The sequence below is a fragment of the Bradyrhizobium sp. F1.4.3 genome, assembly GCF_040548375.1.
Taxonomy (GTDB): Bacteria; Pseudomonadota; Alphaproteobacteria; order Rhizobiales; family Xanthobacteraceae; genus Bradyrhizobium.
Map to the genome: position 1 here is coordinate 1,410,650 of NZ_JBEPRN010000001.1, position 115,343 is coordinate 1,525,992.

Consider the following 115,343-nt stretch of genomic DNA (forward strand, 5'->3'; position numbering starts at 1 on the left):
AAGGCAGCCGTCGCGATGTGGTGGAGCGTGCGCCCCGAGCAGCGCGCGGAGTTCGGCGACTGGCATTCGCGCGAGCATTTCCTGGAGCGGATGAGCATTCCCGGCTTCCGGCGTGGATCGCGGTGGACCAGCACGACAGATGCGGAAGGCTTCTTCGTACTGTACGAGCTGGAGCAGTACGACGTGTTCACGTCGCGGGGATATCTCGACCGGCTCAACGCCCCGACGCCGTGGTCGACCAAGATGATGCCGCATCATCTTGGCATGGTCCGCAGCCAGTGCCGGATCGCTGCGAGCTTTGGCGGCGGCGGCGCGACGTCGCTTGCGACCGTCAGGCTCTCGCCGGAAACCAGCCGGGAGACGGCCTTGCAGACCCACCTCTCCGAGACACTCCGCACACTGGCACAGCAACCGGGATTGACAGGCGCCCATCTGCTCCTGACCGACACGCCTCGGACGAACTCGCCCACCACGGAGCAGCAGATCCGCGGGGCCGACGGCGCCGCCGATTGGATCGTGTTGCTGTCCGGCTACGATCCTGACGTGGTCGAGCGCGTGACGGCCGACCAACTCTCGCCATCCGCGCTTGATGCCGCAGGCACGCGGGACAATCCGACGACAGGCCGCTACCGGCTGGCGTTCACGATGACGCCGCAGGATGTGGCGGAGGTGTAGTGGTTCCGGCCGGACGATCCGCCGCAGGCATTGCCAACAAAAAGCCGGCAAGAAAATCGAGATATCCTGTCGGAGCGGCAGCGTCTCGTTCGTCCTCGGGGCGTGAATGGGCAACAGACGCCAACGTCTGGCCCTTTAATTCATGAGGAAAGAGTATGCCCAGCACTGTACGCCTGCACCGCGTTCTGACGACCAGCCCGGAGAAAATCTACCGCGCCTTCCTTGAGGCGGACGCGCTGGCGAAATGGCTTCCGCCCAATGGCTTTACCTGCACCGTGCATCATCTGGAGCCCAAGGTCGGCGGCACTTTCAAAATGTCGTTCCGGAATTTCACGACCGGCAACAGCCACGCGTTCGGCGGCGAATATGTCGAGCTCGTCCCGGGCGAACGGCTGCGCTACACTGACAAGTTCGACGACCCCAATCTGCCCGGCGAAATTCAGGTGACCGTGACGCTGAAGAAAGTATCTGTCGGCACCGAGCTTGAGGTCACGCAGGCCGGCATACCGGACGTCATTCCACCTGAAGCCTGTTATCTCGGCTGGCAGGAATCGCTGCGAAACCTGGCAAGGCTCGTCGAGCCCGAGATCAACCAATAGCGCGAGGACAGGCGGTCGTGTGGCCGTTGGTGCTACGCGCCCGCACTCGACTTGAGCCCGCCGGCTGCGGCCCAGTGGTCGGGATCTGGACTGTGTCCAATCAAAGCGAGGCCGTAGGCGATCGATTCGAACTGGTCTCCCGACATCAGCCGTTCGTTGCCGAACCGCTCGGCGAACAGCCGCCGGACGGCGGGCACGAAGGAGGTCCCGCCGGTCAGGAACACCTTTTCCACCTCGCGCGCGGTAATGCGGGCCTCGCCCAGCACCTTGTCGACGGTGGCGCTGAGCCGGGCGACATCGTCGGCAATCCAGGCTTCGAAGTTTTTCCGTGTGAGGGTGGAGCGAATGTCGACCCCGCCGCCATTGAAGCGGAAGTCCACCTCATCCTGGCCCGACAGCGCGACCTTGGCGTCGGACACCGCGCGGTACAGCGAAAAGCCGAGGTCGAGGTCGACGATGGTGATGAAATCCTGAAGCAGGGCCGGCTTCAGCGCGGTGCGCGAAAGCTCCCGCAGCTCGCGCAGATCGCCGTTGCTCTTCATCAGCGCGAGTTGATGCCAGCGCGCGAGGTTGGTGTAGTGGCTGTTGGGGACCGGCAGCACCTTGTCGAATGAACGGAAGCTGGAGCCTTTGCCCAGGCGCGGCGAGACCACGTGGTCGACGATGCGGTAGTCGAACGTGTCACCCGCAATGCCGATGCCGGCGTGGCCGAGCGGCTCAGCGCGCAAAGCACCGCCCGCGCGCGAGAAACGCATCACCGAGAAATCGCTGGTGCCGCCGCCGAAATCGGCAACCAGCACGGTGGCATCGCGCTCCAGCCGGCGGGCGAAGGAGAACGCTGCCCCCACCGGCTCATAGACGTAGCGCGCATGGCCGGCGCCCAGGCGCTCGAACGCGGCCCGATAGCGCTCCATCGCGAGCGTCTCGTCGGGATTGCCACCGGCGAAGCGCACCGGGCGGCCGACCGTGATGTTCGCCGCCTCGAAGCCGAATTTGTCGCCGCCGTGCCGCGCCAGCGTCCGCAGGAACGCCGCCAAAATATCCTCGAACTTGTAGCGCTGCCGGAACACCTGGGTGGTGTTGAAGCTGCTGCTCGCAGCGAAGGTCTTGAATGACTGGAGGAAGCGGTAGATGTGGCGTCCTTCCAGAAACTGTTCGATCGCCCACGGGCCGCCTTCCGCCTGGGCTCCGGCTCCCGGCCAGTCCTCCCAGAAGCACAGGGCCGAGACGTAGACGCTGTGCCGTTGTCCGCCATGATCGAAGCGGATGGCCTCGACCCGGCGGTCGTCCGCCGCGATCGCGACGACCGTATTGCTGGTCCCAAAATCGATGCCGATCGAGACGGCGGGCGAGGCGCTCGACATGAACCACTCTGCGAGATGATTGGAAAAGGGGGCGAACCACTACCGGCTTCGCGGGCCCCTGCCAAGGCCCGATTGTGCACCGCGTCAATCAGATGATCCGGATTCAGCCGCTTTTGGGCGTCCTATGCTCAAATCGGTCCCTTTAACGAACCATTATGCTGCAATGCAGTAGACTGAATGCTGCTATGCAATGGAATGCATGGACAGTGGCATCTGGTATACATAGATTGCCCTTCGAAATGAGACAGCAACACTGACCGTCTCGAGAAAGGAATTCCGATGTCCAAGACCGCCTCCGTCGCGCTCACGCCCTCCCCCTCGCTGTTCGCCCGTTTCATGGCCGCGGTTGACCGCTTCCTGATGGCGAGCGCCGAGATCTCCAACCACAACGGCGACCTGCCCCGCTTCGGCCTGTAAGGGCTTAGCGCGTCGAATTGTCGCGCCAGTTGTAAAACCGGCGAATTCCTACTTTTGAAGAATGGCCCTGCTCAGCGGGGCCATTTCTATTTGGGAATCGGCTCATTCACGCAGCCCCGCGAACGAGGTTGCGTCATAAGCGCACAATGGGCCGCCGCCCGCTTGAAGCTTGGCATAATGAATACAAGAATGCCGCCAACGCTCGCTCAAAAAATCAGAAGCGCAATTGGAGGATTCATGACGGACATGGTGCAGGCAACAACGGCCCCTACAGCCGCACGCGTCAGCGACGCGTATCGCTGGGCGCAGTTGGCGATCGGCGTAGCGGCCATGGTGATGATCGCCAACTATCAATATGGCTGGACGTTCTTCGTCCCTGATATCCAGAAGACTTTTGGTTGGGATCGCGCTTCGATCCAGTGGGCCTTTACGCTGTTCGTTTTGTTCGAGACCTGGCTCGTGCCGGTCGAAGGATGGTTTGTCGATAAATACGGTCCGCGCATCGTCGTGTTCATCGGCGGCGTGCTCTGCGCCATCGGCTGGGCGATCAACGCGCAGGCGACCACGCTCAACGGCTACTATCTCGGCATGATCGTCGCGGGCATCGGCGCCGGCGGCGTCTACGGCACCTGCGTCGGCAACGCGCTGAAATGGTTTCCCGACAAGCGCGGCCTTGCCGCGGGCATCACGGCCGCGGGCTTCGGTGCGGGCTCAGCCCTCACCGTCGCGCCGATCCAGGCGATGATCAAGGACAGTGGATTCCAGACCACTTTCCTCTATTTCGGCCTGGGACAAGGCATCATCATCTGCATTCTCGCCTTTTTCCTGCTCGCGCCAAAGCCCGGGCAGGTGCCGAGCGTGGTGGCGAATGCCGCACTCGTGCAGACGCGGCGCAACTACCAGCCGACCGAGGTGCTGCGTCAGCCGATCTTCTGGTTGATGTACTTCATGTTCGTGATCGTCGGCGCCGGCGGCCTGATGGTGACGGCGAACCTGAAGCCGATCGCGGTCGACTGGAAGGTCGACGCCGTTCCAGTCACGCTGATCGGCATGACCATGACCGCGGTGACGTTCGCAGCCACCATCGACCGCGTGCTCAACGGCCTGACGCGTCCGTTCTTCGGCTGGATCTCCGACAATATCGGCCGCGAGAACACGATGTTCATCGCCTTCGGCATGGAAGGTTTTGGCATCTGGATGCTCTATCTCTGGGGCCAGGATCCGATCTGGTTCGTGATCCTGTCGGGCTTCGTGTTCTTTGCCTGGGGCGAGATCTACTCGTTGTTCCCCTCGACCTGCACCGATACGTTCGGCGCAAAGTTCGCGACCACCAATGCCGGCCTGCTCTACACCGCCAAGGGCACCGCCGCGCTTCTGGTGCCGCTGGCCAATTATGTGCAGCAGACCTCGGGCCATTGGGACAACGTGTTCATCCTCGCGGCCGGCGCCAACATCCTGGCCTCGCTGCTCGCATTGTTGGTGCTGAAACCCTGGCGCAAGGTCGTGGTCGCACAATCGACCATCTGACACGCGCCGCAGACTCGACCTCACGCATGACGCCCGGCCCTCGTGGCCGGGCGTTTTCGTTTTGCACGAAACCCCCATAATTCTCAAAATCAGAAGGGAACCCCGGACTTTCCTGAGCTCCCATCCAAGATAGGGCTTGCATTCTGGAATATGGTATACCAAGCTCGCCACCGCGCTTGCGACGATAAGACACAATGTTTGCGACATCAGGTCATATTGGCAGTTGATGTCGACAAGACAGGCGCTTGGGAGGTTGTTGATGATTTCCAGCACGGATGGCGCCGTGACCGCGGCGCCGCTTCGCACAGGTTTCCGTTGGCTCCAACTCGGCATGGGCATCGTCTGCATGGCGATGATCGCCAACCTGCAATATGGCTGGACGCTGTTCGTCGATCCGATCGATGCGGCCCACCATTGGGGACGCGCCGCGATCCAGCTCGCCTTCACCATCTTCGTCGTCACCGAGACCTGGCTGGTGCCGATCGAGGCCTGGTTCGTCGACAAATACGGCCCGCGCATCGTCATCATGTTCGGCGGCGTGATGATCGCGCTGTCCTGGGTGCTCAACTCCTACGCTGACTCGCTCACCCTGCTCTACGTTGCCGCCGTCGTCGGCGGCATGGGTGCAGGCGCGGTGTACGGCACCTGCGTCGGCAATGCGCTGAAATGGTTTCCCGATCGCCGCGGCCTCGCCGCCGGCGCGACTGCCGCGGGCTTCGGCGCGGGCGCCGCACTCACCGTGGTGCCGATCGCGGCCATGATCGCATCGAGCGGCTATCAGCACGCGTTCCTGACCTTCGGCATCGGCCAAGGCGTGATCGTGTTCATGCTCGCCTTCTTCATCCAGCCGCCACGGATCTCGATCCCGCCGAAGAAGAAGCAGCTCAATCTGCCGCAGACCAAGATCGACTTCACCCCGCCGCAAGTGCTGCGCGCGCCTATTTTCTGGGTGATGTATCTCGTTTTCGTCATGGTCGCCTCCGGCGGCCTGATGACCGCGGCGCAGATCGCGCCGATCGCGCACGACTTCAAGATCGCGAGCACCCCGGTGACGCTTGCCGGCTTCCAGATGGCGGCGCTGACCTTCGCGATCTCGCTCGACCGCATCTTCGATGGCTTCGGACGTCCGTTCTTCGGTTTTGTCTCCGACACGATCGGCCGCGAGCACACAATGTTCATCGCCTTCGGCACGGCGGCGTTAATGCTGCTGACGCTGTCGGCTTACGGCCACGTGCCGATCGTGTTCGTGCTCGCGACTGCGGTTTACTTCGGCGTGTTCGGCGAGATCTACTCGCTGTTCCCCGCCACCTGCGGCGACACCTTCGGCTCGAAGTACGCGACCACCAATAACGGCATGCTCTACACCGCGAAGGGCACTGCCTCCCTGCTCGTCCCGCTCGCGAGCGTGATCTCGACTGCCTATGGCTGGAAGGCCGTGTTCGTGGTGGCGGTGGCGCTGAACGCCACGGCCGCGCTGATGGCGCTGTTCGTGATCAAGCCGCTGCGCCGCTCCTTCATTCTCGGCAAGGAAGCCGAAAGCGCCAGCACCGCAACGGCCAGTGCCAAGACCGAGACGGCTTGAGCCGCCACACGCAGTTGTACGGTAAAGAAAGGGGCGCAGCGATGCGCCCCTTTCTTTTTGGCTCGCGGGCAAACGTCAGTATTGCTGCCGCAAGAATTTTCGGATCAGCCAAATCCAGCGCTTGACGATTGGCATAATGTATACCACAATCGACTTCATCATTCACCCAGGGAGGTTGCAATGCTGGTCGGAGACATTCTGCGCAAGAAGACGCCGCGCGTTGTCACGGTGCGAATGAACGAAACGGTGGGTATCGCCGCCAAGCTGATGCGGGCCAACAACATCAGCGCGCTGGTGGTCAAGGACGTGGTCCGCTCCGAGGGCAACACCGCGGTCGGCATGTTTACCGAACGCGACGTGGTGCGCGCCGTCGCCGAGCACGGCGCGGGCGGCGTCAACGTCAAGGTCTCGCAGCTTGTCTCGGTGCAGCAGCTCGTCTCCTGCACCTCGAGCGACACGATCGAGCACGTCCGCCACCTGATGAACCGGAATCACATCCGCCACCTGCCGGTCATCGACGACTACAGCCTCGTCTCCGTCATCAGCATGCGCGACATCACGGCTGCCGTCGACGAAGCGACCCACAGCACGCCGCAAGCAGCCTAAAGCGGCAAGACCCTTCCCCTGCGACTGCCGGCCCCGGCTCGGATACCTCCGAGCCGGACCGGATCTTTCGTCCCAAAATTCCGGTTTCCCGCGAGGATTTCATGAAGATCTGCATCTACGGCGCCGGCGCGATCGGCGGATATCTTGGAGTGCAGCTTGCGCGCGCTGGCGCCGATATCAGCCTGGTCGCACGCGGCGCGCACCTCGCTGCGATGCGCGAGCGCGGCCTGACGCTGCTCACCGGCGAAGAGAAGCACACCGTCTATCCCCGCTGCACCGACGATCCCGCCGAACTCGGGGTGCAGGACTACGTCATCGTGACGCTGAAGGCGCATTCGATCACCGGCGTGATCGAGAAGATGCAGCCGCTGCTTGGGCCCCACACCCGCATCGTCACCGCGGTCAACGGCATTCCCTATTGGTACTTCCACAAGCACGGCGGCGATTACGAGAACGCGACGCTGGAGAGCATCGATCCCGGCGGGCGGCAGTGGCGTGAGCTGGGCGCCGAGCGCGCCATCGGCTGCATCGTCTATCCCGCCACCGAGATCGAGGCGCCCGGCGTGATCCGCCACGTCTACGGCAACAATTTTCCGCTCGGCGAGCCCTCCGGCGAGATGACGAGCGACGTGCAGCGGCTCGCCGACCTCTTCGTCGCAGCCGGGTTGAAGGCCCCCGTGCTCGACCGCATCCGCGACGAGATCTGGCTGAAACTCTGGGGCAATGTCTGCTTCAACCCGATCAGCGCGTTAACCCATGCCACGCTCGACGTGATCTGCACCGACCCGGCCACGCGCGCGCTGTCGCGCGCGATCATGGTGGAGACGCAGGGCATCGCCGAGACCTTTGGCGTCAAATTCCGCGTCGACGTCGAGCGCCGCATCGAGGGCGCCCGCAAGGTTGGCGCGCACAAGACCTCGATGCTCCAGGATCTCGAGCGCGGCCGCCCGATGGAGATCGATCCGCTCGTCACCGTGGTGCAGGAGATGGGCCGGCTGACCGGAGTTCCCACGCCCGCGCTCGACTCGGTGCTGGCGATGGTGACCCAGCGCGCCCGCATCGCCGGCCTCTATGACGGCGTCTCGGCTCCGACCGATCCCCGCGCGCTGGCGGTGGCATGATGACTGGCGAGATGAAGAAATGGCTCCGCTTCCGGAATAGTGGCGCGACCGGCTTCGGCACGCTGACGCCGGACAGCATCAGCGTTCATGACGGCGAGATGTTCGGCCGCAACGCGCCAACCGGCAAGACATTGGCCCTGTCACAGGTCGAGCTGCTGGCACCTTGCGCGCCCAGCAAGATCATCGCGCTCTGGAATAATTTTCACGCGCTCGCGGCCAAGCTGAATCAGCCCGAGCCGCTCGAGCCGCTCTATCTCTTGAAAGCCACGACCACCATCGCCGCTCCCGGCGCGGTGATCCGCCGTCCCGCTTCCTACGAAGGCAAGACGACTTACGAAGGTGAGCTCGGCATCGTCATCGGCAAGACCTGCGCCCGCGTCTCGCCGGCGGAAGCCGACAGTTTCATTTTCGGCTACACCTGCGTCAACGACATTACCGCCAACGATATCCTGACCCGCGACCCCACCTTCCCCCAATGGGCTCGCGCCAAGGGTATCGACGATTACGGCCCGTTCGGCCCGGTGATCGCGACCGGGCTCGATCCGGCCAAGCTCACCGTTCGCACCGTCCTCAACGGCGCCGAGCGGCAGAACTATCCGATCGCCGACATGATCTTCAGCGCGCAAGAGTTGGTCAGCAAGATCTCCCACGATATGACCCTGCTCCCCGGCGACCTCATTGCGGTCGGCACCTCGGTCGGCGTGGGTGTCATGAAAGAGCCGGTGAATATTGTGACGGTCGCGATCGACGGCATCGGCGAGCTGACCAACGAGTTCAGGTTATAATTCTCTCCCCCGTCATTCCGGGGCGCGACGAAGTCGCGAGCTATGATGCGCAATTGCGTATCTGAGAATCCATAACGACCGCAAGTTGGGCTAGAGGTCGCGCGACGCCGATCTCGCGTTACGGCTGCTGCTTGTGGTTATGGATTCCGGGCTCGGCGCTACGTGCCGCCCCGGAATGACGACGGAGAGCTATCGGGTTGCTGCGCCTGCAAATTCCGGAAAGCCCGGTAGTCACCCGCAAGGCCATCCTCCGATCGGCTGCCCCGTTGGTCACCGGCTCCGTCCCCCAAAGCCCGCCGCCGCCCCTTGATCTCGGTTCCGCTCTCCAATAGCAATCATGGCGAGACTGTGCCGGCCTGAGGTCACGATGTGGCTGTTTTTCCTGGTTGCCTGGTTTGTCCTGCTAGCCGTCATCGCGATCTTCGCCCAGCAGGCGTTTGGTTACGATATCGCCCACCTGCCCGCCCTGTTTGCGGGCCTGCCCATGCCGCAGCGCATCGCGACCGGCGCGCTCCTGACCGTGGCCCTAGCGCTGATCGGCGCAACCGCCTGGCGGCTCTCGCGCCAGGACCGGCGTCTCGGCACGCTGCGCGACCGCCTCAAGAAGACCCGCGAAGACGTCGTCGTCGCCCACGCCCTGCAAAACCACCTGGACGCCACAGTCCAACACTTGATCGAGAGCGATCCCCGGGAGGCCATCTCCGCGCTCCACGACAAGCTCGGCGAGACCGAGCAGCGCGCCCTGCTCCAGCAGGGCCGCAACCAGTCCACCGACATGCACGACCAGCTCGCCGAGATTCGCCGCCGCCAACAGGGCCTGCGCGAGATGGTCGGCAAGGTCGCCGAGCAGCGCCGGGCGGTGGAGCCGGTCTTTACCGAGATCCGTGACCGCCAGAATCAGCTCGAGCGGTCGCTGCTCGATCTCGAAACCGACGACCGCAAGAACAACCTCGCCGACCGGCTCAAGGACATCGCGCGCGACATATCGGCGCTGCTGTCGCGGGTGAACGGGGTGCAGGGCACTTTTGCGACCCTGAACCAGTACAAGGAAGATCTGGCGAAATCCCACGCCGAGCTGCTGCCGCTGCGTTCGTCGGACGCCGGCATCAACGCCCTGATCGGCGAACTGAGCCTCAGCCATGAGCGCCTCGCCAAGACCGTCGACGAGCTCGAAACCGGCGGCGAGACGCCGCTCAGCGCGCGCGTCGAGACGCTGTCGAACAACAAGATCGAGATCGAGCAGCGCCTCGCCCGCATCGACGACAGCGCCAACATCCTGAAGGCGATCCGCCTCGACTTCGAGGAGATCGGCCAGCGCCAGGCCCAACTCGAACGCTCGCTCGCCGATGTCGAAACCGACCCCGACGGCAAGACGGTTGCCGACCGCCAAAACGCGCTGAACGATTTCGTCATCCAGTCGCGCCAGCGCCTCGGCGCATTGCAGGAGACGCTGGCGACGCTGAACACCTTCAAGACCGACCTGTCGAAGTCGCAGGCCGACCTCGTACCGCTGAAGGCTCCGGTGTTCGGCATCGAGGCCCTGATCGCGGAGGTCAGCACCACCCGCGATCTCCTCGCCAGGACGGTCAGCGAGATCGAGACGGACGGCGACGTCACTCTCGCCTCGCGCGTCGATGCGCTGACGAACAGCAAGCGCGAGGTCGAGGACCGGCTCGCCCGCATCTTCGACAATTTCAATGCGCTCGACGCGCTCCGCAAGGATATCGGCGGCATCTTCTCGACGATCCGGAACGGCCTGAACCGGATCGGGTGAAGGCGCCCGCCCTACGGGCTGCAAATCGCCGGCGTCACGCAGCTCCGAAATATCCGGACACATCAAATTTCCGCGCGCCCGACATATGCCGCCAACATGTCCCGTGCTCGCCGCACTCCGGACGCATTCCGACGCCCTTCTGTGACGCGTGTCTGGGGGCACGGCTCTGCCGTGTTTGGACCAAACCTTCAGGGGTATGACTGTGAAGAAGATTGTATTTGTCTTGGGTGCTACGCTTGCTCTGGTGACGGCTGCGAACGCCGCGGATCTGCCGCGACGGCAGCCCGTCTATGTCCAGGAGCAGGCGCCGATCGGCAAGATGCCGATTGGCAAGAGCCCGGTTGGAAAGGCCCCGATCGGCAAGGCGCCCGGCCCGGTCGTCTCGCGCTACTGACACGCGGCAGAGCAATCGCCGCATCAGTGTGAACGGCCGACAGTCGAGGGGCACCACGTGACGAACAAATCTGATCGATCGGGATCCTGCATTCTCGCAGGATTCGCCCTCGCGGCGATGATCGCGTGCACGATGCCATCGGCCTCGGCCCACGACGCGAACAAGCGCATGGCCGATGCCAATGCGCTTGTCTCGACCGACACCGCATCGCGACCGGCGCCGCAAGTTCCGCGGCGCCCCGTCGCGCGCGCCGAGAAAGGCCCCTACTACGTCGATTTCCGCGCCCGGACAGCGGCAAGCTGGGGCCATGCCTTCGTCTGGTATGGCAAGACCAGCGAGCGCGCCGTCGAGGTCGCGGGCCTGACGCCTGCGGGGGACACCTGGGCTTATGTGCTCGGACATCTCACCTGGGTGCCATCAGAGACCGGCGCGAGCTACGGCGACCTCGATCCGGAATACCTGACCGCGAGCTATCGCGTCTATCTGAACGAAGCCGACGCCAAACGCGTGTTCGCCTACATCAAGAAATTGCAGACAAGCTCGCCGGTCTGGAACGCCGAGACCACCAACTGCACCGGCTTCATCGGCGACATCGCGGAGTATATGGGACTGAAGGTCCCCTACCGCTGGCAGCGCCCGGAAAGCTTCGTCAACAGCCTCAAGGAAATCAACGGCAGCCGCCCTATGGTGCGGCTGTCGGCGCAGTAGCGCAGCACGTCGTTCCTCCCAAACGTCGTCCTGGCGAAAAGCCAGGACCCATTATCCCGGTCAGCGTTGTCTAGCAGTGCTGTGGCCGCCGTCCTGCACAACAACATCTCCCTGCGGTTATGGGCGTTCGCCAGGGCGACGGCGGTGAATTCGGAAAGCACCTACACACTCCAAAATTATCCGCTCCACGGAATCCCTCCCATCGCCGCATAAGGCCCCGCCCCCAGCGCGCGTCCTCGCAATAGACTTTTCCCGACCCGGGCGGCATCCTGCCGCCATCAACCGATAACAAGGCCTGCGGAACGCGGGCGGGGGAAACAGGTCATGTTGCAGACACGGTTCACAAAACTCGTCGGCGTCGAGCACCCGATCGTGCAAGGCGGCATGCAATGGGTCGGGCGCGCCGAGCTGGTTGCTGCCGTGGCGAATGCCGGCGCGCTCGGCTTCATCACGGCGCTGACCCAGCCGACGCCGGAGGACCTGACCAGGGAAATCGCGCGCTGCCGCGACCTCACGGACAAGCCGTTCGGCGTCAACCTCACCATCCTGCCCGCGATCAAGCCGCCGCCCTACGCCGAATATCGCGCCGCCATCATCGAGAGCGGTGTCACAGTGGTCGAGACCGCCGGCAACAAGCCGCAGGAGCATGTCGACGAGTTCAGGAAGCACGGCGTCAAGGTCGTGCACAAATGCACCAGCGTCCGCCACGCCCTCTCGGCCGAGCGCATGGGCGTAGACGCCATCTCGATCGACGGGTTCGAATGCGCCGGCCACCCCGGCGAGGACGACACCCCCGGCCTGATCCTGATCCCGGCCGCTGCCAACAAGATCAAGATCCCGATGATCGCCTCCGGCGGCTTTGCCGATGCGCGCGGTCTCGTCGCCGCGCTGGCGCTCGGCGCCGAGGGCATCAACATGGGCACGCGCTTCATGGCGACCAGGGAAAGCCCGATCCACCAGTCCATCAAGGAGAAGATCGTCGCGAATGACGAGCGCGAGACCGAGCTGATCTTCCGCACCATGCGCAACACCTCGCGCGTCGCCAAGAACGAGATCTCGACCAAGGTCGTCGCCATGGAAAAGGAAGGCGCGAAGTTCGAGGACATCCGCGAGCTCGTCGCGGGCGCCCGCGGCAAGATGGTCTACGCGACCGGCAATTCGGACGAAGGCATCTGGTCGGCCGGGCAGGTGCAGGGCCTGATCCAGGACATCCCAACTTGCGGCGAGCTCATCTCCCGCATCGTGCGCGAAGCCGAAGCCATCATTCGCCGCCGGCTCGAAGGCATGATCGTTCATCCGACAGCGCAAGCTGCGGAATAGTCACTGCAAGAAGCGAGAGTAATTCATGAAGGCTTATGTCTATGGTCCTGACGGGGCTAGGATTTCCGACGTCGTTCAACCAAAACCTGAGGGCACGCAGGTGCTGGTCCGCGTCCGCGCCTGCGGCCTGAACCGCGCCGACACCGGCATGCGCAAGGGCCACGCCCATGGTGCGGCCGGCGGCGTCGGCACTGTGCTCGGCATGGAATGGGCCGGCGAAGTCGCCGACCTCGGACCGGATGCGAAAGGCGTCAAGATCGGCGACCGCATCATGGGCTCGGGCGGCGCGGCCTTCGCCGAATATACGCTGGCCGATCACGGCCGGCTGTTCCGCGCGCCCTCGAACATGAACTTCGAGGAGGCGGCCACCCTGCCCGTCGCGCTCGCGACCATGCACAACGCCGTCGTCACCGTCGGCGGCGTGCAGCCGGGGCAAGCCGTGCTGATCCAGGGTGCGAGCTCCGGCGTCGGCCTGATGGCCATGCAGATCGCCAAGCTCAAGGGCGCCAAACTCGTGATCGGCTCCTCGACCGACGCCTATCGCCGCGGCCGGCTGACGGAGTATGGCGCCGATCTCGCGGTCGACTCCTCCGATCCCAAATGGGTCGACGAGGTGCTGAAGGCCACCGGCGGCGAGGGCGTGGACCTCATTGTGGACCAGGTATCAGGCAAGGTCGCCAACCAGAACCTGGCCGCGACCAGGATCAAGGGCCGCATCGTCAATGTCGGCCGGCTCGGTGGCACCCATGCCGATTTCAACTTCGACCTGCATGCAGCGCGCCGCATCAACTATATCGGCGTCACCTTCCGCACCCGCACCATCGAGGAGGTCCGTGAGATCTTTGACGAGGTCAAGAAGGACATCTGGGGGGCGGTGGAATCGCGAAAGCTGCAACTACCGATCGACAAGGTGTTTGCGTTCGACGACATCGACAAGGCGTTCGAGCACATGGAGGCGAACAGGCATCTGGGGAAGATTATGGTGACGCTGTAGCCACCGCGGCCGGCGGGCGAAGTCCCGGCGCGCTCCCTCCGCTCGTCATGGCCGGGCCTTGACCCGGCCATCCACGTCTTTGCCACTCGGCACAAAGAACGTGGATGCCCGGGACAAGCCCGGGCATGACGGAGCAAGTGGCGTAAACGAGCATTCAACTCGGAAGCATTCGCAATAGGCCGCTCCTGCAACTCACTTGCGACTACACCTGTTGATCATCGCTTGATGTTCACTGAGGGGCTGCTAAATCCCCGGCCATGACCTCCCAACACAGCAAGACATCGGTCGCAGCGATCTCGATCCTCGCCAGCGGCGGCATGGCGGCGGCCAAATTCGTGGTCGGCATCGCGATCGGCTCACTCGCGTTGATCTCCGAAGCGCTACATTCGTCGATCGACCTGGTCGCGACCGTCATCACCTGGGCGGTGGTGCGCGTCTCGGACAAGCCGGCGGACGACGAGCACCATTACGGCCACGGCAAGCTCGAAAGCATCTCCGCGCTCGGCGTTACCGCCCTCCTCTACGTGCTCGCCGGCGGCATTCTGGTCCAGTCTTACAGCCACCTTCGCGAGGGAACCCCGCCACCGACAATTTCGGCCGTGCCGTTCGTCGTGCTGGTGATCGACATCGCGGTCAATCTGTGGCGCGCCCGTGCACTGCATCGCGCCGCGCGAGAGACCAGGAGCGAGGCGCTCGCCGCCGACGCGCTGCATTTCGCTTCAGACGTCATGGGCTCCTTTGCTGTGATCGTGGGCCTGATTCTCGCTGCCTTCGGATTCTGGTGGGGCGATGCAGCCGCGGCCGCGGCCGTAGCCGTGATGATTGCATTGCTGGGCCTGCGTATGGCCAGCTCGACGGTGCAGACGCTGGTCGACCGCGCGCCGGAAGGCGCACAGGAGAAGGCCACCGCCGCGATCCGGAGCGTGCCCGGCGTGATCGACGTCGAGCGGCTGCGGGTGCGCATGGTCGGCGCGACCACCTTCATCGACACCATCGCAAAGGTGCCGCGGACCTACCCGATCGACCGCGTCGAGGAGATCAAGCGCAATGTGCAGGCAGCGGTCGACAAGGCGTTCGGCGATGCCGACCTCACCTTCACCCCTGTCCCCGTCGCGCGTGACAACGAGACCGTGCGCGACCGTATCATGGTGATCGCGCATAATTCAGGCCTCGCGATCCACCATGTCACCGTGCACGACCTCGGCGCCAAGCTGATCGTCGGCATCGATCTCGAGGTCGACGGCGATATGGCGCTCGACGCCGCCCACGACATCGCCAACACGCTGGAGCGCAATATCCAGGAAGAGTTCGGCGCGGACGTCGAGGTCGACGTCCATATCGAGCCGCTGGAACCGGAACTGCCGTTCGGCGTCGACGCCGCGCCGGAACGCGTACGGACCATCGCCGCTGCGCTCACGGAATATGCAGCCCGCGGAGAGATCCACGACATTCACAACGTGCGTGTCCGCAACACCGACGCCGGCGAGATCGTCAACTTCCACTGCCGCGCCACGCCGTCGATGAGCGTGATCAAGGTCCACGAGCAGGTCGACGCGATCGAGCACGCGCTGCGCCGCGCGTTCCCGAGCGTGAAGCGCGTCATCAGCCACGCCGAGCCGCCGCGCGCGTGATGCAGGATGTGCGAGGAGACACCCGTTCTCGTTTCGGACTCACCGCGAACGTCGTGTCGCGGACAATGAGCGCGCCAAGACTTCGTTGGATAAGAATTATTTCACATTAACGATTCGTTGACTCTCGACAGCCTGCGAAAACTGGATTCAAATCGGCATGATTCGGAAGCGACGTGGGGCTGCTTCCGAACCTAGTCGCAAGCAGGTTTTCAGGGGGCCGAAGGCATGGCGCGTGCAGACGCCGCGAACGCATGCGTCCAATCCGATTCGATCAAAGGATTGGCGCAATCGCTCGCGAAACCTGCCTATCACCGGCTGCTGATCGCCGAGCCGGCGCTCCGCCGCGCCGTGCCGACGCTCATTATTGCCTTCCTGATCACGATCTGTCTTGGCGCGTTCGTCCAGGTCGTCGACCAGACGCGGCAGAAGCGTCTGGTGATCCGGCACGACATCTCCGCGCTCGCCGATCTGCTCGCCGAGCGCATCGACCGCCTCACCTCGGCACGGCAGGAGCGGCTGAAGAATATCGAGAACCTGCCGACGCTGCTGCCCGACCTGATCCCGTCCTGGGGCACGGCCTCGGGCCGCCACGTCATCGTCACCTCGGCCGGCATCGACCGCCGCATCCTCGCCCGCATTCCCATCGACAGCGATCCGGCCGGCAACGACCGTTTGCTCGATGCGATCACCACGGCGCAATTGCTGGCTGCACCGCCGCGCGACAATAACGTCTCCGACATGACGCTGCCGAGCGGCAATGGCGCCATGGCGACCTCGCGGCCGATCAAGTCGCTGCCCGGCCTCGTCACCGTGATTCAGGAGCGCGACGAGCCGATCTGGGGCTCGGATGCGGCGCTGTCGGTGACACTGTCGGCAACCACCGGCTTCGTCGTCCTGATCCTCGGCTTCGCTTTCCACTGGCAGTCGACCCGCGCCCGCGAGGGCGACCTCATCAACGACGCGGTGCGTGGCCGGATCGACACCGCGCTCAACCGCGGCCGCTGCGGCCTGTGGGACTGGGATCTGTCGCGCGGCCGCATCTTCTGGTCGCAGTCGATGTTCTCGATGCTCGGCCTCGACGGCCGTAACGAGCTCCTCACCTTCGGCGAGGTCAACGCGCTGGTGAAGTCCGACGACATCGACCTGTTCGAGATCGCCGACCAGCTCATCTCCGAGAAGATCGACCACATCGACCAGACCTTCCGCATGCAACATGTCGACGGCCACTGGATCTGGCTCCGCGTTCGCTGCGAGCGGACGCGAGGGGCAGGCGATGCCGGCATGAACCTGATCGGCATCGCGGTCGACATCACCGAGCAGAAGAGCCTCGCGGAGCGGACCGTGGAAGCCGATTTGCGGCTGCGCGACGCGATCGAGACCATTCCGGAAGCCTTCGTGCTGTGGGATGCGAGCGACCGCCTGGTGCTCTGCAACTCGCACTTCCAGCGCCTGCACAAGCTGCCCGACTCAGCCGTGATCCCCGGCACCTCCTACGAGACCGTGCTGGAAGTCGGCCGCATGCCGGAGGTCCGCACCCGCCACAACGAGACCGTGAGCCAGGGTCCGGGCGCGCGCACCTTCGAGGCGCAGCTCGACGACGGCAGCTGGCTGCACATCAGCGAGCGCCGCACCAAGGACGGCGGCTACGTTTCGGTCGGCACCGACATCACCCGCATCAAGGAGCACGAGCAGAAGCTCGTCGACAACGACCTGCGCCTCCGCGCCACCGTCATCGACCTCAAGCGCTCGCAGGCCGCGCTCGAGCGCCAAGCCGTCGAGCTCGCGGATCTCGCCGAGAAGTACCAGCGTGAGAAGACCCGCGCCGAGGAAGCCAACCAGACCAAGTCGAAATTCCTCGCCAATATGAGCCACGAGCTGCGCACGCCGCTGAATGCGATCATCGGCTTCTCCGAGATCATGGGCAGCGGCATGTTCGGCGAGCTCGGCAGCGAGAAGTACCAGGAATATTGCCAGGACATCCTGACCAGCGGGCACTATCTGCTCGAGGTCATCAACGACATCCTCGACATGTCCAAAATCGAGGCCGGCCGCATGAAGCTCGACATGGAGGAGCTTGACCTGGCACGGACACTCGCGGAATCCCTACGTGTTGTCTCGGGCCGGGCGCAAGACAAGGATCTGACGCTCGATGCCGACATCGAGACATCAATCTCCGTCGTCGCCGACCGCCGCGCGACCAAGCAGATCATCGTCAACCTGCTGTCCAACGCGGTGAAGTTCACGCCGGACGGCGGCCGCATCGTGGTGCGCAGCCGGCAGCTCGACGACAGGATCGTGCTGATGATCGCCGACACCGGCATCGGGATCGCGCAGCATTCGCTGGCACGGCTGGGACATCCGTTCGAGCAGGTCGAGAGCCAGCTCACCAAGACCTATCACGGCTCGGGCCTCGGGCTTGCGATCGCCCGCTCGCTGGCACAACTGCACGGCGGCTCGATGCGGCTGCGCTCGAAGATCGGCGTCGGCACAGTCGTGCGCGTAACGCTGCCGCGCGACGCCATCAAGGCGACATCCGGGATATCTGCTGCGGCTTAGAGCTACGATTGCAGCGTCGGCGCCACTTCGCGCGCGACGTTGACCAGCGCCGCGATCAGCGGCGTCATCGGGTCGCGCTGCGGGATCACCAGGCCAATGCTGTAATTCACTTCGGGATCAACGATCGGGATCGAGCGGACCTTGTCGGAGAGGCCGAGCGTCTCGGCGAGCTTGGCCGGCATCACGCTGGCCCAGCGTCCCGTCTTCACATGCGTGTACAGCACGAGCAGCGAGTTCGAGGTCAGGGTCGGCGTCGCCTCCGCGCCGACAGAGCGCAGCGCGCGGTCGATGATGCGGCGGTTCTGCATGTCGGGTGTGAGCAGGCACAGCGGCACCTGTCCGACCTCGGTCCATGTCACGGACTCGCGGTCGCCGAACATCGCATCGGGCGCGGTCAGGAGACGATAGCTTTCGTTGAAGAGCGGAATGGTGCGAACCTTGCCGATCGGCTCGTTCTCGATATAGGTCAGCCCGGCATCGACTTCGAGATTTTCGAGCAATCCCAGCACTTCTGACGAGGTGGTGGACTGGATGCGGAAGCGCACCTCGGGATGCTTGGCGCGGAACGGCGTCGTCAGCGCGGCGACCATGCCGAGCACCGTCGGGATCGCCGCGATGCGGATCTCGCCGGAGAGCTTGTCCTTCAGCGAGTTGATCTCCTGGCGCATGGCGCGGGCATCGCCCACGATCCGCCGTGCCCAGTCGAGCGCTCGCTCACCTTCGGGAGTGAAACCCTGGAACCGGGACCCACGCTGGACCAGCATCACGCCCAGAATCTCCTCGAGCTGCTTGAGCCCGGTCGACATGGTCGGTTGCGTTACGCCGCAGGCCTCCGCTGCGCGTCCGAAATGCCGCTCCTTCGCCAGCGCCAGCAGCAGTTCAAGCTTGTCGAGCAACCGGTCGTCCCCTCGAATTCTGTCGTGGCATGCAAGCTAGCACGCCCCACCCTTCCCAACACGTAAAAACAGGGCGGCGGAACAGCCTTGATCGCAATTTCATATCGCCCGATCGACTTCGTCAATCGATCTGAATTCGCAATCGCAGCATGAGACAGCTTTATTGATCTTCGAACGATTCCAAATAGTTTGCGACGGAGGGACGCCCTGGTTGAGAACAAAGAATGACAGCGGTTTACGAGCCTTGTTACGAGCCTTGGGACAAGACGCGCGGCGCCGAGATCATCGCCGAACATGCCAAGCAGGAAGGTGCGACGCTGGTCATCCTGCACGCGCTCCAGGAGGCGTTTGGCTATGTGCCGGAGGCGGCGATCCCCATGGTGGCGCAGGCGCTGAATCTATCCCGCGCCGAGGTCCATGGCGTCTTCACGTTCTACCATGATTTCCGGCACAAGCCTGCCGGCCGCCATGTCTTGAAGCTCTGCCGCGCGGAAGCCTGCCAGGCCGCGGGCGGCGATGCGCTGGCTGCGCGCGCCGAAGCGAGGCTTGGCGTATCGCTTGGCAACACCACGGCGGATGACCGCGTCACACTGGAGCCGATCTACTGTCTCGGCCTGTGCGCGACCGCGCCATCCGCGATGCTCGACGGTCGCCTTGTCGGCCGGCTCGACGAGAAGCGCCTCGATGCGCTGGTTGCGGAGGCGCAGCGATGAAGATGCGGATCTTCGTTCCTCGCGATGCGGCGGCCGTCGCCGTCGGCGCCGATGAAGTTGCCACAGCGTTCGAACAGGTCGCGGAGAAGCGCGGTCTGCCGATCGAGATCGTGAGGACCGGCTCACGCGGACTTTGCTGGCTGGAGCCGATGGTCGAGGTGGCGACCCCCGCGGGCCGCGTCGCATACGGCCCACTGGGCGCGGAGGATGTCGCCTCCGTGTTCGAGTCCATGGCAAGCAATGGACCGCATCCCCTGCGGCTTGGCGTCGCGGACGAGATTCCCTGGCTGAAGCGCCAGACCCGCCTGACCTTCGCCCGCTGCGGCGTGATCGATCCGCGCTCGCTCGAGGATTACCGCGCCCATGGCGGCTACAAGGGCCTGGAGCGCGCGCTGTCGCTCGGCTCCGATGCGATCCTCACGGAGGTCACCGCGTCCGGCCTGCGTGGCCGTGGCGGCGCGGGTTTCCCGACCGGCATCAAATGGAAGACGGTTGCGCAGGCGAAAGCTGACCGCAAGTTCATCGTCTGCAACGCCGACGAGGGCGACAGCGGCACCTTCGCCGACCGCATGATCATGGAAGGCGATCCCTTCCTGGTGATCGAGGGCATGACCACCGCCGGCATCACCGTCGGCGCGACCAAAGGCTACATCTACATCCGCAGCGAATATCCGCATGCGGTCGAGGCGATGAAGGCTGCCATCATCGCGGCGAAGCGCGGCGGCTATCTCGGTGACAAGATCGGCGGCTCGACATACAGCTTCGATCTCGAAGTCCGGGTCGGTGCCGGCGCCTATGTGTGTGGCGAAGAGACGTCGCTGCTGGAAAGCCTCGAAGGCCGCCGTGGCCTCGTGCGCGCAAAACCGCCGCTGCCGGCGCATCACGGCCTGTTCGGCAAGCCGACCGTCATCAACAACGTGCTGTCGTTCGCAGCCATCCCGTTCATCCTCGCCGAAGGCGCCAAGGCCTATGCCGATTTCGGCATGGGCCGTTCGCGCGGCACGATGCCGATACAGCTCGCCGGCAACATCCGCAACGGCGGCTTGTTCGAGACGGCGTTCGGCGTGACGCTGGGCGAGCTCGTCGACGACATCGGCGGCGGCACATTCACGGGCCGCCAGGTCCGCGCCGTTCAGGTCGGCGGTCCGCTCGGTGCTTATTTCCCGCGCGCGCTGTTTGACACGCCATTCGATTACGAAGCCTTTGCCGCGCGCGACGGCCTGATCGGCCATGGCGGCATCGTCGTGTTCGACGACAACGTCGACATGCGCAAGCAAGCGCGTTTCGCGATGGAATTCTGCGCCGTCGAATCCTGCGGCAAGTGCACGCCCTGCCGGATCGGCTCGACCCGCGGCGTCGAGACCATCGAGAAGATCATGCGCGGCGAACGCGTGAGCGAAAACCTCGCGCTCGTCGAAGACCTCTGCAACACCATGAAATTCGGCTCGCTCTGCGCACTCGGCGGCTTCACGCCCTACCCCGTGCTCAGCGCATTGAAGCACTTCCGGGAGGATTTCGTCCCGGCGCCGACCACGCTTCAGGCCGCGGAATAGGAGAACCACGATGTCTCTGATCGAAGAAATCGACTTCGGCACGCCGCGTTCGAAATCGAAAACGATGGTGACGCTGACCATCGACGGCAATCAGGTCACGGTGCCCGAGGGCACCTCCATCATGCGGGCCGCCATGGACGCAGGCCACCAGATCCCAAAGCTCTGCGCGACCGACATGGTCGACGCCTTCGGCTCCTGCCGCCTCTGCGTCGTCGAGATCGAGGGCCGCGCCGGCACGCCGGCCTCCTGCACCACACCGGTGATGAACGGCCTCGTCGTTCACACCCAGAGCGAGCGGCTGAAGAAGCTGCGCAAGGGCGTGATGGAGCTCTACATCTCCGACCATCCGCTCGACTGCCTCACCTGCGGCGCCAACGGCGATTGCGAGTTGCAGGACATGGCCGGCGCCGTGGGCCTGCGCGACGTGCGCTACGGCTATGAGGGCGAGAACCACGTCTTCGCCAAGTCCCATGGCGAGGTCAACGCCGCCTGGATGCCGAAGGACGAGTCCAACCCCTACTTCACCTACGACCCCTCGAAGTGCATCGTCTGCTCGCGCTGCGTCCGCGCCTGCGAGGAGGTGCAAGGCACCTTCGCGCTGACCATCTCGGGCCGCGGCTTCGACAGCCGGGTCTCGCCCGGCATGAGCGAGAGCTTCCTCGGTTCCGAATGCGTCTCCTGCGGCGCCTGCGTGCAAGCCTGCCCGACCGCGACGCTGACGGAAAAGTCGGTGATCGAGATCGGCCAGCCCGAGCATTCGGTCGTCACCACCTGCGCCTATTGCGGCGTCGGCTGCACCTTCAAGGCGGAGATGCGCGGCGAAGAAGTCGTGCGCATGGTGCCGTACAAGGATGGCAAGGCCAATCGCGGGCACTCGTGCGTCAAGGGCCGCTTCGCCTGGGGTTACACCAACCACAAGGAGCGCATCCTCAAACCGATGATCCGCGAGCGGATCGAGGATCCCTGGCAAGAGGTGTCCTGGGACGAAGCGTTCTCGTTTGCCGCGGCGAAGATGCGCGGCATCCAAACGAGGTACGGTCGCGACGCCATCGGCGGCATCACCTCGTCCCGCTGCACCAATGAAGAAACCTATCTGGTGCAGAAGCTGATCCGCGCCGGCTTCGGCAACAACAATGTCGACACCTGCGCACGCGTCTGCCATTCGCCGACCGGTTACGGTCTTTCGGTCACTTTCGGCACCTCCGCCGGCACGCAGGATTTCGACTCGGTCGAGGAGACCGACGTCGTCGTGATCATCGGCGCCAATCCGGCCTCGGCCCACCCGGTGTTCGCCTCGCGCCTGAAGAAGCGGCTACGGCAAGGAGCGCAGCTGATCGTGATCGATCCGCGCCGCACCGAGATGGTGGAATCGCCGCATGTGAAGGCGCTGCACCTGCCGCTGATGCCGGGCACCAACGTGGCGGTGATGACCGCGATCGCCCATGTCATCGTCACCGAAGGCCTCGTCAACGAAGCTTTCGTCCGTGAGCGCTGCGACTGGAGCGAGTTCGAGGAATGGGCGTCCTTCGTCGCCCAGCCCAACAACAGCCCGGAAGCGACCGCGATACTGACCGGCGTCGCTCCGAAGGATCTGCGCGAAGCCGCGCGCATCTACGCCACCGGCGGCAACGGCGCGATCTATTACGGCCTCGGCGTCACCGAGCACAGCCAGGGCTCGACCACGGTGATCGCGATCGCCAACCTCGCGATGGCGACCGGCAATATCGGCCGTTCCGGCGTCGGCGTGAACCCGCTGCGCGGCCAGAACAACGTCCAGGGCTCCTGCGACATGGGCTCGTTCCCGCACGAGCTGCCCGGCTATCGGCATATCGCAGGCGACGCCGTGCGCGAGCAGTTCGAGGCGCTGTGGAACGTCAAGCTCAACCCCGAGCCTGGCCTGCGCATCCCAAACATGTTCGATGCCGCGATCGAAGGCACGTTCATGGGCATCTACGTGCAGGGTGAGGATATCCTGCAATCCGACCCCAACACCAAGCATGTGGTGGCGGCGCTGTCGGCGATGGAATGTGTCATCGTCCACGACCTCTTCCTGAACGAGACTGCAAACTACGCCCATGTTTTCCTGCCCGGCTCGAGCTTCCTCGAAAAGGACGGCACCTTCACCAATGCCGAGCGCCGCATCCAGCGCGTGCGCAAGGTGATGACGCCGAAGAACGGCATGGCCGACTGGGAGGTCACGATCGCCCTCGCCAAGGCGATGGGCTTCGAGATGAACTACAGCCACCCGTCCGAGATCATGGACGAGATCGCGGCGCTGACGCCGACCTTCACCGGCGTCTCCTATGCCAAGCTCGACGAGCTCGGCTCGGTGCAGTGGCCCTGCAACGAGAAGGCGCCCGAGGGCACGCCGGTGATGCATATCGGCGGCTTCGTCCGCGGCAAGGGCAAGTTCATCGTCACAGAATATGTCGCGACCGACGAGCGCACTGGCCCGCGCTTCCCGCTGCTGCTCACCACCGGCCGCATCCTCAGCCAGTACAATGTCGGCGCACAGACCCGGCGCACCAACAACGTGGTCTGGCATGCCGAGGACAGGCTGGAGATCCACCCACACGACGCCGAGCAGCGCGGCGTGCGCGACGGCGACTGGGTGCGGCTGAAGAGCCGCGCCGGCGAGACCACGCTGCGCGCGGAGATCACCGACCGCGTCGCGCCGGGCGTGGTCTACACCACCTTCCATCACCCGGACACGCAGGCCAACGTGATCACGACCGAGTATTCGGACTGGGCGACCAACTGCCCCGAATACAAGGTCACGGCAGTGCAGATCTCGCCGTCGAACGGCCCGTCCGACTGGCAGAAGTCCTATGACGAGCAGGCGCGGCACTCCCGTCGTATCGCGCCGGCCGAGGCCGCGGAGTAGCGGCATGCACGTGCCGGTCCAGGCCATCGACCGCGAAATCTGGCGCGACGGCGTCGCCTCCGAAGGCACGCGGCTGATCCCCGAGGAGACGCCGCTGGCGCTGACCTATAATGGGGGCACCTACGCCGTCATGATGGGGACGCCGCAGAACCTCGAAGACTTCGCGGTTGGCTTCAGCCTGGACGAAGGCATCGTCAAATCGGTCGATGAAATCCGGTCGCTCGAGGTGGTCCGCCGCGACGAGGGCATCGAGTTGCGGATGTGGCTGACGACAGAAGACGCCGGCCGCATCAGCGAACGCCGTCGCCACATCGCCGGCCCGACCGGCTGCGGCATCTGCGGCATCGACTCGATTGCGGAAGCGGTGCGACCTGCGGCGATCGTCCCGCAGGGGCAGACCTTCACACCCGAGCAGATCATGACGGCGATGCAGGCCATCGCCCCGCTGCAATCGATCAACCGCCAGACCCGCGCCGTTCACGCCGCTGCGTTCTGGTCCCCGGCAGGCGGGATCGTCGCCCTGCGCGAGGACGTCGGCCGCCACAACGCGCTCGACAAACTCGCAGGCTCGCTGGCGCGCAGCCGCACGGATGCCGGCGGCGGCCTGGTGCTGCTGACAAGTCGCGTTTCGGTGGAGATGGTGCAGAAGACGGCCGCGATCGGCGCGCCGGTAATGGTCGCGGTCTCCGCACCGACTGCACTTGCGGTACGTACCGCGGAAGCTGCCGGTATCACGCTGATCGCGGTTGCCCGGCAGGACGGATTCGAAATGTTTGCGCATGGCAGCCGCATCGTCGCGCGCCATGCCACGGAGGTTGCCGATGTCGCCTGACCGCCTGATCTACATGGCCAACCAAATCGGCACGTTCTTCCGCAGCCAGGGCCACGACAAGGCCGTTCCGGGGATCGCCGAGCACATCAAGAAATTCTGGGATCCCCGGATGAAGCGCGCGATCTTCGCTCATCTCGACGCCGGCGGCGCAGGGCTTGAGCCGAACGTGCTCGAAGCCCTCACGTCGCTGAAGCAGGCTATTTCCCTGCCAGAAGCGCGCTGAACACGCGCCGCACCTCGCCCTGCGTTTCCTTCACACGCGCCTCCAGCGAGGAGAAGTCCGGCGCATCGCCGGCGCGCGCCATCACGCGTTGAAGGTCGACGCCCGCGGTTTCCGGCTTGAAGCGATCGCTGACGCAGAGTCGCAGGATCTGCGTCAGATCGTGATAGAGCCGCGCCGCCGCGCGCAGGATCTCCACCTCCGACTGCGGGAGCACGCCGAGCTTCGCGGCGTTCTCCAGCACCTGCACCGTGCTGACATCGAGGATCGCGGGCTTGTCGTGGGCATGCACGAGCTGGAGATATTGCGCAATGAAATCGATATCGACCATGCCGCCGGCGGCATATTTGAGATCCCAATAGTCGGTCTCGCCCTTCTCCTGCGCGATGGCGCGGCGCATGTCGGCGACGTCATTGGCGGTGATCGCGGGATCGCGACGGCGGGTCAGGACCTCGCGGATGATGCGTTCGATCCGGCCACGGAATTCGGACGAAGCCGACACCACGCGCGCACGCGTCAGGGCCATGTGCTCCCAGGTCCAGGCTTCGTTGGCCTGGTAGTCGGCGAAGGAGGTAAGGCTTGACGCCACCGGTCCGGCACGTCCCGACGGACGCAGCCGCATGTCGATCTCATAGAGCACGCCGTAATTGGTGCGCGTGGTGAAGGCGCTGATCAGACGCTGGGTGAAGCGGGCGAAATAATGCGCGCCCTGGAGCGATTTCGGCCCGTCGGAGTCCGGGTTCTCGCTGTCGAAATCGTAGAGCAGGATCAGGTCGAGATCGGACGAGGCCGTCATCTCGCGGCCGCCGAGTCGGCCCATGGCGATGATCGCGGTCTCCTGCCCGTTGATGCGGCCGTGCTGGGCCGCGAAGCGGTCGGCGACGAGGCCGTGCACGGTATGGACGATGCCTTCGGCGACATCGGCAAAGGCCGTGCTCGCGTGCTGCGCCGAGACGGTACCAGAGAGAATGCGCGTGCCGATCAGGAACAGGCTCTCCTGCCCGAACAGGCGCAAACGGTCGAGGAATTCCTCGTAGGAGCCCGCGTCCTGCACCGTGGCCGCGAGCCGCGCCGACAGTTCCTGCCTGTCCGGCATCGCACCGAAGAAGCGCGGATCGATCAGGCCGTCCATGAGCTGCGGCTTCCGCGCCAGCATCTCGCCGAGCCGCGGTGCGGCCCCCAGGACCAGCGCCACGAGCGCGACGAGATCGCGGTTCTGGCCGAGCAGCGTGATCAGCCGACCGCCACGTTGAAGCGCGCTAAGGAAATGATCGAACGCCACGACCGCGCGGTCCGGCTCCTCGGCATGCGCGAGGCCGTCGATCAGAGACGGCACGAACTCGACGAAAGCGCTGCGCGTCTGGTCGTTGCGGAGCACGCGGTAGTCGCCGGTGATCCAGTCGCGCACGGTCTGCGCGACGGCGGCGGGTTTCTTGAAGCCGAGCGTCGTCAGGTGCTGGAGTAATCGCGGATCCTCGGGACCAGCGCGGTAGTCGATCGCCGGCAGACTTGCCGTTCCGGTCGGGTCATCGCCCTCGAACAGTTTTTCGTAATGGCCCTGGACGATTTCGAGCTGGTGCAGCAGGTCGCGCGCAAACGCCTCGCGATCCGCATAGCCGAAGAACCAGGCGAAGCGTTCGACCGACGCCTTGTCGTCGGGAAGCGCATGGGTCTGCTCGTCGGCAATCATCTGGAGACGATGCTCGACCCGGCGCAGGAATTCATAGGCCTTGGTCAGTTCGTCGCGCGCCGCGGGGGTAATCCAGTTGCTTGCGGCGAGAACGTCGAGCGCGGCAAGCGTCGGCCGCACCCGCAATTCCGGATGGCGGCCGCCGGCGATCAGCTGCTGGGTCTGTGCAAAGAACTCGATCTCGCGGATACCGCCGCGGCCGACCTTGACGTTGTGGCCTTCGACCGCGATCTCGCTCTGACCGCGATAGGTCTGCATCTGCCGCTTCATGTCGTGGACGTCGGCGAGCGCGGCGAAGTCGAGATGCTTGCGCCAGACGAAGGGAGAGATTTCGGCGAGCAGCGCCTCGCCTGCCCGGGAATCGCCGCCGCAGGCGCGCGCCTTGATCATCGCGGCGCGCTCCCAGGTGCGCCCTTCCCGCTCGTAGTAATGCAGCGCCGCGTCTCGTGAGATCGCCACTTGAGTCGAGGACGGATCGGGGCGCAGCCGCAGATCGACGCGGAAGACGTAGCCGTCATAGGTGCGCTGCTGGAGGATACGCGCCATCCCCTGCGTCACCCGGACGAAGAAAGGCTGCGGCTCGATATCCGGCGCAAGCGTCGTGGCATCGGGATCGAAGAACACGATGAGATCGATGTCGCTGGAATAGTTCAGCTCGCCCGCGCCCATCTTGCCCATCGCGAGCACGATCAGACCGCAGCCCACCTCCGGCGCCTCGGGATCGTGCGGCAAAAGCTTGCCGCGTGCGGCTTCCTGCCGCAGCAGGTACTGGAGCGCCGCCTGCACCGAGGACACTGCGACGTCGGTCAGCGCCGCCGTCACCCGCATCACCGGCCAGACCGCGCCGATATCGCACAACGCGATCAGGAGCGCGGCTTCCGCCTTCATGCGGCGAAGCAGCCGCATCACCTCGGCTTCGTCGGGTGCAGCAAGCACCGCGCCCCTCGTCTCATCGATCAGCGCGGCCAGATGCGCATCCGGACCGCTTTCGAGCAGCCGGATCAAGCGCGGCGGATCGGCGCGCACCAGATCGAACAGGTAGGGCGAGAATTCCGCGATGCCGGTGAGGATATTCCGGGCGAAGGGATGAACCAGCAGGGCTTCAAGACGGGCCGAATGTGCCGGCTCGAGCTCGGCCAGCCAATTTTCATAGCGTCGTTCGTCGGTTGTGGAAGCGGCAATATGGGGAGCCTCCGCGAAGCGCGCGGCCAGGCTCTCACCATGCTTGTCCGCGTTTCCCGGCGCGGAGTGGTTCATGCCACCTTCTGTGGCACATCCTGCATCGGAGGAGCAACCCTGTCGCCGGCACCCGCGCGCACCGGCAGCACCAGCGTGGCGACGAGGCCGGGCTGGGCGTCGCCGAGCCGCAATTCTCCGCCATGTAGCGTGGCAACCGCGGAGGCGAGGCTGAGACCGAGGCCGGAGCCCGGCAGCGTGCGGCTCGCTTCGAGCCGGACGAATCGCTCGACGACATGCTTGCGGTCGCCTTCGGGGATCCCAGGGCCGCGATCCGAAACGCTGAGCAACACCTGATCGCCCTCGCGCTTCGCTTCGATCGTGATCTGGCGGCTGTCCATGCTGACCACGGTTCCCGCCGCCTGTGCCGCCGGCTTGCCGTATTTGATGGCGTTCTCAACCAGATTGGCGAGCGCCTGGCTGATCAATTCGCGGTTGCCGTGAAGCGGCGCGGCCTGCGTCTTGACCCTCAGGGTCATGCCGTCGTCTTCGGCCAGCGGCTCATAGAGCTCGTGGATGCCGTTGGCGACCTCGGCGGCGTCGAAATCATCCATGTTGCCGCGCGCCTGTCCGGACTCCGCGCGTGCGATCATCAAGAGCGCGTTGAAAGTGCGGATCAGCCCGTCGGATTCCTCGATGGTCCGTTCCAGCGCCGCGCGGTAATCGGCCTCGCCGCCCGACTTCGCCAGCGCCTCCTCGGCACGGTTGCGCAAGCGCGTCAGCGGCGTCTTGAGGTCGTGGGCAATGTTGTCGGAGACCTCCTTCAATCCCGCCATCAGCGCCTCGATCCGTTCCAGCATGGCATTGAGATTCTCGGCGAGGCGGTCGAGCTCGTCGCCGCTGCGCCCAACGGGCAGGCGCTCGCTGAGATCGCCGGTCATGATGCGATGCGCGGTGCCGGACATCGCGTCGATGCGCGTCAACACCCTGCGCGCGACGAAGACACCGCCGCCAAGGCCGAGCACGACGACGATCAGGATCGACCATTGCGCCGCCTTGGCCACGATGCCGAACAGACGCCGCCGCTCGTCGAGGTCGCGGCCGATCAGGAGACGGAAGCCGTTCTCCAATTCGGTGACGCGCACCAGCGCACGATGGTCGCGGTTATCCGCGTCCTCGATGCGCTTGTAGGCCGTCTCCGACCAGCCCCGCGTCGCCATTACGCCTGGCGCCAGCGAGCCGACATTGCCTGCAATCGCCTGGCCGGTCGGCGTGGTCACGAGGTAGAGGTTCGCACCGGGCCGCAGCGCCCGATACTCGATCGCGCGCACGAGGCCGACCAGGCCGCGGCGGCCGTAGATCTCGCTGATCTCCGAGGTCTCGGCATTCACCGTCTGCGTGATCTCTTCGGTGATCAGCCGCCGCGTATTCCAGGCGAAATAGCCGAGCAGCGAGGCCGCGAAGATCGCAAACAGGAACAGGTAGACCAGCGTCAGCCGGAATGCCGTGGTGCGGACGAGTTTACCGAATGCCGTCACGGATCATGTACCCGGCGCCGCGGATCGTGTGCAGCAGCGGCCGCTCAAAGCCCTTGTCGATCTTGGAGCGCAGCCGCGAAATGTGCACGTCGATCACGTTGGTCTGCGGATCGAAATGATAGTCCCAGACGTTCTCCAGCAGCATGGTGCGCGTCACCACCTGGCCGGCATGCTTCATCAAATATTCGAGCAGGCGGAATTCGCGCGGCTGGAGCGTCAGCTCGTCCTTGCCACGGGCGACGCGATGGGAGAGCCGGTCGAGCTCGAGATCACCGACACGATAGAGCGTATCCTCGGCCGGCCCGCCGCGGCGGCGTGACAGCACCTCGACGCGGGCCAAGAGTTCGGCAAACGAATAGGGCTTTGGCAGATAGTCGTCGCCGCCGGCGCGCAGGCCCTTGATGCGGTCGTCGACCTGCCCGAGTGCCGAAAGAATCAGCACCGGCGTCGATTCGCCCTTGTCACGCAGGGCGCCGATCAGCGACAGGCCGTCGCGCTTGGGCAGCATGCGGTCGACCACCAGCACATCGTAATCACCGTTCTCGGCCATGGCGAGGCCTTCCTCGCCGTCGCTGGCGTGGTCGGCCATGTGTCCGACTTCGCGAAACGCCTTCACGAGATAGTCGGCGGATTCGCGGTCGTCTTCGATGATGAGGAGGCGCATCGTGCGTTCGGCGGCGGTCAAGGAGGTCAACCTTCTCTAAACATGGCGCGAGCGGCAATCGCATGCAAGCCGAGTGAGGGACTCTGGCGTCGAGAAAAAGGCGGGCGGTGAAGCTGGGGGGACCTCACCGCCCTAGGCCTTCCGACGGAGGGGGGCGTAATTCCACCGGAAGGTAGGCTGGGGAAGCGACGTTACGCTGCTTCCCCGAAAGGCGTCGACGGCGGGGGCGACTGATGCCGGCGACACCCTTCATTTCGTAAGCCTCCTGAGGCTCAGCCCTTGGCGAGGGGCACGGCGACGAAGCGCGACTGGCCGCCGCTCTTCACGCGCATCAGGACGCTGTTCTTGTTGTCGGTCCGCGCCGTATTGATCGCATCGCGGACATCGCCGGCAGTGCTCACGCTCTTGCCGCCGACTTCGAGAATCACGTCGCCCTCCTTGAAGCCGCGTTCGGCCGCAGCACTCTTTGGGTCGACTTCGGTGACCACCACGCCGTCCTTGCCGGCGCCGGCCACGGAGTTCGCGGGCGCAACCGTCATGCCGAGCTTGGGCACATCGGTGCCGCGGGTCGCGCCCTTGCCGCTGTCGTTATCGGTGTCGGCCTTGGCCTCGACCGTGCTCGGCAGCTGGCCCAGGGTGAGGTTCACGACCTTGTCCTGGCCCTTGTGCAGCACGTTGAGCTTCACGGTCGCGCCGGGCGCCATGCCGCCGATGGTGCGGGCGAGTTCGCGGGCGTCCCTGACAGACTCGCCATTCACCGACGTGATCACGTCGCCGGACTCGATACCGGCCTTCGCCGCCGGACCGTTCGCCTGCGGCTCCGCCACCAGCGCACCTTCGGCCTTCTTCATGCCGAGGCTGTCGGCGATGTCAGAGGTCACTGGCTGGATCTGCACGCCGATCCAACCGCGGCTGACCGAGCCCTTGTCCTTGAGCTGGGCGACCACGCTCTTCACGGTGTTCGCAGGAATCGAGAACGCGATGCCGACGCTGCCACCCGAGGGCGAGTAGATCGCGGTGTTGACGCCCATCACCTCGCCGTCGGTGTTGAAGGCCGGACCGCCGGAATTGCCCTTGTTCACGGGCGCGTCGATCTGGATGAAATCATCATACGGGCCGTTGCCAATGTCGCGGCCGCTCGCCGAGACAATGCCGGCCGTCACGGTGCCACCGAGTCCGAAGGGATTGCCGACCGCGAGGACCCAGTCGCCGATCCGCGGCTTGCCGTCGGCAAGCTTGGCGAACGGGAAGTTCGAGCTGCCCTCGACCTTGATCAAGGCGAGGTCGGTGCGCTGGTCGGTGCCGATCACCTTGGCGCTGTAGGTCTTGCCGTCGTCGGTCGTGACCTCGACCTTGTCGGCGCCGTCGACCACGTGGTTGTTGGTCACGGCGAAGCCGTCGGCCGAGATGAAGAAGCCGGAGCCCTGGCCCTGCACGACGCGGCCACGACCACCCTTCTGGCCCGGGAATCCATCCGGCCCACCGAAGCGGCGGAAGAAGCGCTCCATCGGCGAGCCCGGCTGGAACGGCGAGGAGTCGTCGCCGTCGTCATTGGCCGCAGCCTTTTCCTTGATGTTGACCTTCACCGAGATCACCGAAGGCTTCACGCGCTCGACAATATCGGCGAAGCCGATCGGGCGCTCGACCTTGCGGACCTCGTTGTTGACCTGCGCCTGCGCCGGGCTGGAGAACAGGTCGCCAGGCGAGGTCGACGGGCTGAAGCCGTGGACGGCAATACCGAGACCGGCGACGACCGAAGCCATCAGCGCGATCTTGCGGGCGGAGAACACCGACCGGCGAGGCTGCCGGTAGGAGGGAAGGTTCGTGAGATCGGGACGGTCGGTCATGCAGAGGTCTCCAGGGCCTTGAAATCCATTTGGTGCCGGATGGCAGCACCTTACGAATCTGAAGATGGGGACTTTCGCCTTACCGCGCGCTGGCTGCGGGGTTAAACTTTGGTAATGAAGGGACAACTCGGATGCGGCAGTTTATCGCAGCCGAAAGTCGTGGTCTGCGAGGAACTTAATGGGGTTCCCGCAAAACCTCCCTCGGCCCTTCTGCTAACGCGAGGCCGCATCGTCGGACATCAATGTGGCGAGCCGCGCCTCTTCGTCAGACGTGAGTGGAGGTGCCGGGACGTCTGCACCACTCCGCGAGCGGCGACGGATTTGCATCCACAGCGCCAGTCCGCCGCCGGCGAGCAGCAGCGGCGCGAGCAGCCACAACAGCATGGTCTGCCGCTCGAAGCGCGGCTTCAGCAGCACGAACTCGCCGTAGCGCGCGACCAGGAAGTCGAGCACCTGCGAATTGCTGTCGCCGGCTGCGATGCGTTCCCGCACCAGCAGCCGCAGGTCGCGCGCGAGCGGCGCGTCGGAATCGTCGATCGACTGGTTCTGGCAGACCATGCAGCGCAGCTCGCGCGACAAGTCGCGCGCGCGCGCCTCCTTCACGGGATCCGACATGATCTCGTCGGGCTGCACGGCGTGGGCCGCTGGTGAGGCCAGCAGCATGAGCGCAACAACCGCGACCATCATCCGGCGCATCAGATCACTCCGCCGGTTGCAGGCGTTGCTTGGCGCGCGCGGGCTTCGGCGCGCCGACCCGCAAGCGTCGGTCCGAGAGCGACAGCATGCCGCCGAAAGCCATCAGCACCGGGCCCCACCAGATCAGGAGCACCAGCGGCTTGTGATAGATGCGCACGGCGATGGCGCCCTCGGCAGTAACGTCGCCAAGCGAGATGTAGAGCTGGCTGGCGCCGCGCGTCAAAAGCGCAGCCTCCGTGGTCGAAGAGCCGCGGGTGGTGAAGCTTCGTTTGGACGGCGTCATGACGCTGAGAGCTTCGCCGTCCCGGCTGATGTTGAACTGGGCAATCATCTCGCGATAGTTCGGCCCTCCTCGATCAAGCAGGCCGTCGAGCTTCAGATCATAGCCGGCGACGTGCGCAACGTCGTTCGGCTTCATCGTCGCGATGTATTCGGTGTTCCAGGTGGTTTCGCAGACGATCCCGATCAGCGCGATACCGAGGCCGGCATGCGCAAACACCGTGCCCCATGCCGAGCGCGGCAGGCCGCGCGCCCGGTGCAGCGTCGTCGCGAACGGCAGGCGAAACAGGCCGATCCGTTCGGCAAGATCCGTCGCGGCACCGGCGATGACGAAGACTCCAAGCCCGATCGCCAATGGCGCCAGCGCACTGCCACCGCGCGTCCAGGCCCAGACAATGGCGATCACAACGAGCCCGGCAACGCCGGCCGCGAGCAGGCGCTGGGTGACGCCGAGCAGATCGCCCCGCTTCCACGCCAGCATCGGCCCGAACGGCACGGCGAGCAGCAGCAGCACGAACAGCGGGACGAAGCTGAGATTGTAGAACGGTGCCCCGACCGACATCTTGAAGTCGGTCAGCACCTCCATCGCCAGCGGATAGAGCGTGCCGAACAGCACGACCGCGCAAGCCACCGTGAGCAGCAGATTGTTCAGCACCAGCGCGCCTTCGCGCGAGATCGGTGCGAACAGGCCGCCCTGCTTCAACGAGGTGGCGCGCCCCGCGAACAGCGACAGGCTGCCGCCGATGAACAGGCAGAGGATCAGGAGAATGAACACGCCGCGGGTCGGGTCATTTGCGAAAGCATGCACGGAGGTGATGACGCCCGAACGCACCAGGAAGGTGCCGAGCAGCGACAGCGAGAAGGTCAGGATCGACAGCAGGATGGTCCAGACCTTCAGCGCATTGCGCTTCTCCATCACCAGCGCCGAATGCAGCAGCGCGGTGCCGGCAAGCCATGGCATCAGCGAGGCGTTCTCGACGGGATCCCAGAACCACCAGCCGCCCCAGCCGAGCTCGTAATAGGCCCAGTAGGAGCCCATGGCGATGCCAAGGGTCAGGAAGATCCAGGCGACCAGCGTCCAGGGCCGCACCCAGCGCGCCCAGGCGGCATCGATCCGGCCCTCGATCAGCGCGGCGATCGCGAAGGAGAACGAGATCGAGAAGCCGACATAGCCGAGATAGAGCATCGGCGGATGCACGGCGAGACCGATGTCCTGAAGCACCGGGTTGAGATCGCGCCCCTCGATCGGCGGATTGACGATGCGCAGGAACGGGTTCGAGGTCATCAGGATGAAGAGATAGAAGGCGCTGGCGATCCAGGCCTGCACCGCGAGCACATGCGCCCGCAGCAACAGCGGCAGATTGTTGCCGAACGCTGCGACCAGCCCGCCGAACAGCGCCAGGATCGACACCCACAGCAGCATCGAGCCTTCATGGTTTCCCCACACGCCGGTGATCTTGTAGATCAAGGGCTTCATGGAGTGGGAATTCTCGTAGACATTGGCGACGGAGAAATCCGAGGTCACATGCAACGTGACGAGCGCTACAAACGACGCGCCGACGAACAGCAGCTGCGCCAGCGCGGTCGAGCGTGCCACGTTCATCAGCGCGGCATCGCGCAAGCGTGCACCTATCAGCGGCACGAAGGACTGGATCAGCGCCAGCGCGAGCGCCAGCACCAGCGCATAATGTCCGGCTTCCGCAATCACCGCACCGCTCCCTGCGAATCGCCCTGCGCAGTCGTCGCCGCAGGCTTGACGCTATCAGAAGCCTTGGCGCCGTAATCGTCCTTCCAGTGCCCCTGCTTCTTCAGGGCGTCGGCGACGTCCTTGGGCATGTAGGTCTCGTCGTGCTTGGCGAGCACGGTGTCGGCCTTGAACACGCCATTGGCGTCGAGCGCGCCTTCGGCGACGACACCCTGCCCTTCGCGAAAAAGATCGGGCAAAATGCCCTTGTAGGCGACCGGAAGTTTGGCGCCGCCGTCGGCGACTTCGAACGTCACCGCGAGATTGTCGCCGCGCTGAAGCGAGCCCGGCTGCACCAGGCCGCCGAGACGAAATCGCTTGCCGGGCTGGACGTGCTTCTCGGCGACCATGGTCGGGGTCGAGAAGAACACGATGGAGTCGCGAAGCGCGTTGAGCACCAGCGCGGCTGCGAGCGCGAGCACGGCAAGCGAGCCGCCGATGATGGTCATACGTCGCTGCTTGCGCGTCATGGCGTATCCGTTCTCCGCTCGCCTCGTCCGAACATCGTCATCCGTCGAGCCCGAGAGTCTTGAGACCTTCGTTGAGCTGCCGCAGCCGCTCGGCGTCGTTGGCGACCGCCTGACGGGCGTCGGTCGAGGCGCCCCTCGCCTTGTCGCGCTCGCCCATCACAAGATAAGCGCGCACCAGGCGCAGCCAACCATCGACATCGTCGCCGTTCTGCTTCAACCTTGTGGCCAGCCGTTCGACCATGCCACGGATCATCGTGCCGCGATCGCCCTCGCTCATGTCCTTGGAAGCTGCGATCGTGTCATCCGACAGCGCCGGCATCGTACCGCCGCCACCGACCCGCGCCAGCGAGGATTGTATCAGAGGACGCCATGACGCATCCGCCGGCGCCTTCGCAAGCAGCGTGCGCCAGATATTGGCCGCGTCATCCTTGCGGCCGTCCTGCTCGGCAGCAAGCCCGAGGAAGTAGTTCGCCTTGGGATCATCGGCGTTCAGCGCATGCGCGCGTTCGAACTCGGCCTTGGCTTCCGCCGTCACGACACCGCTCGCAGCAGCCATGATCGCCTCGCCGAGATCGGACCTGCGCTCCGCGCTCTCGCCATTGTAGGTGAGCGCGTTGCGATAGGCGCGGACCGCGTCGTCGAACCGGCCGAGCCGTTCCAGCACCGGGGCGAGCACGTTCCAGCCGCGACCGTCAGTCGGATTCTTTTCCAGATGTTGCTCGACCTGCACGACGAGATTTTCGAGCGACTGCGCCATACCGGACCCGGACCCGCGCTCCCGCTGTGCCAGCGGGAAGTCGCGAAGCGTGGGCGAGCCGAGCGGAACGTAAATCGCAATTGCCGTCAGAGGCAGGCCGACGAGTGTCAGTACGGCAGCCGCGCGGCGCCATTTGAGGCTAGACTTCGGCGCCAGTGCGGGCTCGCTGCCGGCGGCTGCGAGCAGCCTGCGGCTGATCTCGACGCGTGCGGCCTCGGCTTCGGGCGCCGCGATCAGCCCGGCGGCAAGATCGCGCTCGATCTCGGCCAACTGGTCCTTGTAGACCACGACCTCGCTGCCTTGATTTTCTGCGCCTGCGCCACGGCCGAGCGGCCAGAGCACGGCGAATATCGCCGCGACCGTCATCAGCGCGAACACGAACCATAGCGTCATCTGGCAAGCTTCCGGCAGCGCGCGAACCGCGCCAAGAGTGGCTTTATCACGTGGCTTTACACCACGGCCGGACAAGGCGGCAATTGACAATTGTCAATTCGGCGCGAGCGGAACAATCCCGAAATAGTGACAATCCAACGGCTTAGCCGATCTCGAAGTCGGCGCTCTGGGCGGCGTCCTCGCCGCGCCCGTTGAGGGCCTTCAGGAAGTACGTTCCTGGCTTGATTGCATCCGGCAGCCTGATGCGCACCGCCCCGACCGGAACCGGTGACGCAATCCTGGTTGCTGTTTCAGGCAATTGCTGGCCGCTGGCCTTCTCGACCAGCACCACCTTCGCACTGACCATCAGTCTCTGATATTTCGCAACAATGATGCGGTTCTCAATTTCAACGAAGCTGATAAGTGGTTTCATGCGCGCACAAATAGAAATTCCCCGGACTTGCACGAGACCGTAGGGCGCACAATTGGCAGCGTCAACTATAAATTGTGGTAACAAATAGATGCGCCTGGATTAGCTTGCGCGGGTCGATTTGCGCTCGCCCGTCGCCGCGTTTTCCGCGGCGCGGCTCATCAACGAGGCGTAGTCGTCGCCGAACAGCACCTCGCAGAAGCGGATCGCGGCCTGAACCTGCTGCTGCCGATAGGTGCGGACCTTGTGATCGGCGGCGCGCAGCGACTGCACCAGCGATTCTGTCGACCGTTCCACATATTGCTGGAGGTCGGAATACGTGCGCAGCGTCACCTCGTTGATCGCGAGCTCGCTGGCATAATTGCGGCAGGTCGCGACGAAATCGATCAGCGCCACGGTCTCCTCCACTTCGGTGCTGTCGATCCGCGCTCCCGGTGGAATATCCTTCTCCGCGCGCTGGCGCAGGATGCGGCGAACGCGGCCGGGAACGCTGTCGATCTCCGATTGCAGCGCATTGGAGATATCGGCGCGGATCGAGGTGAGCTGCTTGCCCCAGGCTGAATCGTTGCGCAGGTCGAGCTCAGTGCGCAGGCCGCGCACGCCGTCGTGTAGCGCCTTCAGATTGTCGGCGATGGTGTCGAAGCGGCCGCGCTTGATATCCATGCGCAAATTGGCGGCAACGCAGGACAGGTCGTGCAGCGCCATCGTGACTGCAACGCCATAGGGCGTTGCCGCGACGCGGATCTCGTCGTCGGACGCGGCGATCTTGATGGCGAGGCGAATGATCTGCCACGGCGCGGTCATGCGCTGGACCACCACCGACAACGCGAAGGGCAGCATCTGCGGCGTCTGGAGCACCGGGATGTTGAGCGCGGCCGTCACCGCGGCGATCTGGGGTTCACCGAACACGCGGAGGAAGCGCGGCAGCTTTTCGTTGAGCGTGCCGATGGCCTCGCGAACCCCAAGGACCGCTCCGATCGAATAGAGATCCTCGATCACGTTGGGCGGGCCGACTCGGGCGAGCGCGCGCGACTTGTCGCCGCCGCCCGGCCCCGTCAGCTCGAAGATGGCGTTCGCGGCCACCGCCTGGAGCTTCTGGGCCAGGGCTTCGACCTGCCCGGCACTGTCGGCGGCAGGCAGACGCGCCAGCGCCGCTTCGAGCTCATTCAGCTTGTCCGGGGCACCGTCGCGGCCGAGCCATTGCCAGATCGGATGCAGCGAGGAACGACGAATCTGTCCGACCCGGACCGGGGCGCCGGCCTCGACAAGGAACGGCTCCAGCACCTGGAACAGCAGCCGCGACAGATCGTCGGTACGTGGCGGCGGGGCTTCGTCGGCCTCGGTCTTGCGCACGATCTTGCGCAGCTGATCGAGCACCAGGGTCGCCACGGCCGTGTCCTGGCCGCGCTCAAGCGCGCGCTCGAACTCCCGCATCAGCAGCGCCTGCGACTGCGGCGGGAGCTGCGCGAGATATTCTCTCAGCCGCTCGATCGATGTCTGGCTCATACGCCCGGATAATGCACGGTAAGGTGGCGGACGTGGGATGCGTCCGGGCGCGATCATAGGGGCGCGCGCCTTAAGAAGCCGTTGAGGAAGTTGCGCCGAATACCCCCGATTTTGTCCGGACCGACGCCGGCCAGGGCAAAAATGCGTGTCGGAACAGAGGATTATATTCCAGGCAGCACCAACTCGGCCCGCAAGCCCCCGATCGGCGCGCGGCCGAGCGAGAGGCTGCCGCCATAGAGTGCGGCGAGGTCGACCACGATGGAGAGGCCGAGCCCCGATCCGGGCTTTGACTCGTCGAGCCGCTGGCCGCGCCGGGAGACCTGGGCGCGCTCGGCCTCCGACAGGCCCCGTCCATCGTCATCGACGAGGACCCGCAGGCGCGGGCCCGCGCCCGCCCGCTGCGGCGCCTCGACCAGGACTTCGATGAAGACGCGCGAGGCCGCCCATTTGCAGGCATTGTCGACGAGATTGCCAACCATCTCCTCCAGATCCTGGCGCTCGCCACGGAATTTTGCAGACGGATCGGCCTTGACCTCGACGATGATGCCGCGGTCGCGATGGATCTTCTCCATAGTCCGCCGCAGCGCCTCGATGGCGGGCGCAACGTCCGTGACGGTCGCGACAACAGAGACCCTTGCCGCGATACGCGCGCGCTCCAGATGATGGGCGACCTGATCGCGCATCACGTCCGCCTGCTCCATGACCTTGACCGCGAACGGATCGGCGGCATGCACGCCGGCCTCGTTGACGATGACCGACAGCGGCGTCTTGATCGCATGCGCGAGATTGCCGACATGAGTGCGCGCGCGCTCGACGATCTCGCGATTGGCGTCGATCAGCGCGTTGGTCTCGCGCGCCAAAGGCGCAATCTCGACCGGGAATTCACCCTCCAGCCGCTCCGCCCGCCCCGAGCGAATGTCGGCGATGGATTCCGAGATGCGCTTGAGCGGCGCGAGGCCGAATCGGACCTGGAACACCGTGGTCAGCAGCAGCACGATGCCGAGCGCGGTGAAGGTGCCGCCGAGGTAGTAATCGAAGCTCCGCGTCTCGTCGAAGATCTCGGTGTCGTCACCGGCGACGCTGACGAGATATTTGCCATCGGCGCCGAGATCGACCGGCCGCTCTACCATGCGGAGATTCTGCCCCTCCGGCCCGTCGACATAGGCAAGCCGGATGCCGGCGGCGGTGAGCTCGGTGCCCTGCTCCTCCAGCTTCGGCAGCTTCTTGTCCCAGAGCGAGCGCGACGAGCGCACCTCCGGCTTTTCGGTGTCGGTGCGAGTGATCTGCCAGTACCAGCCGGACAGCGGCAGCTCGAACAAGGGCTCGCCGAGCGACTGGAACTGGCGGTCCGGCGGCTCGTCGGGGGTCGCAACCTCCGCAATCAGCGTGCGAAGATAGAGATTGAGCCGGCGGTCGAAGGCGCGTTCGGTGGCGTTCTTGTAGACCGACGACAGCACGACCCCGGTGATGGCCAGGATCACCACGAGCCACGCGGTCGCCGACAGGAACAGTCGGTTGGCAAGCGAGCTAGCGGCCATCGGAGGGGTCCCGGCAGGCGCAGGATGGCAGGTCGTCGGACGTCATGACCCGACCAAGGCCCCCTGTCCGGCTGCCCGTCAAGCCCCCAACTCTTCAGGCGCCGGGCGCGGCCGGCGGGGTCAGAAGATAGCCGAGCCCGCGGACGGTCTGGATGATGTCGACGTCGAGCTTCTTGCGGATGCGGCCGACAAAGACCTCGATGGTATTGGAGTCGCGGTCAAAATCCTGGTCGTAGAGATGCTCGACCAGCTCGGTTCGGGACACGACGCGCCCCGAATGGTGCATCAGATAGGCCAGAAGCCGATATTCGTGCGAGGTCATCTTCACGGGATTGCCGGACACGCTGACCCGGCCGGTCCTGGTGTCGAGCGTGACCGGGCCGCAGCTCAACTCGCTCTGGGCGTGCCCGGTCGAGCGGCGCAGCAGCGCGCGGATGCGCGCCAGCACCTCCTCCAGATGGAAGGGCTTTGCGACGTAGTCGTCGGCGCCGGCATCGAACCCCTGCACCTTGTCGCTCCAGCGGTCGCGCGCGGTCAGGATCAGGACCGGCATGGTGCGGCCGTTGCGGCGCCAGGCTTCCAGAACCGAGATGCCGTCCCTCTTCGGCAGGCCGATGTCGAGCACCACGGCGTCATAGGGCTCGTTGTCGCCGAGATAATGCCCCTCCTCTCCGTCGAAGGCGCGATCGACGACGTAACCGGCGTCGGTCAGCGCCTTGGTGAGCTGGCGATTGAGATCAGGGTCGTCCTCAACAACGAGCAGGCGCACGCTTCTCTCCAACGATAGGCTGCATCAATGACAGCCTCAGATGATCAACTCCGGCGTGAACTGAGTATGAACGCGGGGAACCGGCAGACGTTACTTTTTAGTCATATACGACTTGTTCGCGGCCGACGCGACTGCACCCGCCAGGCCACCGGACGAGCCGGCGGCGTAGCGGGCGCAATGTGCCGCGTTACACGGCGAGTCGGAAGGTCCGACCGGTTTTGGGATGGCCGTCAGGTCCGGAAGAACACGAACCAGATGACGGCGAGGATCAGGATCGCGAGCCCGGTCGAGATGGCGAGCAGCGCGGCCACCGACGGCCCAGGTTCGCCCTGGCGTGCCTCGGTCGCAGTTTCGACGATCTGATGCTCGTCTCGCGTGGTTGCCATGGTGACCTCAATCTCTGGCCGTCGCCGCCGATTGCCGCGACCTCTCGCAGCCTTGTATCCCGGTGCAACGCCCGATCGGATATGATGTTCCGGCGATTGCTGTTGGCTCAGGCAGCAACCCCACGCCCAGCGGCCGGTTAACGCAGTTGCAAGATTCCGCATCCCCCCTTGCTATGATTCGTTGTTCCCCGATGGTATCCTTGTCAGCTGTCCCCGTTGCGTTTGGAGTAGCCCATGGCCCCCCGTGCCAATTGGAAGGGTTTTTTGCGCCTCTCGCTCGTGACCTGCCCGGTCGCGCTGTATCCGGCCACGTCGGATACCGAGAAGGTCTCGTTCAACCAGATCAACCGCAAGACCGGCCACCGGATCAAATATCTCAAGGTCGACGCCGAGACCGGTGACGAGGTGACCTCCGAGGACATCGTCAAGGGCTACAAGGTGGACACCGACACCTATATCGAGGTCAGCAAGGACGAGCTCGACGACATCGCCCTCGACTCGACCCACACGATCGACATCGACGAATTCGTGCCGAAGACCGACATCGACAACCGCTATCTGATCCGCCCCTACTACCTCGTGCCGGACGGCAAGGTCGGCCACGACGCCTATGCGGTGATCCGCGAGACCATCCGCACCATGAACAAGGTCGCGATCGGCCGCGTGGTGCTGACCAACCGCGAGCACATCATCGCGCTCGAGCCGCTCGAGAGCGGCCTGATGGGCACGCTGCTGCGCTATCCCTACGAGGTGCGCAGCGAGACCGAATATTTTGACGACATCCAGGACGTGAAGCTGACGAAGGACATGCTCGACCTCGCAAAACACATCGTCGAGAAGAAGTCCGGCGCGTTCGAGCCCGAGCTGTTCGAGGACCACTACGAGACCGCGCTGATCGACCTCATCAACAAGAAGCGCTCGGGCGCGCCGATCGCAGCGAAGGCTGCGCCGAAGGCCGGCGGCAACGTCATCAACCTAATGGACGCGCTGAAGAAGAGCCTCGCCGGCGAGAAGGAGGCGGCGCCCGCGGCGAAGGTCGCCAAAGAGACCGTCAAGGGCAAGAAGCCGAAGAAGCGCGTCGAAGGCCAGCGTGAGATGCTGCTGCCGATCGCCGGCAAGGGCGGCAAGGATGCAGCAGCCAGGGAAGCGGCACCGAAGAAGGCCGACAAGCCGGTGCGCGCAACGGCACGGACGAAGAAGGCCGGCTAGCAGCAGCATCACATCTGCGATCGCGTCGTGATGTCTCCCCTCGCGGATCGGGCGGCCTGACATGCCCTGGTCGACGCCGTTCGACGACCCGATTGCGCTCGGCGGCGGACGCAGGCTGCGCACGCTGCAAGAAGCCGCCGACTACATCATGCAGCTGCCCGAAGCCGAGCAGCAGGACGCGCGCTGGCAAACTGCGATCGAGACCCTGATCAACGCGGCGGAGGGCGGCGGCGGTTGGGTGCTGTTTGCCCGCATCGGCATGTTGCGGGCGCTGAACGCCGACGGCCGGCGCGATTGAGAGAGATGGTCGGCAGGCTTGCCGATCGGTTGAAAAACAGCCTCAACAATCCGTTAAGCGGCCCGGTCGCTTGCAGCACGACCGCGCCATCCTACCGCACCCGAGTATTCCTACGGGGCACAAAATTAATCGTCGATTCCCCTTGCGCGCACCATGGTCCGGCCATCGATTGAGCCAGGGTTCGCACGACCGTGCAGCAGCAGAACGCCAGAAAGAACTACATCGGCATCGTGAGCGACACGACCGAGGACGAGCGCGTCGGCGACACGGCGGTGCGGTCGCGCGTGATGGGGTATCTGGTCGATCGCCTCGCAAAAGTGCTGAAACGTCGACGCGAGCCTGCGCCAGGACGCACCATCACGCCTTGAGAGGCGAACGCCGGGACAAAGCCGTCTTGATGCCCTTCACGCCCCGCGATGTCCCGGGACCCTGCGGAGTTGAGTCCATTTGGATTGGATAATGAAACCTTGGTTTAACGGCTGTTACTTTAAAAGACAGCAAGCAAGGTCAGCCGAGCCTGCACTTTTGATGCGCGCAAAAGCCTAGTCGATCAATTTATCACTTTGATAACGCCGCGAGCCTACATTGATCCGGATGAAGAGGAGTTGGCGATGACATTGCTCAGGTCTTTTTTTGCCGATGAGAATGGCACTACCGCGATCGAGTATGGCCTGATCGCCGCCGGTATCGCGCTCGCCATCGTTACGGTTGTGACCAACACGGGCAGCGTCCTCCTCAGCAACAAGTTCGCCTCGATCAGCGCGGCCACGAAGTAACGGTCCTGCCCGGCTCTCCACCATCTCGTCATTGCGCGCAATGACGGCTGTGGGCAACGAGCTCCTCTTTCAACTGACACTCCAATTTGCGGGCACACACTCGCTATCTCGCGGCAGCTTTCGCCCGAGTTGTGCTGGCTCCTGCCCTCCTCTCGAAAGGAGGGCGCAGGGAAGGCCGGGCGCCGGCTGGCACCCGAAGTCCCGTGTGCGAAGGATACGCGCTCGGGTGCACCACAGGTGACGCCGGGACATCCCGGCCTTCCCTGCGCGGATGGTTTTAACGGTGTCCTTCGTGCTCTCCCCGGGGAGCGATGACTATTGCCCCCGTCGCCATGCAGATGGCTGATGCGCGTGCCCGGGCTACGGCGCCCGCTCCCCATTTCCGTCAACTTTGATCGCCATGTGAGTCCTGATATTTTCAGTAAGAGCGCGGCTCGGAGAGCCATGCTATCAATCGTTGAACCAAAGCTGTTGAAGGATGCCGATGAAAAGCGCGACGCTCCTGGCTCTCAGCTTCGTGTTGGTTGGCGTCTGGTCGCAGGACAGCGCGAGAGGGCAGACTTCGGTCGCGCCGCCGGTTTCGCTGGCTCCGCCCAAAGCATCTCCGCCACAAGCGGGCGCCAAAAATTCCCCGGCAGCGTCTGACAGTGTGTCGTCGACACCGGCGACCAGCGGACAGCCAGCGTTGCCGAATCCTGCCGCCGACTACGATGGCTTTAGCGTCGGCACCGTCGAAGACAATGACACACCAGATCAGCCGACGCGACCCATGAGGTCACACGCAGCAAAGGGCTCCAAGCCCAATCTGGATACGAACGGCACCACGGCGCAGCAATCGATCGATCAAGAAGACGAGGCGTTGAAACGTAAGCTGACGATCTGCAAAAGCTGCAAGTAGGAAGCTACGGCACCGAAGCGCTGATGCAATGGCTGGCAGGTCCTAGCTGCTGGACGCTCGCGCTGCATACCTGCCTACCGCCGCGCTCGCGCCTCGCCCTGCTGGACAACCTCACGACGAGATCGACCGTGACGGCTGGCGGCATTGATGCGGCCGCAGCAAGATCACCTGTAATCTGCTTCACACGCAAACGCGCCGAGTAGCGCTAGATGAAAGCAGGCGCCGCCGCCGCGCGGCCTGTTTCGGAGCTGGCGATGATGGCTGCACTGGCAAAGGCAATATCCCGCGCGACAAGAACCGACGTTGACGTCGAAACCCTGAAAGTGCTCATCATTTTCTCTGGAGCGGGCTTACTGCTCTCCCTTGTGGCCGCAATGATCTACGGACAGGCTCTGAGCGCCGTCTTGTCTTGAATTCCCGCACATTAGCCACGCTCGCCGCGGTTCGCCTTGTCCGAGCCGGGCCGCGCGCTCGTCATTGCCGGATGCCTCGGGTGTGACGATGAATTCGCTCGCGAACCCGTGAAGAGACTTCGTCAACCGCACGGAACGAAACAATCGAGCTTGGAATTGAAGCCTCTTTCCAGCGGCCACGAAATCACGGCAACACATCGCCCAGCTATCGTTGTTGGTGTTCTGGTTGGGAGAGGCAACAATGCGGTCGCATCAGGCTTTCGTCGCTCCAGCAATCATTCTCTGTTGCTCGCTGTTGAGCATCGCCACCCTGGTGATGGTCGGAGCGTGGTGAAGTCAGGTTAAACGTCCATGCGCGAAGAATTCACATCGCTCGCTTTTCTGGCCGTAACCGTGGCCGGCGTCGCGTTACTGGGATCTGGTCTGCTCGCACTGGTTCTGGCGGGATAGGCCGGACGGCCCTCTGTGCGGCTGCACGCTCGCGCTGCATAGCTGCCCTCTGCGTGAGAAGCGGCGCTTTACCCTCCCGTAAATTCCTGATCCTCTCTCCCCTAATCGGCCGGAGCAACCGGCCTGCCCAGGGAGAGAGACGCCATGAAGCTCGGCACCGCGATTGCGGAAATCATGAGGCGCGAGGGGATCGAGATCCTCTGCGGCTATCCCGTCAACCACCTGATCGAGCACGCGGCCAAGGCCGAGATCCGCCCGGTGATGGTCCGCCAGGAGCGCGTCGGGATCCACATGGCGGATGCGATCTCGCGCGTAACGTCCGGACGCACGATCGGCGCGTTCTGCATGCAGCATGGGCCCGGCGCGGAGAACGCGATGGGCGGTGTCGCGCAGTGCTTTGGCGAATCCGTGCCCGTGCTGGTGCTGCCAATGGGCTATCAGCGCCGGCTGTCGCATATCGAGCCGAACTTCAATTCCAGCGAGGTGATGAAGGCGTTTTCGAAATCATCGGAGCCGATCATCCTCGCCGCGGAAGTCGCCAACATCTTCCGCCGCGCCTTCACCAAGCTGAAGAACGGCCGCGGCGGACCGGTGATCGTCGAGATTCCCTCCGACATGTGGAACGAGGAGGTGCCGGAACCCCTCAACTACACCCCGGTGCTGCGCACCCGCTACGGCGCCGATCCCGTGCATGTGAAGGAGGCAGCCAGCCTTCTCGTCAACGCCAAACGCCCGGTGATCTATGCCGGCCAGGGCGTGCATTACGCGCAGGCCTGGCCGCAGCTGAAACGGCTCGCCGAGCGGCTGGCGATTCCGGTCACCACCAGCCTGGGCGGCAAATCGTCGTTCCCGGAGACGCATCCGCTCTCGCTCGGCTCCGGCGGCCTCGCCGTGCCGCGTGCGGTGCCGAAATTCCTCACTGAAGCCGACGTCATCTTCGGCATCGGCTGCTCCTTCACCGAGACCAGTTTTGGCATCGCGATGCCGAAGGGCAAAACCATCATCCACTCCACGCTCGATCCGAACCATCTCAACAAGGATGTGGAAGCCAAGATCGGGCTGGTCGGCGACGCCGGCCTCGTGCTCGACGCGCTGATCGAGGAGATCGGCAAGACCGTCACTGCGGATCGCGATGCATCGGCGGTCGCAGCCGAGATCGCGGCCTCGCACAAGGAATGGCTCGCAAAGTGGAGGCCGAAACTCTCCAGCAATGACGCGCCGCTGAACCCCTATCGCGTGCTCTGGGACCTCCAGCACACCGTCGACATCCGCAACACCATCATCACGCATGATGCCGGCAGCCCGCGCGACCAACTCTCGCCGTTCTGGAAGGCGATCGAGCCCCTCTCCTATCTCGGCTGGGGCAAGACGACGCAGCTCGGTTATGGCCTCGGGCTGGCGATGGGCGCCAAGCTCGCAAAGCCCGACAAGCTCTGCATCAATGTCTGGGGCGATGCGGCGATCGGCTTTACGGGCATGGATTTCGAGACCGCGGTGCGCGAACGCATCCCGATCATGTCGATCCTGCTCAACAATTTCTCGATGGCGATCGAATTGAAGGTGATGCCGATCTCGACCGAAAAATATCGCTCGACCGACATCTCCGGCGACTATGCCGCCATGGCGCGCGCCTTCGGCGGCTACGGCGAGCGGGTGACCAAGCCCGAGGACATTGTGCCGGCGATCAGGCGCGGCATTCAGAAGACGCAGGAAGGCGTGCCGGTGCTGCTCGAGTTCATCACTAGCAAGGAGACGGAGGTGTCGCGGCCGGGCACGTGAGCCGGGCCGGGTCCCGGCGACAAGGCCGCGGGCGCTGGCTCCGGCCGCAGGAGATGTGATAATCCGGCTCAGTGCCGCGCGCATGGCGGCATTGAGCCGGATTGCGAATGACCACTTCCACCAACGATGTCGCCGGGATCGACGAACTTGGACGGCAATTGCAGTCGGCCGCGGCCGAGAACGCGCGGCTGCGCGATCGCCAAAGCGCCAGCGCCGAGATCCTGCGCACCATCGCCGCCTCCCCCTCCGATGCCCGGCCGGTGTTCGAGGCCATCGCGTCGAGCTCGAAGCGCATGCTCGGGGGCTTCTCTGCCACCGTGCTCCAGTTCATCGGCGATGAGCTGCACCTCGTGGCGTTTACGCCGACGAGCCCGGATGGAGACGAAGGGCTGAAGGCGTCGTTTCCCCGGCGCATCGAGGATTTTCCGACCTTTGCCCTCGTTCGCGGCGGCGAGACGATCCAGTTTCCGGACAGCGAGGCCGACGACGTTCCCGCGCTGAACCGCGACCTTGCGCGGCTGCGCGGTTTCCGCAGCGTGCTGTTCATACCGCTGATGAACCAGGGCACGCCGGTCGGCATGATCAGCGTCACGCGCGCCGAGCCCGGCGCGTTTGAGCCGGATCTCGTGCAGTTGCTCCAGACCTTCGCCGACCAGGCCGTGATCGCGATCGAGAATGCGCGGCTGTTCAATGAGACGCGCGAGGCGCTGGAGCGCCAGACTGCCACGGCGGACATCCTGAAGGTGATGGCGGCCTCGCCCTCCGACGTGCAGCCGGTGTTCGACGCCATCGCCGACAAGGCCAACCGCCTGATCGGCGGCTTTTCCACCGCGGTGCTGCGCTACATCGACGGCGCCGCGCATCTTGCGGCCTTCACGCCGGGCGATCCGGCCGGCGACCGCGTGCTGCAAGCCTCGTTCCCTGTGCCGTTCGCGCAGTTCCCAGCCTACCGGCTCGTGGCCGATGGCACGGCGGTGCAGCTGCCCGACACCGAGCTGGAGCCCGCGGCGCGGGACATCGCGCGCGCCCGCGGCTTCCGCAGCATGCTGTTCACGCCGCTGATGAGCGAGGGCGAGGCCATCGGCGTCATCATCGCCACGCGGCGGCCGACCGGCGCCTTCGGCGAGCATCATGTGCGGCTGTTGCAGACCTTCGCCGACCAGGCCGTGATCGCGATCAAGAATGTCAGCCTGTTCAACGCGACCAGGGAGGCGCTGGAGCGGCAGACCGCGACCGCCGAGGTGCTCAAGGTCATCAGCCGTTCGGCATTCGATCTTCAGGCCGTGCTCGATACGCTGGTGGAATCGGCGGCACGGTTGTGCGAAGCCGACATGGCCGCCATTACCCGGCGAAGCGGTGAGGTCTATTACCGGGCCGGTTCATTCGGCTTTCCGCGTGAGTTCGCCGATTACGTCAAGGATATTCCGGTCAAGCCCGAACGGCGCACCATCACAGGGAGAACCCTGCTCGAGGGACGGATCGTCCACGTGCACGACGTGCTCGCCGATCCGGAGTATCATTTCGAGGGTCAGCAGCTCAGTGGCAATCCTCGCACCTTTCTCGGCGTGCCCCTGCTGCGCGAGGGCATGCCGATCGGCGCCCTGACTTTGACCCGATCCATCGTACGGCCGTTCAGCGACAGTCAGATCGGGCTCCTCTCGACCTTCGCCGACCAGGCCGTGATCGCCATCGAGAATGCGCGGCTGTTCGACGAGGTCCAGGCGCGCACGCGCGAACTGTCGAAATCCCTCGACGATCTGCGCACCGCCCAGGACCGCCTGGTGCAAACCGAAAAGCTTGCTTCGCTCGGCCAGCTCACCGCAGGCATCGCGCATGAAATCAAGAACCCGCTCAACTTCGTCAACAATTTTGCTTCGCTCTCCGCCGAGCTGACGGGCGAACTGAACGAGGTGCTCGCGCCTGTCCCGCTCGCGGACGATGTCCGCGCGGAGGTCGACGAGCTGACGGGACTCTTGAAGGACAATCTGGCGAAGGTCGTGCAGCACGGAAGGCGCGCCGATTCCATCGTCAAGAACATGCTGCTGCATTCGCGCGAAGGCGGCGGCGAGCATCGGCTGAGCGACATCAACGCGCTGGTCGAGGAGAGCCTCAATCTCGCTTATCACGGCGCGCGCGCCGAGAAGCCGCAGTTCGACGTCACGCTCGAACGCGACCTCGATCCGGCAGCCGGTTCCGCCGAGGTGTTTCCGCAGGAGATCTCCCGGGTGCTCTTGAACCTGATCGCGAACGGCTTCCATGCGGTGACCAAGCGCCAGACCGACAGCGGCGCCGCCAATTACGAGCCGGTGGTGATCGCCGCGACCCGCGACCGCGGCGACAGCGTCGAGATCCGCATTCGCGACAACGGCACCGGCATTCCGGACGAAGTGAAGGGAAAGATGTTCAATCCGTTCTTCACCACCAAGCCGGCCGGCGAAGGTACCGGCCTCGGGTTGTCGATGAGCCACGACATTATCGTGAAGCAGCACGGCGGCACGATCGACGTCGATACACGTCCCGGCGAGTTCACCGAGTTCACGGTCCGATTGCCGCGCAAGAGCAGCTTTTCAGACAGCAACAAGGGATAGCATCACCGGGGGGATGCCTTGAAGTATCTCGCGTGGTTCATTCGGCAGCAACTGCTCTCGTTATCCGGCGTCGGCCTCATGTTGGGCGCGCTGTTCTTCGCGGCCGCGCTGACGCCGACGCTGATCCCGCGAAGCTATCTGACGCAAGGCGCCCTCGCCGGCGGCTGCTTTGCGATCGGCTATTTCGCCGGCGTGCTGTGGCGCCGGCTGTGGCACTATCTCGAATTGCCCGAGCCTTCGGCGCGCGCGCGATCGATTGCGAATGTGCTGGCGGCGGCCGGCTGCCTGCTTGTCGTCATCGTCGCTCTCGGGCGCACCGCCGAATGGCAGAACTCGATCCGCGCCGTGATGAAGATGGCGCCGGTCGAGACCGCACATCCGCTCAAGGTCTGCGTCATCGCCCTGATCACGTTCGTGGTGCTGCTGGTGCTGGGGCGGCTGTTCGCGCTGACCGCCGGCTTCCTTGCCGATCGCACACGACGCGTGATTCCACGGAAGGTCGCGAACGTCATCGGCGTGCTCGTTGCAGCCCTGCTGTTCTGGTCGATCGCCAGCAATATCCTGATCCGCACGGCGTTTGACGCGCTCGACTCGTCCTTCCGCGAACTCGACGCCTTGCACGAGCCCGAGCGGCCGCAGCCGAGCGCCCCCGAGAGAACAGGAAGCGCGGCGTCGCTCGTGAAGTGGAAGGAGCTCGGGCGTACGGGGCGCAGATTCATCGCCTCGGGTCCGACCGCGGCGGAGATCAGCGCCGTCACGGGAAAGCCCGCGCGTGAGCCCGTGCGCGTCTATGTCGGCCTCGGCAGCGGCGATACCGCGCAGGCGCGCGCCAGGCTTGCGCTCGAGGAGCTCAAACGCCAGCACGGTTTCGAACGCAAGGTCCTGATCGTCATTACGCCGACCGGCACCGGCTGGATCGATCCGTCCGCGATGGATGCGGTCGAATATCTCCACCATGGCGACGTCGCCAGCGTCGCGATGCAGTATTCCTATCTCAACAGCCCGCTGTCACTGCTGTTTCAGCCCGAATACGGCGCGGACGCGGCGCGCGCCCTGTTCGCGGACATCTACGGCTACTGGACGACGCTGCCGAAAGACGCCCGGCCGAAGTTGTATTTGCACGGGCTCAGCCTCGGCGCCCTGAACTCGGAAAAATCCGCGGAGCTGTTCGAGACGATCGGCGATCCCATTGCCGGCGCGCTGTGGAGCGGGCCGCCGTTCGAGAGCCGCATCTGGCGCTCGATCACCGCGAACCGCAACCCGGGTTCGCCGGCTTGGATGCCGGAATTCCGCGACGGCCGCTTCGTGCGCTTCATGAACCAGAACGGGCCGACGGTGCCGCCGGATACGCCGTGGGGCCCGATGCGCGTTGTCTACCTGCAATATGCCAGCGACGCGATCACCTTTTTCGCCTACCGCGACGCCTACCAGGCCCCGGCCTGGATGAGCGCGCCGCGCGGGCCGGACGTGTCACCGGAGCTGCGATGGTATCCGATCGTCACGATGCTGCAGCTCGCCCTCGACATGGCGGTCGCGACCAATACGCCGATGGGCTTTGGCCATGTCTACGCACCCGAGCATTACGTCGATGCCTGGGTCGCGGTCACCGATGTCGATGATTGGTCTGCCGACGCGCTGGTCCGGCTGAAGACCCATCTTGCGGCGGCGGCGCGGAAGGCAGCGGAAGGCAACGCGAGCGACGATCCCGCCGCCGACCGCGGCGGGTGAGCTCCTACTCCGCCATCTCCACCGGCTGAGACGCGGCGGGACCGGCCAGCGGCCGCTCCTCCATCGCGAGCAGGCAGAGCGCGGCGGTGGTCATCAGCGCGGTGGCGGCGCCGAAGACGTAGCGAAACGCATGCCGCATGTCGTCGACGGGTATCGCAGGGATGGCGCCGGCCGCGTGGTGCTCGCCGGCAAGCGGGACGTCGGCGCCAAGCGCGATCAGCAGGATGGCGGCAAACGCCGCGACCGTGAACGAGGACATCAGCGAGCGGAAGAAGTTCATCGCGCCGGTGATGGTGCCGACCTGGGGACGGGCAACCGAATTCTGCAGCGAGACCACGCAGACCGGGAAGGTGGTGCCGAGACCGAGCGCGAACGCGGCCATCAGCGTCAGCAATCCCCACAGCGGCAGCGTGGTCACCGTGAGGCCCAGCGCGCATAGCGCGGCCCAAGACGTGCCGATGATGGCGACGCGCTTGTAGTGCTTGGCGCGCGCCATGGTGCGGCCGGCGATCGCCGCACCGAAGGTCGAGACGGCCGCGAGCGGAATCAGCGCAAGCCCCGCCTCGCTGGCGCTGAGGTGGTAGACCGATTCATAATAGAGCGGGAGCTGGACGGTGAGGCCGGTCATGGCGCCGAGGCCGCAGCCGCCGGCCGTCAACGCGAAGGGCGCGATCTTTCCGCTCAGCAGGGGCAGCGGCAGGAACGGCTCGTCGGCGCGGCGTGCGTGCCACACGAAGGCGACCGCGAGTGCGACAGCGCCGCCCACCATCGACAGAACGGTCGGCGAGAGCCAGGGGTAACGCGTGCCGCCCCAGGTCAGCACCAGCATGAAGACGACGGCGGAGGCCATCAGCAGCACGCCGCCGAGCCAGTCGACCTTGCGCTTGCGGTGGAACACCGGGATCTTCTTCATCTTCGGCAGCAGCAGCGCCAGGGCGGCGGCGGCGAGCGGCAAATTGATCCAGAAGATCATCGACCAGTGCAGATGCTCGGCGAACACGCCGCCGATGACGGGACCGAGGATGCCGCCGACCATCCAGACACTGGAGAAATAGGCCTGATATTGCCCGCGCTCGCGCGGTGAGACGACGTCGGAGATTACGGTCTGCACGACCGGCATGATGCCGCCGCCGCCGAGCCCCTGGAGACCGCGCGCAAGGATCAGCATCGGCATGCTCGGCGCGATCGCGCACAGCACCGAGCCGGCAATGAACAGGCTCAGCGACACGATGATCATGGCCTTGCGGCCGTAGATGTCGCTCAGCGTCCCGAACACCGGTGCAACCGCGGTCGAGGCGAGCAGATAGGCGGTGATCACCCAGGAGAGATTCGAGACATCCTGGAACTGGCGCCCGATGGTCGGCAGCGCGGTCGCCACGATGGTCTGGTCCAGCGCTGCCAGGAACATCGTCAGCATCAGGCTGATCACGATGGTCCGCACTTCGTCCTGAGACAGCGGTGCCGGCGGCGCGAGCGAGGGAGCGTCATTGACGCTCAAGACCTCTGACGGAAGGCGGGACAGCTCTTCGGCGATGTCGTCGGGCAATGTCTGGGTGTCGGCAGCTTTGCGCTGCCGTTCGAACTTGTTCATCTCGATCGGACGTCGTGGGAGCGGCGCAATGCCGCGAAGGATTCGTTCTATGCAGTCCAATGTAGACAGCAAAGTTCTTCTCGGGCAGGCACCACGGCGCATGGGTGCATCCCACCCCCGGGTCATCCCGAACAAGTGATCCGAGGCCGGCGAGCGGCGGATCAATCCTTCGGACGTCGCTTCAGGCGGGCCCGTTTCGGCAGCAGCCCCGGCCATTGCACGATGTGGTTCTCGAGCTCCTCATCCGGGATCTCCCGCTCGCTGCCTTCGACCCGTCCGCGCACGGAGACACCGGCCTCGTGCACGGTGTCGGGATCGCCGGAGACCAGGGGATGCCACCAATAAAGATCGCGCCCCTCGGCGACGAGCTTGTAGCCGCAACTCGGCGGCAGCCAGTTCAGGGTGCGGACATTGGCCGGGGTCAGGCGAACGCAGTCCGGAACCTTGTCGGAACGATTCGCATAGTCCTTGCAGCCGCAGGTCGCCCCATCGAGCAGCTTGCAGCCAACATGGGTGAAATAGATGTCACCGGTGCCATCTTCCTCGAGCTTGTTCAGGCAGCAGCGCCCGCAGCCGTCGCACAGGCTCTCCCATTCGGCGTCCGACATCTCTTCCAACGTCTTGGTTTTCCAGAAGAATCCATCCTGGTCTGAAGGTCGTTTGCGAGCTGCGGTCATGCGCCTCAACAAGATTCGAAAGAGCTACGTCTAATGCCATCTAGGGCGTGCAGCCATGAAGCTGCAAGCGACGCCCCCGTGAGGCCCGTAATGAACCGGGGTTCAATTAGGCCTGTTGTTCAAAATCGCGAGCCTGACCATTGGTTTATAGGTCCCGCTCGGCTAGAAGAAACACCAAGTCCCCCACGGACGCGAACCGGGCGCCTTGGGTTTGCCGCAACATTCCCGCAAGACGTCTCGATGCCGCCCCGGCCGGGTGCTTGAACGCTTTCGAACCGAGCCTCAAGGGTTCTAGGTGCGCCAGATCATACCACCGCATTGGAAGGCCAGGGTCCGGAATTTCTTCCTGGATCTCGATGCGCGCATCGATTCCTCGTTGTTCTCCTCGGCCAAGGGCATCCGCGAGCTCTATGAGCGCTATTCGACCTTCATGGACCGCTTCTATGTCGGGCGGTGGAAGCGCTGGGTGTTCATCGAGCCGCTGTCGGAAGCTGCCACCATCGGTCTCGGCGGCCTGATCCTGCTGCTGACGCTCGCCATCCCCGCCTTCCGCGAGACGGCGGACGAGGACTGGCTGAAGAAGTCAGACCTCGCGGTGACCTTCCTCGACCGCTATGGCAACCCGATCGGCAGCCGCGGCATCAAGCACAACGATTCGATCCCGCTGGAAGATTTTCCGGACGTACTGATCAAGGCGACGCTCGCGACCGAAGACCGCCGCTTCTACGACCATTTCGGCATCGACATCGCCGGCACCGCGCGCGCGCTCGTCACCAACGCCCAGGCCGGCGGCGTCCGCCAGGGCGGCTCGTCGATCACCCAGCAGCTCGCCAAGAACCTGTTCCTGAGCAACGAGCGCACCATCGAGCGCAAGATCAACGAGGCCTTCCTCGCGATCTGGCTGGAATGGCGCCTGACCAAGAACGAGATTTTGAAGCTCTATCTCGACCGCGCCTATATGGGCGGCGGCACTTTCGGCGTCGACGGCGCCGCGCATTTCTACTTCAACAAGTCGGCGCGCGACGTCACACTCGCGGAAGCCGCGATGCTGGCCGGCCTGTTCAAGGCGCCGACCAAATACGCGCCCCACATCAACCTGCCCGCGGCGCGCGCCCGCGCCAACGTCGTGCTCGACAACCTCGTCGACGCCGGCTTCATGACCGAGGGCCAGGTGTTCGGCGCCCGTCGCAACCCGGCCTTCGCGGTCGACCGCCGCGACGAGGCTTCGCCGAACTATTATCTCGACTACGCCTTCGACGAGATGCGCAAGCTGGTCGACACCTTCCCGAAGTCCTACACCGAGCGCGTCTTCGTGGTTCGCCTCGCGATCGACGCCAACGTGCAGAAGGCGGCCGAGGACGCGATCGAGAACCAGCTGCGCCAGTTCGGCCGCGACTATCACGCGACGCAGGCTGCGACCGTGGTGTCCGATCTCGACGGCGGCATCCGTGCCATGGTCGGCGGCCGCGACTATGGTGCCAGCCAGTTCAACCGCGCGACCGACGCCTACCGCCAGCCCGGCTCGTCATTCAAACCCTATGTCTACACCACTGCGCTGCTGAACGGCTTCACGCCGAACTCGATCGTGGTCGACGGCCCGGTCTGCATCGGCAATTGGTGTCCGCAGAACTATGGCCATTCCTATTCCGGCGCTGTGACGCTGACGCAGGCGATCACGCGCTCGATCAACGTCGTGCCGGTCAAGCTGTCGATCGCGATCGGCCAGAAGGAACAGCCGAAGGCACCGAATCCGGCCAAGATCGGCCGTGCCAAGATCGTCGAGGTCGCCCGCCGCTTCGGCCTCAAGGCTCCGCTGCCCGACACGCCGTCGCTGCCGATCGGCTCGGACGAAGTCACCGTGCTCGAGCATGCGGTCGCCTATGCAACCTTCCCCAACAGGGGCAAGGCCGTCACCCCGCATTCCGTGCTGGAGGTACGCACCGGCGCCGGCGATCTGGTCTGGCGCTGGGACCGCGATGGTCCGAAGCCGCGGCAGGCGATTCCAGCCAACATCGCCGCCGACATGGCCGGCATGATGAGCCACGTTGTCAGCGAAGGCACCGCGCGCCGCGCGGCCCTCGACGGCATTCCGACCGCTGGCAAGACCGGCACCACCAACGCCTATCGCGACGCCTGGTTCGTCGGCTACACCGGCAATTTCACCTGCGCGGTCTGGTACGGCAATGACGACTATTCGCCGACCAACCGCATGACCGGCGGCTCGCTGCCGGCGCAGACCTGGCACGACATCATGGTGGCCGCCCATCAGGGCGTCGAGGTCCGGGAAATTCCCGGCGTCGGCATGGGCCAGAAGCTGCCGCCGCAGCCGACGGCCGCGCAGGCCAACGCGGCGCCGAAGGTGCTGGAGACCAAGCCCGGTCCGCCGCCTGTGCTGACCAAGCGCGGTGCCGATATCCTGGTGCGCGTCGAGAAGCTGCTTGATGACGCCGCCAAGACCGCGACCAAGGCCGCTGCCGACGACACCAAGCAGGGTAAGCCGGCATCGTCGACGAGCGCGCTCGCCTTTCCGCAGAACTATGCGGCGGAAGAGAATGCGAACTCATCCACCCCGCGCAAGAACTGATCGTATCCCGTGCGGCTGATCCTGATCACATTGACAGCCCTTCTGCTCGCGACCGTGGTCGGCGTCGGCGCGACCTGGATGACGACGACGCGCGGCACCGAGATCGGCGCGCTGACCATCGGTCCCTGGACCGCGCGGCCGCGCACCGGCACCGCCGACGTCGATCCCTATTCGCGCGCCACCATCGTGCGCAACGGCGAGCTGCCGATCGGCACCGGCGACGGCGTCGCCTTCACCGCGACCGCCGACGACAGGAAGAAGGCGCTCGACGGCCGCTGCGATGTCGTCGTCTCCGGCGTGACGCCGCCGGCGCGGTTCTGGACACTGACGCTCTATGACCGCAAGGGGCATCTCGTCGCCAACTCGCTGCAGCGTTACGGCTTCACCAGCCAGGAGATCATCCGCCAGTCCGACGGCTCGTTCGAGATCCGCATCGCCTCGCGCTCGCGCGCCGGCAACTGGCTGCCGACCGGCGGCATCGAGCGCTACGCGCTGATGCTGCGCCTCTACGACACCCCTGTCGGCGTTGCAACGCGCACCCAGCGCGACGCGCCGATGCCCACAATCTCAACGGTGGGCTGCTCATGATCCGGCTCTTGTTCACCATCGTCGCAGGCGTGGTGCTCGGCCTCGTGGTCCATCTCGTCAGCGTGCTGGCGCTGCCGCGGATCGCGACCCAGGATGCCTATTCGCGGCTGACGCCGATGACCAAGCTCAACGCCGTCACCTCGCTTCCCCTCGTCGACCCCAACACCTCGCCGATGCCGTTCATGGATCCGGCCTTCGCGCTCGCGATCTGCCGCTACGACCTGTCGGGCGGCCCGATCAAGCTCACCGTGCCGGTGAGCCAGGCCTACACCTCGGTGTCGTTCTACACCCGCAACGAGATCGCCTATTACGCGATCAACGACCGCTCCGCGGGCAAGAAGGTGATCGAGCTCGACCTGATGACGGAGCCGCAGCACAACGAGCTGCCCGAGGACGAAGAGATCACGGCGGCCGACCGCCTGATCATCGATTCCCCGAGCACCACCGGCCTGATCGTGATGAAGGCGCTCGCCGCCGAGCCCGGCCTGATGCCGCAGGCGCAGGCTTCGCTCGCGGCCGCGACCTGCGCGCCGCAGACCGAGCCGCCGGCCAAGGCCGAGGCGCCGCGCGGCCGGCGGTGAGCGGCCGTTTTCGCGAGCGCTAACAAAAATCTGAAAAACAACCCCATGCACAGTAGCGGGGGCATTGAAACTATTAGCTATTTTGAGCCTGCTCCACGAAGACGCTTCTCGGACTGAGGCATCCGTGCCCAGAGCAACGCGAGGGGACCCAACGCGATCCCCGCCGCGAGGACGATGAACGCCAGCAGCCAGCCCTCCGCGCTCTGCGGACCGCCAGCCGCATCGAGCGCTGCGCCGGTCCCCCAAGCGCCAACCGCTGACAGACCAAAACCGACCGTCGAATGCAGGGCCAGGGTCGCGCCGCGATGTTCGGATGCAGCCGCGGCCGACATGCCGGCGGTCAACGCGCCGGAGTCCGCAGGCACAGTCAGGCCATAGAGGATCAGCAGCAACGCGAGCATCCATGCCGGGGCGGTCGCGTTGAGACCGATGATCAACGCAACGCAAGCGGACGCAATCATCACGATCGTAATTGCGCGATGGCGGCCGAATCTCAGCGCGGCCTCGTTGCCGAGGATGCTCGCCGGCATCGAGATTACCGCGAAGCAGAAGCTCATCACGACAGGACCCAACCACGAAGGCGCGCCTTGATGCGCGATGACGAAAGTCCAGAAGCCCACCAGCCAGGTGCGGATGCCGTAAAGCTCGAAGCAGTGCGCACCGTAGCCGAAGATGTATCCGAGCGCCTCGCGGTTGGCGAAGACGGGCGCGAAATTCAGCAGACGCCCCGTCTTCGGCGCGGGCCGCCGTTCGTCGATCAAGAGACACGCGACGACCATTGCGATCGGACCGAAGCCGGTCACGAGGAAAGCAGTCCGCCAACCCCAATTGTCAGCGATAACTTGCGCCACCAGGAACGAGAGGCCGACACCGACCGAGAAACTCGACGTGTACAGAGTGACGGCCCGTGAAGTGTCGCCGGCGGGAAGCCGGTCCGTCAGCGCCTTCAGGCCCGGCATATAGGCGCCCGCAAATCCAAGTCCTGCAAGGGACCAGATCGCCGTGGCCGACCAGAACCCTTGCGCAAATATTCCGAACGCTGCGGTCGCCAGCCCGCTGAGGATCGAGCCCAAGAGAAGGACGAGCCGCGCATCGATCCGGTCGGTCATTGTCGTCAGTAAGGGTACTGCGAGCATGTAGCCGAACGCATACCCGCTCGCCATCAAGCCGCCTTCGGCCGCGGAGAGTCCCCACGCCGGCATCAGGTGCTGTGCCAGGTTCGCGGATAGCGTCACATGCGGCAGCAGATTGCCGACCTGGCCGATGCACATCACCGCAATCAGAGACCGGCCGCCGAGATTACGAATGTACTCCTCCTTTGTGAGGCTTGGGCAAGAGCAACAGGGCAAGAAAAGCGGAGAGCGAGGCAAGAACGCTGATCCACAGCGCCTGGCTACCCATGCGCTCCACCATGAGTCCCATCGCGAGCGGCGCCAGCGCGCCGGTGGCGCGCGCCGGAAGCGATATGACACCAACGCGTTTCCCAAATCCCGCAGGACCAAACAACGCGAGCGGCAAAGTCCCGCGAGCGATGGTGACGATGCCGTTTCCCGCACCATAGAAGATCGCGAAAGCTGGCGCAAAAACCGGGCCGCCCAGGATCAGCGTGATGATGCCAATCGGGTTCATGAGGGTGGCTATGCGCGCCGAGACCAGCGGATGATGGCGGGCAAGCCATCCCGCCTCCAGCAGGCGTGCACCGACCTGAGCAGGCCCGACCAGCGCCGCTGCAAAAAGCGCAGCGGCCGGCGTTGCGCCGAGAGAGACCAGCATGGTCGGCAGGATTGCCGAAAGACCAGAACTCACGAAGCCGACAGCGGCAAACATGTAGGCCAACACCGCCATCGCGAACGTTTCACTGCGGCGGGAGACTCCCTGCTCTTGCGCGGCGAGCGGCGCGACCAACCGTAAAGGCTCGACACGGGGCAGAACGAGGTTGAGCGGAAGCGCCAACGTGATGTGGATCAACGCCCAAATCTGGCACGTGGCCCGCCAGCCGAACTCGTCATACAGCCAGGTCGAGAGCGGCCAACCTATCGTGCTGGCGAAGCCCGCGATCAAAGTGATTCCCGTGATGGATTTCCGCGCATCGGTGCCATAGATGCGCGCAAGCGTCGCGAAGGCCGCCTCGTAGAGGCCCATGCCCATGCCGATGCCGAGCAGCACCCACGCAGCGATCAGCACGGCGACCGTGTGGACCGCCGACAGCATGAACAAGCCAGATGCGAAAACAAAATTCGAGATCGCGAGCAGACTGCGCCCGCCAAACCTGTCAATGGCGTGACCGACACGCGGCCCGAGCAGCCCGGAGATGATGAGCGCTCCCGAGAGCGCCCCGAACACGTAAGTCGGCGCGAGATCGAGATCCCGCGCAATCGGCGCGGCAAGAATGGCAGGAAGATAATAGCTCGACGCCCACGCAATAGTTTGCGTGGTGCCGAGCGCGAGCACGACGGCGAGCGGACCTGAAGTCCTGTCCGCAAGAACTTGCCTCATGAACAGCCACAACCCGAAGCGCCGGCCTTTTTGGCTGTTTCGTCGACGGCACAGCATGCCGATGGTTCTTCCTTTGCCGGGCCGCCGCAACATCCTGACGCGGCGTCAGCAGACTCGACGCCACCGCGCGTACACACGCCCGTCTCCGGCAGCACCAGCTCTACTCTCGCAGCCGCCTCCCTATCGCCAGCGATATCAGCGGCAATCGATCGGACCTGCTCATGGCCCGTCATCATCAGGAAGGTCGGAGCGCGACCGTACGACTTCATGCCGGCGAGGTAGAAGCCCGGCTCATCATGCGAGAGCTCGCGCGCGCCGTGCGGGCGCACTGTCCCGCAGCTATGTTCGTTGGGATCGATGAGCGGCGCGAGCGCGACCGGCGCCTCGATGGCCGGATCGAGTCGCAGCCGCAGTTCGGATAAAAACGAAAAGTCGGGACGGAAACCCGTTGAGACAATCAACTCGTCCACGATCACACTTCGCGCACCGCAGCAGGAGCCGGCCGCTATTCTCAGGTGACCTTCAGACTCCGAAAGGTGCGTGACGCGGAATTCGGTCTCTACACTGATCTTTCCGGAGGCAACAAGTTTGGCGAAGGCGCTTCCGAGCTCGCCGCGAGCAGCAAGCTTGTCATTCCGGCCACCACCGAAAGCCTTCGCGGGATCGGCACCACGCAAGAGCCAAACGGGTTGCGTAACGGGCACCTCGTCGGCGAGACGCACGAGTTCGATCAGCGTGCCGACGGCGGAATGGCCAGCGCCCAACACAGCAACGGTCTTCCCCGCATATCGGTCACGACCGGCACCCCGCACATCCGGCATGCCGTAGGCTACACGTTCAGCGCACTCATACTCACCAATCGCGGGCAAGCCGTTGCCGCCGGCCGGATTGGAGGAGAACCATGTGCCTGAAGTATCGATAACGGCGTCGGCACGCAGGGCCTCGGGACCTTTGCCGTTCTGGTAGCGGACTTCGAACGGCGCCAGCTCCCTGCCCCTGGTCTTCGTTTTGTCGAAGCCGACGCGGCTGATGGCCGAGACGCGACTGGACGTCCGGATCGCCTCGCGCAGCGGCGTTCTTGTCGCAAGCGGCATGAGATATCCATCGAGCAATTCGCCACCGGTCGGATAGAATTGAGGGTCTGGCGAATTCCAGCCCGTCGGCGCGAGAAGTCGCGCCGCAGCTTTGTCGACATTGTATTCCCACGGCGAGAAAAGCTGGACGTGCTGCCACTGGCGGACCGCATGTCCGGCCTCCGGTCCAGCCTCCAGCACAATGGGCGACATTCCGCGTTCGAGCACATGTGCGGCGGCTGCGAGGCCGACGGGACCTGCTCCGATGATAGCAACCGTCTTTTTTTTGCTCACTGGGCTTCTCCCATCCTTCTAGAATCATCGAATGATTTCGGCCAAAAAAAATCAGGCCGCCGTTTTCGCATCCTTGCACTCGGCTTCGTCCGCACAGCACTCCGACACCAGAAAATCGACCAAACCACGCATAGCGTCGTAGTTCGCATGGCAGACCAAGGTCGTGGATTCGCGAACCTGACCAATGAGCCCGACGGCGACCAGAGACTTGATGTGATGGGATAGCGTCGATGCCGGTATCTTCAGCTTTTCCTGCAAGCGGCCGACGGTCATGCCTGGCTGTCCAGCCCGGACCAAGGCCCGATAAATCTGAAGCCGTGTCCGGTTACCCAAAGCTTCCAAGCGCGCTGCTGCGTCATCGATCTTCATAAGTTGAATCATGCTCCGCTCGGCATTCTTTGTCAACCATATTTCTAGAATGTTCGAAACATCACCTGCCGGCCGCGACAAGGCTCGCGGATTCCGGATTGACGCCACTTCAATATTTCCATAAATCTGGATATATGGAAATCGAACACGCCGTCCTCAAACTCGCCGCTCTGGCCCAATCGACTCGTCTGGAGGCCTTCCAGACGCTGGTCAGGCACGAGCCCGATGGCCTTGCGGCTGGCGACCTTGCACGCCAGTTGGAAGTCCCCCCGAACACTCTTTCGGCTCATCTTTCGATCTTGACGCGCGCACGCCTCGTGATCTCCGAGCGACGCAGCCGTTCGATCGTCTACCGCGCCAACCTCGCCGAATTCCGAGACGTTGCCGTATTCCTCCTTCGAGATTGTTGCGGCGGGCGACCGGACGTTTGCGAACCGGTCGTCGAAAGCCTGCAAGCCTGCTGCTCTCCAAGGCGAAAGGGACGAATCCGTGCCTGATCAGATCTACAATGTCCTGTTCCTGTGCACCGGCAATTCGGCACGCTCGATCCTCGCCGAGTCAATCCTTCGGAAGGACGGAGCCAACCGTTTTCAATCCTTCTCCGCCGGCAGCACCCCGAAAGGTGCGGTCCACCCGCTGGCCCTGCGCACGCTGGCAAGCATGGACTATCCTGCCGACGGGATGCGCTCGAAGAGCTGGATGGAGTTCGCTGCTCCCGATGCGCCGGTGATGGATTTCGTCTTCACCGTTTGTGACAACGCGGCCGGTGAGGCTTGCCCCATCTGGCCGGGACAGCCGATGACCGCACACTGGGGTATCGAGGACCCCGCCTCTGCCGAAGGCACCGATCTGGAGAAGCAGGCGGCGTTCGTCACAGCGTTCCGCTATCTCAAGAACAGGATCGATACCTTTGTGAACCTCCCGCTGAGGAGTATCGACAAGCTTTCGCTCGGCACCAAGCTGCGCGAGATCGGCCGCTCTGATGGCGCAACACGTCCAACGCCGAAAGTCGGCTGATGAATACGTTCGACCTTCCGCGGCGCCTCGCGGCCGAAGCGCTCGGCACAGGTATCCTCGTCGCCACCGTGGTCGGCTCCGGCATCATGGCCGAAACCCTGACCAAGGATGTCGCCCTTGCGCTTCTCTGCAATACCTTGCCGACCGGAGCCATTCTGGTTGTCTTGATCACCGTGCTTGGTCCGATCTCCGGCGCGCATTTCAATCCGGCGGTTACGCTTGTCTTCGCTGGCAAGCGCGAGCTGCATCTCAATGAGGCGGCACTCTACATCATTGCTCAGATCGCCGGTGGCGCCATCGGCACCGTGGTGGCGCATTTGATGTTCGCGCACCCCTTGATCGACCTGTCGATGAAGGCTCGGACTGGCGGAGCGCAGTGGTTCGCAGAAGCCGTGGCTGCTTTCGGACTGATCACCACTATCCTGGCCGGCATCCGCTTCCAGCGCGTGGCCGTACCCTGGTTGGTCGGACTCTACATCACGGCAGCATATTGGTTCACCGCATCGACTTCGTTTGCAAACCCGGCGGTCGCAATCGCGCGCTCGCTGACGAACAGTTTTTCCGGCATTCGGCCCGTCGATCTTCCCGGGTTCATTCTCGCAGAGCTCTGCGGCGCAATCGCCGGCATGCTGCTGATGAACTGGCTGCTCGGGCGTGCCGATATGCGTGAGCGGATGCCAGCTTAGGTCAGGCTGGTAAAGCCGCTCAGCTTTGACACGTCGGGCAAAACACCGGCATAGTCGCATCATCGAGAGTTCGTAACACCCGCGCGGAGCAATCCGCTGCGGGTTTATTCATGTCGGAGCACAGATTGCCATGATCAAAGTATCGCTGTCGTCCGCCGCAGTTAGCAATGCCACCTTACCAGTGAAACCAGGACCGGGTTTGGATGGCTGGCCCCGCTGGATTCGTGACGCGCTTGCAATCCAGCCTGGGAGCACAGCGCCCGCACACCCCGGTGTCGAAACGGCACCACCGCGCGTCGATCCCGCGAGCGGACGAATTCGAAGTTGCGCGCCGTCGCGTTCTTGAGACCCAACACCGGCACGATGTCACCATCAAATGTTAGCGAGCCTCCCTCTCAGGAACGCGATGAGGTCCAACCGGTCCTGCGACTTCTCTGAATAGGCTCACTTCGAGTTTTTCTTCGTCAGAAGCGCCTCACATTATCGGATCGCGAATGGCGCCACCGACGCGATCAGCGACAATCCCGCGAGCAGAAGAAGCGCAAGGACGGTCTTGCGGAAGGTCTCGTCGTTTATCTTTCCGAACAGTTTGAAACCAGACCAGAGGCCGGCGACCATAAATGGAACGCCGAGCACATAAAGCACCAATGTCTCCCTGGTGATGGTACCGGCGAGGGCTTGAGAGGTCGAAATGACCACAAAAGCAATGAACAGCACCGGCTGAAATACCGCGCGTTGGACGTCCTTGGGCCAGCCACGCCATTGGCAGGAGATCGTCGAGATCACGCCGCCGAGTCCCGTCAGGCCGCCGAGCAAGCCGTTGGATACGCCAATCGCAATATCGGCTCCGACCCCGATCTTCATCGGAGCGAATACGGGCTTCGTCAGGCCGTAGATCGAGTAGAGCACCAACAGCACCCCCACACCAAACCGGAGGTAGCTGGGGTTCAAGTAAGTGAGAATGCTGACGCCAATTGGTATGCCGATGACAGTGCCCGCCGCGAGCGGCCAGGCTTTCCGCAGGTCGAGCGCGTGGCGGAGTTTGAAAATGCCATAGCCTTGCGTGAGCAAACCGTAGCCGGCGATCAAGGTGGCCGTCTGCATCGGCGTGATGATGTGCAGCCACACGCCCGATACGACGAGGCCCATGGCAAAGCCGGAAAATCCGCTAACGAACCCGCCTGCCAAGGCGGCAAGAGCAAACAGAGTGAAAACAAATCCATCCATGACGTCGCGCCCCCGAACGAGGTGGTGAGCGCTTGGATGGACACCCATCTGAAGGGGAGGCTCGGTATCCCCGAAATCGTCGAACAGGTCCGCTCGATGCCGCCGACGGCTAATGCACCATCATCACGACGTCCCCTCGCATCAGCTCTTCGTGCTTGCCGTCTTGTCGAGGGCCGCGCGCAAGCCCTTCGCGAGCTTGATCGCATCGTCATTGGCCCAGAAATGCATGAAGAACAGCCGCGGCTGCTCGTCCAACATGTGATTGTGCAAGGCGGTCACCTCGATGCCGTGAGTGCGTAACGCCACGATCACCGGATTGACCTCTTCGCCGGTCAACACGAAATCCCCGGTGATCGCGGCCTTGCCGCCTCCGGTCGGCTGGAAGTTGATGCCGATCGCAACGCCCATCGGCCCAACCGGGCTCAACTGCATGCCGCCTTCAGTGATGGGGTCGCGACGCGGCACGTTGAATTGGTAGACGCCGCCGTTGCCCTGTCCCTTGACGCCGATGATCTGGTCGAGTTGGGCCGTGTCGAGTTCCACGGCAGGCGGCGGACCGGGAGGGGCCGCAACCGTTAGCGGGGTTTTGCTCTCGGCGAGCGCATCATGGATCACCGACGCCAGCTTGAGCGGATCGCCGTGGCCGGCGACATGCATGTAGAACGTCGCGGGGCTAGCCCGCAGCAGATGATTGTGCACGGCGGTGATGTCGAGCCCGCTGGCGATCATCTTCGCCATCACGGGGTTGATCTCGGATTCGAGCAATACCAGGTCGCCCATGATCATGGTGCCGCCATGCGCGGGCTTGAATGCGACCCAGCCGCCGAGCGCGAGCGCCGGTTTGATGGCCACGCCATCGAGTGTCACCGAGAGATCTGACCGCGGGAAGCCGTAGCGACGTACATCGCCCGTGACGGCCGGCTTTCGGCCCAGCGTTTCATCGACTTTCTGCCAATCGGCGTCCTGCGCGCGGGCCATCGAGATAAAAGGCGTGGCGAGCGTGCCCCAGTCGAACCTTTGCGCGCCTGTGTCCTGAACAACGAGGTACGCGCCGATGCCGATCAGCGCCGAGATTGTCTTTTGCATGATACTGCTCCTTGGCTGCAACGCTGTCGCTGCGGAAAGCTCTAGCGTTGTTCCTTGATCTGGCCACTGCTGTCGACAACAAGTCGCACGTGCTGGCCGTCCTTGACTGCCCTGGCGGTTGTGCCTTCGGCGGTCGACTTGATGTCGCTGACCTGCGTGTAACCGGCGGCCTGAATTCTTGCGACGAGCTCCTCCTGAGTGAGGGCGCGCGCGTGCGACATTCCGCCAGCCGTCGCCAGCAGAAGGGCTGCAAAGGAGATTATGTGTTTGCGCATGGTGCTCTCCTGGTTGTGTCCCGGCCCCCAGGTAACGTTCGCTTCTCGGTTTCACGGCCTTATCTTGTTGGTCGGCCAATTGTGCGTCTCTCTGGTCGCATCGCGACACCACCGGTAGAATGCGTCGTAGAGGAGAAAGCCGGCATTCAACTGTTCGAGGTCATCGTCGAACATCCGCGACAGACCAAGCGAAGCTGCCAGCAATCCGGGCGCCTCTGGCGAAAGGTCGAGCCGCGCGGTATCGGCAGCGCGGACCATCGTCGCCAACCGTTCGAGCGCGGGTGTCGAGAGCCCGAACTCCTTCACCATCACGTCGAAGGTGCAGAGTTCGCCGCGATGGCTCCAGTAGACGTTCTCGATATCGAAGGGCGTTGGACCAAAGCGCTCCGCGACCGCCTCGACCTCCGAGGCTGTCACAAAGAGGAATTGGGCGGCAGGATCGACGAAGCGGCGGATCAACCATGGACAGGCGATGCGGTCGATCTTCGGCCGCGACCGCGTCACCCAGACAGTGCGGCCGCGTCCGTCGCGTTTCGGAATCTTGTCGGCCGGCACGGTCGGCAGGGCCGCTGCTTTCCAGCCAAGATGACCGCCCTCAAGAATTTCGGCTGCCACGTTGCCACAGCGCAACCACGCGGCGGTTCCTTCGCTGAGCTTCTGGCCCTTGTTGCAGACGACGACCACGGATTGGCCGGTCATGCGTGAGCCCCAGTCCAGGACGTCGAAATGCGAGCGTCGTACGGCGCCCGGAATCAGGCGCGGGTCCGCCGAGAAGTCCTCGTCGACCCGCACGTCGACAAGCGCCGGCGCGCCGGACGTGCCTATGAGACGAGACAATTTGTCGGAAGAAATCGAGGTGTATGAAGACATGCTGCGTCCTTGGTGATCAGGACGCGATTCTTGGGCATGTCGCCTCGCGGGGAGATCGCACATCCCCGTGGCCCAAATAAAAACCCTGATCGTCGAGCTGTCAACCCGGTGTGCGGAGGCCCCACGAAATCGCGGAACGAAGAGCCCTTCGAACGGAACCGCGCCAACCACCGTCTTGAAACTTCCAGACGATCTCACGTAAGGTCGTCCGCATGGGGACAAAGCAGACTCCCCGTGAGACCTCGGTCCAAGCTCTGCGCAGCACGCCATTCGTGGAGCTTGCGCATGGACACCGAACGCCACCCTCCCCAGACTATCGCGATCCTCTCACGCGGAGACGCTGCCGCACGCCGGGATACGACGGCGCAGAACAGCCGCTTCGTCCGCGTCTTCGAAGCACTCGCCGCAATCGGCATCGAAGCCCGGCCAGTGATTTACGACGAGAGCTTCGCCGATGCGGTCCCCGATCAATTGCACGCGGTCGACGGCGTACTCGTCTGGGTCGATCCGATCCATCAGGGCAAGACGCGCGCTGACCTCGACCCGCTGCTTCGCGACGTCGCGGCGCAAGGACCATGGGTGAGCGCACATCCCGACATCATCCTGAAGATGGGCGTCAAGGAAGTGCTCCACCGAACGCGTCACCTCGGCTGGGGCACCGACACGCATCGCTACGACAGCGCTGCGGCATTCCGCGCCGAATTTCCGTCGCGCCTCCAGACGAACGGCCCCCGGGTGCTGAAGCAAAATCGCGGCAACGGAGGTCAGGGCGTTTGGAAGATCGAGGCGCTGCCAAACGCCGATTCCGTAGTTCGGGTGCTCCATGCGCAACGCGGGAGCCTGCCGGAGGACATGCCGCTCGATGCCTTCCTTGCGAGATGCGAGCCCTATTTCGGCTGGGGCGGCTGCATCATCGATCAGGCGTTTCAACCCCGCCTGCCCGACGGAATGATCCGCTGCTACATGAGCGGCTCCAAGGTCGCGGGCTTCGGGCACCAGTTGATCAAGGCCCTGATCCCGCCGCCGCCCGAAGGCCCCGACTCGCCTGAAGCGCAGCCAGGCCCGCGGATCATGCACGGGCCGGATGCCCCGCAATTCCAAGCGCTTCGAAGATCGATGGAGGACGAATGGACGCCGCAGATGATGAAAACGCTCGGCATCGACGAACTATCGCTGCCGGTGATCTGGGATGCGGACTTCCTGTACGGCCCGAAAGACGCCGCCGGCGCCGACACATACGTCCTGTGCGAAATCAACGCGAGCTCCTGCTTCGCGATTCCTGAGGAGGCCCCTGCGGCAATAGCGCGGACCGTGAAGCACCGCCTTCGGCAGACTTAAGGTGCCGGTTCCAGCAGATAGGAACCCGTGATGGCGGCTATTGTCACGCGACAGTAGGACGCAATCGCAAATCGATTGCGCCGTTGAAGCTACAAGCCTCCAAAGCTATCGATCCGAGAAACTTGCTTCGATCGGAAGGAAAGCATGAGCACCATCACCGGCGGCTGTCACTGCGGCGCAATTCGTTATCAGGTCGAGGGGGAAGCGATCGTGCATGCGCTGTGTCACCGCCACGATTGCCGACTCCACGCCGGCGCTCCGGTTGTCGGCTGGACGATGTACGCGGACGATGCCGTCAAGGTGACCAAGGGAGGGCCCAAGGTCTACAGTTCCTCGGAACATGGTCGGCGGCACTTTTGCGGCAATTGCGGGACCGGTCTGTTTTACATCAATGCCAACATGTTGCCCGGGATCATCGACATCCAGAGCGGGACCTATGACGATCCCGATGCCGTACCGGCGACGGTGCATATCCAGGTCGCCGAGCGTCTTCGCTGGATGGAGCGCGCGCACGAATTGCCAACGTTCGACCGCTACCCTCCGCAGCCGTAGTAAGGTCTCGAACCATGAAGGCCGAGCACTTTCACAGCCGCAGGGATGGGTCTGAACGCCAGGACTTCGTCTCGCGTTCTACATGCGGATCAGGATGACCCCGCCCACGAGCAGGACGGCTCCGGCGACCCTGACGGCACTGATCGGATGAACGGGAACGCCCAACAAGCCGAAATGGTCGAATGCGATCGAGCCAAGCATCTGACCGGCGATGAGGAGTGCGAAGAAGGTGGCGGCGCCGAGCTGAGGGACCAGGAATATCCCGAGCCCAATGAAGATGGCGCCGAACAGGCCGCCGCTCCAGGCGAACCAGGGTATGCGGGCGGCGGTGGCTGCCGATGGGACGGGGTCCTGCAGCAGCAGCGCGAGCGCCGCCATGCAGATCACACCGATAAAGTAGCTCATGAATCCCGACCAGGCCGCCGACTTCAGCGCCGCTCGCAGGTTCGCATTGAGGGCCTGTTGCACGACCAGACTGATCCCGGCCGCAGCGGCCAGGATCATCGGAAACGCCAGCTTCAACATCTCGTCCCCCGAGTTCTCCGGCTCCCGCGATACTCTACGCCGGCACCTGGATCAAAGGAGCGACCTGCCGGTCCTGCGGGTTGTCGCTTGCCGCGAGTCCCGCCGCGACGCCGACGCGATCAGCCTCGGGGCGGTTCTGGCTCAGCTTGCGCTTGCCGTCGAACCGCACGACCGGAATGCGTAGGCCCACGATCCCCCGCAACTGCGCGGCGATGAAATCAGCGGGAGCATCAGTGACGGCCCACGGTTTCGCGCGCGGTCCTTCGTGCTTGTTGGTCAGGCGCGTCACCACATCGAGCAGGCGCTCGGTCTCCTGAAAGAATTCGACCGGGCCGTAGGCGTGCACGGCGACGTAGTTCCAGGTCGGCACCACCTTTCCGGTGTCCCGCTTGGTCGCATACCAGGACGGCGTCACATAGGCCTCCGGGCCGGTGAAGATCGCGAGCGCGTCGCCGATCGGGGCGAGATGCCACTGCGGATTGGCCCTTGCCACATGCCCGTACAGCGTTCCGCTTTCGCCCTCGGTGTCGTCGAGGAAGAGCGGCAGCGGCGTCGCCACCGTGCCTTCGGCGGTCGCCGTCACCAGATGGGACAGGCGGGCGTCGCGAATGATCGCGCGGATGCTCTCGAAATCGTCGTCCTTGAAGGCGGGGGGTATGTACATCGCTTGTCTCCGTTCCTGTCCCGGAGAGTGCCAGAATCTGGCCTATATGAAACTGCCAGTTCTCAGGCTTTATTCTGGTCCAGTTTCCGCCGCCGGGGCACGACGTCGTCGACGGCCTGGACGAGAAGCTTGCAGCCCCGCTCGATCTGACGCACGTCGAGCGCCGCGAAGCCCATCACGAGACCGACGACCTCCGCACGGCGGCGGCGCCCCTGCCCGCGTCGGTCGAACAGCGCCGAGACGGGATAGATGCCGACGCCTTTCGACCGAGCGGTCTCGATCAACACTGTTTCGTTTTCGCGGGTCAGATCGCGAAACCACGCCACGACGTGCAAGCCGGCATCCGCGCCGTCGATCCGGATCCGATCGCCAAACCAGTGGTGCAAGGCATCGAGCAGGGCCTGCCGGCGCTCGGCGTTGCGCCGGCGGACGCGCCTGACATGGCGCTCGTAGGCGCCGCTCTCCAGCATCGTGGCGAGCGCCTCCTGCTCAATCTGAGGCGTGTGCCGATCCATGGTCTGCTTGGCCGCGCTGAACAAGGATCGCAATCCGGCGGGCACCACCAAATAGCCGATCCTCAATGTCGGCGACAACGTCTTGGACACGGTGCCGAGATAGACGACGTTCCCACTGCCCTCCAGCGCATGAAGAGGCGGGACTGGTTTGGTGTCGTAGCGATACTCACTGTCGTAATCGTCCTCGATCACATAGGCATCTGCGCGTGCTGCCCAGACGAGCAATTGATGCCGGCGTCCTATTGGCAGAACCCCGCCCAGCGGATATTGATGCGACGGCGTCACATAGGCGAGCCGGGCTTCGACCGCCGCAAGGCGCTCGGTTTCCAGACCGTCTTTGTCGACCGGAATCGGCACCGCGATGGCACCGGTGGCCGAGAAGGCGTGCCGCGCCATCAGGTAGCCCGGATCTTCCATGACGAAGCGGTCGCCGGCATCGAGCAGCAGCCGCGCGCACAGGTCGAGCCCCTGCTGCGATCCGTTCACGATGACGATCTGGTCGACATCGCAGCGTACGCGCCGCGAACGCCAGAGATAGCCCTGGAGCGCCGTCCGGAGCCGCAGTGACCCGCAAGGGTTTTCATAGGCCAATCGCTCGGGCCGCCGGTTCAGCGCCGAGACCATGGCCCTCTTCCAGGCGAGTATCGGGAAGTCCGCCGGCGACAAGTCGCCGTATCTGAAGTTTGCAAGGAGGCCGCGCGGCGGTTCGGTCCAGCGGGGCAGGTCTTGTCGCAGTCGCTCGCCAAATCTTGAAAGCCGCAGATTGCGCGATGACGGCCTGGATACGGCGCGGACCCGCCCACGCTCGACGGCGGCACCGGCAACACGTGGCCGCGCGCCATGGCGGACCTCGATGAAGCCTTCCGCCGCGAGCTGCTCATAGGCGACCGTCACTGTGGTGCGCGAGACGCCGAGCTCGCCGGCAAGGGCACGGGACGACGGCAGCAGGCCGTCAACGCCGTACACCCGCTCCATGATCTGGTCCTTGAGGGTTTGGTAGATTTGCCGGGCTCCCATGCGTCCGGCGCGGCGCCTTGTCTGGACCATTCGATATCCGCAGAAACGGTTGATCTCCTATGCCAGTGTGATGCGAAGCGGATCGAAAACCAAGTGGCTCGTGTCGACAAGTGGCTCGTGTCGAAATGGCGGAGTTCACCGACAGAGTCCGCTTTGGCGGCTATAGCGAAATGAAATGGGCTGGCTCCTGGCTATAGCGGCCGCATTTCTCGTCGTTCAATCGCGGCCTTGATGATCTGGGGGCGCGCTTCGGCGCACGCGAGCGCGGCCCCGGCGCAGGCGCGGAGATATCTTTGTTGTGCGATTAGCGGCGGTCAGCCCTTCGAGATGACCGGGCGCTGGTACACCGGCTGGGCCGCGACCGGCGGATTGGCGGTCTGGGCTGCGAGCTCGCCGATCAGGCGATCGGCGTCGGCGGCCATGCCGTCGGGCGCCTGGATCACCAGCCGCTCCAGCGCCCAGCGATAGGACGAGACGCGCTGCTCGAGCGATTGCTGCACCCACTGGATGATCAGCGAGTTCTCCTGCATGCGCTCAACGGCGTCGGCCTTTTCCTGTGGCGAAAGCGCGGAGACGCGCGCCATGCTGGCGTCGCGCTTCTTGTCGAGATCGATGACGCGGATCGCACAGCCGAAGAACGGCTCGAACCGGGTGATATCGTTGCGCACGTCCTCGATCAGCTGCGCATAGCGCGAGGAATGCGAGCGATGCGGCTCGTCGATGAGCGTGCGCCCGTACATGGTGCGGTCGAACACGATGTTCTGGTGCCAGGGCGACGGCAAGGCCTTGTAGTCGCCGAACACGCTCTTCCAGGCCGGCCGGGACAGCGGCGGCTCGATGATGGGATAGGCGAGGTCGCGCAGCTGGCGCTCTTGGTCGGTCAATTGGAATTGCGACGGTCTCAGACCGATGCTGGAGGTGACTTCAGCGCCGAGCCAGCGATGCATGTCGTCGCTGCGCATGTCCGCGCGGGTGCGGCCGAAATCGCCGCCGCTACAGGCGGCGAGCGTCGCACCCGACAGCGCGAGCAGGACGGCTGATGTGACAGGTCGAATCTGGCGGATGGTTCCCGGCATTGCAAAAGCCGGACGTTAGCGGCGACGACGACGGCGCCCCGGCGCTGTGCCCGCTTCCGGCCCACGATCGCCGCTGGTTTCATCCGCCTCGCGCTCGATGCGGATCGCGGGAAGGATCAGAATCGTTCCCATGTCCGCGCGCGGTACGACGTCCCCCGACGAGCCCACCCGGCGACCGGCCGGAAATTCAATGATGGTCCCCATGTCAGCTCTCTCAATTGCCGCGCGACCGAAAGCGCCGCTGCAACATGGGATCATTAAGATCAGTTCATGGTTAACGGGGTGTAAACGTGGCGTTCGGACCGTAACCGCACGGGGCGCGCCGGAATTCCCGTTGCGGCACGGTAACGGCCCAAATTGCGGGTCCCCCTTCACACCTCGTTTTCCTTAACGAGCCTTTAAAGGAGCCCCTGATAGGCTGAGGCAACAGTCTTTTCCGAGTTGCGTACGCCTCCATGACCAAGTCGCTGTTTCCCGGATTTGACGGACTGATGACACTCTCCCGTCGCGAGGGCGTCGATGTTCGTCCGACGCTGCTGCGCGTCCTGACCGACCTTTATGTCCAGGCAAGCACCCACAACGCCGACGAACAGCGGCAATTTGTCGAGCTCGCCACGCGGCTGATCGACCAGGTCGACGACGCGACGCGCGCGGCCGTCAAGGCGCGGCTCGCAATCTATCCGTCGACGCCCATCCCGATCCTGCAGAAGCTCGGACTGGTCGCGGCGCAAGAAGGCCGCAGGGTGCCGCTCGCGCGCGAAATCCCGCGTGCTGCGCCCGCCCTCTCACCTGCCCGCACGCCGACCGACGCCGAGCAGCGCATGGCCGCCAATATGGCGATGCAGCCGAAGGAAGCCGCCGAGATCCACGACATGTTCTTCGGCGCCGATGCGAGCCAGCGCGCGCTGATCCTGCACAACCTGTCGCAGACGCCGCTAAAGGCCGCGCCGCGCATCCCGACCGTGCGCGCCAAGCGCGCGATCCAGATCCTGGAGATGGCGGCAATCGCCAACGATTTCGAGAATTTCACCTTCGAGCTCGGCGACAGCCTGATCCTGCCTTCGCGCGTGGCGGCGCAGATCGTCGACGATCCTGGCGGCGAGGCGCTCGCGGTCGCCGCGCGTGCGCTCGACATGCCGAGCCCCAACTTCCAGCGCATCCTGCTGTTCTTCAAGGCGGACATCGGCACGTCCGTGGATGCGGTCTACCGGTTGTCGCGGCTCTATGACCGCCTCAGCGACCGCTCGGCGCTGGTGATGCTGGCTGCCTGGCGCGGCTCGACGCTCGCCGTCACGCGCGCCAAGTATCAGTCGTCGCTGCACGACAGCGAACGCCAGCGCGCACGCGGCGCATCCAGCCAGTCGCGGCCAAACGTACAGCCGGGCTCGGCGCCTGGGGTGCTGACGGGCACCGACGGATCGTCGGATCGCTAGGTCTTCGCCAGTTCCAGGAAGTGCCGCCCCGCGCGGTCCTCGGTCTCGACAATCCAGGCATCCGGGTCGAAGCGGATTTCCTTGGTCAGGCGCTCTTCGACAGCAGGCTCAGGCATCGGCTGCGGCGCAAGCGGCACGAAGAAGCGATCGACCGGCCGGCCGTCGTCATAGACGGTCTGCGGCGCCGGCACGTAGAGCATCGCATTGCCGTCGAGCAGCGCGACCTTGACGAACACCGCACCCGCTTCCTCGGCGCCACGACGACGCACGGCACCGAACACGCCCTCAGTCTGGCACCGGCGCAAGTACGCCGCGACCCATATGTTTGATTTCAATCGCATGACGCGCACGATAGGCCAGTGCCGGGATCAGCACCAGCCTGCGAGCACCGGCCCTGGCGCAAGCGTGACGATTATTCGACGGGATGGCCGATCGCGGCACCGAGCTCGCGCAACAGCCGCTCGGACACCTGGCCTGTGACGGCCATCTTGTGCTCACGCTCGAACTTCTGGATCGCCGACTGGGTCTCGCCGCTCATCGTGCCCGTGACCTTCAACTGGCCGTAGCCATATTCGGACAGCGCGCGCTGCACGCCGGCAAGGCGACGTGCCGCCGGGCTTTGCTGCACCGGAATGGGCGCCGGCGGGCGCGCGATGGCGACCGAAGGCGGCGTCGGCGTCGATGTCGCGGCCTTGACCAGATTGGTCATTGGATCGCCCGAACGCGGCGTCGATGCGGTCGACTCGACGGGCTTCTCCGGCGCCTTCTCGGCCGCTCTCTCCGCAGGTTTGGGCTCAACGCGAAACTCCGTCGCCTTCGGCTCGAGCGGCGAGGTATCGGCCCCGACGGGGCGCGGGCGCGGTATGGGATTCGACAGCGGCATGGACGACGGCGCGGGGAGATTGATCACAGTGCCGAACATCGGCGCCGGATGCCGGCCGGTCTGGAAGAACAGTGCATTGGCAACGATCGCGCTGACGGCGGCGACGGCGACGAAGCCGGCCAGTGTGTCCTTGGGGCTGTGCAAGAGAACGCGCATCACGAGATTGCGCTCGGTCTCGACATCCACGACCGCCGCCTTGGCGCCACGGCGGCGCGGAGCGGCTTCGACCTTTGCAGACTTTCTAGGCACTTTTCTTCACCAGAGCAGGTTGGTCCTGAAGTTCATGACGCAGCACCGGCGTCAGCGTCGCGATCTTGCTCTCCGCCGGCTTCTTGTCAGACGCTTTGGCCTGCGGCGGCGTATAGACGAGCGGCAGCTTGACGGTGACGGCGGTGCCCTCGCCGAGCTTGCTTTGTACCGTCAATTCGCCGAGATGCAACGCCACGAGGCTCTTCACGATCGAAAGCCCGAGGCCGGTGCCTTCGTGACGACGTTGATAGGTCTTGCCGGCCTGGAAGAACGGCGAGCCGATACGCTTGAGATCGTCCGGCGCGATGCCGACGCCGGTGTCGCTGATGCGCAGCGTGAGCTGCGAGGCGGATGCGGCGGCTGTCACTGTGACCTGACCGCCGCGCTCGGTGAACTTGACGGCGTTGGCGACGAGGTTGAGCACGATCTGCTTGAAGGCGCGCGGATCGCCGGTCATCACCGGTAGATCCTGCGGCGCATCGGTGATGAGATCGATGCCATTCTCGCGCGCTTTCAGCGCCAGCAGGTTGCAGCAATGCATCAGCGAGGCGCGCGGCGCGAATGGCTCCGACGCAATCTCGAAATTGCCCGATTCCATCTTCGACATATCCAGGATGCCATTGACGACCGACAAGAGATGCTGGCCGGAATCGTTGATGAGCTGGGCATATTCCCTGCGCTGGGCTGCCCCTAGCATCAAGGTCTGCTCCTGCGCGATCATCTCGGAGAAGCCGATGATGGCGTTGAGCGGCGTGCGCAATTCATGGCTCATGGTGGCGAGGAAGCGCGTCTTGGCGGCGTCGGCCGCCTCCGCCCCGCTGCGGGCCTGATCGAGCGCCTGCTCCCCAAGCTTGCGATCGGTGACGTCGCGCATCACGGCGACGACTTCGGCCTCTGCTGCGACATCTCGATCAAGATGCTGGCGACCCAGATCCTGTTCGAGCGGACGGCAGCGCATCTCGACCCAGATGAAATCGGCTTGAAAACCGGCTTGGCGGCGCTCGGGACCGGCCTTCTCCTGCCGCAGCCGGAACTCGACACTGCGCACGTCGCCGCGCGCGGCGTCCGACAGTGCAGTGAGATAAGCCGGACGATCAGCGACATGAACGCGGTCGAACAGGCCATGGCCGAGCAATCGGACAACCGGCATGCCAAGCATGGCCTCCACCGCCGGCGAGATGAATTGCACCGCGCCGTTGCGCTGATGCCGCGAAATCACGTCGCTCATGTTGCGCGCCAGCAGACGGTAGCGTTCCTCTTCGCGCGACAGGAGGTTGACAGTGGTGCGCGCGAGCGACTCGGCGCCGAAGGCGACGCCTGCAGCGTAGAGCGTCGCCGAGGCCACGCCGAACGCCATCAGCAGGCCGCGTTGCGCGGCGCTGGTATCTGCGGGCTGCAACCAGCCGAGCTGGCTGACGAGGATCAGGATTCCGGCGCAGGACAATGCAAGCAGCGAGGCAAAAGCTGCGACGCGGCGCGAGGCCGACAGCGCGGCTTCGAGGGGCACCACCACCAGCCAGATCGCCGCAAATGATTCGATGCCACCGGTCGTGCCTGCGACCGCCATGATCAGGCCGGCCAGCGCCAGCGACGACAGCACATGAGCGCCTTCGTAACGTCCAGTGCGCGACAGGAACCAGGACAACAGGATCGGCGCGATCAGCCACGCGAAGGCCGCGACCTCGATCGCGCTCGGCGCGCCGCGCATGGCGAGATAGACCGGAAATGCGGCAAAGGCGGCCAAGCTTCCCAGAAGCCGCGGCGCCATGAAGGCACGATGACGCGCTCGCGTCAGCGCATCGTAACGCGCGGAGGGATGCAGCAGCGCATCGAGACAATCGCGGATGATACTCAGAACTGTCACGGGTCTCGCGCTTCGGCTCATTCATCATTGAAGACGTGGCGGAACGCCTCCTTATCGTTGAGCCAACGTGTCAGAGCGACCTTAAACGAGTGCTAAGGCGGCCCGGCCTGCGGCCTGACACCGCGGCATCACGGAGATTTTTAGGCGATTTGGCGATGTCATCAGCGGGGATGGTGAACACAGGGTTTCGCCTTCCCTCTCATGGTTTCGAATTGGTGGATGCGCGGGACCGGAAGGTCACAGGCACGGACGTCAATCGAAAATTTACGAGAACTGCATTCCCGAAGATTTTTGCGTAAATTTTCCGCGAATTAAGCGGAAGGCAATCACTTGCGATTTATCGAGAGATGCTAGGTCGGACGCCCCGCGGGAATCGCCGTGGCGGGATCTAACATACAGGTCGCAAGATGCGCTTTCTGCTTCGCATCACATTCTGGCTCGGGCTGGTGCTGGTGCTCCTGCCGCGGGACAAGACGCCCGAATCGGGGAAGCTGCCGCAGATCGGCGCTGCCGATGCGGTGCAGGCTGCGACCGCGGCAGTCTCCGACATGACCCAGTTCTGCAAGCGCCAGCCTGCGGCCTGCGAGGTCGGCGGACAGGCCGCGACCATCATCGGCCAGCGGGCGCAGGACGGCGCGAAGAAAATCTACCAGATCATCAACGACAAGAAGGAACTGATCACCAACGAGAAGAACGACAAGAAGGCGCCCGACCACACCGGCTCGATCGAAGTCGCCGGTGAAGGCGATGCGGCCACAAGCGAGACGCCGCGCGACACCCTGACCCAGGACGACCTCGCGCTGGAGTGGCGCGGTCCGGTGCGAGCGAATTAGGGCTCAAATCCTATCGATTTCGCGGCCTTGCGTCCCTATATTGGCCTGAACGGGAACACGGGCCATCATGACGACAATCGACGAAATCAGGGACAATTTCGAGCTTCTGGACGAGTGGGACGACCGCTACCGGTACGTCATCGAACTCGGCCGCACCCTGGAACCGATGCCCGAGGCGGAACACTCCGCCGCCAACAAGGTGCAGGGCTGCGTCAGCCAGGTCTGGCTCGCCAAGCATGTCGACCGCGGCAACGGCGCACCGCGCCTGAGATACCTTGGCGACAGCGACGCCCATATCGTGCGTGGGCTGGTCGCGATCGTGCTCTCGCTCTATTCCGGCCGTACGCCGCAGGAGATCCTCGCGACCGACGCGATTGCCGTGTTCGACGAGTTCGGCTTTCGCGACCATCTGACGCCGCAGCGCTCCAACGGTCTGCGCTCGATGGTCGAACGTATCAAGGTCGATGCGAAAGAGGCGCTCGCCGAAGCTTCTTGAAGGCTACTTCCGCTTCCGCTGCTGCTGTCCCAGCCCCATCTTCTTCGCCAGCTGCGAGCGTGCCACCGCATAATTCGGCGCGACCATGGGATAGTCGGCCGGCAGGCCCCATTTCTCGCGATATTGCTCGGGCGTCATGTTGTACTGGGTGCGCAGATGGCGCTTCAGCGACTTGAAGCGCTTGCCGTCCTCCAGACACACCAGATAATCCGGCGCGATCGACTTCTTCAGCGAGACCGCCGGCTTCGCCGGCTCGAGCGGCGCCTCCACGCGGCCCGAGGATACCCGCGTCAAAGCGCCATGCACCTGGCTGATCAGGTTCGGAATCTCGGCGGCCGGCGTCGGGTTGTTGCTGAGATAGGCCGACACGATATTCGCCGTCAGCTCGATGAAATTTTTGCCCGCGGCATCGGACATGGGCTCGACCTCTCTCCAATTTGGCTCCGTCGCGCTGTATTGGCGAAGGCGAAGTATTTTCTGTCAACAATACGTTTGGCTGAAATACGACGACTAGTGAATATGCGCCGATTACGACTATCGGAACAAGAATGGCGACGCTTTACTTGAACGCGCAGTCCTAAAGCGCGATGAGATCGTCATCGCGCTTTAGGTTGTTGTTTGAACATGATCTTTTCGGAAAACCGCTGCACACTTTTCCGGATCATGCTCTAGGACCGCTGATCGAGATGGGCGCGCAGTTCGTCGATCGAGGCAAAGCGCATCATGCCCTCCGGCATCTGCGCCTCGATCGAGCCGTCGGAATAAAGCGAATAGGCCATGCCGTCGACGACGCCGGATTTGAGCACGCTCACCGGCGGCTGCTCCGCAGGCGACGGCTCGGGTGCAGGCTGAGGTGCGGCGGGCTCGAAGGTCGCTGGTGAGCGCGGCGGCGGGCGACGCGCCGCGGGCGGCTCCGACGGCCGCATGCGGTCCGGCCTCGGCCAAGCGTCGTCGAAGCTCGCGGGCGGAGCCTCAGGCGCGGCAGGGACTGCGGACTCGGCGTGGACTGGGTGCGGCCCCTCGGCAGCCTTCGCCTCGGCACGCTCGCGCTCCTTGCGCGAGCTCGAGGCGAACAGCAGGTTGCGCCGGCGCGGTGCTTCCGGAGCTGCCGGAGCTTGCGGCTCTTCGGGCTCCTCGACCCGCGGGCGATCGCGTGCAGGCGCTTCGCCCTGCCATGGCGGCGCTGCGGGAGATGACTGCAGCTCGCCCCTCATCGCCGGAGCAGCCGGCGGTTCCGGTGCGAGCGCGCCGGGCATCGCGAGGCCGGGCGGCAGTACGGGCCGGACCCGTACCTCCGCCGGCGCGGTCGATCCGGCCAGCCGCCGGGCAATTCCCTTCAGTTCCGTGGCCACGACATAGAGGCCGGCCAGTAACATTCCGGAGCAGACGCCGATGGTGCCGGAGATTATGAGGGTGCTGCCGAGGCTGAAATCCCTGATGGTGTAGCCAAAAAGGACCGCAGCGAGACCCGCCACCACGGCGACGATCCCTGCGATCAGCAATACCAAGATCATCGAACTCACCCCCGGCCGCGCATCCACACGCGACACCCGTTACGCCACGATACCGTCATACGGTGTTCCTCGCCAACGGCCAATTGTCGGCTGCGTTCCTAAAGGGAAGGAAATCAGGGACTTATTCACATTCCCTTCAGCTACGGCTCGCTACTTCTGGTGGGCTCTCGAGTTTACCGGATTTGCTGCGTCGCATCAGGAATTTAGCCATAATGCCCAATTACTTGGTAATGGAACTGCGCTATAGGGATTCCGGGGAGCAGGCCCGCGCGCACCAGCAGGGCCAAGAGGGGATTCCGGGTCACCAATAGCCATGACATCCATCACGACTTCGGCGATCGACACGCCTCTCCGGCGCTCGGTTGAACGGACTTGCGACGACCTTGCCATGCTGGTGCTGGCTGCGGTCGCCGTGATCGCAGGCTTGACCTTCCGCGACTACGGGCTCGGCTGGGACGATTACACCCATGCCGAATATGCCGACCTGTTGCTGCGCATGTTCGGTTCCGGCTTCAGGGACACCGCGGCGCTTTCCTTCGCCAACCTCTATATGTATGGCGGCGGCTTCGACATGGTCGCAGCCCTCCTGCACAAGATTCTCCCGCTCGAGCTGTTCGAGACGCGCCGTCTGCTCGGCGCGATCGTCGGCGTGATCGGGCTTGCCGTGACGTGGCGGCTCGGCCGCAGGACCGGCGGACCCCTTGCCGGTCTTGCCGCACTCCTGCTGCTCGCGCTGTGCCCGATCTTCTACGGCCACATGTTCATGAACCCGAAGGATGCGCCGTTCGCGGTGGCGATGATCATCCTGATGCTGGGCCTGGTCCGACTTGCAGAAGAATATCCAAAACCCTCGCCGCGCACGATCCTGATCGTCGGCCTCGGTGCCGGCCTGTCGATCGGCTGCCGCATTCTCGGCGGACTCGCACTGGTCTACGCCATGATCGGCTTCATGCCGTTGTTCCTGGAGGAACTGCGCACCGAGGGCGCGCGCGAGGCGGTCCGTCGTTTCGCCCATGTCGTCTATGTGCTGCTGCCTGGCCTCGCGTTCGGCTACCTCGTGATGGGCCTGATCTGGCCGTGGTCGATCATGGAGCCCGGCAATCCCTTCGAGGCTTTGACCTACTTCTCGCACTTCTTCGAGAAGCCCTGGAAAGAAATGTTCGACGGCGCGATCGTGTCCGTGCCCGACATGCCCTGGTCCTATCTGCCGACGCTGTTCGCGCTTCAGCTGCCCGAAGTGATGCTGGTACTGATGGCCGGCGCCGTGATCGGCACCTTCACCCTACTGCCGCGCCGCGAGGTTCCGGCCCGCCGCAAGACCATCCTCTTGATGCTGACGCTCGCAGCGACCCTGCCGCTCGCGATCGCGATGGTGAAGCGGCCCGCGCTCTACAACGGCATCCGCCATTTCGTCTTCGTTATCCCGCCGATGGCTGTGCTCGGCGGCGTTGCCTTAGCCTGGGCCATGGAACGCCTGCGCGCCAATCATCGCGCCTGGCAGCCGGTCGTGCTCGCCACTTTCTGCTTCGGCCTGGCGCTGCCGCTCGCCGAGATGATCCGGCTGCATCCCTATCAATACACCCACTTCAACCATATCGCCGGCACCGTGCGCGCCGCCGACGACCGCTTCATGCTGGACTATTGGGGCCTGGCGCTGAAGCAGGCCTCCGACGAACTGCGCGAGCAGCTCGTCGAGCGCCAGGAAGTGCCGCCGCGCAACCGCAAATGGAAGGTCGCCGTGTGCGGTCCGCAGCGCCCGGCCCAGGTCGCGCTCGGCCCCGACTTCACCATCGGCTGGGATTCCAATGCGGCCGATTTCGCCATGACCCTCGGCGAGTTCTACTGCAAGGGCCTCACCGCGCCGGTACTCGTCGAGATCAAGCGCGACGATGTGGTGTTCGCCCGCGTCTACGACATCCGCGGCCGCAGCATTTCCAGCCTGCTGTCGATCCCGGCGCCGTAATATTCTTCTCCTGCCTTGTCGCCCGGATGGAGCTCCGCGAAATCCGGGACCTTTGGCACGGCCCCGCATTTCGCTTCGCTCCATGCGGGCTACGCTGAACTGCCGCGCTTCGTGCGCCTTGCTGCCAGCCCCTCGCAGGACTAGGCTCCGTCCCCGAAACAACGATGTTCGGAGAGATGAGCCATGTCGCCAGCGGAAGCCCGCCTGAAGGAAGTACCGTCGAATATGACGGAGGCCGAGTGGCAGCAACGGATCAATCTCGCCGCCTGCTATCGTCTCGTCGCGCTGTACGGCTGGGACGATCTGGTCGACACCCACATCTCCGCGCGCGTGCCCGGCCCCGACCATCACTTCCTCATCAACCCCTACGGGCTGATGTTCGACGAGATCACTGCCTCGAGCCTGGTCAAGGTCGACCTGCACGGCAACCAACTCAGCGAGAGCGAATACAGCATCAACCCGGCAGGGTTCACCATCCACTCGGCGATCCACGAGGTGCGCGAGGACGCAATCTGCGTGCTGCATCTCCACACCCTCGACGGCACCGCGGTGTCGAGCAGCGCCGAGGGCCTGTTGCCGCTGAACCAGACGGCGCAGCTCGTTACCCACGACCTCGCCTGCCACGACTATGAAGGCATCGCGCTCGATCATGACGAGCGGCCGCGGCTTCAGAAGGACCTCGGCGACCACAACCACATGCTCCTGCGCAACCACGGCACGCTGACGGTCGGCCGCTCGGTCGCCTCCGCCTTCGAGCGCATGTATCACCTCGAGCGCGCCTGCTCGATGCAAGTGCGCACGCGCGCGCTAGGCACGCCGGTCTACCCGGTCGACGATGTCGCGATCGACAAGAACACAGAGCTGCTCGCCAACCGCGACCGCGCCGAGCTGCGCGCCACCAACCTGGTGTGGCCGCCGCTGCTGCGCAAGCTCGACCGCGAGCTTCCTGGCTACCGGACTTGAGATTTCAGGGATTTGGTGTAGGGTAGTTCTCAACACCCTCTGCACGTCTTGGAATGAAACGCCGCCCAATTCCGGGCGGCGTTTTTGTTTGGTGCATCTTCGTAGGGTGGGCAAGGCGAAGCGTGCCCCCGTCTTCTGTCGCAATCCTGGAGAGAGGGTGGGCACGGCGCTTCGCGCCTTGCCCACCCTACGCACCGCGCTCTACTTCACCTCTGCCAGCGCGGCGAGGATGCGGGCCCAGGAGCGAATGCCCTTCTGAAAGCTCTTGAGGTCATACTTCTCGTTCGGCGAATGGATGTTGTCGTCGTCGAGGCCGAAGCCGACGAGCAGCGAGTCCAGCCCAAGCGCGCGCTTGAAGTCGGAGACGATCGGGATCGAGGCGCCCGATCCCATCAGCACGGTCTCCTTGCCCCACTCCTCGGTCAGTGCCTTCCTGGCGGCGGCGAGCGGCTTCATGTTCCAGTCGAGCGCGATGGCGGGCCCAGCGGAATGGTCGCCGAATTTGACCCTGCAGTCTCCCGGAATCCGCGCCGACACATACTCACGGAAAGCCTTGCGGATCCTGGCGGGATCCTGCCCTTCAACCAGGCGGAACGAAACCTTGGCCGACGCATGCGACGGGATCACCGTCTTGGAGCCCTCGCCGATATAGCCGCCCCAGATGCCGTTGACGTCGCAGGTCGGCCGCGTGGACGCCTGCTCGACCAGGAGCCGACCCTTCTCGCCGGCCGGGATCGACAGTCCGACCGGCTTGAGGAAACTCTCTGGCGTGAAATCGAGCTTCTTCCACTGGTCCAGAATGTCGCTCGGCGTATCCTTCACGCCGTCATAGAAGCCGGGGATGGTGATGTGATTGTCGTCGTCGAACAGCCCGCCGAGAATTTTCGTCAGCACCCGGATCGGGTTCATCGCCGTGCCGCCGAACACGCCGGAATGCAGGTCACGATTGGCGGCGGTGATCTTCACCTCTTCATAGAGCAGGCCGCGCAGCGATGTCGTGATCGCCGGCGTGTTGCGGTCCCACATGCCGGTGTCGCAGACCAGCACGTAGTCCGCCCTGAACTCGTCCTTGTTGGCTTCGATGAAGGGCACGAAGTTCTTCGAGCCGACCTCCTCCTCGCCCTCGATCAGGAAAGTGACGTCGATCGGCAGCGAGCCCGTCACCGCCTTCCAGGCACGACACGCCTCGACGAAGGTCATCACCTGGCCCTTGTCGTCCTCGGCGCCACGCGCAACGATGATCTTGCGGCCGTCAGCATGGTCGGTCACGACCGGCTCGAACGGCGGACGATGCCAGAGGTCGAGCGGATCGACCGGCTGCACGTCGTAATGACCGTAGAACAGCACGTGCGGCCGTCCGCCTGTCTTGCTCTTGCCGACGACGGCGGGATGGCCGGCAGTCGGCCTCACCTCGGTCGCGACGCCGAGGCTTGCAATGTCCTTGGCCAGATGCTCGGCCGCCGCCTTGCAATCCTTGGCGAAGGCCGGGTCCGCGGAAATCGACTTGATCCGCAACAGCGAGAACAGACGCTCCAGGCTGTTATCAAACTCCTTGTCGATGTGGTCGAGCACGGATTGAAGCTGCGCATTGGCCATGGTCGTATTCCCTGCTTTCGAGTCTCAAGAGGGTTGTGGTTTTAGACCTGCCGCGGCGTCGGAGCTAGCCGCAACCGGCGGATGGCGGATGTGCCAGGCCAGCGTACCGGCGAGGATGGCGGTAGCGATCAGATTGTTGCCCCAGGCCTGGATCACATTGGGAAACGGCGGCAGTGACAGCAGCATGAGAACGCCGGCGGCGCACAGTGCGAGCCAGGTTCCCAGCCGCACGCTGGCCCGTTCGTCGAACGCGGCACGATGCATCAGCACCGCCATCGGCAGGAACAGCCACATGAAGTAGTATTGCCGCGCCAATGGCGAGGCGACCGTCATCAGGCAGAACAGGATGCCGAGCTCCTCGGCATCCGATCGCGCCGTTCGCCGCCGCTGTGACGGCATGACCGCAACGAAGCCGAGCCCGAGCAACGCCGACACCGCGAGCACGATCAAGTTCGCCGTCTTGTAGTCGACAGCGATGACGTTCATCGTGCGCGGCAGCTTGTCGGGATCCTCCTGGTTGTAGTTGAGTGGCCGGACCAGCCGGTGCGTCACAGCAATGATGGACTGGTTGACCCATGACCAGTTCTGTTCGTCGCGCTGGCCGAAACCCTTTTCCGAGCTCGACCCGACCATGCCCTGGTACCAGGTCTTGAGCTCGGCGGCGTTGCGCTCGAAGCCACGGATCGGCGCCGGCACGACGTAGAGAAGAATGCCGATGAAGGCGAGCATGCTGACGACGGCCGCCCACTGCCGGCGCCAGACCAGATAGGGCAGCACTGCGATGGGAAACACCTTGATGGCGGTGGCGAGCGCGAACATGAAGCCTGCGAGCCAGGACCGTTGACGCTGCAGGCTCCGGAAGCCGTAGAGCATCATCGCCAGCAGGACGAGGTTCGGCTGGCCGAGGTCGAACATGTCGAACACGAAGGTCACGGTGACGAGGGCCGGCAGCGCTTCGAGCCAGGGGCCGGGCCTGCGGCCTGATCCGGTCATGGCATTGGAGAGAATGCCCGTGGACCACCACGCCACCACATTCAGCAGCGACAGCACGATGTAGAGCGGGATCTTGCCGAACCAGCTCGGGATCGCGAGCAGGATCGCCGGCAGCGGCGGATAGATGAACTCGAACTGGTGATGGATGTCGCTGGGGTAGAGCGGGCCGCCGTGCAGCACCTGCTGCCCGGCCCAATACCACAGCGCATAGTCCTTGGTCTTGCCGTGGCCAAAGATCTCGGGACCGAGGACATCGGCGGCGAGGATGACGCAGCAGAGCAGGAAGAGGAGATCGAGCGGCGCGCGCAGCGACGGGAGTCGGAGTTCGCGGGATTTGGCAGAAGAGTCGGTTGAGGTCACAATGTGGTCCAGCCAGGAGACATAGCACCTAGCAGACCGACGGAGGCTTGGAGAGCCCCCTTCACCCGAATTTGTACCCATCGCGCACTCGACCTCGTTCCGGTATCGGTCGAGGTGACCCGGGCCCGCGGATGAATTGCCTCAGACAGAGCTCGCTGCCTACCTTCGCAGCAATCCACCGAGCGCGCCACGAACGAGCGCGCGGCCGACCGAGCCGCCGAGCTGGCCGCCGACCGACTTGCCGAGATCGGCTGCGACGCCGCCGACCACCCTGCCGGTGACCGTGCGCGTGACGTCGCGCGCGATGCGCTGTCCCGTCGTCAGCCGGTTACGTCCGGTGTTGGTGCCGAAGATGGTGCCGACGATCGAGCCGATCTGGCCGAGGATGCCGCCACCACTTCCGCGCGCCGAGCCGTCGGCCGGCGCCGCGGTGCCGGCGATACGCTTCTGGATGATCTCGTACGCAGACTCGGAATCGATCGCGGTGTCGTATTTGCCCTTCAGCGGGCTCGCATCCATGATCGCCTTGCGCTCCTCCGGCGTGATCGGCCCGATCCGGGCCGATGGCGGCCGGATCATCACCCGCTCGACTATCGCTGGGGTGCCGTTGCCTTCGAGGAAAGACACCAGAGCCTCGCCCTTGCCGAGCTCCATGATCACCTTGGCGGTGTCGAGCTTCGGGTTGGGCCGGAAAGTCTGCGCGGCGGCGGCGACCGCCTTCTGGTCCCGCGGTGTGAAGGCGCGCAGCGCATGCTGCACGCGGTTGCCCATTTGACCGAGCACGCGGTCGGGGACGTCGATCGGGTTTTGGGTGACGAAATAGACGCCGACGCCCTTGGATCGGATCAGGCGGACCACCTGCTCGATCTTGTCCATGAGCGCCTTCGGCGCGTCGTTGAACAGGAGATGCGCCTCGTCGAAGAAGAACACCAGTTTTGGCTTGGGCGGGTCGCCGACCTCGGGTAGCTCCTCGAAGAGCTCCGACAGCATCCACAGCAGGAATGTCGCGTAAAGCCGCGGGCTCTGCATCAGCTTGTCGGCGACGAGGATATTGACCATACCGCGCCCGTCGCGGTCGGTCCTCATGAAATCCTTCAGCGTCAGCGCCGGCTCGCCGAAGAACTTTGTGCCGCCCTGGTTCTCCAGCACCAGGAGCTGGCGCTGGATGGTGCCGACGGTGGCCTTGGTGACGTTGCCGAACCCCTGGGCCGCTTTCCGGATCGGCGCGAGCGGATCCTCTTCCGCGTCCGGACCCTTCTTGCTGGTGTCAGGCACGATGGCATCGAGCAGCGCCCGCAGATCCTTCATGTCGATCAGGGCAAGACCATTGTCATCGGCGACGCGGAAGGCGACGTTGAGCACGCCCTCCTGCACGTCATTCAGATCGAGCATGCGCGCCAGCAACAGCGGCCCCATCTCGGTGACGGTGGCCCGCACCGGATGCCCCTGCTCGCCGAACACATCCCAGAACACCGTCGAGAACTGGTCGGGCTGGAACGTCAGCCCCATCTCGGTTGCACGCTTGACGATGAAGTCCTTGGCTTCGCCAACCTCGGAGATGCCGGAGAGGTCGCCCTTGATGTCGGCGGCGAACACCGGAACACCGGCGCGCGCAAATCCTTCTGCCATCACTTGCAGCGATACCGTTTTTCCTGTTCCGGTCGCACCGGTGACGAGGCCGTGGCGATTGGCGAGCGCCAGCGTCAACCAGGCCTGCTCGTCTCCCTTGCCGACGAAGATCTTGTCGTCGGTATCGCCGAGCGTGTTGTCCTGTGCCGTCATCACTCTGTCTCTGTTCTGTCTGCTCGTTTCGCCTATTGAAACTCAAGCTCACCAGTTCCGTAGTTTAACGCATGTCGTGCCCCGATTGAAACCGTTCAAGACGCCACGGACATGCGACATTGTCGGAGAACGGACGCGAGACATCCGCCAAAAGTCGGAGCGATACATTCGCACCGCGGCAATTTTTCATTGATTCCTTCTCCGCTCTTGCATCGCTGCAACACTTTTTGCGCGATTGAAGATGAATCGCGATACCGGATGCGTTCATCGCTTGTATTTCGCATCGCACCGGCCCAAGATCGTTTTTCGAAAACAATACTCCGGCATGTGATCCGGCTGAGGGGCAGGCCATATGGACGAGCTGATCGGGCGGCTGGCGACAAACGCCAGCATAGATGGTGCTGTCGCTGAAAAGACCGTCGGCATTATCCTGGGTTTCCTCCGCAGCGAGGGTCCTTCCGACAGCGTGCAGGCCCTGATCGACCATATCCCCGGTGCAGATGCAGCGATCGAAGCGTCCAGGAGCGGCGGCGGACTGTCGCGGCTGATGGGCGGCGGCCTGATGGCCGTCGGCACGCGCCTGATGAGCCTGGGACTTGGCATGTCCGACATTCAGACGGTTGCCCGTGAACTTTTTCGCTTCGGCCGAGACAAAATCGGAGCGGATCAGATGGGCAAGATCATCGCAGGGACGCCGGGCCTCAGCCAGTTCGCCTGAGAGCTACGCATTTCATATTGAGTATCATGACATATCCGATCTCCGAGATTGAGGGCCTGCCGGCCTTTGCCGCCAGCAAGTTGAAGGCGCAGGGTATCCGCACCACCGACGCGCTGCTGGAAGCCGCCAGCACCGCCAAGGGCCGCAAGACGCTTGCGGCCAAGACCGGCATCAGCGAGCAGCAACTGCTGGAGTGGGCCAACGTCTCCGACTACATGCGCATTCCCGGCATGGGCAGGGCCAAGGTCGGCCTGGTCCGCGCCGCCGGTGTCACCACCGTGCGCGAACTTTCCTATCGGAATCCGGCAAGGCTCGCCCAGAGCATGCGGGAGGCGAACGAGAGGAAGAAGCTGGTCCGCATCCTGCCCTCGGAAAAATCGGTCGGCGACATCATCGCCAAAGCCAAGAAGCTGGCGCCGAAGATTACGTATTAGCTTAGGCTCTCCGTCATCCTGAGGTGCTCCCCGCGCGGTGCATAGCACCGCGCGGGGAGCCTCGAAGGATGAACGGCCACGCTGGCGTCACGCTGCGAGAGTTGGGCCGTCGCCCTTCGAGGGCCGCCGAAGAAGCGGCCACCTCAGGGGTGACGGTGAAGGAGTGGCCCGGGTGACGGAGCGGCGCGCATCGCCCCTAATCCCGTCTTGAATCCCTCCTCCCCGACCGCTAAAGCGAGCCACATGAACGCCTCGCCCTCCCCATCCGTCGCGCCGGCCGGCTCGGCCGGGCCTGACGTGTTGCGGACGCTCGTGGGCCGGCCGATTCCGGCGGTGATGGGCGTGCTCAACGTCACCCCGGATTCCTTCTCGGACGGTGGCGAGTTCATCGCGCCGGAGCAGGCGCTGGTGCGGGCACAGGCGATGATCGCTGATGGCGTCGACATCATCGACATCGGCGCCGAGTCCACCCGGCCTTACAAGGGCGCCCAGCCGGTCACGGCGGAAGGCGAGCTTGCCCGGCTGAAGCCGGTGCTGGCGGACATCGTGGCGCTCGGCGTGCCGGTGTCGATCGACAGCATGAAGGCCGAGGTCGTGGCTTTCGCGCTCGACCAGGGTGCTGCGATCGCCAACGACGTCTGGGGCCTGCAACGCGACGCCGGCATGGCGCCGCTGGTGGCCGCGAAAGGCGTCCCTGTGATCGTCATGCACAACCGTGACAGCGCCGATCCCGCGATCGACATCATCGCAGACATGAAAGCGTTCTTTCAGCGTTCGCTCGTGATCGCCGCACAGGCCGGCATCGCGCGCGAGAAAATCGTGCTCGATCCCGGCATCGGCTTCGGCAAGACGGCCGAGCAAAGCATGACCGCGCTGGCGCGGCTGCGTGAATTCGAGATGTTCGGCCTGCCGATCCTGGTCGGCGCCTCGCGCAAGCGCTTCATCGCCTCGGTGTCGCCATCGGAGCCGAAAGAACGGCTCGCCGGCTCGATCGCCGCGCATCTGATCGCCGCGCAGCGCGGCGCAAAAATCATCCGGACCCATGACGTCGCCGAGACCTTGCAGGCCCTGCGGGTGGCGAACGCAATCGAGAGCAAGCAATGACCGATACGATCTTCGTGACCGGCCTGTCGATCCATGCTCGCCACGGCGTGATGGATCACGAAACCGAAGTCGGCCAGCGTTTTGTCATTGACCTCGAACTCTATACCGACCTGTCGGAGCCTTCGCGCACCGATCGGCTCGCCGATACGGTGTCCTACGCCGAAGTCGTGGCGACCACGACCGCGGCGTTCAAGAACACCAACTACAAGCTCTTGGAGCGCGCCGCCGGCGCCGTTGCCGACGCCATCCTGTCGCACTTCCCGCGCATCCGCGCGGTGAAGATCACCGTGCACAAGCCGCATGCGCCGATCGCCGCGATCTTCGACGACGTCGGCATCATGCTGACGCGTTCGCGGCACCCCTGACATGGCAAGCGTGCTGATCGCGCTCGGCGGCAATGTCGGCGATGTCCGCGCGACGTTCGGGAAAGCGATCGCCCACATCTGCGGTATGGCGCAGGCTGTGCTGATCGCGCGCTCCCCGGACTACGCGACCCCGCCCTGGGGCGACGAGGACCAGGATCCCTTCATCAACGCCTGCGTCGAGATCGAGACCAGCCTCGATCCGCATGCGCTGCTGTTCGTGATGCAAAAGGTCGAGCAGAAATTCGGCCGCACGCGGAACAAGGAGCGGCAATGGGGTCCGCGCACGCTCGACCTCGACATGATCGCCTATGACGATATCAGCTTGCAGAAACCCGACCTGACCTTGCCGCATCCGCGCCTGTTCGAACGCGCCTTCGTGCTGGTCCCGCTCGCCGAAATCGCGCCTGACCGCGTGATCGGCGGCATTCGTGTGCGTGACGGGCTCGCCAGCGTCTCGACGCAAGGCATTGAGCGGCTTCCGGATACCGGTTAACCAAAAACAACCGTTTGCAGGGACGGCCGGCCGTGGCAATTTCGCGGCCGAATAACAAGCCGTTTGGGAGCCCCTGGCCGTATGACCTCCGTGACCGACGACCTGCCGCTGGCGGCCGATTTTCCCAAGGCGAAGGACGAGGACTGGCGCAAGCTGGTCGATGGCGTGCTGAAGGGCGCGCCGTTCGAGAAGCTGGTCGGCAAGACCTATGACGGGCTGAAGATCAATCCGCTATATCCGCGCGCCCCAGGCGTTGCGCCCGTGACGGGACGACCCGCGGCCGCGCCGTGGCAGATCATGCAGCGGATCGACCATCCCGACGCGGCGGCTGCGAACGCGCAGGCCTTGCAGGATCTGGAGAACGGCGCCACGGGGCTTTCGCTGGTGTTCGCCGGCGGCAATGGCAGCCACGGCTTCGGCCTGGACCCGACGGCCGATGCGGTCGCGAAGGTGTTGAAGGACATTCACCTCGATGCCGGCATCGGCATCGAGCTTCAGGTCGGCCCACAATCGCGGATGGCGGCGATCCATGTCGCGGAATATGTGAAGAGCAGCGGCATCGATCCCGCGGCCTGCGACATCCGCTTTGGGCTCGATCCGCTGGCGGCCTGCGCGGTATGGGGCCACAGCCCCTATAGCTGGGAGGAGATCGTTCCCGCCGTTACCGGCGGCATCAAGGGGCTCGCCGCGCTCGGCTTCAAGGGGCCGTTTGCTTCCGCCGACGGACGCGTCGTCCATGATGCCGGCGGATCGGAGGGGCAGGAGCTCGCCTTCGTGCTCGCCTGCGGCGTCGCTTATCTGCGCGCAATCGAAGGCGCGGGCGTTCCGCTGGAGCAGGCGCAAGGCATGGTCTATGCGCGGCCTGCGGCGGACGCCGACCAATTCCTGACCATGGCAAAATTCCGCGCGCTGCGGCTGCTCTGGGCGCGCATCGAAACGGCTTGCGGGCTCACGCCCAAGCCGCTGTTCATCGCCGCCGATACCGCCTGGCGCATGCTGACGCAGCGCGATCCCTATGTGAACATGCTGCGCGCAACCATGGCGACGTTTGCGGCGGGGCTCGCCGGTGCCAACGCAATCACCGTGCTGCCGCATACGCTCGGGCTTGGGCTGCCCGATCCGTTCGCGCGGCGCGTGGCGCGCAACACGCAGCTTCTGCTGCTGGAAGAAAGCAACCTCGCCAAGGTCAGCGATCCCGCAGCGGGCGCGGGCGGCATCGAGGCTCTCACCACGCAGCTCTGCGACGCGGCCTGGGCGCTGTTCCAGGAGAGCGAGAAAGCCGGCGGCGCTTTTGCGGCGCTTCAACAAGGTCTGTTCCAAAGCAAGGTCGCGGCCACGCGAAAAGCGCGCGAGGCCAATATCGCAAAGCGCCGCGACGTGCTGACGGGTGCGAGCGAGTTTCCGAACCTGCAAGAGCGCGAGACGGCGGTGCTGACAGCGACGCCGATCGCGCTGGCACCTTACGGCGAGCAGAAACACAAATTCGATGCGCTCACCCCGATGCGGCTTGCGCAACCGTTCGAGGCGCTTCGCGATAAATCCGATGCGGCGTTGAAGGCACGCGGCACGCGGCCAAAAGTGTTTCTGGCCAATCTCGGCACGCCTGCCGATTTCACGGGGCGCGGGACCTTTGCAAAAAGCTTCTTCGAGACCGGCGGCATTCAGGCGATCGACAGCGAGGGTTTTGCCGATCCCGCCAAGCTCGTCGCCGCCTTCAAGGCCTCCGGCGCGGAGCTTGCCTGCCTTTGTTCCAGCGACAAGGTCTATGCGGAACACGCCGAAGCCGCGGCGAAGGCCCTGCAAACCGCTGGAGCACGACATATCTATCTGGCAGGCCGCACGGCCCAGGCCGAGGCGGCGCTGCGGGCCGCCGGCGTCGCGGGTTTTGTCTTCGCCGGGGGCGACGCGCTTGCAACGTTGCAAGACGCTTACCTGCGGATGGAACAGGCATGACCGACGCGAGCAAAACCGTATTCACCGGCGGCTGCCAATGCGGCGCAATCCGCTTCGCTCTGACGGCGGTCCCCAACAAGGTCTCGATCTGCCACTGCCGGATGTGCCAGAAGGCAAGCGGCGCGCCGTTCGCCTCCTTCGCCGATATCAACCGGACGGATTTTGCCTGGACCAAGGGAGAGCCGGCGTTCTTCCGCTCCTCCTCGATCGCCGATCGCGGCTATTGCGCCGCTTGCGGCACGCCTCTCAGCTTCGGCCGCATCGACGGCGACCGGATCGAGATCATGACGGGCGCCTTCGACCGGCCGGACCGGCTGGTGCCGACGCGGCAATATGGAACTGAATCCCGCCTCGGCTGGGTGGTCGGCGTCGCCAACCTGCCGAGCCAGACCACGCAGCAGAATTACGGGCCGGAGAAGATGGCGACCATCGTCAGCCATCAGCATCCGGACCATGATTGAGCGCCTATGATATGGTTGAAGCCATGAGCCGCATTCCCAATTTCGCCGATGTCGCCTTCGAGAGAGCCGCGACCGCAGCTCCAACCGGCAGCGCCGAACCGTGGCTCACGCCCGAGGGCATCTTGGTGAAGCCCGCCTATGGCGAGGCCGATCTCGCCGGGCTCGACTTCCTCGATACCTATCCCGGCATCGCGCCTTACCTGCGCGGCCCCTACCCGACCATGTATGTCAACCAGCCCTGGACGGTGCGACAATATGCCGGCTTCTCCACGGCGGAGGATTCCAACGCGTTCTACCGCCGCAATCTCGCGGCGGGACAAAAGGGCCTCTCGGTCGCCTTCGACCTCGCCACCCATCGCGGCTATGACAGCGATCATCCGCGCGTCGGCGGCGACGTCGGAATGGCCGGCGTTGCGATCGATTCCATCTACGACATGCGCACACTGTTTGCGGGCATCCCGCTCGACCAGATGAGCGTGTCCATGACCATGAACGGCGCGGTGCTGCCGATCCTCGCACTGTTCGTCGCGGCCGCAGGCGAACAGGGCGTGCCGCCTGAAAAGCTCTCAGGCACGATTCAGAATGACATTCTGAAAGAGTTCATGGTGCGCAACACCTATATCTATCCGCCTGCGCCCTCGATGCGGATCATCTCGGACATCTTCGCCTACACCTCGCAAAAGATGCCGAAATACAATTCGATCTCGATCTCCGGCTATCACATGCAGGAGGCCGGTGCGACGCAGGACCTCGAGCTCGCCTATACGCTCGCCGACGGCGTCGAATATCTGCGCGCCGGCCTTGCTGCAGGCCTCGACGTCGACCGCTTCGCGCCGCGGCTGTCGTTCTTCTGGGCGATCGGCATGAACTTCTTCATGGAAGTGGCCAAGATGCGCGCCGCGCGGCTGCTCTGGGCGAAGCTGCTCAAGCCGTTCAACCCGAAGGACCCGCGCTCGCTCTCGCTGCGCACGCATTGCCAGACCTCCGGCTGGTCGCTGACCGCGCAGGACGTCTTCAACAATGTGATGCGCACGACGGTGGAGGCGATGGCGGCGACGCAAGGCCATACCCAGTCGCTGCACACCAATGCGCTCGACGAAGCGCTTGCGCTGCCGACCGACTTCTCGGCACGCATCGCCCGCAACACCCAGCTCTTCCTCCAGCAGGAAAGCGGCACCACCCGCATCATCGATCCCTGGGGCGGCTCGTATTATGTCGAGCGGCTCACGCGCGACCTCGCAGCGAAAGCATGGAGCCACATCCAGGAGGTCGAGGAGCTCGGCGGCATGGCGAAAGCCATCGAGGCCGGGGTGCCGAAGCTGCGCATCGAGGAGGCCTCCGCCAAGACGCAGGCGCGTATCGATGCCGGCAAGCAGGCGGTGATCGGTGTCAACAAGTACAAGCCATCGGACGAAGCCCCGATCGATATCCTCAAGGTCGACAACACCAACGTCCGCCGGCTCCAGATCGACAAGCTGACGCGGCTGAAGTCCGAGCGCAACCAGACCGACGTTGAGGCCGCACTCGCCGCGCTGACGCGCTCGGCCGGCGAAGGCAACGGCAATCTGCTCGCGCTCGCCATCGACGCGGCGCGGGCCAAGGCGACCGTCGGCGAGATTTCGGACGCGATGGAAAAGGTGTTCGGCCGGCACCGCGCCGAGATCAAGTCGATCACCGGCGTCTACAAGCGGGAGGCGTCCAGCATGGGTAACCGGGTCGAGAAGGTTCAGGCGCTGATCGACGCCTTCGAGGAAGCCGAGGGCCGCCGCCCGCGCATCCTGGTCGCCAAGATCGGTCAGGACGGCCACGACCGCGGCCAGAAGGTGATTGCGTCTGCGTTCGCCGATATCGGCTTCGACGTCGACATCGGGCCGCTGTTTGCGACCGCCGACGAGGCCGCCCGCCAGGCGGTCGAGAACGATGTCCACATCCTCGGCGTTTCCTCGCTCGCCGCCGCGCACCTCACCGCCGTGCCGGAATTGAAGGCCGCGTTGAAGAAGCAGGGTCGCGACGACATCATGATCATCGTCGGCGGCGTGGTGCCGCCACAGGATTACGACGCGCTCTATGCGGCCGGCGCCGAAGCGATCTTCCCGCCGGGCACCGTGATCGCGGACGCGGCCGAGGAGCTGATCCGCAAGCTGAACGCCCGGCTCGGGCATAGCGAGGCGGCGGAGTAATTCCGCCGCCTCTCGGTGCTGCCGACCATCAAACCGGCAGGCGGTTTTCCGCGACCAACCTTCACGACCCGGTGTTCACGCCTGGCGTTCTGCGCCGGTTCATCTTGCGATGTCTATGCTCTGGCAGACGCCCGGACGAGTCGACGGCGGCGGTCAACGAGCGGAAATTCATGGATACTGAACTGACATATCATCATGCCAATATGCGCGCAGGATTGCTCCCGCGCACCATCGCCGTCCTTTCGGCCGCCGCTACGATCGCCCTGGCCTCTCCTTCCCAGGCCGCCGACCCCAAGCCCGACGCCGTTATCAAGAACAGAAACATCGAGGCGCGCGTCATCCTCGACGACAAGATCAAGGCCGATGCGGCACTGGCGGCCGATTGCCTCGCCGAAGGCAGGAAATGGCTCGACAAGAACGCGGCCGAAGCTGCGGCTTCGCGCAAGGAAGACCCGCAATCCTTTCGGGATGGCGGCTGGGACTTTGAGCGAAAGTACAGCATCCGCTCAGTCGTTGCCGACCGCTATGTCAGCCTGCTCCGCAACGACTACATGGACACCCACGGCGCCCATCCCAATTCCGACGTGAACACGATCCTGTGGGACAAGACCGAGAACAAGCGCATCTCGATCCGCCCGCTCTTCACCGAGACCGCCGACAACGGACCGACCATGAAGGTGATGGCGAAGGCCGTGATCGCCTCGCTGAAAATCGAGAAGAAGAAGCGCGATACCAGCGAGACCGCGACCGACGAGTGGCTCAAGGGCGTGGAGCCGAGCCTGCTCAAAATCGGTGCGGTGACGCTCGCGCCCTCGACCGAAGCGGGCAAGAGTTCTGGCCTCACCTTCCACTACCCGCCCTATGCGGTCGGCCCCTACGCCGAGGGCGAATATGTCGCATTCGTGCCGTGGGATACGCTGAAGCCCTATTTCACCGCGGAAGGTACGCGGATCTTCGGCGGCGCGCGGCCGAAGAGCGATGCCGACGCGGCGCAGTGATCGTCATAAGTCTGGACGGGACCCGTTGCTCACAGCGCGGTGATGCTGCTGCTTGCGACATCGGAGCAAAGCCGCGTAGAATAGCACATTGACAAGTGCCCGATTCCCGAGGGCCGCCGGGAACATTGATGTCAGGGATCACGCGCCGCACTTTTGCGGCCTCTTCTGTGGCTGCGGCCACTTCCGCTCTTCTCACGCCTGCGCACGCGCAAGTCTATCCGGCGCAGCCGGTGACCTTGATCGTGCCGTGGGGTGCGGGTGGCGGAACGGATGCAACCGCACACATCGTCGCGACACTCCTGGAAAAGGAGCTCGGCCAGCCGTTCAACGTCGTCAACCGCACTGGCGGGTCCGGCGTTGTCGGTCATGCCGAGATCGCAACCGCGCCGCCGGACGGCTACACGATCGGTATGCTGACCGTGGAAATCTCGATGCTGCATTGGCAGGCCCTGACGCATCTGACGCCGCGAAACTTCACGCCACTGGCACTGATGAACGAAGACCCGCCGGGCATCCAGGTCTCCACGTCCTCGCCATACAAGGCGGTGAAGGAGCTGATGGATGCCATCAAGGTGGCGCCGCCGGGAAAGTTCAAGGCATCGGGCACGGGGCAAGGCGGCATCTGGCATCTGGCACTCGTCGGGTGGATGCAGGCGATGGGATTGCCGGCGAACCAGGTCGCGTGGTCAGCGTCGAATGGCGCTGCACCGGCCATGCAGGATCTCGTCGCAGGCAGCCTGGATCTCACCACCTGCTCGGTGCCGGAGGCGCGGGCCACGATCGAGGCCGGTCAGGCACGGAGCCTCGCGATCATGGCGCCTGCCCGCAATCCCACCTTCCCCGATGTTCCGACACTGAAGGAGGCACTCGGCGTCGACTACTTCACCAGCTCATGGCGCGGCATCGGCGCGCCCAGAGGCTTGGCCCCGGAAGTGGCCACAAAGCTGACCACGGCCTTGAAAAAGGTGTACGACTCCCCCCAGTTCAAGGACTTCATGACCAGGCGCGGCTTCGGCGTCGTGTGGCGCGATGCCAGCCAGTTCAAAACCTTCATGGACCAGGCCGACGCCCAGATGGGTCAGGCGATGAAAGCAGCCGGCTTTGCGAAAGCGTGATTTGACGCCTCATCCCGGACGCGCGACCCGCGGCAACATCCTTTGAGCCGAGGGGCCCTCGCCTGCTTCGTCCGGCCGTTGTAAAGCAGGGCATGGTTGAGAAGGCTTCCCTGGACATCAAATCCCTCGCCCGTGACGTCCGCTTAGGCCATCGCGCGGCGCTGGCGCGAGCCATTACGCTGGTGGAGAGCCGGCGTAGCGACCATCAGGCGCTGGCGCGTGAGTTGGTGCAGACGCTCCTACCCGACACCGGCAAGGCGATTCGCGTCGGCATTACCGGCTCACCCGGCGTCGGCAAATCCACCACCATCGATGTGCTGGGTACGTATCTCATCGAACAGGGCCACAAGATCGCGGTACTCGCGGTCGATCCATCCTCGGCGCGCAGTGGCGGCTCGATCCTTGGCGACAAGACGCGGATGGCGCGGCTCTCGGCCGCCGACGAGGCCTTCATCCGGCCCTCGCCGTCCTCAGGCACGCTCGGCGGCGTCGCGGCCAAGACGCGTGAGGCGATGTTGTTGTGCGAGGCGGCCGGCTTCGGCGTCGTGCTGGTCGAGACCGTCGGCATCGGCCAGTCCGAGACCGCGGTCTGCGACATGACCGACTTCTTCCTCGCACTTATGCTGCCGGGCGGCGGCGACGAGTTGCAAGGCATCAAGAAGGGCCTGGTCGAGCTCGCCGACATGATCGCGATCAACAAGGCCGATGGCGACAATCTCAAGCGCGCCAACATCACCGCCGCCGACTATCGCGGCGCGCTGCACATTTTGGCGCCGCGCTCCGAGCACTGGCATCCGCCGGTCGAGACCTATTCGGCGCTGACCGGCGACGGCATCGCAAAGCTCTGGCAAAAGATCCTCGATCACCGCACCGCGATGAACGCGTCCGGCGAGTTCGCCGCACGGCGGCGCGAGCAGCAGGTGAAGTGGATGTGGTCGATGCTGGAGCAGCGCATGCTCTCACGGCTGCGAAGCGAGGCATCGGTTCGGACCAAGGTCAAGAAGATCGAAGCGGAAGTCGCCGACGGCCACCTCACGCCGGCGCTTGCCGCCGAAGCGATCATGACCCTCCTGCACTGAGGCTTGGCCGGCCAGCTCGTTCTGGAAAAACGTCTTAACCGATCTGTCCGGCCAGCACCTTCGACACGAAACGTGCGGTCGCCTCACCCACCTCCTGCGGCGCGTCTTCCTGGAGGAAATGAGACCCCTTCACCACGACCGTCTGCTGGTTGGGCCAGGCCCTGCAGAACTCACGCTGCGCGCCGATCAGGAAGCCTGCTGGTTCGGCGTCGATGAACAGCTTCGGGATCGGGCTCTTCGATAACCATTCTGCATAAGCCTCGACGATTGCGACGACATCCGCGGGTTCGCCCGCGATCGGCAAATCGCGCGTCCAGCTCAGCATCGGCTCGCGGCTCGGTCCCGGATTGCGGAAGTGGCGGCGATAGACCTCCATCGCCTCCGGTGCGATATGGCGCAGCGGCAGCAAATATTCGATGAACAGGTTCTTCTGCAGGATCAGGTCTTCGCCCTGCGGTGTGCGTTGCGCCTGGAAGAAGGCGCGCGTCGCGTCGGGCCATTCGTCCCAGGAGTGAAACGGGCGGACGATGCCTTCCATATAGACAATCGCCTTGACCCTGTCGGGGTGACGATGGGCCCAGTGAAAGCCAAGCGCCGAACCCCAGTCGTGCACGACCAGGATAACGTTTCTGGTCAAACCCAGGGCATCGAACCAGGCGTCGAGATAGCGTTGGTGATCGACGAAGCGATACGAACCGTTCGGCGCCGCGCCCGAATTCCCCATGCCGACATAATCCGGCGCAAGGCAGCGGCCATACGGCAAGAGATAGGGGATGATGTTGCGCCAGAGATAAGACGGTGTGGGGTTGCCGTGCAGAAACACGATCGGGTCGCCCGTTCCGACATCGACATAGGCCATCTGGCTGTCGAGCACCTGAACGTATTTCCGATACGAGGCTTCCTCGGTCGAGATCGGGGGATGACTGACATGCAACATGGATGAAACTCCGTTCTCTCTCGTTGATGTTCGAATTTGGAGACCTCAGCCCTGACTGCCGTAGAGGAGGATCTGCGTGCAGCCAAACAGCGCGATGGTCTTGCCGTCGGCCTCGCGGATCACCTCGGCGTCCCCCATTTGCGTCGTGCAGCTGCACATAGCAGCGCGCGCTCACAACACACCAGTAAAATATTTTTAGCGGTTTCTTGTGTCAACCACCAAAAGCAATTAAATGGTGTTCCATGTCGAAGGAATCCCGCAAGTTCCAGGTGCCTGACGCGTTGGCGAATGTTTACGATTTCGCCAACTCGCTGGATTTGCGGCACTTCACTCATTGCGGCGTGCAGCATCAGCAGGCCGAGGAACTCGCAGATCCATCTGCGCTCGGCGACTGGATGCATCAGCATGGGCTGATCGACCGAGGTGCAGTCCCCTCTCAGAGGACCTTCGCAGCGGCCCTGCAATTGCGTGGCGCGATCCGGGACTATCTCAAATCCGACCCTGCGGAGCGCCACCGCAAGGCGGCCGCCACCGCTCCGCTCAACAAGGCCATGGAGCCATTTGCGCTGCGCGTTGCCGCCATCGGCAAGGACGGATTTGGATTGATGCCTATGCAGGCCGACGCACAAGCCGGCCTCTCTGCAATCGTCGCCGAACTCTACAATGCGGCGGCGACAGGCACGCTCGGCCGCTTGAAGATGTGCGCCGCGGGCGAATGCCAGCGCGTATTTTTCGATCGCTCAAAGCCGGGCACGAGACGGTGGTGTCAATCGACGCTGTGCGGCAACCGGGAGAAGACCCGGACCTATCGCGAGCGGCACAAGCACGATACCGGATCGGAGACCTAGCCGGAGGCTCGCCGGACGCGATATCCAGTGATAAAAATGAGCGAGAGGATCCAACCACTTGTCCGACAAACTCCGCATTCTCCTCACCGGTTTCGGGCCGTTTCCCGGCGCGCCCTATAACCCGACCCAGCCGCTGGTCGCGCGGCTGGCGCGGCTGCGGCGTCCCGCGTTAGACGACGTCGAGATGGCAAACCACATCTTCCCGGTGACCTATGCCGCGGTCGACCGGCAATTGCCGGAAGTGCTCGCTGTGCACAGGCCGGACGCGTTGCTGATGTTCGGCCTCGCGGCGCGGACATCTTACCTGCGCATCGAGACCCGGGCGCGCAATGCCGTCACCATGCTCTGGCCCGATGCCGCCAACACCCGCTCGAGCAAGCGCGGCATCGCCGCCAATGCGGACGCTATGATGTTCGGTCCACACACGGCAAGGCTGCTGCGCGCCGCGCGCCTCACCGGCATCGACGCCCGGCCCTCGCGCGATGCCGGCGCCTATCTCTGCAATTATCTGAGCTGGCGCGCGATCGAAAACGCAAAGGCCGGCGGACCGAAGCTTGCCGCGTTCATCCACATTCCCCTGCTCGCGCGCGGCGGCGCCGTGCGGCGCAAGGGTGCGCCACGGATCACGCTGGAGGAACTGGTGGATGCCGGCGAGGCAATGCTGATGGAGATGGTGCAGCAGGCGCGGAAGGGGCGCACTTCGTAGGGTCGGCAAAGGCGCACTTGCGCCGTGCGCACCCTCTCTATCCGATCTGCGAATTACAATGGTGGGCACCCTACGCTTTGCCCCACCCTACGGCGCCTCGCCTGCGGTAAACATTTAACCCTACTGTGAACAATCCTCACGGCCTCGGCCGCCCTGCGCTACCTAACCATCGCGGACACGCGCCCCGCGTCCGCCGGAGGACGCGCCATGAACCTCAACCGCCGTCATCTCATCGGTGCTTCGACCGCAGGCATCGCCGGCGCGCTGGCCATGCCGGCAGACGCCGCGCGCGCGGCGCCGTTGACGTCGCTGCTCGGCCGCGACGCGACCCAATATGGTGTACGGCCCGGCAGCAGCGAAGACCAGACCCGCGTGCTCCAGCGCGCCATCGACGAGGCCGCGCGGGCGCAAATGCCGCTGGCGCTGCCGCCCGGAATCTACCGCACCGGACTGTTGCGACTGCCGAATGGCGCGCAATTGATCGGTGTGCGTGGGGCGACCAAACTGATCTTCACCGGCGGGGCGTCGGCGATCCAGAGCGACGGCTCAGATGCAATCGGCCTGACCGGCATCACCTTCGACGGCGGCGGCATTCCGCTGCCGACGCGGCGCGGATTGATCCACATCCTCGGCGGCCGCGACGTCCGTATCATCGATTGCGAGATCACCGGTTCCGGCGGCAGCGGCGTCTGGCTCGAGCAGGTGTCCGGCGACATCTCCGGCAATATTTTTACCAGCATTGCTGCAACGGCCGTGGTGTCGTTCGATGCCAGGGGCCTCAGCGTCGCGCGCAACACGATTGTCGGCACCAATGACAACGGCGTCGAGATCCTGCGCACCGCGATCGGCGACGACGGCACGCTGGTCGCCGACAACCGCATCGAGGACATCAAGGCCGGACCGGGCGGCTCCGGTCAGTACGGCAACGCCATCAACGCGTTCCGCGCCGGCAACGTGATCGTGCGCGGCAATCGCATCCGGAATTGCGACTACTCCGCGGTGCGCGGCAACTCGGCCTCCAACATCCACATCACCGGCAACAGCGTCAGCGACGTGCGCGAGGTCGCGCTCTATTCCGAGTTCGCGTTCGAGGCCGCGGTGATCGCCAACAACACGGTCGACGGCGCCGCCGTCGGCGTCTCCGTCTGCAATTTCAACGAGGGCGGCCGCATCGCGGTGGTCCAGGGCAACATCATCCGCAACTTGATCCCGAAGCGGCCGATCGGCACCGCGCCGGATGACGATGCCGGCGTCGGCATCTACATCGAGGCGGACACCTCCGTGACCGGCAACGTGATCGAGAACGCGCCGTCCTACGGCATCGTCGCCGGCTGGGGCGAATATCTGCGCGATGTCGTGATCTCCGGCAATGTCATCCGCAAGGCACTCGCCGGCGTCGGCGTCTCCGTCGTGCCGGGCGCGGGCACTGCCCTCGTCAACAACAACATGATCTCGGAAACCCCGCGCGGCGCGGTGGTCGGGCTGGACCACGCACGTGCGGTCACGACGGATCTGTCGGCAGACGGCGCCCAGCGCTTTGCGCAGGTGGTGGTCGGCGGGAATGCAGTGCGGCGGTAGCTGCGCGGTTGCCAGACGAGCCGTTTCATCCTTCGAGGCTCACCCCGCGGTGCTCTGCACCGCAGGGCTCGCACCTCAGGATGACGGGATGGGAAGGCGCGGCGACATCGTCCGCTCAGAACGTGTTCCGCAGCAGCGGGTACCTCGCCTCGATACCGTCGAGGCTGAGGGTGAATTCGACGACGCGTTCGGGGGCTGCGACGATGTCGTCCGCGGGGGGCGAGAACTGTTGCAGAAGCGCGGCGAGCGGCGCAAGCGGGGCTTCGGTCACCTCGGCGAGCACGTTCGGGGTGGGGTCGAGCGCGGCCGGCACGGCAGTCTCGGGCGCGATGCGCGACAAGGTCGCCGGCGACCATCCGAATGCGGAGGTCACGCTCGCGGCGGCCGCGGCGACGTCCTCGCCGGTCGCTATGGCGCGCCAGGTCTGGACCGCGCGCTTGGCTTCCTGGATGTTTTCGAGGAATGCGAGCTCGGAATGGTAGCGGCGCCAGCGTCCGGTCTCGAACATTTCGGAGAGATGTTCCAGCCGCTGTTCGGCGAGAGCGCACCAGCGTGCCGCAATGTCGCGGTCAACGGCCGCGGCGCGAACAGCCTCTTGGCGATGTGTCATGAACCTGCCCGTCAGGAGAAAAATACGGACGCGGGGACGCAACGCACACGAATCAATTTAGACGCGACATGAATATTTTGTGGAAAAGTTTTGACTTGTCCAGCAACGACACGGCCAGCGTCACGAAATACCGTAGTCGTGCGGAGTTCTGAAGGGTTTTCGAGTCAAGCTCCGCACAAGCATAGCCGGCTTGCAGCGCTCCGGGCGAAAGCTGGCGATCAGCGCAGCCCCGGTCTCTCAACCGCAAGCTGATCCGCGCAACGCTTCAAGAAATCAGACGCCGAAAAGAAAAGACCCGTCCGGGGGGACAACCGGACGGGTCGAGCCATATGGGCGCTTGGGGTGGATGGGCGCTCGCGCCTGATATGACTTATGGGGAGGGATGACCGCTCCCACTTATTTTGGTCGTGGCAGCGGGCTGAACGTTCAATGCGGCGCTCAATTTTCCGGCCGCCTTGCTGCGTGCAATCTTGTCGCAGCCGCTATCGCGTCGCCGGCCTATCCGCCTGAGAAATCGCGGATTTATCGTCCGCATTCGATAGCGAGGGCTGCTCGATCGCGCGGATTCCTGGCTCGTCGTGACGCTCCCGCAGATCTTCACGTTTTGTTGTACCGGACGCTGCGGCAGCAGGCGTCGCGCTATCGGCTGGAACAGCCATGACTGCGGCAAAAGCGTCGGCCTCGCCGTCGCCGAAGAGATCATCACGGCCGGGTGAGCCGAGGTCGCGCGCGGTCTTCGCAAGCGTCATGCGCAGCGCTTCCGGCTTCAGCGCATAGTTGCGCTCGAGGAGCAGCGCCGCGACGCCGGAGACATAGGCCGCCGAGAACGAGGTGCCCGACGTCATCTGATATTTGCCGTCCGGCGCCGGCAGGAAGATGTCGACGCCGGGTGCAGCCAGCGCAATGTAGTTGCCGCGGTTGGAGGCGGTGAACAGCTTGTCCTGCTGGTCGGTCGCGCTGACCGCAATCACGTTGGGATTGGCGGCTGGATAAAGCGGCGGCGATTTCGCCCCGGCATTGCCGGCTGCCGCGATCAGCACCAGGCCGCGCGCGGCGGTCGCCGCGATGGCGCGCGCGATCACCGCGTCCTTCGGGCCGGCAAAGCTCATATTGACGATCTGCGCGCCGTGCTCGGCGGCATAGTTGAGTGAGCGCAGGACAATGTAGGAACTGCTCTCGGCGCCGCCCGTGGTGCCGCCGAAGGCGCGGATGGCGATGATGCGCGCTTCCGGCGCGCTGCCCATCAGCCGCGCATGCGCCACGATGGCACCCGCAATGCCGGTGCCATGGACGTGTGGGCCTTCGGTGCTGCCGAGCGCGTCGAAATTGTCGGCGATGGAGTTGGCGAGTTCGGGATGTTTGGCGTCGATGCCGGAGTCGATCACCGCGACCGTGACATTGGCGCCATGCGCCAGCATGTGTGCCTGCGGCAGGCGCAGCTTTGTCAGCGCATATTGCGCGGGATCGCCCTCGGTCGGAACCGTCGACTTCTGGTCCTGGAGCACGTAGCGGAAGTTCGGCTGGAGCGAGCGCACGCTGCCGTCGGCGGCGAATTCGCGCCGAACCGTCTCATACGGCCGACCATCGGTGATGCGGAATAGACCGATCGTGGCCCCGATCAGCGGGAAACTCTCGGATGCGATGCGCGCGAGGCCGTGGCGACGCGCAAGCTCATCGGCTTCAGTCAGCGACAATGCGCTGTCGATCTCGGCCACGAATTCGTTGGCGAAGCTGCGCAAGTTTGCGGCGACCGGTGTGCCGTTGCGGCGTCCATTGCCGGCGCTCTTCTTGCCTGATTTGCCGGAGCCGTCGCCGCCCGCGTTCGGCTGCGCGAGGCACTCGGCGTCGCGATAGGCCGCGGCGCAGGCCGGATAGAGGTTCGGCGAGTAGCGCGCATAGGGCAGCACCGATGTCGGCGCCATTCGCGCCGAGATCCGTGCAGTCGTAGCCACACGCGGACCGCGGTCGACGCTCACGACCCTGGCGGCCACGCCAGGGCTGACGCGTGCGGCGACGCTCGGAGAGATAGTCGGCGTGCGCGTGGGAATGCTGATCGTGGGCGTGCGCATGATCGCCTGGGCATGGGCGACCTCGATGCCGAGACAGGCGGCGAGCAGGAGCGCGGCTCCGACCGACGAAGCATAGGCCCCGGCTCTTACCCCACTCTCGGACTTGCGCGTCATCGGTTCAGAGGCGCGTTTAAGGCGCCGCCACGGCGAGGTTGACGAACTTCTCGCGCTGCATCTTGCCGAGCAGCGCGGCGAGCTCGTCCTGGCTCATCGCCTTGTCAAACTGGAGGCGGAACATGCCGCCCTTGGCACCGTCGATGATCGAGGCATGGTAGCTGTCAAGCAGCGAGGTGATGTCGGCTACGCGCGCCTCGGGCGTGAAGCGCACCAAGGCCCGGGCCGGCGCGGCGGCACCAAGCTCGCGCGTGATCGGCGCGCCGGTCGAGAGCGAAGCGGTCTCGAAGGTCGAGGTCTGGGTCTTCATCAGCACGGCGCCGATGATGCCGGCCTGGAGCAGCAGCGCGATGGCGCCAAGGCTCGCCGACCAGGCCAGCGTGCGCGGCGACAGGCTCGCGAAGAACGTGGCGATGCGCGCCGACAGCGGCAGCGAACCGGCGGCCCGCGCCGGCTCGGCGTCGATCGCGGCGAACAGCTTCTGCATCGCGCGCGCCGACGGAGCACCGAGGCTCTCGTTCAGATGAATGGTCTCTTCGTACTCGCCGCGGATCGCCGCATATTGCCGGGCAAGCTCCGGATCGCTGGCGAGCGCTTCCTCGACGCGGCGGGCGTCGCGCGCGTTCAGCGTGCCCGCAGCATGCCACGGCAGCAGCATCTCGATTTCACTGGGCTCTCGCTCCAGCATCTTCTTGCTCAACGCCATCACGGCCAGCCTCGCTCAATGCCGGCTGCCTTCAGCAGTTCGGCCAATTTCTTGCGCGCATAGAAAAGGCGCGTCTTCACAGTGTTCTCGGGTATTCCAACGATTTCGGCCACTTCTTCCACGGACTTCTCATGGTAGTAGACGAGATCGACGATTTCCCGATGATCCGGCGAGAGGCCCGTCAGACACTCCCGCAACGCTTCACTGGTGTCCTTCTTCTGCACGGCCGTTTCTGGATTGTCGGACGAATCCTCGATCGCATTGGCCGCCTCGTCGTCCAATTCAAAATCCTTCCTGCGCCGGAGCGCAGACAGGGCCTTGAATCGGGTGATTGCCAGCAGCCAGGTGGAAACGGCGGATCGGCCCTCGAACTTGCCGGCTTGACGCCAGACGTCCAGGAACACCTCGCTGATGAGGTCCTCCGCCGTCTGCTCGTCGCGCACGAGCCTGAGCCCGAACCGATACACCCTGACATGGTGCCGCCCGTACAGCACCTGCATGGCGAGCCGGTCGCCTTGGGCGATCCTGGCGATCAGGACCTCGTCCGTAGCCGCCTGTGTCACGCTCAAAGGCCGTCTCGCAAGGTTGGTCGGGGCGATGCGGCGGACGGTTCGACGGGAGGCGCGAAATTCTTCAACTTACCGCAGTCATGCGGGGATCTGTGTGATCTACCCCACATACGCGCATTTTCCTTGTCCCACCCGCGGCGGTCGGCCGCCTTGCTCCAGAACGGTAACATAATACAAAAACACTTTCCCGCGGAATGCCGGTGGGCCGGCACAATCGGCCCGATCCATAACACAGCCCTGTACCGCTTATGTCGCACGACGCCGGCTTTGGTCCGCGATATCGCCTGCGATGCCTAACTGGCCGCCACGCGGCGTCCCCCGGGATTCGGTGCAAAAGGATACCAAACCTAAAGGCTTGCCACGTAGATTTTTTCGACTGACATCCACATTGGCGGGACCATGAACACGGCCGCGAGGTCCTTTCCGGAGAGGAATGCCGCTGAGGTCGCGGATCTCGTCCTCACGCCCGAGGCGGCGGCGCCAGAGGTGGTGGCGCGCCGGGCCCGGCAGCGCCACCAGATGTATGTCGGCCAGGCCGCGAGCTATTCACTCGGCGCTTTTGTGCTGCTGCTCTACGCCTATGACGGCGCCGTTCATATGAACGTTCCGTCGCTGTTCTGGGTCGGCGGCCTCCTGATCATCGGCATCTTTGTCGTGATGTCGGAGGCCGGCGTCGGCGACAAGCACAGCGACCACTATCTCACGGTCTTCCAGATCTCGGCGCATATGGCGCTGCAATTCGTGTTTCTGGTGTCGGTACCGACGATCGGGATTGCCTTCATCAGCGTGCTGTTCCTGATCTTCGCGTTCGGCACGCTGCGCATGACCTCGGCCCAGGCGATGACCACCTGGGCGCTCGCGACCAGCGCGCTCGCGGCCGTGTTCCTCGCCTCCGACCTGCCCATCGGCATGCCCGTTGCGACGAGGCTCCAACGGACCGCCTCGATGCTGTGCTTCGTGCTGGTAATCGGCCAGTGCGCCTTCCTCGGCCTGTTCGGCGCCACGCTGCGCAAGATCCTGTACCGTCGCAGCATCGAGCTCAAGGCCGCCTATCAGCGCATCGAGGAGCTCGCCGAGCTCGACGAGCTGACAGGCTCCTACAACCGCCGCTGCATCATGCGGCTGCTCGACGCCGAGATGGAAAAGTCGCGGCAGGCGGCGGCGCCCTGTGCCATCGCGCTGATCGATCTCGACTGGTTCAAGCGCATCAACGACGCCCACGGCCATCCCGTCGGCGACGAGGTACTGCGGACCTTCGCCATCACCATCTTCGCCAATATCCGCCCCGACGATCGTTTCGGCCGCTATGGCGGCGAAGAATTTCTCCTGCTGCTGCCGGGTACCGAAGGCATTGCCGCATCGCGTATGCTCGGGCGGCTGCGCGGCATCGTCGCCGAGCTCGACTGGAACGCATTCTCGCCCGGCATGCGCGTGACAATTTCCGCCGGCGTCGTGACGCTGCGCGACAACGATACTGCCGACACGTTTCTCGCGCGCGCCGACAGCGCGCTCTATTCCGCCAAGGCGCACGGGCGCAACCGAATTGCTACGAGCTGACCAATCCATTTGCTGCCGGCCGCGCTGAAGCCGCGACCGGATCAAACGCTCCAGGACAGGGCTATGAGATCCAAATCCGCCAAGACATCCGAAAACCTGCTCGACGAATTGCAGTCAGCGCTCTCGCACGGCACCGTTGCGCGCCGGGTCGAGACGCTGCGCCGCGTCACCGATCTCTTCGTCAACAACGCGGTGGATTATTCCGACGAACATGTCCGCGTGTTCGACGACGTCTTCCAGTGCCTGATCGAGCAGATCGAGACCTCGGCCAAGGCGCTGCTCGCCGACCGCCTCGCGCCGGTCGGAGCCGCACCACCCCAGATCATCCGCACGCTCGCACTCGACGACGTCATCGAGGTCGCCGGCCCCGTGCTGACGAAGTCGGAGCGGCTGGACGAGGCGACCCTCATCGAGATCGCGCGCAGCAAGAGCCAGGCGCATCTCAAGGCGATCTCGCTGCGGCGGGTGCTCTCGGAAGCACTGACCGACGTGCTGGTGGCGCGAGGCGACGAGGACGTGGTGCAAGCGACCGTCAGGAACCCGGGCGCGCAGCTCTCCGAGGGAAGCCTAACAGACCTGGTCGCGCGTGCTGAGCGCGACGACGGCCTCGCCACCTGCATCGGCCTGCGGCCCGACCTGCCGCGACATCACTACCTGAAACTGGTCGCGAAGGCGTCGTTGAGCGTGCGCAGGAAGCTCGAGGCGGCTCATCCGGAACTCGCCGACGAAGTGTCGAGCGTGGTCCAGGAAGCAGCCCAGCGAGTCCGCTCCGCCGCCATGACCAGGCAAACCGAGATGGCGCGTGCACTGGTGAAATCGCTCTACGAGGACGGCCGTCTCAACGAATTCCAGGTCGCGACTTTCGCCGAGCAGGGCAAGTTCGACGAGACCAATGCGGGGCTCGCGGCGCTCGCCGGCGTCGCGGTCGAGACCGCCGAGAACATGATGATCGAGAGCCGGACCGAGGGCGTCATGATCCTCGCCAAGGTCGCGGGCATGCAATGGTCGAGCGTGCGCGCGATCATCGCCATGCGCGAAAAGCTCTCCGGCGACTCGCAGACCGACATGCTGACGCTGCGCGACACCTACGAGGCGCTACGGAGCTCAACCGCGCAGCAGGTGCTGCGCTTCCACCGCATGCAGCAGGGCGCGACGCCGGCGGCATGACTGCCGCCAACGTCAGGCGTCGGGCATACGGTGCAGCAGCTTGTCGAGCGTGATCGGGTAGTCGCGTACCCGTATGCCGGTCGCGTTGTAGATGGCGTTGGCCAGGGCCGCAGCGACTCCACACAGCCCGAGCTCACCGATGCCCTTTGCCTTCATCGGCGAGGACATCGGATCCGTTTCGTCCAGGAAAATCGTATCCTGGTGCGGAATGTCGGCGTGAACCGGAACTTCGTAGCCGGCGAGATCATGGTTGACGAAGAAGCCGGTGCGCTTGTCGACCACCAGCTCTTCCATCAGCGCCGCCCCGACGCCCATCGTCATCGCGCCGATCACCTGGCTGCGCGCCGTCTTCGGGTTGAGGACACGGCCTGCGGCACAGACGGCAAGCATCCGACGCACCCGGATCTCGGCGGTGGCCACGTCGACCCCGAGCTCGACGAAATGTGCGCCGAAGGTTGATTGCTGATGGGTCTTGGCGAGGTCGCCGTACTCAATCGAATCCTCCGCCACGAGATCGCTGTCAGACGCAGCCTGTCCCAGCGGAACGCTTCGGTTACCCGAGGACACCTGTCCATCCGAAAAAGCGATGTCAGCGGAATTGAATCCGAGCTTTTGCGCCACTGCCTCACGCAGCTTGACACAGGCGGCATAGACGCCCGAGGTCGAATTGTTCGCACCGAACTGCCCGCCGGAGCCTGCGGATACCGGGAAGCTGGAGTCGCCGAGATGAACGACGACCTTCTGGAGCGGCACGCCCATCATCTCCGCCGCGGTCTGAGCGATGATGGTGTAGCTGCCCGTTCCAATGTCGGTCATATCGGTCTCGACGGTCACGATGCCGCGTCTGTCGAGACGGACGCGCGCGCCCGACTTCATCAGAAGGTTGTTGCGGAACGCCGCCGCCATGCCCATGCCCACCAGCCAGCGGCCGTCACGCTGCTTGCCGGGCTCGGCATTCCGCGTGCCCCACCCGAAGCGCTCCGCGCCGATGCGCATGCATGCGACAAGCTGACGCTGCGAGAACGGACGGTTCGGATGCTCGGGATCGACCTGGGTGTCGTTGCGCGCGCGGAATTCAATCGGATCGAGGTTCAATCGCTCCGCCATCTCGTCCATGGCGATCTCCAGCGCCATCATGCCGGGCGCCTCGCCCGGCGCACGCATGGCGTTGCCCTCGGGGAGATCCAGCATGGCCAGACGCAACGCCGTCATCCGGTTCTCGCCGGCATAGAGCAGACGGGTCTGCTGGACCGCCGTCTCCGGCCTGCCTTCCGGCAAATTGCCGGACCAGCTCTCGTGTCCGATCGCGGTGATCTTGCCATCCCGCGTCGCGCCGATGCGGATTCGCTGGATGGTCGCCGGGCGATGCGTCGTGTTGTTGAACATCAGGGGCCGCTGCATGGCGACCTTGACCGGGCGATCGGCAGCTCGGGCGCCCAGCGCCGCGAGGATCGCGTCCGAACGGAGAAACAGCTTTCCGCCAAAACCCCCGCCGATGAAGGGCGAAATGAGGCGAACATTGTCCTTCGGCAGACCGAGCGTCTTGGCGACGTCCCCGGTCGTCCAGGCGATCATCTGATTGGAGGTCCACAGCGTCAGCTTGTCGCCATCCCATGCAGCCATCGACGCATGCGGCTCCATCATCGCATGGGCTTGATCCGGGGTGGTGTAGGTCGCATCGAGTTGCACCGGTGCAGCCGCCAGCGCGCCAGGAAAATCACCGACATTCGTATCCGGCTGGCTGTCGCCACGGCCGGGTGGCTTTGCGGCGCCATCCCGTCCGGCCGACAGGTCGAACGAGCCCTTCGCCGCGCTGTAGTCGACCTGCACAAGCTGCGCCGCAGAGCGGGCCAGCTCGAAGGTTTCGGCGACGACGACCGCCACGGCCTGGTGATAGTGGTCGACATCGGGACCGCCGAGCAGCTTCGCCGTATTGTAGTTGCCTTTGCCGAGCTTGCCGGCATTTTCCGCCGTGACGATCGCGATCACGCCAGGCGCGGCCTTGGCGCGGGACAGATCCATCGATGTGATCCGGCCCTTGGCGATGGCAGAGCCGACGATGTAGCCATAGGCGGGGGTCGCGGCGACGTCGTGCCATTCATAGGCGTAGGTTGCCCTCCCCGTCGTCTTGAGAGGACCGTCGATCCGGCTCGTCGCATGCCCGATGATCTTGAGCTGGTCGATCGGATTGGTGGTCGCGGGCGTATCGAACTTCATGGCTCAACCCTTCGCTTCGGTGAGCACGGCAGCAAGCGTGCGCTCAACCAATGCCAGCTTGAATGCGTTGTCTCGGGTCGGCCTGGCTCCGTCGAGCAGACGCGCAGCGACGGCCTTGGCGCCGCGGGGCATCTCGGCCTCGGCCGCCTCGACCCTCCATGGCTTGTGAGCGATTCCTCCGACCGCGACCCGTCCTGTTCCGTCACGCTGGACGATCGCGCCGATCGAAACCAATGCGAACGCGTAGGAGGCGCGATCACGGACCTTTCGATAGATGTGCGTTCCACCAACGGGCTTCGGAAGCGTCACGGACGTGATCAGCTCGCCGGCCGCAAGAGCCGTCTCGATGTGCGGCGTATCTCCGGGCAGACGGTGCAGATCGGCGATCGGGATATTTCGGGTCGTGCCGTCCGGACGAACCGTCTGAACGGTTGCATCGAGGGCGCGCATGGCAATCGCCATGTCACTCGGATGCGTCGCGATGCAGGCGTCGCTGGAGCCGATGACCGCATGCTGGCGGGTCACGCCACCGATGGCGGCGCAGCCGCTGCCGGGATTGCGTTTGTTGCACGGCTGATTGGTGTCATAGAAATACGGGCAACGCGTCCGTTGCAGCAGATTGCCGGCGGTGGTCGCCTTGTTGCGCAACTGGCCGGAGGCGCCGGCGAGCAGCGCGCGTGACAGCAGGCCATAGTCACGCCGGACCCGCTCATCGGCAGCCAGGGTCGTGTTGCGCACCAGCGCGCCGATGCGCAAACCGCCTTCCGGCGCAAGTTCGATCTTGTCGAACGCGAGGCCGTTGACGTCGACCAGATGAGACGGCGCCTCGATTTCCAGCTTCATGAGATCGAGCAAATTGGTGCCGCCGGCGATGAATTTTGCATTGCTGCTCTTGATAACCGCAGCTGCCGCCGCGGCGGGCGAATTCGCCTTTTCGTAGGTGAACGACTTCATGCGGGCCTCCCGGCAACCTCAGAGATTGCCTCGGCAATGTTGGAATAGGCACCGCAACGGCAGATGTTGCCGCTCATGCGTTCGCGCAGCTCGGCGTTCGTCAATTGCGGAGCAACGTTCAGGTCACCAGTGACATGACTGGGAATACCGGCCTTGATCTCGTCGACCACGGCCACCGCCGAGCAGATCTGTCCCGGCGTGCAATAGCCGCACTGGAAGCCATCGTGCTTGACGAAGGCGGCCTGCATCGGATGCATATGCTCCGGCGTGCCGAGCCCCTCGATCGTGGTGACGCTGTCGCCCTCATGCATGACCGCGAGCGTCAGACATGAATTGATACGCTGCCCGCCAACGATCACAGTACAGGCACCGCATTGACCGTGGTCGCACCCCTTCTTGGTGCCGGTGAGATGGAGATGTTCGCGCAGCGCGTCGAGGAGCGTGGTCCGGGTGTCCAGCTTTAGGGCGCGGACCTCGCCGTTCACGCTGAAGGAAACCGTCGCCATCGCGGGCGTTTCCTCTGCAACGGCGGAAGCGCGGACGGCGGGATACTGAGCCTCGTTTTGAGCCATGGCGGCGCGTGCCGCCGCTCCGATCGCGACCGACGTGGCGGTTCCGATCAGAAGGTTCCGCCGCGACATTTCGAATGCGCTGGGTTTTCGCATGGTTCGGCAGATCCCTCGCTACAACGCGTCAATGACGCTCTGAATAGAAGTGTTCCAACCGAAGTTAGTTTCCAGGCGGAAGCCGGATTAGCCCTTCACAACAGCATGAGCCTATGTACGCCATTCATGAATGAAGACTGGGCGGCGGGCTTCAGCAGCGCAGGACTTTCGAGTCCACCAGCGCGCCGATCGCGATCACCAGTGCGGTCGCGATCGTGCGCCGTTGACGACGAAGCCTGCGCCCGGCAGCGTCTGGAAGGTCGCGGCTATCGAACGATCCGGATTGAAAATCATGCGTGAGAGATCAGCGCCGAGGCACGAGCTCAACCGTCGCCGGGTGATCGCCAATCGGGGGGGGCAGCTACCCATCCCTTCAGGAACCACTATTGATGAATTCCCTGCGGTCAACACAGGATGCAACGATCGCTTCGTGCAATTCCTCGCCGGTGACCGGCTTGTGCAGAATACAATGGCCACTGGCGGCGGCCTCTCTGATGCGCGACGGCGAGGTATCGCCGGTGACGATAACGGCAGGGACCGGGCGGCCGATATGGCTGCAAAGAGCCTCGATTGCGTCCAGGCCGGTCACACCATCTCCGAGGCGATAGTCGGCGATGATCAGATCGACCGGTGCATCGCCGGCCACCATCGCCTCTGCATGAATCTGCTGCACCTCGGTGGCAGATCGGCCGGCATAGACGCGATGCCCCTGGAGCGTGAGCAACTGTACCATGACATCGAGAACATCCCCCTCGTCTTCCACGACCATGATGCTGACGGCGATGCCTGTGGGTGATGCCGTGTTGTCGGGCAAGGGAGTTGCCATCGCACTGGCTTTTGGAACCGTAACGGAAAACATCGAACCGCGCCCGGTAACGGAGACCAGCTTCAGCGGATGTTGCAGCAGTGCGGCGGTGCGGCGGACGATGGCGAGGCCGAGGCCGAGGCCTAGCGTGCGATCCCTCGCCGGGTTCTGCAATTGAACGAACTCCTCGAAGACCATTGCTTGCTGATCTGTCGGGATGCCGGGGCCGGTATCCCATATCTGGATCTCCACTGAAGCGCCACGCCTGCGACAGCCGAGCAGAACACCACCGGATCTCGTATACCGAAAGGCGTTCGACAACAGATTGCCCAAGACCCGTTTCAGCATCATGGGATCACTGTCCACCTGGAGACGGCTCTCGACGACACGCCAATCAAGGCCGCGATCCTTCGCCGCTGCCGCGAATTCGTTGCTGAGCTGGGAGAACAGTTGAGACAGATTCACCGTCTCCCTCGCAACAATGACGACGCCGGCATCAAGCCGGGAGATGTCGAGCAGTCCATTCAGAAGGGCGCTGAGGTTGCCGACAATGGATTTTGCCTTGCTGGCCAGATCGCGTGCATCGCCGGATTCGACAGCGCCGCGGTGACCCAGCACCGCGAGCTTGGCGATCAGCAGACCCAGAGCATGGATCGGCTGGCGCAGGTCATGACTGGCGGCCGCAAGGAAACGCGTTTTCGCACGATCGGCGGCTTGCGCGCGGTCGCGCTCTTCCTCGAGATGACTGACGAGCTCGACATTTTCCAGGCGCAACCTGATGGACTCACGCAGCATGCGATACGTGGTGCGGCAGTAATAGAAATTGATGGTCACGAGCCCCGCAAGCAGGGAAAGATATGCGCCGGAGATATCACCTCCATTGGTAATGGAGCGTACCGTAATCGGCAGTACAGTTGCGATGATCGAGCCGACGAGAGCAGGCGGAAAGGCCGAGAGCGACGGCACCGTGCCGCAAATCAGACCGGTCAAAACAATGACAGTGAATGAAAAAAGAATGGGCTCTTGGGGAAGGAACCCCACCCAGCCGAGCATTCCCCACAGCAGGCCTGACACGCAGGAAAACGCAGCCGCAAGCCAGGCCCATCGCAACACGGACGTCGGCTCTCTGTCCCGGCTGAAGAACCGGCGCGCGGCCAGGACGCGTATGGCGGTGAGCAGATACACTGCGCCGAGCCATCCGATCAACCAACTCGTCGATACGGTACTCCTCAGGACATACGCTGCCGCCAGGGAGATGAGGACGTTGGCGACCACCACCCCATAGGAATTACGATACAAAAGCTCGACGAGCGCCCCGCGTATCTTGTCTTCTTGCATCGAAACCTCTCCGCGCGCCGGCAGCTGCGGCGGCTTCGTTTGCGGGTTGCCGGTGCGGCTACCCCGCTGGGGGGCCGAGACGAACCGCGTAGGCCGTCAATTCGGCACCGCTGTGCAGATCGAGCTTGCGCATAAGATTCTCGCGATGTTTCCGGGCCGTAAGCGGGCTAATGCCAAGACGGCTGGCGATGTCGCGGTGGGTGACGCCATCAGGGATCATTCCGAGGATTTGCCGCTCACGCCTCGTCAGCGTGACCGGAGATATGATCGCAGCCGTGGGCTCCGGAGTTTCGTTCGGGCCGTCATGCTGGTTCACTGCAAAGCGAACCTCCTCCGCCACATAGGCGTTGCCACTTCTGATGGCATCGATCGCAGCGATGAGTTCGGATGGATCGCCGCTCTTGGTCAAATAGCCATTCGC

General features: G+C 64.4%; 106 protein-coding genes and 1 pseudogene (2 of these 107 running past the window's edge). 58 read left to right on the plus strand and 49 right to left on the minus strand.

Going from position 1 to position 115,343, the window contains the following annotated elements; translation table 11 throughout:
• On the plus strand, positions 1-675 hold the 3' portion of the coding sequence (locus ABIB73_RS06850; RefSeq protein WP_354222302.1) for a hypothetical protein. Its footprint begins 15 nt before the window's first position; only the last 675 of its 690 coding nucleotides appear in the window; its start codon lies off the left edge, out of view; its stop codon occupies positions 673-675.
• Between the two features lie 155 nt (positions 676-830).
• Positions 831-1,274, plus strand: a complete 444-nt coding sequence (locus ABIB73_RS06855) for an SRPBCC family protein (protein ID WP_354222304.1) — start codon at positions 831-833, stop codon at positions 1,272-1,274.
• A 32-nt stretch (positions 1,275-1,306) separates the two neighbouring features.
• Here ABIB73_RS06855 and ABIB73_RS06860 read toward each other — a convergent pair whose 3' ends face one another.
• The gene (locus ABIB73_RS06860; RefSeq protein ID WP_354222306.1) at positions 1,307-2,638 is read right to left on the minus strand and encodes an Hsp70 family protein; all 1,332 of its coding nucleotides are present in this window, start codon (positions 2,636-2,638) and stop codon (positions 1,307-1,309) included.
• A gap of 279 nt (positions 2,639-2,917) precedes the next feature.
• Here ABIB73_RS06860 and ABIB73_RS06865 point away from each other — a divergent pair, with 279 nt between their 5' ends.
• The 13 genes from ABIB73_RS06865 to ABIB73_RS06925 all read left to right on the plus strand — a co-directional run bounded on the left by ABIB73_RS06865 (position 2,918) and on the right by ABIB73_RS06925 (position 18,053).
• Positions 2,918-3,055, plus strand: a complete 138-nt coding sequence (locus tag ABIB73_RS06865) for a hypothetical protein (RefSeq protein ID WP_354222308.1) — start codon at positions 2,918-2,920, stop codon at positions 3,053-3,055.
• A gap of 237 nt (positions 3,056-3,292) precedes the next feature.
• The gene (oxlT, locus tag ABIB73_RS06870) at positions 3,293-4,582 is read left to right on the plus strand and encodes an oxalate/formate MFS antiporter (RefSeq protein WP_354222309.1); all 1,290 of its coding nucleotides are present in this window, start codon (positions 3,293-3,295) and stop codon (positions 4,580-4,582) included.
• 259 nt (positions 4,583-4,841) lie between these two features.
• Positions 4,842-6,164: an oxalate/formate MFS antiporter gene (oxlT, locus tag ABIB73_RS06875; RefSeq protein WP_354222311.1), complete on the plus strand. Its 1,323-nt coding sequence runs from the start codon at positions 4,842-4,844 to the stop codon at positions 6,162-6,164.
• 180 nt (positions 6,165-6,344) lie between these two features.
• On the plus strand, positions 6,345-6,770 hold the full coding sequence (locus tag ABIB73_RS06880; RefSeq protein WP_354222313.1) for a CBS domain-containing protein: 426 nt from the start codon (positions 6,345-6,347) through the stop codon (positions 6,768-6,770).
• 101 nt (positions 6,771-6,871) lie between these two features.
• Positions 6,872-7,891, plus strand: a complete 1,020-nt coding sequence (locus ABIB73_RS06885; protein ID WP_354222314.1) for a 2-dehydropantoate 2-reductase — start codon at positions 6,872-6,874, stop codon at positions 7,889-7,891.
• Positions 7,888-8,676: a fumarylacetoacetate hydrolase family protein gene (locus ABIB73_RS06890; RefSeq protein WP_354222316.1), complete on the plus strand. Its 789-nt coding sequence runs from the start codon at positions 7,888-7,890 to the stop codon at positions 8,674-8,676. Before ABIB73_RS06885 ends, ABIB73_RS06890 begins: the two co-directional genes overlap by 4 nt.
• Positions 8,677-9,043: 367 nt before the next feature.
• Complete coding sequence (locus ABIB73_RS06895) at positions 9,044-10,450, plus strand: hypothetical protein (protein ID WP_354222318.1); 1,407 nt, start codon at positions 9,044-9,046, stop codon at positions 10,448-10,450.
• A gap of 196 nt (positions 10,451-10,646) precedes the next feature.
• The gene (locus tag ABIB73_RS06900) at positions 10,647-10,844 is read left to right on the plus strand and encodes a hypothetical protein (protein ID WP_354222319.1); all 198 of its coding nucleotides are present in this window, start codon (positions 10,647-10,649) and stop codon (positions 10,842-10,844) included.
• A 57-nt stretch (positions 10,845-10,901) separates the two neighbouring features.
• A complete protein-coding gene (locus ABIB73_RS06905; RefSeq protein ID WP_354222321.1) occupies positions 10,902-11,552 on the plus strand; it encodes a hypothetical protein in 651 nt (216 codons plus the stop codon).
• 324 nt (positions 11,553-11,876) lie between these two features.
• On the plus strand, positions 11,877-12,872 hold the full coding sequence (locus tag ABIB73_RS06910; protein ID WP_354222323.1) for an NAD(P)H-dependent flavin oxidoreductase: 996 nt from the start codon (positions 11,877-11,879) through the stop codon (positions 12,870-12,872).
• A gap of 25 nt (positions 12,873-12,897) precedes the next feature.
• Positions 12,898-13,866, plus strand: coding sequence for a zinc-binding dehydrogenase (locus tag ABIB73_RS06915; protein ID WP_354222325.1), 969 nt, complete (start codon positions 12,898-12,900; stop codon positions 13,864-13,866).
• Between the two features lie 257 nt (positions 13,867-14,123).
• Positions 14,124-15,497: a cation-efflux pump gene (locus tag ABIB73_RS06920; protein ID WP_354222327.1), complete on the plus strand. Its 1,374-nt coding sequence runs from the start codon at positions 14,124-14,126 to the stop codon at positions 15,495-15,497.
• 225 nt (positions 15,498-15,722) lie between these two features.
• Positions 15,723-18,053: a PAS domain-containing sensor histidine kinase gene (locus ABIB73_RS06925; protein WP_354222329.1), complete on the plus strand. Its 2,331-nt coding sequence runs from the start codon at positions 15,723-15,725 to the stop codon at positions 18,051-18,053.
• 2 nt (positions 18,054-18,055) lie between these two features.
• Here the strand turns inward: ABIB73_RS06925 and ABIB73_RS06930 are convergent, their stop codons facing one another.
• Positions 18,056-18,949, minus strand: coding sequence for a LysR family transcriptional regulator (locus tag ABIB73_RS06930; protein WP_354222331.1), 894 nt, complete (start codon positions 18,947-18,949; stop codon positions 18,056-18,058).
• A gap of 224 nt (positions 18,950-19,173) precedes the next feature.
• On the opposite strand from ABIB73_RS06930, the gene ABIB73_RS06935 reads away from it, so the two are divergent.
• From ABIB73_RS06935 to ABIB73_RS06955, 5 genes are read left to right on the plus strand one after another with little or no spacing between them, the layout of a single operon-like run.
• Complete coding sequence (locus ABIB73_RS06935; protein ID WP_354222333.1) at positions 19,174-19,662, plus strand: formate dehydrogenase subunit gamma; 489 nt, start codon at positions 19,174-19,176, stop codon at positions 19,660-19,662.
• On the plus strand, positions 19,659-21,215 hold the full coding sequence (locus ABIB73_RS06940; protein WP_354222335.1) for a formate dehydrogenase beta subunit: 1,557 nt from the start codon (positions 19,659-19,661) through the stop codon (positions 21,213-21,215). The genes ABIB73_RS06935 and ABIB73_RS06940 overlap by 4 nt, the downstream gene beginning before the upstream one ends.
• Before the next feature lie 10 nt (positions 21,216-21,225).
• Positions 21,226-24,099, plus strand: coding sequence for a formate dehydrogenase subunit alpha (fdhF, locus tag ABIB73_RS06945; protein ID WP_354222337.1), 2,874 nt, complete (start codon positions 21,226-21,228; stop codon positions 24,097-24,099).
• A 4-nt stretch (positions 24,100-24,103) separates the two neighbouring features.
• Complete coding sequence (gene fdhD, locus ABIB73_RS06950; RefSeq protein WP_354222339.1) at positions 24,104-24,931, plus strand: formate dehydrogenase accessory sulfurtransferase FdhD; 828 nt, start codon at positions 24,104-24,106, stop codon at positions 24,929-24,931.
• Entirely contained in the window at positions 24,921-25,154 is a 234-nt protein-coding gene (locus ABIB73_RS06955) for a formate dehydrogenase subunit delta (RefSeq protein ID WP_354222341.1), read from the plus strand. The genes fdhD and ABIB73_RS06955 overlap by 11 nt, the downstream gene beginning before the upstream one ends.
• Here ABIB73_RS06955 and ABIB73_RS06960 read toward each other — a convergent pair.
• The 13 genes from ABIB73_RS06960 to ABIB73_RS07020 all read right to left on the minus strand — a co-directional run bounded on the left by ABIB73_RS06960 (position 25,129) and on the right by ABIB73_RS07020 (position 41,013).
• Positions 25,129-28,098 carry a bifunctional [glutamine synthetase] adenylyltransferase/[glutamine synthetase]-adenylyl-L-tyrosine phosphorylase gene (locus ABIB73_RS06960; RefSeq protein WP_354222343.1) on the minus strand — a complete coding sequence of 990 codons (2,970 nt, stop codon included), beginning with the start codon at positions 28,096-28,098 and terminating at the stop codon, positions 25,129-25,131. The two genes, ABIB73_RS06955 and ABIB73_RS06960, sit on opposite strands and share 26 nt — an antisense overlap.
• Positions 28,095-29,555 (minus strand): sensor histidine kinase, encoded by a 1,461-nt coding sequence (locus ABIB73_RS06965; protein WP_354222345.1) that lies wholly within the window; start codon positions 29,553-29,555, stop codon positions 28,095-28,097. Before ABIB73_RS06965 ends, ABIB73_RS06960 begins: the two co-directional genes overlap by 4 nt.
• The gene (locus ABIB73_RS06970) at positions 29,539-30,219 is read right to left on the minus strand and encodes a response regulator transcription factor (RefSeq protein WP_354222347.1); all 681 of its coding nucleotides are present in this window, start codon (positions 30,217-30,219) and stop codon (positions 29,539-29,541) included. Before ABIB73_RS06970 ends, ABIB73_RS06965 begins: the two co-directional genes overlap by 17 nt.
• 272 nt (positions 30,220-30,491) lie before the next feature.
• Positions 30,492-32,066 (minus strand): Do family serine endopeptidase, encoded by a 1,575-nt coding sequence (locus ABIB73_RS06975; RefSeq protein WP_354222349.1) that lies wholly within the window; start codon positions 32,064-32,066, stop codon positions 30,492-30,494.
• Between the two features lie 213 nt (positions 32,067-32,279).
• Entirely contained in the window at positions 32,280-32,762 is a 483-nt protein-coding gene (locus tag ABIB73_RS06980; protein WP_354222351.1) for a cytochrome c-type biogenesis protein, read from the minus strand.
• Between the two features lie 4 nt (positions 32,763-32,766).
• Positions 32,767-34,749 carry a heme lyase CcmF/NrfE family subunit gene (locus ABIB73_RS06985; protein WP_354222352.1) on the minus strand — a complete coding sequence of 661 codons (1,983 nt, stop codon included), beginning with the start codon at positions 34,747-34,749 and terminating at the stop codon, positions 32,767-32,769.
• The gene (ccmE, locus tag ABIB73_RS06990; protein WP_354222354.1) at positions 34,746-35,255 is read right to left on the minus strand and encodes a cytochrome c maturation protein CcmE; all 510 of its coding nucleotides are present in this window, start codon (positions 35,253-35,255) and stop codon (positions 34,746-34,748) included. Before ccmE ends, ABIB73_RS06985 begins: the two co-directional genes overlap by 4 nt.
• Before the next feature lie 37 nt (positions 35,256-35,292).
• Positions 35,293-36,405 carry a c-type cytochrome biogenesis protein CcmI gene (gene ccmI, locus ABIB73_RS06995; RefSeq protein WP_354222356.1) on the minus strand — a complete coding sequence of 371 codons (1,113 nt, stop codon included), beginning with the start codon at positions 36,403-36,405 and terminating at the stop codon, positions 35,293-35,295.
• A 142-nt stretch (positions 36,406-36,547) separates the two neighbouring features.
• Positions 36,548-36,817, minus strand: coding sequence for a hypothetical protein (locus tag ABIB73_RS07000; RefSeq protein WP_354222357.1), 270 nt, complete (start codon positions 36,815-36,817; stop codon positions 36,548-36,550).
• A gap of 99 nt (positions 36,818-36,916) precedes the next feature.
• Positions 36,917-38,320, minus strand: a complete 1,404-nt coding sequence (locus ABIB73_RS07005; protein ID WP_354222358.1) for a hypothetical protein — start codon at positions 38,318-38,320, stop codon at positions 36,917-36,919.
• 161 nt (positions 38,321-38,481) lie between these two features.
• On the minus strand, positions 38,482-39,858 hold the full coding sequence (locus ABIB73_RS07010; protein ID WP_354222359.1) for an ATP-binding protein: 1,377 nt from the start codon (positions 39,856-39,858) through the stop codon (positions 38,482-38,484).
• Between the two features lie 94 nt (positions 39,859-39,952).
• Positions 39,953-40,627 (minus strand): response regulator transcription factor, encoded by a 675-nt coding sequence (locus tag ABIB73_RS07015; protein WP_354222360.1) that lies wholly within the window; start codon positions 40,625-40,627, stop codon positions 39,953-39,955.
• 230 nt (positions 40,628-40,857) lie between these two features.
• Positions 40,858-41,013, minus strand: coding sequence for a hypothetical protein (locus ABIB73_RS07020; protein ID WP_177195883.1), 156 nt, complete (start codon positions 41,011-41,013; stop codon positions 40,858-40,860).
• A 234-nt stretch (positions 41,014-41,247) separates the two neighbouring features.
• Here ABIB73_RS07020 and ku point away from each other — a divergent pair, with 234 nt between their 5' ends.
• From ku to ABIB73_RS07065, 9 genes are all read left to right on the plus strand, one after another.
• Positions 41,248-42,222, plus strand: coding sequence for a non-homologous end joining protein Ku (ku, locus tag ABIB73_RS07025; RefSeq protein ID WP_354222361.1), 975 nt, complete (start codon positions 41,248-41,250; stop codon positions 42,220-42,222).
• Positions 42,223-42,283: 61 nt separating this feature from the next.
• On the plus strand, positions 42,284-42,520 hold the full coding sequence (locus ABIB73_RS07030; RefSeq protein WP_354222362.1) for a ubiquitin family protein: 237 nt from the start codon (positions 42,284-42,286) through the stop codon (positions 42,518-42,520).
• Between the two features lie 191 nt (positions 42,521-42,711).
• Positions 42,712-42,888, plus strand: coding sequence for a hypothetical protein (locus ABIB73_RS07035; protein ID WP_354222364.1), 177 nt, complete (start codon positions 42,712-42,714; stop codon positions 42,886-42,888).
• A gap of 243 nt (positions 42,889-43,131) precedes the next feature.
• Positions 43,132-43,296, plus strand: a complete 165-nt coding sequence (locus tag ABIB73_RS07040) for a Flp family type IVb pilin (RefSeq protein ID WP_354222366.1) — start codon at positions 43,132-43,134, stop codon at positions 43,294-43,296.
• Positions 43,297-43,780: 484 nt separating this feature from the next.
• Positions 43,781-44,194: a hypothetical protein gene (locus tag ABIB73_RS07045; protein WP_354222368.1), complete on the plus strand. Its 414-nt coding sequence runs from the start codon at positions 43,781-43,783 to the stop codon at positions 44,192-44,194.
• Between the two features lie 209 nt (positions 44,195-44,403).
• Positions 44,404-44,607 (plus strand): hypothetical protein, encoded by a 204-nt coding sequence (locus ABIB73_RS07050; protein WP_354222370.1) that lies wholly within the window; start codon positions 44,404-44,406, stop codon positions 44,605-44,607.
• A 573-nt stretch (positions 44,608-45,180) separates the two neighbouring features.
• Complete coding sequence (locus ABIB73_RS07055) at positions 45,181-46,836, plus strand: thiamine pyrophosphate-requiring protein (RefSeq protein WP_354222587.1); 1,656 nt, start codon at positions 45,181-45,183, stop codon at positions 46,834-46,836.
• A 107-nt stretch (positions 46,837-46,943) separates the two neighbouring features.
• Positions 46,944-49,424: a GAF domain-containing sensor histidine kinase gene (locus ABIB73_RS07060; RefSeq protein WP_354222372.1), complete on the plus strand. Its 2,481-nt coding sequence runs from the start codon at positions 46,944-46,946 to the stop codon at positions 49,422-49,424.
• A gap of 78 nt (positions 49,425-49,502) precedes the next feature.
• On the plus strand, positions 49,503-51,152 hold the full coding sequence (locus ABIB73_RS07065) for an alpha/beta hydrolase (protein ID WP_354222589.1): 1,650 nt from the start codon (positions 49,503-49,505) through the stop codon (positions 51,150-51,152).
• 4 nt (positions 51,153-51,156) lie between these two features.
• Here ABIB73_RS07065 and ABIB73_RS07070 read toward each other — a convergent pair whose 3' ends face one another.
• Positions 51,157-52,743, minus strand: a complete 1,587-nt coding sequence (locus ABIB73_RS07070; protein WP_354222374.1) for an MDR family MFS transporter — start codon at positions 52,741-52,743, stop codon at positions 51,157-51,159.
• A 161-nt stretch (positions 52,744-52,904) separates the two neighbouring features.
• A complete protein-coding gene (locus tag ABIB73_RS07075; RefSeq protein WP_354222376.1) occupies positions 52,905-53,420 on the minus strand; it encodes a YcgN family cysteine cluster protein in 516 nt (171 codons plus the stop codon).
• 295 nt (positions 53,421-53,715) lie between these two features.
• On the opposite strand from ABIB73_RS07075, the gene ABIB73_RS07080 reads away from it, so the two are divergent.
• From ABIB73_RS07080 to ABIB73_RS07090, 3 genes are read left to right on the plus strand one after another with little or no spacing between them, the layout of a single operon-like run.
• Positions 53,716-56,004, plus strand: a complete 2,289-nt coding sequence (locus ABIB73_RS07080) for a transglycosylase domain-containing protein (RefSeq protein WP_354222378.1) — start codon at positions 53,716-53,718, stop codon at positions 56,002-56,004.
• Between the two features lie 9 nt (positions 56,005-56,013).
• Positions 56,014-56,592, plus strand: coding sequence for a DUF1214 domain-containing protein (locus ABIB73_RS07085; RefSeq protein ID WP_354222380.1), 579 nt, complete (start codon positions 56,014-56,016; stop codon positions 56,590-56,592).
• Entirely contained in the window at positions 56,589-57,173 is a 585-nt protein-coding gene (locus tag ABIB73_RS07090) for a DUF1254 domain-containing protein (protein WP_354222382.1), read from the plus strand. The genes ABIB73_RS07085 and ABIB73_RS07090 overlap by 4 nt, the downstream gene beginning before the upstream one ends.
• A gap of 77 nt (positions 57,174-57,250) precedes the next feature.
• Here ABIB73_RS07090 and ABIB73_RS07095 read toward each other — a convergent pair whose 3' ends face one another.
• The 4 genes from ABIB73_RS07095 to ABIB73_RS07110 are packed head-to-tail and all read right to left on the minus strand — an operon-like array spanning position 57,251 to position 61,405.
• Positions 57,251-58,444: an MFS transporter gene (locus ABIB73_RS07095; RefSeq protein ID WP_354222383.1), complete on the minus strand. Its 1,194-nt coding sequence runs from the start codon at positions 58,442-58,444 to the stop codon at positions 57,251-57,253.
• Between the two features lie 28 nt (positions 58,445-58,472).
• Positions 58,473-59,669: an MFS transporter gene (locus tag ABIB73_RS07100; protein WP_354222591.1), complete on the minus strand. Its 1,197-nt coding sequence runs from the start codon at positions 59,667-59,669 to the stop codon at positions 58,473-58,475.
• A complete protein-coding gene (locus tag ABIB73_RS07105) occupies positions 59,666-61,036 on the minus strand; it encodes an NAD(P)-binding protein (RefSeq protein ID WP_354222385.1) in 1,371 nt (456 codons plus the stop codon). Before ABIB73_RS07105 ends, ABIB73_RS07100 begins: the two co-directional genes overlap by 4 nt.
• A gap of 51 nt (positions 61,037-61,087) precedes the next feature.
• Positions 61,088-61,405 carry an ArsR/SmtB family transcription factor gene (locus ABIB73_RS07110; protein WP_354222387.1) on the minus strand — a complete coding sequence of 106 codons (318 nt, stop codon included), beginning with the start codon at positions 61,403-61,405 and terminating at the stop codon, positions 61,088-61,090.
• Positions 61,406-61,539: 134 nt separating this feature from the next.
• On the opposite strand from ABIB73_RS07110, the gene ABIB73_RS07115 reads away from it, so the two are divergent.
• From ABIB73_RS07115 to ABIB73_RS07125, 3 genes are read left to right on the plus strand one after another with little or no spacing between them, the layout of a single operon-like run.
• Positions 61,540-61,902, plus strand: coding sequence for an ArsR/SmtB family transcription factor (locus ABIB73_RS07115; protein WP_354222593.1), 363 nt, complete (start codon positions 61,540-61,542; stop codon positions 61,900-61,902).
• Positions 61,895-62,422 (plus strand): arsenate reductase ArsC, encoded by a 528-nt coding sequence (locus ABIB73_RS07120; protein ID WP_354222389.1) that lies wholly within the window; start codon positions 61,895-61,897, stop codon positions 62,420-62,422. Before ABIB73_RS07115 ends, ABIB73_RS07120 begins: the two co-directional genes overlap by 8 nt.
• Positions 62,422-63,108, plus strand: a complete 687-nt coding sequence (locus tag ABIB73_RS07125; protein WP_354222391.1) for an aquaporin — start codon at positions 62,422-62,424, stop codon at positions 63,106-63,108. Before ABIB73_RS07120 ends, ABIB73_RS07125 begins: the two co-directional genes overlap by 1 nt.
• A 480-nt stretch (positions 63,109-63,588) precedes the next feature.
• Here ABIB73_RS07125 and ABIB73_RS07130 read toward each other — a convergent pair whose 3' ends face one another.
• From ABIB73_RS07130 to ABIB73_RS07145, 4 genes are all read right to left on the minus strand, one after another.
• A complete protein-coding gene (locus ABIB73_RS07130) occupies positions 63,589-64,335 on the minus strand; it encodes a sulfite exporter TauE/SafE family protein (RefSeq protein ID WP_354222393.1) in 747 nt (248 codons plus the stop codon).
• Positions 64,336-64,476: 141 nt separating this feature from the next.
• Positions 64,477-65,421: a DUF1259 domain-containing protein gene (locus tag ABIB73_RS07135; protein ID WP_354222395.1), complete on the minus strand. Its 945-nt coding sequence runs from the start codon at positions 65,419-65,421 to the stop codon at positions 64,477-64,479.
• Between the two features lie 41 nt (positions 65,422-65,462).
• Entirely contained in the window at positions 65,463-65,696 is a 234-nt protein-coding gene (locus ABIB73_RS07140) for a hypothetical protein (RefSeq protein WP_354222397.1), read from the minus strand.
• Positions 65,697-65,747: 51 nt separating this feature from the next.
• Positions 65,748-66,566, minus strand: coding sequence for a chromate resistance protein ChrB domain-containing protein (locus ABIB73_RS07145; protein ID WP_354222399.1), 819 nt, complete (start codon positions 66,564-66,566; stop codon positions 65,748-65,750).
• A 285-nt stretch (positions 66,567-66,851) separates the two neighbouring features.
• On the opposite strand from ABIB73_RS07145, the gene ABIB73_RS07150 reads away from it, so the two are divergent.
• The gene (locus ABIB73_RS07150) at positions 66,852-67,904 is read left to right on the plus strand and encodes a Cj0069 family protein (RefSeq protein WP_354222401.1); all 1,053 of its coding nucleotides are present in this window, start codon (positions 66,852-66,854) and stop codon (positions 67,902-67,904) included.
• Between the two features lie 144 nt (positions 67,905-68,048).
• Entirely contained in the window at positions 68,049-68,456 is a 408-nt protein-coding gene (locus ABIB73_RS07155) for a GFA family protein (RefSeq protein ID WP_354222403.1), read from the plus strand.
• A 78-nt stretch (positions 68,457-68,534) separates the two neighbouring features.
• On the opposite strand, the gene ABIB73_RS07160 is transcribed toward ABIB73_RS07155, so the two are convergent.
• The 5 genes from ABIB73_RS07160 to ABIB73_RS07180 form a co-directional block, all read right to left on the minus strand.
• Positions 68,535-68,981 (minus strand): DMT family transporter, encoded by a 447-nt coding sequence (locus tag ABIB73_RS07160; RefSeq protein ID WP_354222405.1) that lies wholly within the window; start codon positions 68,979-68,981, stop codon positions 68,535-68,537.
• A 34-nt stretch (positions 68,982-69,015) separates the two neighbouring features.
• Entirely contained in the window at positions 69,016-69,645 is a 630-nt protein-coding gene (locus ABIB73_RS07165; protein ID WP_354222407.1) for an FMN-binding negative transcriptional regulator, read from the minus strand.
• Positions 69,646-69,707: 62 nt separating this feature from the next.
• Positions 69,708-71,207 carry a MocR-like pyridoxine biosynthesis transcription factor PdxR gene (gene pdxR / locus ABIB73_RS07170; RefSeq protein WP_354222409.1) on the minus strand — a complete coding sequence of 500 codons (1,500 nt, stop codon included), beginning with the start codon at positions 71,205-71,207 and terminating at the stop codon, positions 69,708-69,710.
• Between the two features lie 284 nt (positions 71,208-71,491).
• Positions 71,492-72,253 carry a hypothetical protein gene (locus tag ABIB73_RS07175; protein WP_354222411.1) on the minus strand — a complete coding sequence of 254 codons (762 nt, stop codon included), beginning with the start codon at positions 72,251-72,253 and terminating at the stop codon, positions 71,492-71,494.
• Between the two features lie 15 nt (positions 72,254-72,268).
• Complete coding sequence (locus ABIB73_RS07180) at positions 72,269-72,457, minus strand: hypothetical protein (protein ID WP_354222413.1); 189 nt, start codon at positions 72,455-72,457, stop codon at positions 72,269-72,271.
• 251 nt (positions 72,458-72,708) lie between these two features.
• Between ABIB73_RS07180 and ABIB73_RS07185 the strand changes: the two genes are divergently transcribed.
• Positions 72,709-73,686: a DUF2336 domain-containing protein gene (locus tag ABIB73_RS07185; protein ID WP_354222415.1), complete on the plus strand. Its 978-nt coding sequence runs from the start codon at positions 72,709-72,711 to the stop codon at positions 73,684-73,686.
• Here the strand turns inward: ABIB73_RS07185 and ABIB73_RS07190 are convergent.
• The 3 genes from ABIB73_RS07190 to ABIB73_RS07200 all read right to left on the minus strand — a co-directional run bounded on the left by ABIB73_RS07190 (position 73,683) and on the right by ABIB73_RS07200 (position 76,703).
• Complete coding sequence (locus ABIB73_RS07190) at positions 73,683-74,027, minus strand: DUF1491 family protein (RefSeq protein ID WP_354222417.1); 345 nt, start codon at positions 74,025-74,027, stop codon at positions 73,683-73,685. The genes ABIB73_RS07185 and ABIB73_RS07190 overlap by 4 nt on opposite strands.
• A gap of 71 nt (positions 74,028-74,098) precedes the next feature.
• Complete coding sequence (locus ABIB73_RS07195) at positions 74,099-74,818, minus strand: peptidoglycan-binding domain-containing protein (RefSeq protein ID WP_354222419.1); 720 nt, start codon at positions 74,816-74,818, stop codon at positions 74,099-74,101.
• A complete protein-coding gene (locus tag ABIB73_RS07200; RefSeq protein WP_354222420.1) occupies positions 74,811-76,703 on the minus strand; it encodes an ATP-binding protein in 1,893 nt (630 codons plus the stop codon). Before ABIB73_RS07200 ends, ABIB73_RS07195 begins: the two co-directional genes overlap by 8 nt.
• 386 nt (positions 76,704-77,089) lie before the next feature.
• Here ABIB73_RS07200 and ABIB73_RS07205 point away from each other — a divergent pair, with 386 nt between their 5' ends.
• On the plus strand, positions 77,090-77,515 hold the full coding sequence (locus ABIB73_RS07205) for a DUF5330 domain-containing protein (protein WP_354222422.1): 426 nt from the start codon (positions 77,090-77,092) through the stop codon (positions 77,513-77,515).
• A gap of 67 nt (positions 77,516-77,582) precedes the next feature.
• Positions 77,583-78,011: a SufE family protein gene (locus ABIB73_RS07210; RefSeq protein ID WP_354222424.1), complete on the plus strand. Its 429-nt coding sequence runs from the start codon at positions 77,583-77,585 to the stop codon at positions 78,009-78,011.
• 3 nt (positions 78,012-78,014) lie between these two features.
• Here the strand turns inward: ABIB73_RS07210 and ABIB73_RS07215 are convergent, their stop codons facing one another.
• Both ABIB73_RS07215 and ABIB73_RS07220 read right to left on the minus strand, forming a co-directional pair.
• The gene (locus tag ABIB73_RS07215) at positions 78,015-78,428 is read right to left on the minus strand and encodes a Ros/MucR family transcriptional regulator (RefSeq protein WP_354222426.1); all 414 of its coding nucleotides are present in this window, start codon (positions 78,426-78,428) and stop codon (positions 78,015-78,017) included.
• Positions 78,429-78,679: 251 nt separating this feature from the next.
• Positions 78,680-79,525, minus strand: a complete 846-nt coding sequence (locus ABIB73_RS07220; protein ID WP_354222427.1) for a DUF308 domain-containing protein — start codon at positions 79,523-79,525, stop codon at positions 78,680-78,682.
• A 313-nt stretch (positions 79,526-79,838) separates the two neighbouring features.
• On the opposite strand from ABIB73_RS07220, the gene ABIB73_RS07225 reads away from it, so the two are divergent.
• Positions 79,839-81,488, plus strand: coding sequence for a glycosyltransferase family 39 protein (locus ABIB73_RS07225; protein WP_354222429.1), 1,650 nt, complete (start codon positions 79,839-79,841; stop codon positions 81,486-81,488).
• Positions 81,489-81,671: 183 nt separating this feature from the next.
• Positions 81,672-82,451: a class II aldolase/adducin family protein gene (locus ABIB73_RS07230; protein ID WP_354222431.1), complete on the plus strand. Its 780-nt coding sequence runs from the start codon at positions 81,672-81,674 to the stop codon at positions 82,449-82,451.
• A 201-nt stretch (positions 82,452-82,652) separates the two neighbouring features.
• Here the strand turns inward: ABIB73_RS07230 and ABIB73_RS07235 are convergent, their stop codons facing one another.
• The 3 genes from ABIB73_RS07235 to ABIB73_RS07245 form a co-directional block, all read right to left on the minus strand.
• Positions 82,653-84,047 carry a M20/M25/M40 family metallo-hydrolase gene (locus tag ABIB73_RS07235; RefSeq protein WP_354222433.1) on the minus strand — a complete coding sequence of 465 codons (1,395 nt, stop codon included), beginning with the start codon at positions 84,045-84,047 and terminating at the stop codon, positions 82,653-82,655.
• A gap of 24 nt (positions 84,048-84,071) precedes the next feature.
• Positions 84,072-85,400 (minus strand): glycosyltransferase family 87 protein, encoded by a 1,329-nt coding sequence (locus ABIB73_RS07240; protein ID WP_502918393.1) that lies wholly within the window; start codon positions 85,398-85,400, stop codon positions 84,072-84,074.
• 159 nt (positions 85,401-85,559) lie between these two features.
• On the minus strand, positions 85,560-87,182 hold the full coding sequence (locus ABIB73_RS07245; protein WP_354222435.1) for a helicase HerA-like domain-containing protein: 1,623 nt from the start codon (positions 87,180-87,182) through the stop codon (positions 85,560-85,562).
• A gap of 352 nt (positions 87,183-87,534) precedes the next feature.
• On the opposite strand from ABIB73_RS07245, the gene ABIB73_RS07250 reads away from it, so the two are divergent.
• The 11 genes from ABIB73_RS07250 (at position 87,535) to meaB (ending at position 98,082) form a co-directional block, all read left to right on the plus strand.
• Complete coding sequence (locus ABIB73_RS07250) at positions 87,535-87,900, plus strand: DUF2267 domain-containing protein (RefSeq protein ID WP_354222437.1); 366 nt, start codon at positions 87,535-87,537, stop codon at positions 87,898-87,900.
• A gap of 26 nt (positions 87,901-87,926) precedes the next feature.
• Positions 87,927-88,334: a DUF4332 domain-containing protein gene (locus ABIB73_RS07255; RefSeq protein ID WP_354222439.1), complete on the plus strand. Its 408-nt coding sequence runs from the start codon at positions 87,927-87,929 to the stop codon at positions 88,332-88,334.
• Between the two features lie 243 nt (positions 88,335-88,577).
• Positions 88,578-89,438 (plus strand): dihydropteroate synthase, encoded by an 861-nt coding sequence (gene folP / locus ABIB73_RS07260; RefSeq protein WP_354222441.1) that lies wholly within the window; start codon positions 88,578-88,580, stop codon positions 89,436-89,438.
• Positions 89,435-89,803: a dihydroneopterin aldolase gene (gene folB / locus ABIB73_RS07265; protein WP_027544155.1), complete on the plus strand. Its 369-nt coding sequence runs from the start codon at positions 89,435-89,437 to the stop codon at positions 89,801-89,803. Before folP ends, folB begins: the two co-directional genes overlap by 4 nt.
• Before the next feature lies 1 nt (position 89,804).
• Positions 89,805-90,296 carry a 2-amino-4-hydroxy-6-hydroxymethyldihydropteridine diphosphokinase gene (gene folK / locus ABIB73_RS07270; RefSeq protein ID WP_354222444.1) on the plus strand — a complete coding sequence of 164 codons (492 nt, stop codon included), beginning with the start codon at positions 89,805-89,807 and terminating at the stop codon, positions 90,294-90,296.
• Positions 90,297-90,377: 81 nt separating this feature from the next.
• Complete coding sequence (locus tag ABIB73_RS07275; RefSeq protein ID WP_354222446.1) at positions 90,378-92,249, plus strand: methylmalonyl-CoA mutase family protein; 1,872 nt, start codon at positions 90,378-90,380, stop codon at positions 92,247-92,249.
• The gene (locus tag ABIB73_RS07280; protein ID WP_354222448.1) at positions 92,246-92,710 is read left to right on the plus strand and encodes a GFA family protein; all 465 of its coding nucleotides are present in this window, start codon (positions 92,246-92,248) and stop codon (positions 92,708-92,710) included. Before ABIB73_RS07275 ends, ABIB73_RS07280 begins: the two co-directional genes overlap by 4 nt.
• Before the next feature lie 23 nt (positions 92,711-92,733).
• Entirely contained in the window at positions 92,734-94,890 is a 2,157-nt protein-coding gene (gene scpA / locus ABIB73_RS07285; RefSeq protein ID WP_354222597.1) for a methylmalonyl-CoA mutase, read from the plus strand.
• Between the two features lie 203 nt (positions 94,891-95,093).
• Positions 95,094-95,888, plus strand: coding sequence for an RsiV family protein (locus tag ABIB73_RS07290; protein ID WP_354222599.1), 795 nt, complete (start codon positions 95,094-95,096; stop codon positions 95,886-95,888).
• 128 nt (positions 95,889-96,016) lie between these two features.
• The gene (locus ABIB73_RS07295) at positions 96,017-97,003 is read left to right on the plus strand and encodes a tripartite tricarboxylate transporter substrate binding protein (RefSeq protein WP_354222450.1); all 987 of its coding nucleotides are present in this window, start codon (positions 96,017-96,019) and stop codon (positions 97,001-97,003) included.
• 92 nt (positions 97,004-97,095) lie between these two features.
• A complete protein-coding gene (gene meaB / locus ABIB73_RS07300; protein WP_354222452.1) occupies positions 97,096-98,082 on the plus strand; it encodes a methylmalonyl Co-A mutase-associated GTPase MeaB in 987 nt (328 codons plus the stop codon).
• Positions 98,083-98,116: 34 nt separating this feature from the next.
• On the opposite strand, the gene ABIB73_RS07305 is transcribed toward meaB, so the two are convergent.
• The gene (locus ABIB73_RS07305; RefSeq protein ID WP_354222454.1) at positions 98,117-99,019 is read right to left on the minus strand and encodes a haloalkane dehalogenase; all 903 of its coding nucleotides are present in this window, start codon (positions 99,017-99,019) and stop codon (positions 98,117-98,119) included.
• 242 nt (positions 99,020-99,261) lie between these two features.
• Between ABIB73_RS07305 and ABIB73_RS07310 the strand changes: the two genes are divergently transcribed.
• From ABIB73_RS07310 to ABIB73_RS07320, 3 genes are all read left to right on the plus strand, one after another.
• Complete coding sequence (locus ABIB73_RS07310; protein ID WP_354222456.1) at positions 99,262-99,867, plus strand: CGNR zinc finger domain-containing protein; 606 nt, start codon at positions 99,262-99,264, stop codon at positions 99,865-99,867.
• Between the two features lie 58 nt (positions 99,868-99,925).
• Positions 99,926-100,573, plus strand: a complete 648-nt coding sequence (locus tag ABIB73_RS07315) for a pyroglutamyl-peptidase I (RefSeq protein WP_354222458.1) — start codon at positions 99,926-99,928, stop codon at positions 100,571-100,573.
• A 207-nt stretch (positions 100,574-100,780) separates the two neighbouring features.
• Complete coding sequence (locus ABIB73_RS07320) at positions 100,781-102,151, plus strand: TIGR03808 family TAT-translocated repetitive protein (protein WP_354222460.1); 1,371 nt, start codon at positions 100,781-100,783, stop codon at positions 102,149-102,151.
• A gap of 115 nt (positions 102,152-102,266) precedes the next feature.
• On the opposite strand, the gene ABIB73_RS07325 is transcribed toward ABIB73_RS07320, so the two are convergent.
• The 4 genes from ABIB73_RS07325 to ABIB73_RS07340 form a co-directional block, all read right to left on the minus strand.
• Entirely contained in the window at positions 102,267-102,761 is a 495-nt protein-coding gene (locus ABIB73_RS07325) for a TIGR03809 family protein (RefSeq protein ID WP_354222462.1), read from the minus strand.
• Between the two features lie 482 nt (positions 102,762-103,243).
• Positions 103,244-104,944, minus strand: coding sequence for a S8 family serine peptidase (locus tag ABIB73_RS07330; RefSeq protein ID WP_354222464.1), 1,701 nt, complete (start codon positions 104,942-104,944; stop codon positions 103,244-103,246).
• Positions 104,945-104,960: 16 nt separating this feature from the next.
• On the minus strand, positions 104,961-105,653 hold the full coding sequence (locus ABIB73_RS07335; protein ID WP_354222466.1) for a hypothetical protein: 693 nt from the start codon (positions 105,651-105,653) through the stop codon (positions 104,961-104,963).
• Positions 105,650-106,219, minus strand: coding sequence for a sigma-70 family RNA polymerase sigma factor (locus ABIB73_RS07340; protein WP_045006487.1), 570 nt, complete (start codon positions 106,217-106,219; stop codon positions 105,650-105,652). The genes ABIB73_RS07335 and ABIB73_RS07340 overlap by 4 nt, the downstream gene beginning before the upstream one ends.
• Positions 106,220-106,618: 399 nt before the next feature.
• Here ABIB73_RS07340 and ABIB73_RS07345 point away from each other — a divergent pair, with 399 nt between their 5' ends.
• Both ABIB73_RS07345 and ABIB73_RS07350 read left to right on the plus strand, forming a co-directional pair.
• A complete protein-coding gene (locus tag ABIB73_RS07345) occupies positions 106,619-107,776 on the plus strand; it encodes a GGDEF domain-containing protein (RefSeq protein ID WP_354222469.1) in 1,158 nt (385 codons plus the stop codon).
• A 63-nt stretch (positions 107,777-107,839) separates the two neighbouring features.
• A complete protein-coding gene (locus ABIB73_RS07350; protein ID WP_354222471.1) occupies positions 107,840-108,943 on the plus strand; it encodes a DUF2336 domain-containing protein in 1,104 nt (367 codons plus the stop codon).
• 12 nt (positions 108,944-108,955) lie between these two features.
• Here ABIB73_RS07350 and paoC read toward each other — a convergent pair whose 3' ends face one another.
• The 6 genes and pseudogenes from paoC to ABIB73_RS07375 all read right to left on the minus strand — a co-directional run.
• Positions 108,956-111,160 carry an aldehyde oxidoreductase molybdenum-binding subunit PaoC gene (paoC, locus tag ABIB73_RS07355; RefSeq protein WP_354222473.1) on the minus strand — a complete coding sequence of 735 codons (2,205 nt, stop codon included), beginning with the start codon at positions 111,158-111,160 and terminating at the stop codon, positions 108,956-108,958.
• Positions 111,161-111,163: 3 nt separating this feature from the next.
• A complete protein-coding gene (locus ABIB73_RS07360) occupies positions 111,164-112,114 on the minus strand; it encodes an FAD binding domain-containing protein (protein WP_354222475.1) in 951 nt (316 codons plus the stop codon).
• Positions 112,111-112,779 carry an aldehyde dehydrogenase iron-sulfur subunit PaoA gene (paoA, locus tag ABIB73_RS07365; RefSeq protein WP_354222477.1) on the minus strand — a complete coding sequence of 223 codons (669 nt, stop codon included), beginning with the start codon at positions 112,777-112,779 and terminating at the stop codon, positions 112,111-112,113. Before paoA ends, ABIB73_RS07360 begins: the two co-directional genes overlap by 4 nt.
• A gap of 216 nt (positions 112,780-112,995) precedes the next feature.
• A pseudogene (locus tag ABIB73_RS37560) lies at positions 112,996-113,067 on the minus strand (autotransporter outer membrane beta-barrel domain-containing protein); the annotation flags it as partial.
• An 85-nt stretch (positions 113,068-113,152) separates the two neighbouring features.
• Positions 113,153-114,922 carry a hybrid sensor histidine kinase/response regulator gene (locus ABIB73_RS07370; RefSeq protein WP_354222479.1) on the minus strand — a complete coding sequence of 590 codons (1,770 nt, stop codon included), beginning with the start codon at positions 114,920-114,922 and terminating at the stop codon, positions 113,153-113,155.
• A gap of 58 nt (positions 114,923-114,980) precedes the next feature.
• A protein-coding gene (locus ABIB73_RS07375) for a response regulator (RefSeq protein ID WP_354222481.1) crosses the window boundary here: on the minus strand, positions 114,981-115,343 show its 3' portion. The gene runs 288 nt beyond the window's last position; only the last 363 of its 651 coding nucleotides appear in the window; its start codon lies off the right edge, out of view — the gene reads right to left on this strand; it ends in the stop codon at positions 114,981-114,983.

Coding starts and splice junctions, on each gene's coding strand:
- ABIB73_RS06855 (WP_354222304.1), top strand. CDS start 831: ATGCCCAGCACTGTACGCCTGCACCGCGTTCTGACGACCAGCCCGGAG.
- ABIB73_RS06860 (WP_354222306.1), bottom strand. CDS start 2,638: ATGTCGAGCGCCTCGCCCGCCGTCTCGATCGGCATCGATTTTGGGACC.
- ABIB73_RS06865 (WP_354222308.1), top strand. CDS start 2,918: ATGTCCAAGACCGCCTCCGTCGCGCTCACGCCCTCCCCCTCGCTGTTC.
- oxlT (WP_354222309.1), top strand. CDS start 3,293: ATGACGGACATGGTGCAGGCAACAACGGCCCCTACAGCCGCACGCGTC.
- oxlT (WP_354222311.1), top strand. CDS start 4,842: ATGATTTCCAGCACGGATGGCGCCGTGACCGCGGCGCCGCTTCGCACA.
- ABIB73_RS06880 (WP_354222313.1), top strand. CDS start 6,345: ATGCTGGTCGGAGACATTCTGCGCAAGAAGACGCCGCGCGTTGTCACG.
- ABIB73_RS06885 (WP_354222314.1), top strand. CDS start 6,872: ATGAAGATCTGCATCTACGGCGCCGGCGCGATCGGCGGATATCTTGGA.
- ABIB73_RS06890 (WP_354222316.1), top strand. CDS start 7,888: ATGATGACTGGCGAGATGAAGAAATGGCTCCGCTTCCGGAATAGTGGC.
- ABIB73_RS06895 (WP_354222318.1), top strand. CDS start 9,044: ATGTGGCTGTTTTTCCTGGTTGCCTGGTTTGTCCTGCTAGCCGTCATC.
- ABIB73_RS06900 (WP_354222319.1), top strand. CDS start 10,647: ATGACTGTGAAGAAGATTGTATTTGTCTTGGGTGCTACGCTTGCTCTG.
- ABIB73_RS06910 (WP_354222323.1), top strand. CDS start 11,877: ATGTTGCAGACACGGTTCACAAAACTCGTCGGCGTCGAGCACCCGATC.
- ABIB73_RS06915 (WP_354222325.1), top strand. CDS start 12,898: ATGAAGGCTTATGTCTATGGTCCTGACGGGGCTAGGATTTCCGACGTC.
- ABIB73_RS06920 (WP_354222327.1), top strand. CDS start 14,124: ATGACCTCCCAACACAGCAAGACATCGGTCGCAGCGATCTCGATCCTC.
- ABIB73_RS06925 (WP_354222329.1), top strand. CDS start 15,723: ATGGCGCGTGCAGACGCCGCGAACGCATGCGTCCAATCCGATTCGATC.
- ABIB73_RS06935 (WP_354222333.1), top strand. CDS start 19,174: ATGACAGCGGTTTACGAGCCTTGTTACGAGCCTTGGGACAAGACGCGC.
- ABIB73_RS06940 (WP_354222335.1), top strand. CDS start 19,659: ATGAAGATGCGGATCTTCGTTCCTCGCGATGCGGCGGCCGTCGCCGTC.
- fdhF (WP_354222337.1), top strand. CDS start 21,226: ATGTCTCTGATCGAAGAAATCGACTTCGGCACGCCGCGTTCGAAATCG.
- fdhD (WP_354222339.1), top strand. CDS start 24,104: ATGCACGTGCCGGTCCAGGCCATCGACCGCGAAATCTGGCGCGACGGC.
- ABIB73_RS06955 (WP_354222341.1), top strand. CDS start 24,921: ATGTCGCCTGACCGCCTGATCTACATGGCCAACCAAATCGGCACGTTC.
- ABIB73_RS06960 (WP_354222343.1), bottom strand. CDS start 28,098: ATGAACCACTCCGCGCCGGGAAACGCGGACAAGCATGGTGAGAGCCTG.
- ABIB73_RS06970 (WP_354222347.1), bottom strand. CDS start 30,219: ATGCGCCTCCTCATCATCGAAGACGACCGCGAATCCGCCGACTATCTC.
- ABIB73_RS06975 (WP_354222349.1), bottom strand. CDS start 32,066: ATGACCGACCGTCCCGATCTCACGAACCTTCCCTCCTACCGGCAGCCT.
- ABIB73_RS06980 (WP_354222351.1), bottom strand. CDS start 32,762: ATGCGCCGGATGATGGTCGCGGTTGTTGCGCTCATGCTGCTGGCCTCA.
- ccmE (WP_354222354.1), bottom strand. CDS start 35,255: ATGACGCGCAAGCAGCGACGTATGACCATCATCGGCGGCTCGCTTGCC.
- ccmI (WP_354222356.1), bottom strand. CDS start 36,405: ATGACGCTATGGTTCGTGTTCGCGCTGATGACGGTCGCGGCGATATTC.
- ABIB73_RS07000 (WP_354222357.1), bottom strand. CDS start 36,817: ATGAAACCACTTATCAGCTTCGTTGAAATTGAGAACCGCATCATTGTT.
- ABIB73_RS07005 (WP_354222358.1), bottom strand. CDS start 38,320: ATGAGCCAGACATCGATCGAGCGGCTGAGAGAATATCTCGCGCAGCTC.
- ABIB73_RS07010 (WP_354222359.1), bottom strand. CDS start 39,858: ATGGCCGCTAGCTCGCTTGCCAACCGACTGTTCCTGTCGGCGACCGCG.
- ABIB73_RS07020 (WP_177195883.1), bottom strand. CDS start 41,013: ATGGCAACCACGCGAGACGAGCATCAGATCGTCGAAACTGCGACCGAG.
- ku (WP_354222361.1), top strand. CDS start 41,248: ATGGCCCCCCGTGCCAATTGGAAGGGTTTTTTGCGCCTCTCGCTCGTG.
- ABIB73_RS07030 (WP_354222362.1), top strand. CDS start 42,284: ATGCCCTGGTCGACGCCGTTCGACGACCCGATTGCGCTCGGCGGCGGA.
- ABIB73_RS07040 (WP_354222366.1), top strand. CDS start 43,132: ATGACATTGCTCAGGTCTTTTTTTGCCGATGAGAATGGCACTACCGCG.
- ABIB73_RS07045 (WP_354222368.1), top strand. CDS start 43,781: ATGAAAAGCGCGACGCTCCTGGCTCTCAGCTTCGTGTTGGTTGGCGTC.
- ABIB73_RS07050 (WP_354222370.1), top strand. CDS start 44,404: ATGAAAGCAGGCGCCGCCGCCGCGCGGCCTGTTTCGGAGCTGGCGATG.
- ABIB73_RS07060 (WP_354222372.1), top strand. CDS start 46,944: ATGACCACTTCCACCAACGATGTCGCCGGGATCGACGAACTTGGACGG.
- ABIB73_RS07065 (WP_354222589.1), top strand. CDS start 49,503: ATGTTGGGCGCGCTGTTCTTCGCGGCCGCGCTGACGCCGACGCTGATC.
- ABIB73_RS07070 (WP_354222374.1), bottom strand. CDS start 52,743: ATGAACAAGTTCGAACGGCAGCGCAAAGCTGCCGACACCCAGACATTG.
- ABIB73_RS07075 (WP_354222376.1), bottom strand. CDS start 53,420: ATGACCGCAGCTCGCAAACGACCTTCAGACCAGGATGGATTCTTCTGG.
- ABIB73_RS07090 (WP_354222382.1), top strand. CDS start 56,589: ATGATCCGGCTCTTGTTCACCATCGTCGCAGGCGTGGTGCTCGGCCTC.
- ABIB73_RS07095 (WP_354222383.1), bottom strand. CDS start 58,444: ATGTGCATCGGCCAGGTCGGCAATCTGCTGCCGCATGTGACGCTATCC.
- ABIB73_RS07100 (WP_354222591.1), bottom strand. CDS start 59,669: ATGAGGCAAGTTCTTGCGGACAGGACTTCAGGTCCGCTCGCCGTCGTG.
- ABIB73_RS07110 (WP_354222387.1), bottom strand. CDS start 61,405: ATGAAGATCGATGACGCAGCAGCGCGCTTGGAAGCTTTGGGTAACCGG.
- ABIB73_RS07115 (WP_354222593.1), top strand. CDS start 61,540: ATGGAAATCGAACACGCCGTCCTCAAACTCGCCGCTCTGGCCCAATCG.
- ABIB73_RS07125 (WP_354222391.1), top strand. CDS start 62,422: ATGAATACGTTCGACCTTCCGCGGCGCCTCGCGGCCGAAGCGCTCGGC.
- ABIB73_RS07130 (WP_354222393.1), bottom strand. CDS start 64,335: ATGGATGGATTTGTTTTCACTCTGTTTGCTCTTGCCGCCTTGGCAGGC.
- ABIB73_RS07135 (WP_354222395.1), bottom strand. CDS start 65,421: ATGCAAAAGACAATCTCGGCGCTGATCGGCATCGGCGCGTACCTCGTT.
- ABIB73_RS07140 (WP_354222397.1), bottom strand. CDS start 65,696: ATGCGCAAACACATAATCTCCTTTGCAGCCCTTCTGCTGGCGACGGCT.
- ABIB73_RS07145 (WP_354222399.1), bottom strand. CDS start 66,566: ATGTCTTCATACACCTCGATTTCTTCCGACAAATTGTCTCGTCTCATA.
- ABIB73_RS07150 (WP_354222401.1), top strand. CDS start 66,852: ATGGACACCGAACGCCACCCTCCCCAGACTATCGCGATCCTCTCACGC.
- ABIB73_RS07155 (WP_354222403.1), top strand. CDS start 68,049: ATGAGCACCATCACCGGCGGCTGTCACTGCGGCGCAATTCGTTATCAG.
- ABIB73_RS07160 (WP_354222405.1), bottom strand. CDS start 68,981: ATGTTGAAGCTGGCGTTTCCGATGATCCTGGCCGCTGCGGCCGGGATC.
- ABIB73_RS07165 (WP_354222407.1), bottom strand. CDS start 69,645: ATGTACATACCCCCCGCCTTCAAGGACGACGATTTCGAGAGCATCCGC.
- pdxR (WP_354222409.1), bottom strand. CDS start 71,207: ATGGTCCAGACAAGGCGCCGCGCCGGACGCATGGGAGCCCGGCAAATC.
- ABIB73_RS07175 (WP_354222411.1), bottom strand. CDS start 72,253: ATGCCGGGAACCATCCGCCAGATTCGACCTGTCACATCAGCCGTCCTG.
- ABIB73_RS07180 (WP_354222413.1), bottom strand. CDS start 72,457: ATGGGGACCATCATTGAATTTCCGGCCGGTCGCCGGGTGGGCTCGTCG.
- ABIB73_RS07185 (WP_354222415.1), top strand. CDS start 72,709: ATGACCAAGTCGCTGTTTCCCGGATTTGACGGACTGATGACACTCTCC.
- ABIB73_RS07190 (WP_354222417.1), bottom strand. CDS start 74,027: ATGCGATTGAAATCAAACATATGGGTCGCGGCGTACTTGCGCCGGTGC.
- ABIB73_RS07200 (WP_354222420.1), bottom strand. CDS start 76,703: ATGAGCCGAAGCGCGAGACCCGTGACAGTTCTGAGTATCATCCGCGAT.
- ABIB73_RS07205 (WP_354222422.1), top strand. CDS start 77,090: ATGCGCTTTCTGCTTCGCATCACATTCTGGCTCGGGCTGGTGCTGGTG.
- ABIB73_RS07210 (WP_354222424.1), top strand. CDS start 77,583: ATGACGACAATCGACGAAATCAGGGACAATTTCGAGCTTCTGGACGAG.
- ABIB73_RS07215 (WP_354222426.1), bottom strand. CDS start 78,428: ATGTCCGATGCCGCGGGCAAAAATTTCATCGAGCTGACGGCGAATATC.
- ABIB73_RS07220 (WP_354222427.1), bottom strand. CDS start 79,525: ATGATCTTGGTATTGCTGATCGCAGGGATCGTCGCCGTGGTGGCGGGT.
- ABIB73_RS07225 (WP_354222429.1), top strand. CDS start 79,839: ATGACATCCATCACGACTTCGGCGATCGACACGCCTCTCCGGCGCTCG.
- ABIB73_RS07230 (WP_354222431.1), top strand. CDS start 81,672: ATGTCGCCAGCGGAAGCCCGCCTGAAGGAAGTACCGTCGAATATGACG.
- ABIB73_RS07235 (WP_354222433.1), bottom strand. CDS start 84,047: ATGGCCAATGCGCAGCTTCAATCCGTGCTCGACCACATCGACAAGGAG.
- ABIB73_RS07245 (WP_354222435.1), bottom strand. CDS start 87,182: ATGACGGCACAGGACAACACGCTCGGCGATACCGACGACAAGATCTTC.
- ABIB73_RS07250 (WP_354222437.1), top strand. CDS start 87,535: ATGGACGAGCTGATCGGGCGGCTGGCGACAAACGCCAGCATAGATGGT.
- ABIB73_RS07255 (WP_354222439.1), top strand. CDS start 87,927: ATGACATATCCGATCTCCGAGATTGAGGGCCTGCCGGCCTTTGCCGCC.
- folP (WP_354222441.1), top strand. CDS start 88,578: ATGAACGCCTCGCCCTCCCCATCCGTCGCGCCGGCCGGCTCGGCCGGG.
- folB (WP_027544155.1), top strand. CDS start 89,435: ATGACCGATACGATCTTCGTGACCGGCCTGTCGATCCATGCTCGCCAC.
- folK (WP_354222444.1), top strand. CDS start 89,805: ATGGCAAGCGTGCTGATCGCGCTCGGCGGCAATGTCGGCGATGTCCGC.
- ABIB73_RS07275 (WP_354222446.1), top strand. CDS start 90,378: ATGACCTCCGTGACCGACGACCTGCCGCTGGCGGCCGATTTTCCCAAG.
- ABIB73_RS07280 (WP_354222448.1), top strand. CDS start 92,246: ATGACCGACGCGAGCAAAACCGTATTCACCGGCGGCTGCCAATGCGGC.
- scpA (WP_354222597.1), top strand. CDS start 92,734: ATGAGCCGCATTCCCAATTTCGCCGATGTCGCCTTCGAGAGAGCCGCG.
- ABIB73_RS07290 (WP_354222599.1), top strand. CDS start 95,094: ATGCGCGCAGGATTGCTCCCGCGCACCATCGCCGTCCTTTCGGCCGCC.
- ABIB73_RS07295 (WP_354222450.1), top strand. CDS start 96,017: ATGTCAGGGATCACGCGCCGCACTTTTGCGGCCTCTTCTGTGGCTGCG.
- meaB (WP_354222452.1), top strand. CDS start 97,096: ATGGTTGAGAAGGCTTCCCTGGACATCAAATCCCTCGCCCGTGACGTC.
- ABIB73_RS07305 (WP_354222454.1), bottom strand. CDS start 99,019: ATGTTGCATGTCAGTCATCCCCCGATCTCGACCGAGGAAGCCTCGTAT.
- ABIB73_RS07310 (WP_354222456.1), top strand. CDS start 99,262: ATGTCGAAGGAATCCCGCAAGTTCCAGGTGCCTGACGCGTTGGCGAAT.
- ABIB73_RS07320 (WP_354222460.1), top strand. CDS start 100,781: ATGAACCTCAACCGCCGTCATCTCATCGGTGCTTCGACCGCAGGCATC.
- ABIB73_RS07325 (WP_354222462.1), bottom strand. CDS start 102,761: ATGACACATCGCCAAGAGGCTGTTCGCGCCGCGGCCGTTGACCGCGAC.
- ABIB73_RS07330 (WP_354222464.1), bottom strand. CDS start 104,944: ATGACGCGCAAGTCCGAGAGTGGGGTAAGAGCCGGGGCCTATGCTTCG.
- ABIB73_RS07345 (WP_354222469.1), top strand. CDS start 106,619: ATGAACACGGCCGCGAGGTCCTTTCCGGAGAGGAATGCCGCTGAGGTC.
- ABIB73_RS07350 (WP_354222471.1), top strand. CDS start 107,840: ATGAGATCCAAATCCGCCAAGACATCCGAAAACCTGCTCGACGAATTG.
- paoC (WP_354222473.1), bottom strand. CDS start 111,160: ATGAAGTTCGATACGCCCGCGACCACCAATCCGATCGACCAGCTCAAG.
- ABIB73_RS07360 (WP_354222475.1), bottom strand. CDS start 112,114: ATGAAGTCGTTCACCTACGAAAAGGCGAATTCGCCCGCCGCGGCGGCA.
- paoA (WP_354222477.1), bottom strand. CDS start 112,779: ATGCGAAAACCCAGCGCATTCGAAATGTCGCGGCGGAACCTTCTGATC.
- ABIB73_RS07370 (WP_354222479.1), bottom strand. CDS start 114,922: ATGCAAGAAGACAAGATACGCGGGGCGCTCGTCGAGCTTTTGTATCGT.